The 112,810-nt window shown below is 67.6% G+C and carries 109 protein-coding genes (2 of these 109 cut by a window edge); 57 read left to right on the forward strand and 52 right to left on the reverse strand.

What is annotated here, in order from left to right; translation table 11 throughout:
• The 6 genes from AB0I19_RS02720 to AB0I19_RS02745 form a co-directional block, all read left to right on the forward strand.
• Positions 1 to 387, forward strand: the 3' portion of a protein-coding gene (locus tag AB0I19_RS02720; RefSeq protein WP_357143656.1) for a helix-turn-helix domain-containing protein. Its footprint begins 366 nt before the window's first position; only the last 387 of its 753 coding nucleotides appear in the window; the start codon falls outside the window, past its left edge; it ends in the stop codon at positions 385 to 387.
• Positions 388 to 433: 46 nt separating this feature from the next.
• Positions 434 to 1,573, forward strand: coding sequence for a serine hydrolase domain-containing protein (locus tag AB0I19_RS02725; protein WP_357143657.1), 1,140 nt, complete (start codon positions 434 to 436; stop codon positions 1,571 to 1,573).
• 11 nt (positions 1,574 to 1,584) lie between these two features.
• Positions 1,585 to 2,349 carry an AraC family transcriptional regulator gene (locus AB0I19_RS02730; protein WP_357143659.1) on the forward strand — a complete coding sequence of 255 codons (765 nt, stop codon included), beginning with the start codon at positions 1,585 to 1,587 and terminating at the stop codon, positions 2,347 to 2,349.
• A gap of 43 nt (positions 2,350 to 2,392) precedes the next feature.
• Complete coding sequence (locus tag AB0I19_RS02735) at positions 2,393 to 3,244, forward strand: sterol desaturase family protein (RefSeq protein WP_357143661.1); 852 nt, start codon at positions 2,393 to 2,395, stop codon at positions 3,242 to 3,244.
• A 435-nt stretch (positions 3,245 to 3,679) separates the two neighbouring features.
• The gene (locus AB0I19_RS02740) at positions 3,680 to 3,985 is read left to right on the forward strand and encodes a hypothetical protein (protein ID WP_357143663.1); all 306 of its coding nucleotides are present in this window, start codon (positions 3,680 to 3,682) and stop codon (positions 3,983 to 3,985) included.
• Between the two features lie 261 nt (positions 3,986 to 4,246).
• Entirely contained in the window at positions 4,247 to 5,494 is a 1,248-nt protein-coding gene (locus AB0I19_RS02745) for a helix-turn-helix domain-containing protein (protein WP_357143665.1), read from the forward strand.
• A gap of 7 nt (positions 5,495 to 5,501) precedes the next feature.
• Here AB0I19_RS02745 and AB0I19_RS02750 read toward each other — a convergent pair whose 3' ends face one another.
• Genes AB0I19_RS02750 through AB0I19_RS02765 form a run of 4 tightly spaced genes read right to left on the reverse strand, consistent with a single transcriptional unit; the run spans position 5,502 to position 17,378 of the window.
• Positions 5,502 to 6,797 carry an FAD-dependent oxidoreductase gene (locus AB0I19_RS02750; protein ID WP_357143667.1) on the reverse strand — a complete coding sequence of 432 codons (1,296 nt, stop codon included), beginning with the start codon at positions 6,795 to 6,797 and terminating at the stop codon, positions 5,502 to 5,504.
• Complete coding sequence (locus AB0I19_RS02755; protein ID WP_357143669.1) at positions 6,794 to 7,780, reverse strand: AfsA-related hotdog domain-containing protein; 987 nt, start codon at positions 7,778 to 7,780, stop codon at positions 6,794 to 6,796. Before AB0I19_RS02755 ends, AB0I19_RS02750 begins: the two co-directional genes overlap by 4 nt.
• On the reverse strand, positions 7,777 to 10,911 hold the full coding sequence (locus AB0I19_RS02760) for a beta-ketoacyl synthase N-terminal-like domain-containing protein (RefSeq protein WP_357143670.1): 3,135 nt from the start codon (positions 10,909 to 10,911) through the stop codon (positions 7,777 to 7,779). The genes AB0I19_RS02755 and AB0I19_RS02760 overlap by 4 nt, the downstream gene beginning before the upstream one ends.
• A 23-nt stretch (positions 10,912 to 10,934) precedes the next feature.
• On the reverse strand, positions 10,935 to 17,378 hold the full coding sequence (locus AB0I19_RS02765; protein ID WP_357143672.1) for a type I polyketide synthase: 6,444 nt from the start codon (positions 17,376 to 17,378) through the stop codon (positions 10,935 to 10,937).
• Between the two features lie 231 nt (positions 17,379 to 17,609).
• Between AB0I19_RS02765 and AB0I19_RS02770 the strand changes: the two genes are divergently transcribed.
• The 4 genes from AB0I19_RS02770 (at position 17,610) to AB0I19_RS02785 (ending at position 22,405) form a co-directional block, all read left to right on the forward strand.
• Positions 17,610 to 18,506, forward strand: a complete 897-nt coding sequence (locus tag AB0I19_RS02770) for an oxidoreductase (protein ID WP_357143674.1) — start codon at positions 17,610 to 17,612, stop codon at positions 18,504 to 18,506.
• Entirely contained in the window at positions 18,496 to 19,704 is a 1,209-nt protein-coding gene (locus AB0I19_RS02775) for a lipase family protein (RefSeq protein ID WP_357143676.1), read from the forward strand. Before AB0I19_RS02770 ends, AB0I19_RS02775 begins: the two co-directional genes overlap by 11 nt.
• A 30-nt stretch (positions 19,705 to 19,734) precedes the next feature.
• On the forward strand, positions 19,735 to 20,928 hold the full coding sequence (locus AB0I19_RS02780) for a lipase family protein (protein WP_357143678.1): 1,194 nt from the start codon (positions 19,735 to 19,737) through the stop codon (positions 20,926 to 20,928).
• A gap of 241 nt (positions 20,929 to 21,169) precedes the next feature.
• Complete coding sequence (locus AB0I19_RS02785) at positions 21,170 to 22,405, forward strand: helix-turn-helix domain-containing protein (protein ID WP_357143680.1); 1,236 nt, start codon at positions 21,170 to 21,172, stop codon at positions 22,403 to 22,405.
• A gap of 285 nt (positions 22,406 to 22,690) precedes the next feature.
• Here the strand turns inward: AB0I19_RS02785 and AB0I19_RS02790 are convergent, their stop codons facing one another.
• Positions 22,691 to 23,413 carry a VIT family protein gene (locus AB0I19_RS02790; RefSeq protein ID WP_357143682.1) on the reverse strand — a complete coding sequence of 241 codons (723 nt, stop codon included), beginning with the start codon at positions 23,411 to 23,413 and terminating at the stop codon, positions 22,691 to 22,693.
• 86 nt (positions 23,414 to 23,499) lie between these two features.
• On the opposite strand from AB0I19_RS02790, the gene AB0I19_RS02795 reads away from it, so the two are divergent.
• From AB0I19_RS02795 to AB0I19_RS02815, 5 genes are all read left to right on the forward strand, one after another.
• Complete coding sequence (locus AB0I19_RS02795) at positions 23,500 to 24,069, forward strand: hypothetical protein (RefSeq protein ID WP_357143684.1); 570 nt, start codon at positions 23,500 to 23,502, stop codon at positions 24,067 to 24,069.
• Between the two features lie 129 nt (positions 24,070 to 24,198).
• Positions 24,199 to 24,735, forward strand: a complete 537-nt coding sequence (locus tag AB0I19_RS02800) for a hypothetical protein (RefSeq protein WP_357143685.1) — start codon at positions 24,199 to 24,201, stop codon at positions 24,733 to 24,735.
• A 108-nt stretch (positions 24,736 to 24,843) separates the two neighbouring features.
• Positions 24,844 to 25,149, forward strand: coding sequence for a hypothetical protein (locus AB0I19_RS02805; protein WP_357143687.1), 306 nt, complete (start codon positions 24,844 to 24,846; stop codon positions 25,147 to 25,149).
• Positions 25,139 to 25,525: a hypothetical protein gene (locus AB0I19_RS02810; RefSeq protein ID WP_357143689.1), complete on the forward strand. Its 387-nt coding sequence runs from the start codon at positions 25,139 to 25,141 to the stop codon at positions 25,523 to 25,525. The genes AB0I19_RS02805 and AB0I19_RS02810 overlap by 11 nt, the downstream gene beginning before the upstream one ends.
• 78 nt (positions 25,526 to 25,603) lie before the next feature.
• Positions 25,604 to 26,407 (forward strand): HEAT repeat domain-containing protein, encoded by an 804-nt coding sequence (locus AB0I19_RS02815; RefSeq protein ID WP_357143691.1) that lies wholly within the window; start codon positions 25,604 to 25,606, stop codon positions 26,405 to 26,407.
• A 48-nt stretch (positions 26,408 to 26,455) separates the two neighbouring features.
• Here the strand turns inward: AB0I19_RS02815 and AB0I19_RS02820 are convergent, their stop codons facing one another.
• Complete coding sequence (locus tag AB0I19_RS02820; protein WP_357143693.1) at positions 26,456 to 27,052, reverse strand: TetR family transcriptional regulator; 597 nt, start codon at positions 27,050 to 27,052, stop codon at positions 26,456 to 26,458.
• Between the two features lie 69 nt (positions 27,053 to 27,121).
• On the opposite strand from AB0I19_RS02820, the gene AB0I19_RS02825 reads away from it, so the two are divergent.
• Both AB0I19_RS02825 and AB0I19_RS02830 read left to right on the forward strand, forming a co-directional pair.
• Positions 27,122 to 27,883 (forward strand): 3-hydroxyacyl-CoA dehydrogenase, encoded by a 762-nt coding sequence (locus AB0I19_RS02825; RefSeq protein WP_357143695.1) that lies wholly within the window; start codon positions 27,122 to 27,124, stop codon positions 27,881 to 27,883.
• Positions 27,884 to 28,286: 403 nt separating this feature from the next.
• Positions 28,287 to 28,658, forward strand: a complete 372-nt coding sequence (locus AB0I19_RS02830; RefSeq protein WP_067489281.1) for a nuclear transport factor 2 family protein — start codon at positions 28,287 to 28,289, stop codon at positions 28,656 to 28,658.
• 27 nt (positions 28,659 to 28,685) lie between these two features.
• On the opposite strand, the gene AB0I19_RS02835 is transcribed toward AB0I19_RS02830, so the two are convergent.
• Entirely contained in the window at positions 28,686 to 29,027 is a 342-nt protein-coding gene (locus AB0I19_RS02835) for a hypothetical protein (RefSeq protein WP_067489284.1), read from the reverse strand.
• Between the two features lie 121 nt (positions 29,028 to 29,148).
• Between AB0I19_RS02835 and AB0I19_RS02840 the strand changes: the two genes are divergently transcribed.
• A complete protein-coding gene (locus tag AB0I19_RS02840; RefSeq protein WP_357143697.1) occupies positions 29,149 to 29,841 on the forward strand; it encodes a hypothetical protein in 693 nt (230 codons plus the stop codon).
• Here AB0I19_RS02840 and AB0I19_RS02845 read toward each other — a convergent pair.
• The 7 genes from AB0I19_RS02845 to AB0I19_RS02875 are packed head-to-tail and all read right to left on the reverse strand — an operon-like array spanning position 29,838 to position 37,905.
• The gene (locus tag AB0I19_RS02845; protein WP_166655799.1) at positions 29,838 to 29,984 is read right to left on the reverse strand and encodes a hypothetical protein; all 147 of its coding nucleotides are present in this window, start codon (positions 29,982 to 29,984) and stop codon (positions 29,838 to 29,840) included. The genes AB0I19_RS02840 and AB0I19_RS02845 overlap by 4 nt on opposite strands.
• Positions 29,977 to 32,058 carry an MMPL family transporter gene (locus tag AB0I19_RS02850; protein ID WP_357143699.1) on the reverse strand — a complete coding sequence of 694 codons (2,082 nt, stop codon included), beginning with the start codon at positions 32,056 to 32,058 and terminating at the stop codon, positions 29,977 to 29,979. Before AB0I19_RS02850 ends, AB0I19_RS02845 begins: the two co-directional genes overlap by 8 nt.
• Entirely contained in the window at positions 32,055 to 33,221 is a 1,167-nt protein-coding gene (locus AB0I19_RS02855) for a peptide synthetase (protein WP_357143701.1), read from the reverse strand. Before AB0I19_RS02855 ends, AB0I19_RS02850 begins: the two co-directional genes overlap by 4 nt.
• Before the next feature lie 46 nt (positions 33,222 to 33,267).
• Positions 33,268 to 34,311, reverse strand: coding sequence for an NAD-dependent epimerase/dehydratase family protein (locus AB0I19_RS02860; RefSeq protein WP_357143703.1), 1,044 nt, complete (start codon positions 34,309 to 34,311; stop codon positions 33,268 to 33,270).
• The gene (locus AB0I19_RS02865; RefSeq protein WP_357143705.1) at positions 34,308 to 35,954 is read right to left on the reverse strand and encodes a fatty acid CoA ligase family protein; all 1,647 of its coding nucleotides are present in this window, start codon (positions 35,952 to 35,954) and stop codon (positions 34,308 to 34,310) included. Before AB0I19_RS02865 ends, AB0I19_RS02860 begins: the two co-directional genes overlap by 4 nt.
• On the reverse strand, positions 35,951 to 36,847 hold the full coding sequence (locus AB0I19_RS02870) for a hypothetical protein (RefSeq protein WP_357143707.1): 897 nt from the start codon (positions 36,845 to 36,847) through the stop codon (positions 35,951 to 35,953). The genes AB0I19_RS02865 and AB0I19_RS02870 overlap by 4 nt, the downstream gene beginning before the upstream one ends.
• An 8-nt stretch (positions 36,848 to 36,855) precedes the next feature.
• Entirely contained in the window at positions 36,856 to 37,905 is a 1,050-nt protein-coding gene (locus AB0I19_RS02875) for a 3-oxoacyl-[acyl-carrier-protein] synthase III C-terminal domain-containing protein (RefSeq protein WP_357145090.1), read from the reverse strand.
• 613 nt (positions 37,906 to 38,518) lie between these two features.
• Here AB0I19_RS02875 and AB0I19_RS02880 point away from each other — a divergent pair.
• Positions 38,519 to 38,947, forward strand: a complete 429-nt coding sequence (locus AB0I19_RS02880) for a DUF779 domain-containing protein (RefSeq protein ID WP_357143709.1) — start codon at positions 38,519 to 38,521, stop codon at positions 38,945 to 38,947.
• An 11-nt stretch (positions 38,948 to 38,958) separates the two neighbouring features.
• Here AB0I19_RS02880 and AB0I19_RS02885 read toward each other — a convergent pair whose 3' ends face one another.
• From AB0I19_RS02885 to AB0I19_RS02910, 6 genes are all read right to left on the reverse strand, one after another.
• Positions 38,959 to 40,338, reverse strand: coding sequence for a hypothetical protein (locus tag AB0I19_RS02885; protein ID WP_357143711.1), 1,380 nt, complete (start codon positions 40,336 to 40,338; stop codon positions 38,959 to 38,961).
• A gap of 15 nt (positions 40,339 to 40,353) precedes the next feature.
• Positions 40,354 to 41,172 carry an ABC transporter permease gene (locus AB0I19_RS02890; protein WP_225279700.1) on the reverse strand — a complete coding sequence of 273 codons (819 nt, stop codon included), beginning with the start codon at positions 41,170 to 41,172 and terminating at the stop codon, positions 40,354 to 40,356.
• Between the two features lie 23 nt (positions 41,173 to 41,195).
• Positions 41,196 to 42,149 carry an ATP-binding cassette domain-containing protein gene (locus AB0I19_RS02895; RefSeq protein ID WP_357143713.1) on the reverse strand — a complete coding sequence of 318 codons (954 nt, stop codon included), beginning with the start codon at positions 42,147 to 42,149 and terminating at the stop codon, positions 41,196 to 41,198.
• Positions 42,146 to 43,402 (reverse strand): nucleotide disphospho-sugar-binding domain-containing protein, encoded by a 1,257-nt coding sequence (locus tag AB0I19_RS02900; RefSeq protein ID WP_357143715.1) that lies wholly within the window; start codon positions 43,400 to 43,402, stop codon positions 42,146 to 42,148. The genes AB0I19_RS02895 and AB0I19_RS02900 overlap by 4 nt, the downstream gene beginning before the upstream one ends.
• Before the next feature lie 2 nt (positions 43,403 to 43,404).
• Positions 43,405 to 44,829: a condensation domain-containing protein gene (locus AB0I19_RS02905; protein ID WP_357143717.1), complete on the reverse strand. Its 1,425-nt coding sequence runs from the start codon at positions 44,827 to 44,829 to the stop codon at positions 43,405 to 43,407.
• 215 nt (positions 44,830 to 45,044) lie between these two features.
• Positions 45,045 to 45,734, reverse strand: a complete 690-nt coding sequence (locus tag AB0I19_RS02910) for a TVP38/TMEM64 family protein (protein WP_357143718.1) — start codon at positions 45,732 to 45,734, stop codon at positions 45,045 to 45,047.
• Between the two features lie 119 nt (positions 45,735 to 45,853).
• On the opposite strand from AB0I19_RS02910, the gene AB0I19_RS02915 reads away from it, so the two are divergent.
• From AB0I19_RS02915 to AB0I19_RS02940, 6 genes are all read left to right on the forward strand, one after another.
• Entirely contained in the window at positions 45,854 to 47,725 is a 1,872-nt protein-coding gene (locus tag AB0I19_RS02915; protein ID WP_357143720.1) for a methylmalonyl-CoA mutase family protein, read from the forward strand.
• On the forward strand, positions 47,725 to 49,989 hold the full coding sequence (gene scpA, locus AB0I19_RS02920; RefSeq protein ID WP_357143722.1) for a methylmalonyl-CoA mutase: 2,265 nt from the start codon (positions 47,725 to 47,727) through the stop codon (positions 49,987 to 49,989). Before AB0I19_RS02915 ends, scpA begins: the two co-directional genes overlap by 1 nt.
• Positions 49,990 to 50,212: 223 nt before the next feature.
• Entirely contained in the window at positions 50,213 to 51,214 is a 1,002-nt protein-coding gene (gene meaB, locus AB0I19_RS02925) for a methylmalonyl Co-A mutase-associated GTPase MeaB (protein ID WP_357145092.1), read from the forward strand.
• 189 nt (positions 51,215 to 51,403) lie between these two features.
• A complete protein-coding gene (locus tag AB0I19_RS02930; protein ID WP_357143724.1) occupies positions 51,404 to 51,718 on the forward strand; it encodes a hypothetical protein in 315 nt (104 codons plus the stop codon).
• A gap of 102 nt (positions 51,719 to 51,820) precedes the next feature.
• On the forward strand, positions 51,821 to 52,186 hold the full coding sequence (locus AB0I19_RS02935; RefSeq protein ID WP_067489363.1) for a metalloregulator ArsR/SmtB family transcription factor: 366 nt from the start codon (positions 51,821 to 51,823) through the stop codon (positions 52,184 to 52,186).
• Entirely contained in the window at positions 52,183 to 52,650 is a 468-nt protein-coding gene (locus tag AB0I19_RS02940) for an SRPBCC domain-containing protein (RefSeq protein ID WP_357143726.1), read from the forward strand. The genes AB0I19_RS02935 and AB0I19_RS02940 overlap by 4 nt, the downstream gene beginning before the upstream one ends.
• A gap of 4 nt (positions 52,651 to 52,654) precedes the next feature.
• Here the strand turns inward: AB0I19_RS02940 and AB0I19_RS02945 are convergent, their stop codons facing one another.
• Positions 52,655 to 54,145 carry a multicopper oxidase domain-containing protein gene (locus AB0I19_RS02945; protein ID WP_357145095.1) on the reverse strand — a complete coding sequence of 497 codons (1,491 nt, stop codon included), beginning with the start codon at positions 54,143 to 54,145 and terminating at the stop codon, positions 52,655 to 52,657.
• Between the two features lie 259 nt (positions 54,146 to 54,404).
• Between AB0I19_RS02945 and AB0I19_RS02950 the strand changes: the two genes are divergently transcribed.
• The 3 genes from AB0I19_RS02950 to AB0I19_RS02960 all read left to right on the forward strand — a co-directional run bounded on the left by AB0I19_RS02950 (position 54,405) and on the right by AB0I19_RS02960 (position 56,901).
• The gene (locus AB0I19_RS02950) at positions 54,405 to 55,547 is read left to right on the forward strand and encodes a histidine kinase (RefSeq protein WP_357143728.1); all 1,143 of its coding nucleotides are present in this window, start codon (positions 54,405 to 54,407) and stop codon (positions 55,545 to 55,547) included.
• A complete protein-coding gene (locus AB0I19_RS02955; RefSeq protein ID WP_357143730.1) occupies positions 55,544 to 56,173 on the forward strand; it encodes a response regulator transcription factor in 630 nt (209 codons plus the stop codon). Before AB0I19_RS02950 ends, AB0I19_RS02955 begins: the two co-directional genes overlap by 4 nt.
• Before the next feature lie 95 nt (positions 56,174 to 56,268).
• Positions 56,269 to 56,901 (forward strand): NAD(P)H-binding protein, encoded by a 633-nt coding sequence (locus AB0I19_RS02960; RefSeq protein ID WP_357143732.1) that lies wholly within the window; start codon positions 56,269 to 56,271, stop codon positions 56,899 to 56,901.
• A gap of 36 nt (positions 56,902 to 56,937) precedes the next feature.
• Here AB0I19_RS02960 and AB0I19_RS02965 read toward each other — a convergent pair whose 3' ends face one another.
• Genes AB0I19_RS02965 through AB0I19_RS02975 form a run of 3 tightly spaced genes read right to left on the reverse strand, consistent with a single transcriptional unit; the run spans position 56,938 to position 60,101 of the window.
• The gene (locus AB0I19_RS02965) at positions 56,938 to 57,825 is read right to left on the reverse strand and encodes an amidohydrolase family protein (protein WP_357143734.1); all 888 of its coding nucleotides are present in this window, start codon (positions 57,823 to 57,825) and stop codon (positions 56,938 to 56,940) included.
• Positions 57,822 to 58,862, reverse strand: a complete 1,041-nt coding sequence (locus AB0I19_RS02970) for a nucleoside hydrolase (protein WP_357143736.1) — start codon at positions 58,860 to 58,862, stop codon at positions 57,822 to 57,824. Before AB0I19_RS02970 ends, AB0I19_RS02965 begins: the two co-directional genes overlap by 4 nt.
• 27 nt (positions 58,863 to 58,889) lie before the next feature.
• Positions 58,890 to 60,101, reverse strand: coding sequence for an FAD-dependent monooxygenase (locus AB0I19_RS02975; RefSeq protein ID WP_357143738.1), 1,212 nt, complete (start codon positions 60,099 to 60,101; stop codon positions 58,890 to 58,892).
• Between the two features lie 108 nt (positions 60,102 to 60,209).
• Between AB0I19_RS02975 and AB0I19_RS02980 the strand changes: the two genes are divergently transcribed.
• Together AB0I19_RS02980 and AB0I19_RS02985 are read left to right on the forward strand one after the other, a co-directional pair.
• Positions 60,210 to 60,779 carry a TetR family transcriptional regulator gene (locus tag AB0I19_RS02980; protein ID WP_357143740.1) on the forward strand — a complete coding sequence of 190 codons (570 nt, stop codon included), beginning with the start codon at positions 60,210 to 60,212 and terminating at the stop codon, positions 60,777 to 60,779.
• A gap of 21 nt (positions 60,780 to 60,800) precedes the next feature.
• On the forward strand, positions 60,801 to 61,547 hold the full coding sequence (locus AB0I19_RS02985; RefSeq protein ID WP_357143742.1) for an alpha/beta fold hydrolase: 747 nt from the start codon (positions 60,801 to 60,803) through the stop codon (positions 61,545 to 61,547).
• On the opposite strand, the gene AB0I19_RS02990 is transcribed toward AB0I19_RS02985, so the two are convergent.
• On the reverse strand, positions 61,528 to 61,902 hold the full coding sequence (locus AB0I19_RS02990; protein ID WP_357143744.1) for a DUF2784 domain-containing protein: 375 nt from the start codon (positions 61,900 to 61,902) through the stop codon (positions 61,528 to 61,530). The two genes, AB0I19_RS02985 and AB0I19_RS02990, sit on opposite strands and share 20 nt — an antisense overlap.
• Before the next feature lie 71 nt (positions 61,903 to 61,973).
• A complete protein-coding gene (locus AB0I19_RS02995; RefSeq protein WP_357143746.1) occupies positions 61,974 to 63,404 on the reverse strand; it encodes an SDR family NAD(P)-dependent oxidoreductase in 1,431 nt (476 codons plus the stop codon).
• 234 nt (positions 63,405 to 63,638) lie between these two features.
• Between AB0I19_RS02995 and AB0I19_RS03000 the strand changes: the two genes are divergently transcribed.
• Both AB0I19_RS03000 and AB0I19_RS03005 read left to right on the forward strand, forming a co-directional pair.
• Positions 63,639 to 64,184, forward strand: coding sequence for a helix-turn-helix domain-containing protein (locus AB0I19_RS03000; protein ID WP_357143747.1), 546 nt, complete (start codon positions 63,639 to 63,641; stop codon positions 64,182 to 64,184).
• A gap of 126 nt (positions 64,185 to 64,310) precedes the next feature.
• On the forward strand, positions 64,311 to 65,009 hold the full coding sequence (locus tag AB0I19_RS03005) for a hypothetical protein (protein ID WP_357143749.1): 699 nt from the start codon (positions 64,311 to 64,313) through the stop codon (positions 65,007 to 65,009).
• Position 65,010: 1 nt separating this feature from the next.
• Here the strand turns inward: AB0I19_RS03005 and ligD are convergent, their stop codons facing one another.
• From ligD to AB0I19_RS03020, 3 genes are all read right to left on the reverse strand, one after another.
• Positions 65,011 to 66,009: a non-homologous end-joining DNA ligase gene (gene ligD, locus AB0I19_RS03010; RefSeq protein ID WP_357143750.1), complete on the reverse strand. Its 999-nt coding sequence runs from the start codon at positions 66,007 to 66,009 to the stop codon at positions 65,011 to 65,013.
• Positions 66,006 to 67,085 (reverse strand): ATP-dependent DNA ligase, encoded by a 1,080-nt coding sequence (locus tag AB0I19_RS03015; protein WP_357143752.1) that lies wholly within the window; start codon positions 67,083 to 67,085, stop codon positions 66,006 to 66,008. Before AB0I19_RS03015 ends, ligD begins: the two co-directional genes overlap by 4 nt.
• 123 nt (positions 67,086 to 67,208) lie before the next feature.
• Positions 67,209 to 67,592, reverse strand: coding sequence for a cold shock domain-containing protein (locus AB0I19_RS03020; protein WP_245655315.1), 384 nt, complete (start codon positions 67,590 to 67,592; stop codon positions 67,209 to 67,211).
• A 207-nt stretch (positions 67,593 to 67,799) separates the two neighbouring features.
• Between AB0I19_RS03020 and AB0I19_RS03025 the strand changes: the two genes are divergently transcribed.
• Positions 67,800 to 69,290, forward strand: coding sequence for a condensation domain-containing protein (locus AB0I19_RS03025; RefSeq protein WP_357143754.1), 1,491 nt, complete (start codon positions 67,800 to 67,802; stop codon positions 69,288 to 69,290).
• On the opposite strand, the gene AB0I19_RS03030 is transcribed toward AB0I19_RS03025, so the two are convergent.
• The 5 genes from AB0I19_RS03030 to AB0I19_RS03050 all read right to left on the reverse strand — a co-directional run bounded on the left by AB0I19_RS03030 (position 69,291) and on the right by AB0I19_RS03050 (position 74,019).
• Positions 69,291 to 70,598 carry a pyridoxal-phosphate dependent enzyme gene (locus AB0I19_RS03030; protein WP_357143756.1) on the reverse strand — a complete coding sequence of 436 codons (1,308 nt, stop codon included), beginning with the start codon at positions 70,596 to 70,598 and terminating at the stop codon, positions 69,291 to 69,293.
• Positions 70,595 to 71,986, reverse strand: coding sequence for a decarboxylase (locus AB0I19_RS03035; RefSeq protein ID WP_357143758.1), 1,392 nt, complete (start codon positions 71,984 to 71,986; stop codon positions 70,595 to 70,597). Before AB0I19_RS03035 ends, AB0I19_RS03030 begins: the two co-directional genes overlap by 4 nt.
• Complete coding sequence (locus tag AB0I19_RS03040) at positions 71,983 to 73,212, reverse strand: heavy-metal-associated domain-containing protein (RefSeq protein ID WP_357143760.1); 1,230 nt, start codon at positions 73,210 to 73,212, stop codon at positions 71,983 to 71,985. Before AB0I19_RS03040 ends, AB0I19_RS03035 begins: the two co-directional genes overlap by 4 nt.
• A gap of 49 nt (positions 73,213 to 73,261) precedes the next feature.
• Positions 73,262 to 73,696, reverse strand: coding sequence for a CBS domain-containing protein (locus tag AB0I19_RS03045; protein WP_067489418.1), 435 nt, complete (start codon positions 73,694 to 73,696; stop codon positions 73,262 to 73,264).
• Positions 73,697 to 73,785: 89 nt separating this feature from the next.
• Positions 73,786 to 74,019: a hypothetical protein gene (locus AB0I19_RS03050; RefSeq protein ID WP_357143762.1), complete on the reverse strand. Its 234-nt coding sequence runs from the start codon at positions 74,017 to 74,019 to the stop codon at positions 73,786 to 73,788.
• Between the two features lie 360 nt (positions 74,020 to 74,379).
• Between AB0I19_RS03050 and AB0I19_RS03055 the strand changes: the two genes are divergently transcribed.
• Together AB0I19_RS03055 and AB0I19_RS03060 are read left to right on the forward strand one after the other, a co-directional pair.
• Positions 74,380 to 74,604: a DUF397 domain-containing protein gene (locus AB0I19_RS03055; RefSeq protein WP_067490288.1), complete on the forward strand. Its 225-nt coding sequence runs from the start codon at positions 74,380 to 74,382 to the stop codon at positions 74,602 to 74,604.
• 18 nt (positions 74,605 to 74,622) lie between these two features.
• The gene (locus tag AB0I19_RS03060) at positions 74,623 to 75,507 is read left to right on the forward strand and encodes a helix-turn-helix transcriptional regulator (RefSeq protein ID WP_357143764.1); all 885 of its coding nucleotides are present in this window, start codon (positions 74,623 to 74,625) and stop codon (positions 75,505 to 75,507) included.
• A 56-nt stretch (positions 75,508 to 75,563) separates the two neighbouring features.
• Here AB0I19_RS03060 and AB0I19_RS03065 read toward each other — a convergent pair whose 3' ends face one another.
• The 4 genes from AB0I19_RS03065 to AB0I19_RS03080 form a co-directional block, all read right to left on the reverse strand.
• Positions 75,564 to 75,803: a hypothetical protein gene (locus tag AB0I19_RS03065; protein ID WP_357143766.1), complete on the reverse strand. Its 240-nt coding sequence runs from the start codon at positions 75,801 to 75,803 to the stop codon at positions 75,564 to 75,566.
• A 348-nt stretch (positions 75,804 to 76,151) separates the two neighbouring features.
• Positions 76,152 to 76,808: an SDR family oxidoreductase gene (locus AB0I19_RS03070; RefSeq protein WP_357143768.1), complete on the reverse strand. Its 657-nt coding sequence runs from the start codon at positions 76,806 to 76,808 to the stop codon at positions 76,152 to 76,154.
• 33 nt (positions 76,809 to 76,841) lie between these two features.
• Positions 76,842 to 77,324 carry a DUF2599 domain-containing protein gene (locus AB0I19_RS03075; RefSeq protein ID WP_357143770.1) on the reverse strand — a complete coding sequence of 161 codons (483 nt, stop codon included), beginning with the start codon at positions 77,322 to 77,324 and terminating at the stop codon, positions 76,842 to 76,844.
• Between the two features lie 67 nt (positions 77,325 to 77,391).
• Complete coding sequence (locus AB0I19_RS03080) at positions 77,392 to 77,643, reverse strand: hypothetical protein (RefSeq protein ID WP_067638753.1); 252 nt, start codon at positions 77,641 to 77,643, stop codon at positions 77,392 to 77,394.
• A 338-nt stretch (positions 77,644 to 77,981) separates the two neighbouring features.
• Here AB0I19_RS03080 and AB0I19_RS03085 point away from each other — a divergent pair, with 338 nt between their 5' ends.
• Together AB0I19_RS03085 and AB0I19_RS03090 are read left to right on the forward strand one after the other, a co-directional pair.
• Positions 77,982 to 79,325, forward strand: a complete 1,344-nt coding sequence (locus tag AB0I19_RS03085; RefSeq protein WP_357143772.1) for a lipase family protein — start codon at positions 77,982 to 77,984, stop codon at positions 79,323 to 79,325.
• A 306-nt stretch (positions 79,326 to 79,631) separates the two neighbouring features.
• Positions 79,632 to 80,807 (forward strand): lipase, encoded by a 1,176-nt coding sequence (locus AB0I19_RS03090; RefSeq protein WP_357143774.1) that lies wholly within the window; start codon positions 79,632 to 79,634, stop codon positions 80,805 to 80,807.
• Between the two features lie 59 nt (positions 80,808 to 80,866).
• On the opposite strand, the gene AB0I19_RS03095 is transcribed toward AB0I19_RS03090, so the two are convergent.
• A complete protein-coding gene (locus tag AB0I19_RS03095) occupies positions 80,867 to 82,090 on the reverse strand; it encodes a helix-turn-helix domain-containing protein (RefSeq protein ID WP_067638749.1) in 1,224 nt (407 codons plus the stop codon).
• A gap of 212 nt (positions 82,091 to 82,302) precedes the next feature.
• On the opposite strand from AB0I19_RS03095, the gene AB0I19_RS03100 reads away from it, so the two are divergent.
• Positions 82,303 to 82,779, forward strand: a complete 477-nt coding sequence (locus AB0I19_RS03100) for an HAD-IIIC family phosphatase (protein WP_067489449.1) — start codon at positions 82,303 to 82,305, stop codon at positions 82,777 to 82,779.
• A gap of 54 nt (positions 82,780 to 82,833) precedes the next feature.
• Here AB0I19_RS03100 and AB0I19_RS03105 read toward each other — a convergent pair whose 3' ends face one another.
• Positions 82,834 to 83,688, reverse strand: coding sequence for a sigma-70 family RNA polymerase sigma factor (locus AB0I19_RS03105; protein WP_357143777.1), 855 nt, complete (start codon positions 83,686 to 83,688; stop codon positions 82,834 to 82,836).
• Positions 83,689 to 83,800: 112 nt separating this feature from the next.
• On the opposite strand from AB0I19_RS03105, the gene AB0I19_RS03110 reads away from it, so the two are divergent.
• Positions 83,801 to 84,145 carry a DoxX family protein gene (locus AB0I19_RS03110; protein WP_357143779.1) on the forward strand — a complete coding sequence of 115 codons (345 nt, stop codon included), beginning with the start codon at positions 83,801 to 83,803 and terminating at the stop codon, positions 84,143 to 84,145.
• Positions 84,146 to 84,188: 43 nt separating this feature from the next.
• Here the strand turns inward: AB0I19_RS03110 and AB0I19_RS03115 are convergent, their stop codons facing one another.
• On the reverse strand, positions 84,189 to 85,778 hold the full coding sequence (locus AB0I19_RS03115) for a GMC family oxidoreductase N-terminal domain-containing protein (protein ID WP_357143781.1): 1,590 nt from the start codon (positions 85,776 to 85,778) through the stop codon (positions 84,189 to 84,191).
• 144 nt (positions 85,779 to 85,922) lie between these two features.
• Positions 85,923 to 87,410 carry an FAD-dependent oxidoreductase gene (locus tag AB0I19_RS03120; RefSeq protein WP_357143783.1) on the reverse strand — a complete coding sequence of 496 codons (1,488 nt, stop codon included), beginning with the start codon at positions 87,408 to 87,410 and terminating at the stop codon, positions 85,923 to 85,925.
• A 162-nt stretch (positions 87,411 to 87,572) separates the two neighbouring features.
• Between AB0I19_RS03120 and AB0I19_RS03125 the strand changes: the two genes are divergently transcribed.
• Together AB0I19_RS03125 and AB0I19_RS03130 are read left to right on the forward strand one after the other, a co-directional pair.
• Positions 87,573 to 88,064 (forward strand): glutathione peroxidase, encoded by a 492-nt coding sequence (locus AB0I19_RS03125; RefSeq protein ID WP_245655313.1) that lies wholly within the window; start codon positions 87,573 to 87,575, stop codon positions 88,062 to 88,064.
• A gap of 127 nt (positions 88,065 to 88,191) precedes the next feature.
• Positions 88,192 to 88,989, forward strand: coding sequence for an SAM-dependent methyltransferase (locus AB0I19_RS03130; protein ID WP_357143785.1), 798 nt, complete (start codon positions 88,192 to 88,194; stop codon positions 88,987 to 88,989).
• A gap of 40 nt (positions 88,990 to 89,029) precedes the next feature.
• On the opposite strand, the gene AB0I19_RS03135 is transcribed toward AB0I19_RS03130, so the two are convergent.
• Positions 89,030 to 89,443, reverse strand: coding sequence for an Imm10 family immunity protein (locus AB0I19_RS03135; RefSeq protein ID WP_067489470.1), 414 nt, complete (start codon positions 89,441 to 89,443; stop codon positions 89,030 to 89,032).
• A 64-nt stretch (positions 89,444 to 89,507) separates the two neighbouring features.
• Between AB0I19_RS03135 and AB0I19_RS03140 the strand changes: the two genes are divergently transcribed.
• The gene (locus AB0I19_RS03140) at positions 89,508 to 90,116 is read left to right on the forward strand and encodes a hypothetical protein (protein WP_357143787.1); all 609 of its coding nucleotides are present in this window, start codon (positions 89,508 to 89,510) and stop codon (positions 90,114 to 90,116) included.
• A gap of 61 nt (positions 90,117 to 90,177) precedes the next feature.
• Here the strand turns inward: AB0I19_RS03140 and AB0I19_RS03145 are convergent, their stop codons facing one another.
• Positions 90,178 to 91,335 (reverse strand): hypothetical protein, encoded by a 1,158-nt coding sequence (locus tag AB0I19_RS03145; RefSeq protein ID WP_357143789.1) that lies wholly within the window; start codon positions 91,333 to 91,335, stop codon positions 90,178 to 90,180.
• A gap of 641 nt (positions 91,336 to 91,976) precedes the next feature.
• Positions 91,977 to 92,387 carry a DUF4189 domain-containing protein gene (locus AB0I19_RS03150; protein WP_357143791.1) on the reverse strand — a complete coding sequence of 137 codons (411 nt, stop codon included), beginning with the start codon at positions 92,385 to 92,387 and terminating at the stop codon, positions 91,977 to 91,979.
• Between the two features lie 360 nt (positions 92,388 to 92,747).
• Between AB0I19_RS03150 and AB0I19_RS03155 the strand changes: the two genes are divergently transcribed.
• Positions 92,748 to 93,086, forward strand: a complete 339-nt coding sequence (locus AB0I19_RS03155) for a hypothetical protein (RefSeq protein ID WP_357143793.1) — start codon at positions 92,748 to 92,750, stop codon at positions 93,084 to 93,086.
• A 127-nt stretch (positions 93,087 to 93,213) separates the two neighbouring features.
• Here the strand turns inward: AB0I19_RS03155 and AB0I19_RS03160 are convergent, their stop codons facing one another.
• The 4 genes from AB0I19_RS03160 to AB0I19_RS03175 form a co-directional block, all read right to left on the reverse strand.
• Positions 93,214 to 94,035, reverse strand: a complete 822-nt coding sequence (locus AB0I19_RS03160; protein WP_357143795.1) for an SAM-dependent methyltransferase — start codon at positions 94,033 to 94,035, stop codon at positions 93,214 to 93,216.
• 391 nt (positions 94,036 to 94,426) lie between these two features.
• Positions 94,427 to 94,906, reverse strand: coding sequence for a DNA-directed RNA polymerase subunit beta (locus AB0I19_RS03165; RefSeq protein ID WP_357143796.1), 480 nt, complete (start codon positions 94,904 to 94,906; stop codon positions 94,427 to 94,429).
• The gene (locus tag AB0I19_RS03170) at positions 94,903 to 95,079 is read right to left on the reverse strand and encodes a hypothetical protein (protein ID WP_357143798.1); all 177 of its coding nucleotides are present in this window, start codon (positions 95,077 to 95,079) and stop codon (positions 94,903 to 94,905) included. The genes AB0I19_RS03165 and AB0I19_RS03170 overlap by 4 nt, the downstream gene beginning before the upstream one ends.
• Positions 95,076 to 95,369, reverse strand: coding sequence for a hypothetical protein (locus AB0I19_RS03175; RefSeq protein WP_357143800.1), 294 nt, complete (start codon positions 95,367 to 95,369; stop codon positions 95,076 to 95,078). Before AB0I19_RS03175 ends, AB0I19_RS03170 begins: the two co-directional genes overlap by 4 nt.
• 231 nt (positions 95,370 to 95,600) lie before the next feature.
• Between AB0I19_RS03175 and AB0I19_RS03180 the strand changes: the two genes are divergently transcribed.
• From AB0I19_RS03180 to AB0I19_RS03210, 7 genes are all read left to right on the forward strand, one after another.
• Complete coding sequence (locus AB0I19_RS03180; RefSeq protein ID WP_357143802.1) at positions 95,601 to 96,476, forward strand: DUF5919 domain-containing protein; 876 nt, start codon at positions 95,601 to 95,603, stop codon at positions 96,474 to 96,476.
• Positions 96,477 to 96,504: 28 nt separating this feature from the next.
• Positions 96,505 to 97,257, forward strand: a complete 753-nt coding sequence (locus tag AB0I19_RS03185) for an inositol monophosphatase family protein (protein ID WP_357143804.1) — start codon at positions 96,505 to 96,507, stop codon at positions 97,255 to 97,257.
• Positions 97,258 to 97,766: 509 nt separating this feature from the next.
• On the forward strand, positions 97,767 to 98,165 hold the full coding sequence (locus tag AB0I19_RS03190) for a hypothetical protein (protein WP_357143805.1): 399 nt from the start codon (positions 97,767 to 97,769) through the stop codon (positions 98,163 to 98,165).
• A 225-nt stretch (positions 98,166 to 98,390) separates the two neighbouring features.
• Positions 98,391 to 99,182 carry an LppX_LprAFG lipoprotein gene (locus AB0I19_RS03195; RefSeq protein WP_357145098.1) on the forward strand — a complete coding sequence of 264 codons (792 nt, stop codon included), beginning with the start codon at positions 98,391 to 98,393 and terminating at the stop codon, positions 99,180 to 99,182.
• Positions 99,183 to 99,396: 214 nt separating this feature from the next.
• Entirely contained in the window at positions 99,397 to 100,863 is a 1,467-nt protein-coding gene (locus AB0I19_RS03200) for a fatty acid desaturase (protein WP_133734137.1), read from the forward strand.
• A 90-nt stretch (positions 100,864 to 100,953) separates the two neighbouring features.
• Positions 100,954 to 102,102, forward strand: coding sequence for a 3-oxoacyl-[acyl-carrier-protein] synthase III C-terminal domain-containing protein (locus tag AB0I19_RS03205; RefSeq protein ID WP_357145101.1), 1,149 nt, complete (start codon positions 100,954 to 100,956; stop codon positions 102,100 to 102,102).
• A gap of 9 nt (positions 102,103 to 102,111) precedes the next feature.
• Entirely contained in the window at positions 102,112 to 103,956 is a 1,845-nt protein-coding gene (locus tag AB0I19_RS03210; protein ID WP_357143807.1) for an ATP-binding cassette domain-containing protein, read from the forward strand.
• A gap of 50 nt (positions 103,957 to 104,006) precedes the next feature.
• Here AB0I19_RS03210 and AB0I19_RS03215 read toward each other — a convergent pair whose 3' ends face one another.
• A complete protein-coding gene (locus AB0I19_RS03215) occupies positions 104,007 to 104,888 on the reverse strand; it encodes a glucosyl-3-phosphoglycerate synthase (RefSeq protein WP_067489523.1) in 882 nt (293 codons plus the stop codon).
• A 176-nt stretch (positions 104,889 to 105,064) separates the two neighbouring features.
• On the opposite strand from AB0I19_RS03215, the gene AB0I19_RS03220 reads away from it, so the two are divergent.
• From AB0I19_RS03220 to AB0I19_RS03230, 3 genes are all read left to right on the forward strand, one after another.
• Positions 105,065 to 106,375 carry a TerD family protein gene (locus tag AB0I19_RS03220; protein ID WP_357143809.1) on the forward strand — a complete coding sequence of 437 codons (1,311 nt, stop codon included), beginning with the start codon at positions 105,065 to 105,067 and terminating at the stop codon, positions 106,373 to 106,375.
• 78 nt (positions 106,376 to 106,453) lie between these two features.
• Entirely contained in the window at positions 106,454 to 108,145 is a 1,692-nt protein-coding gene (ilvD, locus tag AB0I19_RS03225; protein WP_357143811.1) for a dihydroxy-acid dehydratase, read from the forward strand.
• Entirely contained in the window at positions 108,142 to 108,438 is a 297-nt protein-coding gene (locus AB0I19_RS03230; protein WP_357143813.1) for an MmcQ/YjbR family DNA-binding protein, read from the forward strand. Before ilvD ends, AB0I19_RS03230 begins: the two co-directional genes overlap by 4 nt.
• A gap of 30 nt (positions 108,439 to 108,468) precedes the next feature.
• On the opposite strand, the gene AB0I19_RS03235 is transcribed toward AB0I19_RS03230, so the two are convergent.
• On the reverse strand, positions 108,469 to 109,062 hold the full coding sequence (locus AB0I19_RS03235; RefSeq protein WP_357143815.1) for a TetR/AcrR family transcriptional regulator: 594 nt from the start codon (positions 109,060 to 109,062) through the stop codon (positions 108,469 to 108,471).
• A gap of 185 nt (positions 109,063 to 109,247) precedes the next feature.
• On the opposite strand from AB0I19_RS03235, the gene AB0I19_RS03240 reads away from it, so the two are divergent.
• The 3 genes from AB0I19_RS03240 to AB0I19_RS03250 all read left to right on the forward strand — a co-directional run bounded on the left by AB0I19_RS03240 (position 109,248) and on the right by AB0I19_RS03250 (position 111,376).
• Positions 109,248 to 109,403 carry a hypothetical protein gene (locus AB0I19_RS03240; RefSeq protein ID WP_166655796.1) on the forward strand — a complete coding sequence of 52 codons (156 nt, stop codon included), beginning with the start codon at positions 109,248 to 109,250 and terminating at the stop codon, positions 109,401 to 109,403.
• A gap of 120 nt (positions 109,404 to 109,523) precedes the next feature.
• Positions 109,524 to 109,904: a DUF4440 domain-containing protein gene (locus AB0I19_RS03245; protein WP_357143817.1), complete on the forward strand. Its 381-nt coding sequence runs from the start codon at positions 109,524 to 109,526 to the stop codon at positions 109,902 to 109,904.
• An 86-nt stretch (positions 109,905 to 109,990) separates the two neighbouring features.
• Positions 109,991 to 111,376, forward strand: a complete 1,386-nt coding sequence (locus AB0I19_RS03250; protein ID WP_357143818.1) for a Dyp-type peroxidase — start codon at positions 109,991 to 109,993, stop codon at positions 111,374 to 111,376.
• Here AB0I19_RS03250 and AB0I19_RS03255 read toward each other — a convergent pair.
• Positions 111,313 to 112,050, reverse strand: coding sequence for an HD domain-containing protein (locus AB0I19_RS03255; RefSeq protein ID WP_357143819.1), 738 nt, complete (start codon positions 112,048 to 112,050; stop codon positions 111,313 to 111,315). The two genes, AB0I19_RS03250 and AB0I19_RS03255, sit on opposite strands and share 64 nt — an antisense overlap.
• A 210-nt stretch (positions 112,051 to 112,260) precedes the next feature.
• Here AB0I19_RS03255 and AB0I19_RS03260 point away from each other — a divergent pair, with 210 nt between their 5' ends.
• Positions 112,261 to 112,810, forward strand: the 5' portion of a protein-coding gene (locus AB0I19_RS03260) for an SDR family oxidoreductase (protein ID WP_357143820.1). The gene runs 239 nt beyond the window's last position; the window shows 550 of its 789 coding nt (coding positions 1–550); its start codon is at positions 112,261 to 112,263; its stop codon lies beyond the right edge, outside the window.

A 112,810-nucleotide genomic window follows, 5' to 3' on the forward strand; every position in this document is an offset into this window, starting at 1 on the left:
CCGGATTCGGAGGTGGTCGCCTGTTGGAACGACATACTCGCCGCACGGGGGCAGGTGCGCGTCGCCGACCTCGCCCAGTCGTGCGGGTGGAGCCGCAAACGTCTCTGGTCCAGGTTCGAGTCGCAGATCGGCTTGACCCCCAAACGTGCGGCGATGCTGGTCCGATTCCGTTGTGCGGTAGATGGTTTGCTGGCGGGTCGATCCGCCGCCGAAGTCGCCGCGGACGGCGGCTACGCAGATCAGGCGCATCTGCACCGGGATGTGTCCATCTTCGCGGGCAGCACACCCGGGGTGCTCGCGACGCGTTATCTGCCCGATATCGCGCGCTACCGCCACCGGGCCTGGGGAACATTTTCTCAATACTCGACGGGTCCGCTCGGCCGATAGTGGTGCTCGCCTCAGCCGAGGCGACGACCGCGAGAGGACATATGCCGTGAGTACTACCTTTGATCCCGACGAACTACGGGCCGCACTCGAGGCGGTGCATCGCGCCGGAGTGCCGGGAGTGTTCGCCGAAGCGCGAGCCGGTGAGCAGATCTGGCGCGGCGCTGCCGGAGTCGCCGACCTCGCCACCGGCCGTCCGGTCACGGCCGATATGCGACACCGTGTCGGCAGTATCACCAAGACGTTCACCGCCGCGGCCGTGCTGCAGCTGGTCGAAGCCGGCGAGATCGGGCTCGATACACCGATCGGCCACTATTTGCCGCAGCTGGTCCCCGGCGAGCGCGGTGCGGCGATCACGGTCGAGATGCTGATCAACCACACCAGTGGTCTCGCCGAATACCTCCCACACGCCTACCCGTCGCTGGCCGCGTTCCCCGATCTTGCGAGGACGACACCGGAAAGCTTGGACGACAACAGGTTCAGCAAGTTCAGCTGGGACGAGCTGATCGAGTTGGGGGTCGCCGCACCCGCGGTCGGTGTCCCCGGCAAGCCGCCGGGGGTGTACTCGAACACCAATTACCTGCTGCTGTGTCGGCTGATGGAGTCGGTCACGGCGACTTCGGCGGAGAAGTTCATCACCCGAAGTGTCATCGAACGTGCCGGTCTGCGCGATACCGAACTGCCCACTGGTCCCGAGATCGATGGACCACATTCCCACCATTACGAATCGTGGTTCGGCATGATCGACCCGCCGCGCGACTACAGCGTTTACGACATGTCGTGGGTAGGCCCGTCGGCTTCCCTGATCTCGACCGTCGCCGACCTCAACCGGTTCTTCGATCTGCTCCTCGCCGGTGAGATCATCAGTCGCGCGATGCTGGAACGGATGCAGCGCACCGTCGCAGTGATCTCCTTCGAAGGCAAGACCGTCGACTACGGGCTCGGCCTGCACCGGATGGAGGTTTCCGGCCGTGGCACCTTCTGGGGTCACGACGGCTCGGTCTGGGGTGGTGGCGCCATCTCCCTGACCAGCGCCGACCGAACCCGCCAAGCCTCCGTCGCGCTGAATCTCCAGCGCTGGAACACCCTGGCGCCGTCGGGCCGACCACAACCTCACGCCATCGATGACGCTTTCGCTGCTCTCCTGCGAACACTGACCGGTGGACGCCCCGGGCCGTCACCGCGCTGACGGAGAGAATCATGGCAGGGGTCACCGCGCCGCCGCACGCCTCGGATTCGGCTGCGCGGTGGCGCGGTGATGCGGTGTTCACGCCCGGATTCATGGCGTTCACCGGCCGGACCGGCGACGCCGACCGGCACGCTCATGCCGCGGTTCAGGTGTTGTTCGTCGCCCGTGGTGGCCTCGTTCTCACCGACGCGCAGGGGCAGGCAACGCACGCCACGGCGGCGATCATCCCGCCCGGTGTCGTCCACCAGGTCACCGCGGAACCCGGAACATCCGGGTTCGCGGCCTTCCTCGATCCCGACTCCGCCACCGCGCGCGCCGCGCTGGCTCGCTTGGCCGGCTTGCCCTTTGAAGCCGCCACCAGTTGGGTCACCGCGACATCCCCGCGTTCACCCGAGAGCTCGCTCGATTCGCTCGGCGCTGCGCGGCGGCGCTCACATCCGGCGGTCGCCGACGCGCTGCGCGTCGCGGCCGGTTGGCCAGGGGGACCACCGTCGTTGGTCGAACTCGCTGCCCGGGTGGGGATGTCGGCGAGTCGGCTCGCGCATGTGTTCACCGCCGAGGTCGGCTCGGGATATGCGGCGTGGCGGCGCTGGACTCGGCTGCAACGCGGTTTCACGGTTGTGCGCGAGGGCGGTTCGCTGACCGAGGCGGCCCATGCGGCCGGGTTCGCCGACAGCGCACACCTGACCCGTACGTGTCGGGAGTTGATCGGTATCACCCCGACCGAAGCACTCATCGCCACCGGATGGCGTCCGCCACCGGCACAGGTCAGCTGATTTCTTCAAGCCGATACAGGTACCAGGGCGCGACGCTGAATCCATGTCCGCACTCGTTGCTTCACTCATCCGCTACGGCTACGCCCCGTTGATGCTGATCGGCGTCAACGGGGCGGGTATCGCCGTGGCCGCCACCGGCGCCCACAAACTCTGGCTGCTCGCCCTGCTCGGAGTCGCTGTCGCTGTGTCGTTCACCGCCGAGGCGGTCCTGCCCTACCGGGCGGATTGGAATACCTCCCACGGTGATTTCGGCCGGGACACCGCGCACGGTGTCGTCAACGAAACCCTGGTCCTGGGCAGCGTCGCCGCTATCCCGGTGCTCGCCGCGCTGATCCCTGGCGTCGGGATCTGGCCTGGCAGTTGGCCTTTCGTCGCTCAGGTGCTGGTCGCGATCCTCGTCGCCGACTTCGGGATCACCCTGGCGCACTACGCGAGTCACAAGATCGCGATCCTGTGGCGCTTCCACGCGGTACACCACAGTGTGCAACGGTTCTACGGGCTCAACGGCCTCATGAAACACCCGCTGCATCAGACCATCGAGATGACCGCCGGAGTCACCCCGCTGCTGCTGGCGGGGATCCCCGTCCCGGTCGCGGCGGCATTGTCACTGGCGGTGGCAGTGCAACTGCTGCTGCAGCACTCCAATGCCGACTATCGCGTCGGCCCCTTCAAATACGTTCTGGCGCTCAACGAAGGTCACCGCTTCCACCACCTCAAATGGGCAGGAATCGGTGATGTCAACTTCGGGCTGTTCACCCTCGTCTGGGATCACCTGCTGCGCACCTACAGCTACGACCCGGGCCGACGGTTTTCGAGCGCCGATCTCGGAACGGCGGCCGAACCCGACTACCCCAGCGGCTATCTCGCCCAACTCGCGAAACCGTTCACTCGCTGAGCAGCAGACAGTGTGACCGCGACCTTTGTGCGGGGTCGGACAAACTCGCCCGCAGGGTGGAAGGGCGATTCGTGCTGCGGACGAGTCTGTTCGCGGTGTTGGTACCGGCCGCCCGAAGGCTGCGTCTGTGACGATACGAAACGTGCGGGTTGTTGCAGGTGACCTGATCCGTATATTGCGAGAGTTCACATCGGATCAGCCCTTGCTTTGTCTCTGGATCGAATCCGATCGCGAACATGATCCGCGGGGGATGGTGCGGGCGAAGGTGTAATTGCCCGGTAGGCGCTGGGAGATTCTCAAGAATTTTTCCTCGAAGCTGTGGAGTTTCCAGACAAAGTTTTCCGGGGGAGCGAAGCGGCGTCTACTGGATTGACCCGCCATCTGGAAACTCCGATGTTGCCAGGCCCGTACGGCGGGAACCGCGAGGAGGAACGAATGAACGACAGTGCCGTCTTCGTCGTCGACCGGCTGCAACTCGCCGGCATCCTGAGCGCCGCCCGTGCCAGAGCGCTCGACATCGCCACCGCGCACGGTCTCCGGATCGTGCATACCATCGTCGAACCCGATGTGGACCTCGAGTCGTTGCTCGACTACATCGAGACCCACCAGATCGCCGTGGCCATCACTCCCACGCATCGACATATTCAGAACAACCCGGCATGGGTGCGAACCCGGTGCGATCTGATCACGACGGATCCGCCGTCCTACCAGCGCCGTCAACAACGGCTGGTCGTCTCCTGAACCGCCGACGCGAGCGCGAATCGAGCAAGTGCTCGGCAAAACGCGCCGCGGCAGCCTACATACCCGTCGAGGCCGCGCTCGAACCGGTGCATTGTGCTGCTGTACAGGGCACTCTGTGAATCCACACAAACGGTATACCGGGGCATCGTGAGCCCACCAGAGCATTTGCTGGGTACGGTAACCACAGCTGAGGCGTGGCTATGTTGCGATTCACACAGATCCCGCGATCGTCCATTGCCGACTGTTACAACGGAGTGCTCGATGACCCCTTCAACTATCGATCAGGCCCACAACCCTTTCACTGCAGACGGTCGGCCGGTATCGAGTTTCCTGGGGAGCGCGGACGAGTTGGTGCCGCGGCTGGTCACCTATTTCACCGAGCATTTCATGCCGTGTATGACGCTGCCGAGCGAGGCCATCCGCGGTGACGTCACCGAATTCACCCGGCACTGCCTGGCCCTGGCGATGGAAATGCTGGACAAGCGGGCGTCTCCGTCCGAACAGCAGTTGGCCGCGCTGCGGGCATCCGCAGCGCAGTACGCCAGGGAGGGTGTGCCGGTGGGGACCCTGCTCCGTGCCTATGCCGAGGGATTCAGGATCGGCTTCGAACTCGTCACCGAGCACGTCACCCCGGCGGACCTGACCGAGCTCGTCGAGGGCACCCGGCTGCTGTTGCGGACGCTCGAGGTGATCAACGCGACGGTGACCAGTGCCTACCTCGACGAGCAACGTCAGGTCGCCAAGGAGCATCAGACCAGTGCGCAGACGGTGGTCTCGGCACTGCTGAGCGGGCACGGCATCGGCGCGCTCACCCGGCAGACCGGGATCAGGGTGGCCGGCTCGTATCAGGTTGTCGCACTGATGATTCCCGATCTGGCCGAGGAGTTCGACCCGAACGTCGACGCCCAGGTAGTCGCGCGCCGCAAATTGCGCCGGGTGCAGGCGGCGCTGGCTGATGTGTTCGCCTCGCGGGCGCTGGCCTTGCTGAGTACCAAGGGCGGGACGTTGCTGATCCCGGCCGACGAACCGGACTCGCCGCGGATGACCGCCGCCGTGCTGGCCGAGATCGGCGCCCTGGCCGGCATGGAACTCACCGCGACCCTGGTACATACCACGACCGAGCGGATCCCCACCGCGACCGAGGAAGCGCACGAGCTGCTCGACTTGGTGCGTGGCATCGCCAAACCGGCTGGGCTGTACGAGCTTTCGGATCTGGCTATCGAGTACCAGCTCACCCGGCCCGGACCCGCGCGCAACCATCTCGCCGCTGTGATCGCCCCGCTCACCGACTACCCGGAATTGCTGGAAACGTTGAAGGTCTATATGGCGACGGGCCTCAACCGCAAGGCTGCGGCCCGCCGGATCAATGTGCACCCCAACACCATCGACTACCGGCTGCGGCGGGTGAGCAGCCTGACCGACCTCGATCTGACGACAGCGGAGGGAATTCTGCGGGCCCGCATCGCGCTGCTGGCCGATGATCTCGTACACACCCGGGGCGCTGCGTGAAGCCCGCCTACCGCGTCGTCAGGGCACTGGCCGCGTCGACCCCGGATCGGTAACAGGCTTCGAGTTGGGCGCCGAGCAGATAGTCACCGGCCAGTTGTAGTCCCGGGACGGCGCGCAGCTGCTCGCGCAGCCCGGCGCGGAATCCGGCGTGGTCGGGTAGGTAAGCGCAGTGGGCTGCTGCCCAGCTGCGGGTTTCGGTGCGTAGTCGCTCGACGGTCGGGCCGCCGAGCAGGCCGCACACCTTGGCCTCGGCATCGTCGACCCACCGCGCCAGTTGTGCTGGGTCGGGCAGCGGCCGCGCCTCGCGTCCGCTGAAGGTGTAGCGGACGATATCGAGATCGTTGACGCCGTAGACCCCTGCCGCACTGCATGGCCCGGAATCGAACGCGATCGATCGCACGGTACTGCTGAACAATGGTCGCGCGTACTGCACCACCGCGACCGTCGAAGGATAATAGGTGACCTCGCCCAACATCTTGCCGAGTGCGGGAGCAAGCTCGCCCAGCAGCCGTGCGGACGCGTGCGCAGGGGTCGCGAGGACCACACCGTCATAGCCGGAAAACGTGGTCCTACCGTCGTTTTCCATGGTTTCCAGCCCGACCACCCGGCCTTCACGCAGCACCACGCGTTCGACTCGCGTGTGGAGGCGAACCGGTACCTGGCCGGCGAACCAGTCCAGCACCGGTTGCATTCCGTCGACGAGTTGGTCGTAGCGATCCTGCACCATGCCCAGGCTCACCCCGAAAGCGCCGAGATACACCTCGTCCGGCTCTGCGGCATTGAGCCGTACGGTCAACGGGCGCAGGACGGTACGGCTGAACTGTTGACCGAATCGAGTGCTGAGGGCGGCGCTGTCTTCGGCAGTGCCCAGGCGACCGAAGTAGTCGGAGTCGAGGTAACGGTTGCGTTCGTCGAATCGTACGCGCGCACCGTAGTAGAGCATGCGGGCCGCGTCGATGGGCGATCCGGTGCGCAGGAGATGGCGGAGGAAGCCGGCGATGCCCGGGTTGTCGAGCGTCACCAGCCGACCGTCGACGACCTGGGAGCTGTTGATCCCGAACGGCTCGTACGCACGTTCGCCGGATGCAGTGATGAACGCGCGCAGCTCGTGGTAGCGACGGCCGATATTTTTGCCGCCCAGCATGATCGGAGTCCCACCGAGCGTGCCGAAACCGCAGCGTCCACCGAGCGTCGAGTCCTGCTCGAGCAGTTCCACGGTGTTACCGGCGCGGTGCAGGGCGAACGCGGCGCCGATGCCGGACAGGCCGCCTCCGACGACCGCGAACTTCTGTGGCGTGCTCATGATCGGTTGTGCTCCTGTTCCGGCGGCACGGGGTAGGGCGCCAATTCGACGAGCGCGACAGCGATCCGGGCGCCGCGCTGGTGCAGGGTGACCTCGACGCCGATGCCGTCGAGTCCGGTGTCGGCAGTGGCGGTGGTGCAGGTGATGGGGGCGTCCAGTTCGGCGAAATCGGTGAAATGGGCCTCGACGCCGAGCACCGCGGCCGCCGGCGAATCGAGCAGTCCGGCCTCGCTCGCGGCCAGGACGGCCGCCTGCCGGAAGACCTCGAGCAACAGCGGACCCGGGACGTGGTCGTACTGGTGGTCGAAGAAGCTGGGATGACTCCGGTCGACTACGACGACCAGCTCGGGCGCGGGGGTCCGGCCGAGGACGACATTGCGTGGGTCGCGGCGCCCGACGAGCTCAGGTGGGAGCGGCCGCACCGGATCCGGTGCAGGATCGGCAGCTTGCGCACGGTTGCGGCGTTGCAGTGCGCGGAACTCGTCGTAGTCCACACGGGGGAAGGTGATCCCGCTGCCCGACAACGTCATCGCCAGCGCACCGTCGACAGTGAAGATGGCATCGAAGGGCACGTCCTGGTAGTAATCGCGCCCGGTGGCCAGTGCGCCCGGACGTACGCGGACCAGCCCCTCCAACGGGTAGCGTTCGCTGTCGCGGAACGCGCTGAGGTCTTCCACCATGAATGCCATGCGCTGCAAGCTCGCCGGGGCGTCGGCGGGCACACCGAGGTGACGTTGCCCGACGACGAGAAGTGCTTGGCGCACGGCCTCGACGGCGCAGAGAGGGTCGTGGTAGGCGACCAGTCGATCGAACCACAGCGAATGAGCGCGCGGAATCTGTACCGCAGCAAGGAATTCGGAGCCGCCGACAACGGCCGTATCGGCGACATAGACCTCGGCGAGACCTCGTCGATGCGCCAGTGCGGCGGGGACGAGTTGTTCGAAGCCGAGCGTGCCGCGCACCGGCCACAGGGGACTTGTCACGCGAGTACCGCCTCGTGAGCAGGGACCGTACTCCAGATGCGTTCGGCGAGCAGCACGCCGAGCATCCTCGGTGTCGGATGGGTGAAGAGATCTTCGAGCGAAAGATGCACTGCGGCGGCGGTGTTGATACGGCTGCGCAACTCCAGGATCGACAACGACGTCAGCCCGAGCGTGAGTACGGTCGCGTCCAGGTCGAGTTCGTCTTCGGCGCGGTCGACGAGGATTTCGCGGATCTGCTCGACCACCAGGCGCGTCGCGAAGTCGGTGCGCTGATTCTCGGGGACGGTCGGCAAGTCCGAGCGCCCGGGTCCGGGAGTTCTCGTGAGCGCGTCGTGACGGCCGAGGGCGCTTTGTCCCGCGATGTCGGCGCCGGCCACGCCGATCATGCGTTCGAGCTCGGAGCTGTCGGTGTCGACCCAGTAGCGGCGATGCTGGAACGGGTAGGTCGGCAGGTCGACTGTGGACGCGTCACCATCCCCGCACAGTGCCTCCCATCCGACCTCGGCACCGGAAACCCATGCCGTGCCGACCGCTTTCACCACCGAGGAAGCTTCACTGGTGCCGGGTCGCAGCATCGGCACGGCGGTGCAGCCGGTGTCTGCGAGCACCTCGTAGACGAGTCCGGCGAGCGTGTCACCAGCGCCGAGCTCGAGATAGGTGACGACACCGGCGTCGTTCAGGTGCAACACACTGTCGTGGAAGCGCACCGGCTCACGGGCCTGACGGACCCAGTGCTCGATCGAAGTGAGCTGCCCCGGTTCGGCCGCGGTCCCTGTCGACGTGGAGATCAACGGGATGCGCGGCTCGTGGAGCTGGACCGTCGCGAGGACCGCGCGGAACTCGTCGACGATCGCGGCGACGTGGGGTGAATGGAACCCGCGGTCCACGGCGAGCGGGGTGACGCGACGCCCGCGGGTGCGCCACTGTCGGCCGAGGTCCCCGACCGCGGCGATATCGCCTGCCAGCACGGTGGCGTTGGGTCCGTTGGCCGCCGCGATCGACACCTCGTTCTCCCGTCCGGCGATCGAGGCCAGCACCTCGGCGTAGGACGCTCGCACGGACACCATCGCTCCCGGCGCCATCCGTTGCATCAGTCTGCCGCGTGCCGCGACCACGGTGGCCGCGTCTGCCAGCGACAACACCCCGGCTACGTGCGCCGCCGAGAGCTCTCCGATGGAGTGCCCGAAAACGTAATCCGGTGTCGTCCCCCAGGATTCGAGCAGACGGAACAGCGCGACCTGGAGTGCGAACACCGCAGGTTGGGTGTAGTCGGTGCGGGGGAGTAGGTCCTCACCGTCGAACAGCACCGCGCGCAGCGAGCACTCCAGGTGAGTGTCGAAACCGGCGCACACCGTGTCGAACGCCGCCGCGAACACCGGGAAGGTGTCGTAGAGTTCACGGCCACTACCCGCGAGCTGTCCGCCCTGGCCGGAGAACATCATCGCCAGTTTCCCGCTGGGGGAGCGGCGGGCGATGACCGCCGGACCGCCGGTGCGCTCACCCGCGACCACGGCAAGACCGTCCAGCAGGCCTTCTCGGCTGTCTGCCACGACGACGGCGCGGTGGTCGAATCCCGCCCGGGTGGTCGCCAGCGAGTACGCGATGTCGGTGATGTCGTGGCCGGAGTCGGTCACGGCCGCGCGTAACCGAGCCGCCTGCTCCCGCAGGGCACCCGCGGTGCGAGCCGACAGCAGCCACGGCACGACCGCCGGTTCCACCCGTGCCGAAACGGTCTGTACTGCTACGGGTTCTGGTGCCTGTTCGACGATCAGATGGACGTTGGTGCCGCTGATGCCGAAGGAGGAGACCCCGGCTCGGCGCGCGTGTCCGGTGCTCGGCCAGGGGTGTGGCCGCAGCGCGAGCCGGATCCGGTCCCCGTTCCAGTCGGCGTGTGGGGTCGGTGCGTCGACATGCAGGGTGGGTGGGACGACGCCGTGCCGGATCGCCTGCACCATCTTGATCAGCCCGGCCACCCCGGCCGCCGACTGGGTGTGTCCCATATTGGATTTCACCGAACCGAGCAGCAGTGGTGGCGCACCGTCACGCTCGCCGTAGGTGGCGAGGAGGGCTTGGGCCTCTACCGGGTCGCCCAATACGGTGCCGGTACCGTGCCCTTCGACCACGTCGACCTCGGCGGCGCCGACCCCGGCGTTCGACAACGCTGCCCGGATCACGCGCTGTTGCGCGGTTCCGCGCGGCGCGGTGAGGCCGTTGGACGCGCCGTCGCTGTTCACCGCGGACCCGCGCAGCACAGCCAGGATCCGGTGGCCCTCCAGCTGGGCGTCCGAAAGTCGTTCCAGCACAACGAAGCCGACACCCTCGCCCCACGCGGTGCCGTCCGCGCCTGCGGCGAAGGATTTGCACCTGCCGTTCGGTGCCAGCGCACGTTGACGTGAGAACAGCGCGAACGGCATCGGTGTCGACATCACCGTGACACCCCCGGCCAGGGCCATCGCGCATTCCCGCAGCCGCAACGATTGCATCGCCTGGTGGATCGCGACCGCCGAGGACGAACAGGCCGTGTCGACGGTCACCGCAGGCCCTTCCAGCCCCAGTAGATAGGCCACCCGGCCCGCCGCCATCGAGGCGTGGTTGCCGGTGAAGTAGTAGGTCTCGGCGCCGTCCCAGGCCTGACTGGCACCGAATCCGTATCCCTGGTCGCTGAAGCCGACGAAGACGCCGGTATCGCTGCCGCGCAACGACATCGGGTCCACGCGAGCATGCTCTACCGATTCCCAGGCCAGCTCGAGCAGCAGGCGTTGTTGCGGGTCCATCGCTTCGGCCTCGCGCGGACTGATCCCGAAGAACCCGGCGTCGAATTCGCCCGCCTCGGTCAGGAAACCACCTTCGCGCACAGAGGATTTGGCGAACTTGTCGGGGTCGGGATCGTAGAACGCGTCGATGTCCCAGCCCCGGTCGGCCGGGAAGTCCGAGATCAGGTCGCGCCCGTCGAGCAGTGCATGCCACAGGTCGTCCGGTGAGTCGATTCCGCCGGGGAACCGGCACGACATGCCGACGATCGCGATCGGTTCCGTTGTTCGTGCCCGCTCGTCGGCGAGCTCCTGACGAGTCTGCTGCAATTGCCGGGTGGCGCGCTTGAGATACGCGCGCAGTTCCGCTTCGTTGGCCATCGGATCCTCGCTTTCTCCTCGGCTCAGACCGAGCGAACCTGATCGATCAGGTCGAACAGGGCGTCGTCGTCGGCGCCGTCGATGTTGTCGACCACGCTGTGCGTGCCGCCGCGTAGGGTGCGCGCGAGCGCGTCGATCCGGTCGAGCAGTTCACCGACCCGGTCCTGCGGCAGGTCCACGCCCGCCCACCCTGCGGCGAGCGCGTCGAGCTGCGCGGCGATCCGTTCGACCGGGTCGTCCAGCGGCGCGATCTCGGTGCGCAGGTACTCGGCCAGTGCCGCGGCATTGGGGTAGTCGAAGACGATGGTCGTGCGCAGCCGCACGCCGGTGGCCGCTTCGAGGCGGTTGCGGAATTCCACGGCGCCCAGCGAGTCGAAACCCAGATCGGTGAAGGCGGTGTCGGCCGGCACCGCCTCCGCCGAGACATGCCCGAGCACCGCCGCGGCGTGTGCACGGATCACGCCGAGCACCACCCGCTCCTGTTCGGCGGCGTCCAGACCGGACAGGCTCGTGACCAGGGCCGCCGATTCGTCGGACCCCCCGCCGGCCGCGCGGCGCGGACCGCGTGGCAGTGACCTAAGCATCGCGGGCAACTCGTCGTCACCGACCGAGCCGAGCGCGGTGAGGTCGAGCCGCGCGGGCACCGCCAGCGCTCTGCCGGTCGCCAGCGCGCTGTCGAACAGCGCCAGCCCGTCGTCGTCGGTGAGCGGCACGAGGCCGTCCCGGCGCATCCGGCGCAGATCCCGTTCGGTGAGGTGGCCGGTGATTCCGGTGCCGCGCTCCCACAACCCCCACGCGAGGGCGGTGGCGGGCAGGCCATGGTGTCTGCGGTGCTGGGCCAGCGCGTCGAGGAAGCCGTTGGCCGCGGCATAGTTCGCTTGACCGGGATTGCCGAGCAGCCCCGCGATCGAGGAGTACATGACGAACATCGACAGAGGCCGGCCCTCGGTCACCTCGTGCAATAGCCAGGCCGCATCGGCCTTCGGGCCGAACACCTTCGCGAGGTGCTCGGGGGTCTGAGCGGCGAACAACGCGTCGTCGACGACGCCGGCGGTGTGCACCACCGCGGTCAGCGGATGCGCTGGGGGGATCGCGGCGATCAGGGCGGTGAGCGCGTCGCGGTCGCTCACATCGCACGCGGTGATGTCGACGTGGGCGCCGAGCGCGGACAGTTCGGCGGCGAGTTCGGCGGCGCCGTCGGCGTCGGGGCCACGACGGCTGGTCAACAGCAGGCGCCGCGCGCCGTACCCGGACACCAGGTGACGGGCGGCCAGTGCGCCGAGTCCGCCGGTGCCGCCCGTCACGAGGACTGTGCCGTCACGGTCGAGTGGGATGGGCACCGTCAGCACGTACTTGCCGATGTGGCGGGCCTGGCTGAGCTGCCGGAATGCTTCGGGCGCTCGCCGCACATCCCAGGGGGTCACCGGAAGCGGCCGCAGGACACCGGATTCGAACAGGGTGTGTAGTTCGGTCAGGATCTCGCGCAGGCGGTCGGGTCCGGCGTCCATCAGCAGGAAGTTGCGGTACCGGACGCCGGGGTGGGTGAGGGCGATCTCGTCGGCGTCCCGCAGGTCGGTCAGGCCCATCTCGATGAACCGGCCACCGCGCGGCAGCAGGTCGAGCGAGGCGTCCACCTTGTCGCCCGCCAACGAATCGAGGACGACGTCGACGCCGCGCCCGCCGGTCGCTTCGAGGAATTTGTCCTTGAACTCGGTGGTACGGGTACTGGCGATACGGTCGTCGGTGAAACCGTTCTCGCGCAACGCATTCCACTTACCGGGGCTCGCGGTGACATACAGGTCCAGCCCGAGATGCCGGGCGAGCTGCACCGCGGCCATACCGACACCACCGGTGGCGGCGTGTATCAGCAGCGACTCTCCCGCTCGCACTTCGGCCAGATCGACCAGCGAATAGTACGCGGTGGCGAACACGATGGGTGCGGCCGCCGCCTGCTGGAAGGACCAGCCGGTCGGCACCGGAACCACGCTGCGCCGATCGGCCACCGCCGTCGCGCCGATGCCGGTGAAGATGCCCATCACCGCGTCGCCGACTGCGAAATCGGTGACATCGGGGCCGATTTCGACAACCACACCCGCCCCCTCGCCACCGATCGCGGTATCGGGGATCGGATACATCCCGAGCACGATCAGCACATCACGGAAGTTGACGCCCGCCGCCCGGACCGCGATCCGCAGCTGGCCGGGCTCGAGCGGCACGCTCTCGGGCCGGGCGGCCAGCACCATGTTGTCGCCGTGCAGCGTGCCGCGCCCACGGTCGACGAGCTGCCATCGACCCTCATGAAGCGCCTCGGCGGACCCGACCGTGTCTGCCCCGGCGCGAACCAGACGTGGTGCCTGTAGTTCGCCGTGCCGGATGGCCAGCTGCGGCTCGGTGGCCGATCCGGCGGCCAGGCGTGCGGCATCCCGGTAGCCGTCGGGGTCGTCGAGATCCAGCAGCGCGATCCGGCCCGGGTGTTCGTTCTGCGCGGTGCGCAGCAGGCCCCACACCGCGGCACCGACCAGGTCGTCGACGTCCTCGGCGCCGTGGACCGCGACCGCGCCGCTGGTGACGAAGACGATCAGTGCCCCGGAGAATTCGTCGTCGAGGAGCAGGGCGCGCACTGCGGTCTGCACATTGCTCACCTGCTCGGCGACCGGCTGGGATCGGTCGGCCGGATCGAGCCGGACGACGACCAGCTCGCTACCCGCACAGTGCTCGACCACAATACCGCGCGCCGTGTCCACAGGGACCCAGTTGCCTTGGGCTGCAACGGGTTCGGGTGCCGCAACGCCGACCCAGTTCACTTCGTGGAGTCCGCCGTCCGAGGCCGGGCGTCGGCCCAGTGCTGCCGAGGGGATCGCGCGCAAGGCCAGCGATTGGGCGGTGGCCACCGGCTTGCCCGCCGTGTCGCTGACCTCGAGACGGATCCGGTCGGTACCGACCGGTGTGAGACGAACACGCAGCGATGACGCGCCCACCGCGTGCAGTGCGACGCCTTCCCACGCGAACGGCAGCTTCACCGCACCGGACTCGGTGGGCCCGACTGTGCCCGTCGCGATCATCGCGTGCAGTGCGGCATCGAGCAGCGCCGGGTGCAGGCCGAAGTCGGTGGCGTCGGCAGCGGCTGATTCGGGCAGGGCTACTTCGGCGAGCACCTCCTCGCCGTGCCGCCAGATCCGGCCGAGACCGCGGAAAGCCGACCCATATTCGTAGCCTGCGGTCGCCATCGCGTCGTACGGGTCGTGCGTGGTGACCAGGACCGCGCCGACGGGCGGCCACGGTCCCTTCGTCTCCGAAGCCAGGGCTTCCGCCGGTTGCAGCGTGCCTGTGGCGTGCCCGGTCCACGGCAGTTCTTGCGCCGATGTCGTGCGAGGACGAGAGGATACGGTGAGCGTCCGATGCCCGGACTGCTCTGCCGGTCCGACCTGCACTTGCACGTCCACCGCCCCGTTATCGGGAATCACGAGCGGGGATTCCAGGACGAGTTCACCGACCACCGGGCATTGCACCGATCGGCCCGCGTACCAGGCGAGTTCGATGAATGCGGTACCTGGAAGGAGCACCGATCCGGCGATCCGGTGCCCGGACAACCACGGATGTGTGCGCACGGACAGCTGCCCGGTGAGCAGCAGCCCGCCGTCGGCGGCGAGACCGACTTGCGCCCCGAGCAGCGGATGCTCGGCGTCGTCGAGCCCGGCGCCACGGACATTCCCGCGCTCGCCCACCTCGAGCCAGAACCGGTCGCGCTGGAAGGCGTAGGTGGGCAGATCCACCGGGCGGGCGCCTGAGCCGTCGAACAGTGTGGTCAGGTCCAGTGCTGCGCCCTGGCAGTGCAGCGCGGCCAACCCCGCCACGAACGCGAGATCACCGGCGATACCTGGGCGCTGCAACGCGACCGCCGTGAGCGCCGTGTCTTCGTCGGCGATCTCGTGCACCATCGCCGTCACCGCGGTGCCCGGTCCCATCTCGGCGAAACAACTCACGCCACCCTGTTCCCGGGCCCACCGCACCGCGTCCAGATAGCGGACCGGTTCGCGTAGATGGCTCACCCAGTGCTCGGGGGAGCACAACTGTGCCGCCTCGGCCACCTTGCCGGTGAGCGCCGAGATCACCGGGACAGTCGGTGGGTGGTAGGTCAACCCTCGACAGACCGCGGCGAATTCGGGGAGGACGGTGTCCATGTGTGGCGAGTGGAACGCGTGGCTCACCCGCAGCCGGGTGGTGCGGATACCGTCGGCGGCCAACTGAGCCGCGATAGCGGACACCGCAGCCTCCGCACCCGAAACCACCACCGACGCAGGCCCGTTCACCGCCGCAACACCGACATCGTCGTAGCGGCGGACCAGGTCGGCGACGGTCTCCGGATCCGCGGCGACCGCCACCATCGCACCGCCTACCGGAGCGGACTGCATGAGCCTGCCCCGCGCGGCCACCAAGGCGCAGGCATCGGCCAGAGACCAGACCCCGGCGACATAGGCCGCAGTGATCTCGCCGATGGAGTGCCCCATGACGAAAGCCGGTCGTAGCCCCCATGATTCGGCCAGCCGGTACATCGCTACCTCGGTGGCGAACAGTGCCATCTGCGCGACCTCGGTGCTGTCGAGCGCCGCACCGGAGTCCTCGGTGAGCACCAGTTCGCGCACCGGAATCGCGCAGTAGTTGCCGAATTCGGCGCAAACGGCGTCGAACGCCGCGCGGTAGGCCGCGTAGCCGTCGTACAGTTCCCGTCCCATCCCCGTCCGCTGGGTGCCCTGGCCGGGGAACATCACCGCGGACACTGCCGCATGGGCACTGCCGCGCACCACATTCCGCGTGTCGGCGCCCCGCGCGACCGCCCGCAGCCCCTCGATCAATTCCTCGTGGTTCCGCCCGGCGATGACCGCTCGGTGCTCGAACCGGGCTCGCGTGTCGAGCAGCGACAACCCGATATCGACGGGCTCGACCGCAGGGTCCGTCGCGAGCTGGTCGAGCAGGGCAGCGGCTTGTGCGGCAACGGCATCCGCGGACCGGGCGGTGACCACCCACGGAACCACCGGTGGCGGGACGACATCCCGTGGCGGCTGGACCGGGTACTCACCCCGTTCGATCACCACATGGGCGTTGGTGCCGCTGATGCCGAACGACGACACCGCGGCGCGCGGCGGACGACCCGTCGCAGGCCACGGCCGGACCTCGGTCACCAACCGGACTGCCCCCGACGACCAGTCCGCGTGTGGCGTCGGTTCGTCGACATTCAAGGTCGGCGGCACCGTGCCGTGCCGCATCGCCATCACCATCTTGATCAACCCGCCTACTCCCGCGGCGGCCTGCGTGTGCCCCATATTCGACTTGAGCGACCCGAGCAGCAGCGCGTGCTCGTCGTCGCGTTCCGCGCCGTAGGTCGCGAGCAACGCCTCCGCCTCGATCGGATCACCGAGCCGCGTGCCGGTTCCGTGCGCCTCGACCACATCCACCTCGTCGGTGCGCAGACCCGCGTCCGCCAGCGCCGCGCGGATCACCCGCTGCTGCGATCGTCCGTTCGGTGCGGTGAGACCGTTGGACGCACCGTCGGAGTTCACCGCTGTACCGCGGACCAGCCCGAGGATTCGGTGTCCGTTTCTGCGGGCCTCGGATTCCCGCTCGAGCAGCAGCATGCCGACACCCTCGCCCCACGCCGTGCCGTCCGCCCCCGCCGCGAAGGATTTGCATCGACCGTCGGCCGCCAGCGCCCGCTGGGCGGAGAACGCGACGAACGCCGCCGGAGTGGTCATCACGGTGACACCGCCGGCCAGCGCCAGCGTCGTCTCACCGGCGCGCAGGGACCGTACGGCTTGATGGATCGCGACCAACGACGACGAGCAGGCGGTATCGACCGTGACAGCGGGACCCTCCAAACCGAGGACATAGGCCACCCGCCCCGAGGCGATACTCGAGGCCTGCCCGGTCATCAGGAAGTTCTCGATGCGCTCGCGCACCCGATCGTCGAGATCGCGCGAAGACGGGCCCTGCACATCCGGCATGAGGCCGACATACACACCGGTGTCGCTTCCGCGCACCGTGGTCGGGTCGATGCCCGCCCGTTCGAAGGTCTCCCACGCGGTCTCGAGTATCAATCGCTGCTGCGGGTCCATCGCCAGTGCTTCGCGCGGGCTGATACCGAAGAAGTTCGCGTCGAACGCGGTGGCGCCCGCGACGAAGCCACCCGTGCGCACATACGATCTGCCCGCGACCCCCGGTTCGGGATCGAACAGCCCCGCCACATCCCAGCCCCGATCGGTCGGCCATTCGGTCACCAGGTCACGCCCATCCAGCACCGCCTGCCACAGCTGCTCGGGCGAACTGATCCCACCCGGATACCGGCACGCCATTCCGACAATGGCAATCGGTTCACACGCCTGCGCTTCGATCTCGTCGAGGCGCGTCCGGGTGGTCTGCAATTCCCGGATCGCCTTCTTCATGTATGTGCGCAGTTCGTCTTCGCGGGCCATTGAGCAGGACTCCTCGGTGGGCGGAATGTGACAGAAACGAGTAGTGCAGCGGGATCGGGCATTCTGCCGGCGATCTACTCGGCAACACTCACGGCCTCACGCTACGACAACGAGGACCGAATCAGCCGCGCCGCGAACGGCTTTGGGAAACGACCAACGGTCGGGCCGTGGTCCCTGACATTTTCCAAACGTATTGCCACGGCTTTGTCGGGATTCGTAAGGTCATGCGCCATGGTCAGAACTCCCGAACCGGTACCGGATCAACACGGCAGGCGATTCGTTGTCACCGGTGCCAACGGTGGCCTCGGTGCGATCGTGACGCGCACCCTCGCCGACCGTGGTGCAACGGTGGTCATGGCGTGTCGCGACCCGGAAAGCGGGCGTGCGGTCGCCGACCGGATAACGGGCGATGTCACCGTGGCCGCCCTCGATCTGGCCGATCTGGCCGCTGTGCGGCGGTTCGCACAGCAATGCGGCGAATTCGACGTCCTCGTCAACAATGCCGGGCTGATGAACGTACCGTTCGCCCGCACCGTCGATGGATTCGAAATGCAGTTCGGAGTCAACCACCTCGGACATTTCGCACTCACCGGCCTTCTGCTGGACAAGGTGCGGGACCGGATCGTGTCCTTGTCGAGTATTTCGCACGGCTGGACGAAATCGCTCCCACTCGACGATCTGCGTTTCGAACGGCGCCGATACCATCGTTCGACTGCCTATGCCGAATCGAAACTGTCGACGCTGATATTCGGCCGTGAATTGCAGCGCAGACTTCGCGAAACCGGGTCGACGCTGCGCTCCTACGCCGTGCACCCCGGCGTGGCCCCGACCGGGCTCGTCGCCAGGACACAGACTCCGCTCGACTACGTCGCCGAGCCCTTCATCCGGCTGGTCGGCCAATCCCGCACCGCCGCCGCGCAATCCACGCTCTACGCTGCCACCGCACCGGCGGCCGACCCCGACATCTACTGGGGTCCGACCAGGTTGTTCAACACCCGCGGACCGGTCGGTGCGTGCCCGTCGAGCGCGTTGTCGCGAGATCGCACCCTGTGGCAGCAGTTGTGGACGGCGTCCGAACAAGCGACCGGAGTTCGCTACCCCACAGCGGCGGTGACGCATGGGGATTAGTGTTCGCGCCCTTGCTTTTGCGGCGGTGATCGGTCTGTGCGCGGCGTCGGGAACACACTCCGCGGCCGGATCGCCGCCGGTGTATCCGATCCCGGACCCCGACCCGTTCTACGCCGCACCCGCCGACATCACCGCCGCCGACCCTGGTGCGGTGCTCGCGGTCCGCGTGCAGGAACCGCTGCCGTATTTCCCCACGGCCACCGTCACCTTGGTGAAGTTCCGTTCCACCGACTCACACGGCCGCCCGATCGCGGCGACCACCACGATCCTCACACCCCGCGACCATCGCCCCGGCGCCCCGCTGCTGTCCTATCAGCACATCATCAACGGCCTCGGCACCCAGTGCGCGGTCTCGCGCGCGCTCTACGCCTACGATCCCAATCTGCTCTATCGTGCTGTGCCGCTGCTGAACACGATGCTGTTGCGTGGCTGGAGCATCGCTCTACCCGATCATCTCGGTCCGAATGCCGCCTACGGTGCGGCCAGGCTCGGCGGACAGCTCACCCTCGACGGCATCCGCGCCGCGACCAGGGTCCCCGAGCTCGGACTCGCGGACAGCCCGGCCGCCCTGCTCGGCTACTCCGGCGGTGGGATGGCCACCGGCTGGGCAGCCGCGCTCGCCCCGCGGTACGCACCCGAACTCCGCCTGGTCGGCGCCGCGCAGGGCGGTGTGCCGATGAACATCACCACCATGGCCCGCACGCTCGGCCTCGCACCGCACCCCATGTTCGGACTGGCGATGGCCGCTGCGCTCGGGCTCGAACGCGAATATCCCGACCGCCTCCCGATCAGCGCGCAACTCAACGACACCGGATTGGCTGTCCGCGACGCGATGGCCAACGGCTGCACCGTCGAAGTGATCGCCGCCGGTGCCATGCACAGCGCCGCCGACCTCGCGTCCACCGTCTCGCTCATCGACGACCCACGCGTCTGGGAAGTGAGCGACGCGAACAGCCTCGAATTGTTCGACGGCGTGCCGACCATGCCCGTGTTCGAATGGCACACCCCGATCGATCCGCTGATCCCCGTCGATGCCATCGATCGCACCACCCGGCGCTACTGCGCAGCCGGCACACCGGTGCGCTCGGAGCTCTATCCGAGCCCCGACCACCTGGCCACCGCGGTGCTCGGCTTCCCGTCCGCGGTCGACTGGCTCGACGCTCGGTTCCGCGGTGAGCCCGCGCCGAGCAACTGCTGACCCAACTCTCCCAAAGATCGAGGATCGACCATGCGCCGCATCTGGCCGGCCGTACTGGCTGTGCTGTTCTGTACCGTCACCGCGAGTGTCTTCGCCCCGGCAGCGACCCCCGAGCCGCGATATCCCACCCCGGAAGCCGACCCGTTCTTCACAGCACCGCCCGATATCGGCGATTTCGCTCCCGGTGATGTGGTGCGGCAACGGAAATTCGACCTGGGCCCGTACCAGGGCACCGACATCTGGCACGTCGCCTTCCGCTCGACCAACTCCTCGGGCGACCCGATCATGGGCGTCACCACGGTACTGATCCCGACGGGCGTGCCGAATCCGCCGCTGGTCTCGTATCAGGCGCTGATCAATTCGCTCGGCACCAAATGCAATCCTTCTCACTCGCTCGTCAACGACGAAACTCCGGACGCGTTCGGCGCGGCGCTGCCGCTGGCACGCGGCTGGGCCGTCGCCCTGCCGGACTACCTCGGCCCGAATGTCGCCTATGGGGCCGCCAAACTCAGCGGCATGGTGACCCTCGACAGCGTGCGCGCACTCCAGCGCGCCCCTGAACTCGGCCTGGGCCAGTCCCCGATCGCCCTGGCAGGCTACTCGGGCGGAGGCCTGGCGACGGCTTGGGCCGCCGCCATGCAGCCGACCTACGCACCCGAGCTCACCCTCGCCGGCGTCGCCGCGGGCGGTATTCCCGCCGACCTCGAACAGATGGCCCTCGGGATCGGTTTCGGGAACCATCCCGGCTTCGGTCTCGCCTGGGCAGCGGCGATGGGCTTGGAACGCGAATACCCACAGCGTCTGCCCATTTCCGACCAGCTCAACGCCGAGGGCCGGTGGTTCCGCGACTTCACCGCCGACGAATGCCGCCGTTTCCTGCTGTTCCACGGCGTGCTCCGCAGCGCCGAACAACTCGCGGCGACGAAGTCCCTGATGGACGATCCCGAAGCGCGCGCGGTGCTGCGGGAGAACAGTTTGCGGCACTACCCGGGCCTTCCCCAGACCCCTACAATGCTCTGGCAAGGTGAATTCGACGCACTCACCCCCTTCGACGCCGTCGCCGACGTCGCCGGGCGCTACTGCGCGGCAGGGGTAGCGCTCACGTTCTCCCGGTACCAGATCGCCGAGCACATGACGACCGCGGTGGCGGGTCTGCCCGAAGCCTGGAACTTCATCGAGGCCCGATTTCGCGGCGAACCCGCGCCGACCCGCTGTCGAGCATGATCGGCAGCAACCAGCGGGAGCACTAGGGAAGAGCAACAAATACATCCGGTGTCCACCTGTGACGTTCTCCAGCCGACGTCGCGTAGGCACATCGTGACCGTGCGGCTTTGGCTATACCTACAGATCTGATCTCCACCGCTTGGCCGAACGTTCGTCGCCGTGCAACCGCAGAGGACCAGCGGGCTTTGCTCAGGCTTCGGGGCCGCACTGTGGAGCCGAGTCCGGGCGAAGGGAAAAACAGATGTCCGTCGACAATCTCTCCAGGGAATCGCTGACCATCTCCGGCAAACCGGCATCGTCTCCACTCAAGGATGTCCGCAATCTTTCCCGGCAGATGGTCGGTCATTTCGTCGCCAACGTCATCCCGTGCGGCACCCTGCCCGGCGAGGCCATCAGAGGCGATGTCACCACCATCACCCGCATCTGCCTGGAATTCGCCGTCGGAATGCTGGACGGCCGTGATATTCCGGGCCAACTGCAGCGTTTGCAGGACGCGGCGGGTGGTTGGGCCCGCGAAGGAATTCCGATCGACACGATCCACCACTCGATCGCCGAGGGCTTCAAGATGGGCCTGGATCTTGTGGTGTCGAGCGCCTCGGTGAAGGATTACGACAGCCTCATCGACGGGGCGAAAATGGTGATCGAGATGCTCGACACGATCACCGCCCAGGTGTCCCTCGCCTATGTGCGTGAATTGCGTAGCGTCATCAGCGAACATCACACCGCGGTGCACACACTCACCTCGGCGCTGCTCGGCGGGCACAGCACCTCCACGATGGCCCGGGAATGCGGCATCGCCATCGCCGAGCAATACGCCGTGCTCGCCTTGTCATTCCCGCCGCATGCCCAGGAGACCATTCCCGCTCTCGATCAGAAGGTCGTGGCCCGGCGCAAATTGCGTCGTGTGCAAGCCGAATTGGCGAAACGCTGCGGCGATTCTGCGCTGTCATTGCTCAGCGTCGACGGCGGCACAGTACTCATCCCGGCCGGCACCTTCGACCGCGACGGGTGGGCAGCCCTCGTCGCCGAACTCTCCGGAGCCGCGCAGGTCGGAATCACCGCAGCCCTTGTCGAAACCAGCACCATCGGCATCCCCGACGCCGCCGACCAAGCCCATGAACTCCTCGATATGGTCCAACGCCTCGACGTCACCCCCGGGCTCTACCGCTTCGACGAACTCGCCCTCGAATACCAGCTGACCCGCCCCGGACCCGGCCGCGAATTCCTCGGCTCACTGCTGAACCCCTTGGAGCCGTTCCCCGAACTCCTCGAAACCCTGCAACGCCATATAGGCAACAACCTCAACCGCCAACGCACCGCGCGCATCCTGCACGTGCACACCAACACCGTCGACTACCGGCTCAAGCGCATCGGCCAACTCACGGGCTTCGACCCCACCCAACCCGTCGGCCTGTGGTACATGCGTTCTGCCCTCGTCGCCCGCAGCTACCGCGCCACGGCGGCTGGTCAACAGTGACCGGAAGCTGGTCCGCCAGCCGCGTTCGTTTGTCCCAGACGTTCTTCTACACCGCGCCACCCGCCGAGCGCGAGTACGGCGGCGCGTAAGGACTATGCCGAAACACGCACTGATGATCGCGATTGTCAGCACATCGTGGTGGACGAGAACCTGCCGGTGAACATCCGCGCTCTTGGAGTCCCGGTGTGGCCCGGTGTCAGGTATCCGCCGATGAACCTCGAGTACGGACCTGTGCTGACGCGACGGTCACCCGTGACACTCGACCTCCGCCCGACCGCTGACCGCTCAGCCGCCGAGGGTGTCGGTGAGTGTGCCGATCGCGTAGGTCACCGCCATGGCCAGTGCGCCGCCGACGACGACTCGTAGCACTGCTCTGCCTCGCGCGCTTCCGCCGAGTCGCGCGCTCAGCGACCCGGTGAGCGCGAGCGCTACGAGTACTGCCACGAAGGTCACCGGCACTCGCCACTGTGCCGGTGGCAGCACGATCGCCAGCAGCGGGAGCAGCGCTCCGCAGGTGAACGCGATCGCCGAGGAGCCTGCGGCGGCCCATGGATTGGTGAGTTCGCTCGGGTCCAGTTTGAGTTCTGCTTCGGCGTGGGCGGTGAAGGCGTCGTGGGCGGTCAGTTCCTCGGCTACCTTGCGTGCGGTCGCCGGGCTCAGGCCCTTGGCCTGGTAGATCTCGGTGAGCTCGGCCAGTTCGTAGTCGGGGAAGTCGGCCAGTTCCCGCCGTTCCTTGGCCAGGAGCGCTTTCTCCGAATCGCGTTGAGTGCTCACCGATACGTACTCACCGGCCGCCATCGAGATCGCGCCCGCGACGAGTCCGGCCACGCCCGCGGCGAGGATGGTCGTGCTGTCGTTCGTCGTCGCCGCGACACCGACCACCAGTCCGGCGGTGGAGACGATGCCGTCGTTGGCGCCGAGTACCCCGGCGCGCAGCCAGTTCAGCCGGGAGGCGAGGCCCTCGGCATGCGGTTCGTGCGGGTGGGTGTCGGTCGGCGAGTCCTGCACCCGATCAGCCTAAACGAGCTCGTCGCACCGCTCGTTCACGAAGACCTCGACGTGGCCGATGTCTTGGCGTGTCTAGGCTGTCGAGCATGACGAAGTCGGGGGTGGCGTCGGAGGCGGTCGAGATATCGCGAACATGGCGGTACGTCATGCGCGCGACAACTGTGGCGTCGTGCTTCGGGATTGCGGTGTTGCTGTTCGAGGTGGTCACCGACTACACCTTGATGGCTCTGCTGCTGGCAGGTGCTGTGCTGCTCGCGGCTGGGGTGGCGTGGATGGTTCTCGCCCCGATCGGCTGCGCCAAGTATCGCGAGTACCGGGCTGTCGTTACCGCTCCGATCGTGGTGGGAATCGGTGTCGCGCTGGTGTTTTCCGGAGTACCGGACCGGATCGCCTGGTGGCTGTCCGAAGACTCGATCACGCGTGCCGCGCAGGTGTGCGCGAAGGGTGGTGCGGCCTGGTTCGGTGTGATGCACGTCGACAACGTCTATCCGTACGACGGCGGGTGCATTTTCGCGATCTACCCCACCGACGGCGGTGTCGCCTACTTCGCTCCCGGATCGACACCGCCGAGTGGGCCGCCGCGACCCTATGAAAACGTGTACGAGCGCTTCGCCCCGAACTGGTACCGCTACAGCACACCGATCGTGCACGATTGACTTCCTCCGCTGCCTGACCATGCGAATTCTGCTGAGCGTCCGGACATCTCGGCCGCGCGGCAGGGTCCGGGCGTGGCGACGATACGGGAGCTTCAACGGCACGACTGGCGAGGTTCGAGGCCGTGGTCGATGCGATTGACGATCACCGCATGCGTCACCGGTTTCGTCGTCGGCGTCGTCGCTGTCGTGGAAGCCACGTCGCCCGATCCGATGGTGTGGTCGGTCGGATGGGTTGTTCTGGTAGGACTTTCGATCTGGTGGGTGTATCTGGTCATCGGGTACGCGCCGACAACAATCGGCGGTTTGATGCTGGTCGCGGTCCAGCCACTGCTGGTCTTCTGCGGGTTTGTCGGTGAGGTCGACAACCTTCCCGAGCGGATCGCGTGGCATGTCTCGGAAGACGCGATGGCTGCCGCGGCCCAGGTCTGCGAGCCTGCTGGAGATCCGCAGTGGATCGGCATGTTCCGAGTCGATGCGGTGCGTCGCCACAGCGACGGAGCGTGCGCCTTCGCCGTCGGACAACGAAGTGACACCGACGGTCTCGCGTACTTCGCGCCGGGCACGAACCCACCCGACGACGCACAGCAGCGCAAGGCCCACACCGATTACCAGCCGTTCGACGGCAATTGGTTCCGGTACGAGTTCGCGCCTGGATACATCGACTGATCGGATGACGCCGGGCCGCAGCACAAGTCGATATCGGCCCAGGTCACGTGCGAAGAGACACGGCCTTCCGTGCGGCGGCTGTCACCGGATGTGGTTAGAGTCCGTGGCGTGTCAGTGAATGTCGGTGTCTTCGTGGAGATCTCCGGGTTGCGCGACGATCGGGAACAGGTGGGAATGACCACGTTGTTGACCGAGGTCGTGCGCGCGGAGCGGTTGGACGACGAAGTGTTCGTGAGTATGCGGGGCGAGGGGGACGACCTTGCCGTGTGCGCCGATTCCGGCGACCACAAGGTGATCTTCGCCGGGTTCTTCCGGTGGCAGGCCGACTTCGAGCGGCGGCTCACGGCGCGGGCAACGCAGCTGGTGCCGCATGCGCGGGTGCGTTTCGGGTGGGAGCACGAAGATGATTTCTGATCCACGCGCCGACGGCCCATGGGCCGACCAGCTCCCCGACCCGGTGCCGGTGGTGCATCGAGACCTCGAGGTGCGCGTCGGCGGCTGGGACTTGACGGCGCTCACTCGTGAGCACCTCCAGTACTGGGTGGGCTGTATCCCTCTGCAGTTCGGCAACACCTTCATGGTCGTGTCGCGCAAGGATCAGCCAGGGTTCATCCAGACCTACCGCAACGGCGCCGACGACTACGACCTCGAATTGTCTGACGCACCCCCTGAGGTCAGGCGCACTGTCATCCGCGACGAGGCACAACTCGTCGAGATCCTGTGGGCCTGGCTCGAAGGTGATCGCGAAACGGTCGACGCCCTGGATTGGGGTCCTCTCGAGCAACCGTGACAGACGGGCTGACGAGCAAGGGGTTCGCGAGATACGCGTGGTGGTCAGGTGGGGCTTGCCACCGGGTACCGTTGGGCGGTGAACCCAGCCGACGCGCGACTCCTCAAAGACGGTGACCTAGATACTCGCGAGGAAAACCTGCGGCAGCTGCTGCTGCGAACCGAGAAGGGTGACGCATCGGCGGCGGAAAATCTGCGTGCGCTCGTGCGGGACTACCCCGACTACCACCGGACGCTGTACAGCCGGGCGCTGAACCGGGCTGGACTCTTCGGCGACGACACGCTGCGCGAGCCACTACTCGCCTCCCTCGGCGACACCCGCTACAACTGCCAGGCATGGGCCGCGATGGGATGTGCGGCGCTCGGCTTCCACGAGGCGGTCCCGGGACTGGTCGCGATGCTGGATCACCCGCAGGACATCGCCCGCGACCAGGCGATCATCGCGCTGGGTGTGCTCGGCGACGAGTCGGTGGTACCGGCCCTCGCGCCCCTGCTCGGGGACTCGAACAGCGGTATGCGCGAGCGTGCCGCCGAAGCCCTCGGCATGATCGGCGGCGACGCTGCACTGGCCGCCCTCTGGAACGAATTCGAGAACCGCCGCTACTACCGCATCGGCTACATCGCCAGCGCATTGTCCGAATTCGCCCCGGAGATCATTCCGCGACTGATCGAAGCGGCTTCGAGCGCAGACCCCGACCAGCGCTACTGGGCGGCCGTCGCCCTCGGCTCGACCGGCGACGACCGCGCGGTACCGACACTGGAACGGCTGATGGCCACCGACCGCGGCTCGACGGTGTTCGACGGCATGGTGAGCGTTGCCGCGAAGAAGGGTCTGCGCACACTGCGCCGCATCCAGGCCGCGATCGCCGCCCGCGAATCCTGATCGAACGGCACGTCGGCGCCGGTCCCGCGCGGTTCTCCCGCGAGCAGGTCAGCCCCGCGGCAAGTGCGGGTCCATCCAGCGCAGCATCCGATCCACCGAATCCGCGCAGTCACCGTGCGCCCCTGACTCCGCCCATTCGATCAGCGCGGCGAAGGTAGCGGACTGGTAGGCGGTCGCCATGGCCCGGCAGATGGCAGCGGGGGAGTTCGGCAGCCGATCGGCCAGGTAGGCGGAGAGCGTATCGATCCACGGTCGATAGATCCGCGGTGCGGTCGCGGCCAGTTCCGGCTCCGACGAGATCAGCCGCAGCCAATCCGGCGCCAGCTCCTGGATCCGTGGATCGCGCGACACCGATTCGACGATCGCGGTCCTGACCACCACCGCGGGCGCCTCCTCGGCGGCGGCCCCGGCGAGTGTCGCGCGTAGCCGTTCCGTCGCCGGTGCGACACCGATCCAGGCGATATCGGATCGGGATGAGAAGTGCCGCAACAGGGTTCGTGTGCTCACGCCCGTGGCCTCGGCGAGCTCGTTCCAGCCGGTGGTGGCGAACCCGCGCTCGGTCCACAACCCCAGCGCACCGGCGGACACGGCCGCGGTGTCCAGCACGGAGGGTCGGCCGGGACGGCGGGCAGCTGGCTGGGTCACGGCGAAAGCCAAACAGTTTTGGCGAAGTGTGTCAATATCGGTGGGCCGTCACCGAAACAGGAGAAAAGTATGGATTTCGTCAACTCGTCCGCGATCGTCACGGGCGGCGCGTCGGGCCTCGGCTTGGCGACCGTGCAGGAACTGCACGCCAAGGGCGCCAAGGTCGTCATCGTCGACCTGCCCTCGTCCAACGGCGCGGCCATCGCCAAGGAACTCGGCGAGGGCGCGGCTTTCGCGGCCGCGGATGTGACCGATGAATCGGCGGTGGTCGCGGCACTCGATATCGCCGAATCGCTGGCCCCGCTGCGCATCGCCGTTAACTGCGCCGGAATCGGCAACGCGATCAAGACGGTCGGCAAGAAGGGCGCCTTCCCGCTCGCTGACTTCACCAAGGTGATCAACGTGAACCTCGTCGGCACCTTCAATGTGATCCGGCTGGCCGCCGAACGCATGTCGGCCACCGAACCCGTCGGTGAGGAGCGCGGCGTCATCATCAACACCGCCTCGGTCGCCGCCTACGACGGCCAGATCGGCCAGGCCGCCTACTCGGCGTCCAAGGGCGGCATCGTCGGCCTGACCCTGCCGGTCGCACGAGACCTGGCCAGCTTCAAGATCCGCGTCGTCACCATCGCGCCCGGCCTGTTCCGCACGCCGCTGTTCGAAACGCTGCCCGAGGAGGCCCTGCAGTCCCTCGGCGCCCAGGTCCCGCACCCCTCCCGCCTCGGTCAGCCGGCCGAGTTCGCGGCACTGGCCCGCCACATCGTGGAGAACCCGATGCTCAACGGCGAAACCATCCGCCTCGACGGCGCCATCCGCATGGCCCCGCGCTGAGCCGGACTGTGCCGCAGGGCATCCGGCCGTGACTTTCGCGTGGCCGGATGTGGTCGCCTTGTTCAGCGAAGTGCGTTGTCATCTGTCCGTTATCACAACGTTGTGCACTCGAAGCCGGTTGCTATGGTGAGGACGCAAGAGTGTTCGTTCGGATGAAGGAAGACAATGGGAAGCACTGTCCTCGACGTCATCGCTTTGGTGACGAACCGCGCTGCGGAGTTCTGGAATTGGATGGCGACCGGATCGTCGGGGTTCCCGCCGCTGTGATCGGCTGACACACCATATTTGTCCGCGAAACCTCCGAAGGCCCTTGGGTTTTCGGGGGTTTCGTGGTTTCCGGGGCGGGTTTGTGTCGTACCCCGGCGCTACCGTTGGCGCACAACCCGAGTCGAGGAGGGTGACGATGACCGACAGTATCGAGGGTGCCAGGGAACGGGCGAGGCGCCCGGAGGATCTGAGCAGACTGGTGGTCGAACGGTTGAACGCCGGCGATGTGGACGGCCTGGTCGAGCTGTACGAGAGCGACGCGGTACTCGCGTTGCCCGACGGTGTCGTCGCCACCGGGATCGAGGAGATCAGGGCCGCTTACGCCCGGCTCGTCGCCGACCGTCCGGTGTTCCAGCCGGGCCCGCAGGCACCGGCATTACGCGCGGGCGACCTCGCGCTCACGTCCTCCCGACTGCCCGGCGGTACCGGGGCGACCGTCGAAGTGGCCCGCAGGCAGCCCGACGGGACCTGGCGCTGGATCCTCGATCAACCCAACGTGCTCGGATGAGCATGGCGCACAACGGGTTCCAGCGCGTCAGTTCTGGTTCAGGCCGGTGGAGAGCACGACGACGACCTTCTCGTCGGTGACCTCGCTGACGCGCACGTCCATCCCTTGCGCGGGCTGGGATTCCCCGGCGGGCACGGTCACTTCCTGACCGCCGATGCGCAGGGTGACGATGTTGCCGTTCACGGCGACCAGTTCGGCGTCGATGCCGAGTACCGACGCCTTGGCGTTCACGCCTCGGTCGAAGGTCACGGTGCAACCGCTGACGGTGCATTCGGAGGTGGTTCCCGGCCCGGTGACGGTGCAGGCGGTGGCGGAGAGGGGGAGCAGCAGGGCGAACGCGAGGAGCGTGATCCGCCGTCGAACAGACATGCGATGAGTGTAATCGGGATTCGAACCGGCAACGGATCGGTCTCGTCGGGTTGGTCCGTGATCTCGGCGGGGTAGTTCTTTACCGAGAGGTAGCCAGGCATCGCAGGCGGAGGTGCGAGACATGGACATGAGCGCGATGACGACGGCGAGTCGCTGGTGGTGGCGGCCGGGGTGGACCCCGGGCCGTTCCTTCTACGACTGGCAGGTGATGCCGACGCAGCCCGTCGCCGACAAGCTCGTGGAGATCTTCGCCCCTACTGTGGCGCGGGTGCCCGGTCTCGAACAAGTCGACGCGCCGCGTCTGCGGGTGGAAGTGCAGGGTGTGGGCTTCGTCGACGGGGTGAAGGGCGTCGATCTGGCCCGTCTGGTCGAGGGTTCGCGTGGCCTGCTCGCCGAGCACGCGCCATTCCCCATCACCTTCGGTCCGCCGGTGGTCGCCGCCGACGGGGTGCGATTACCCATCGCGTTGCCCGAGGAGTTGCTGCGCGTCCGTGAGGACCTCACCCGTGCGTTGACCGATGTCTGGATCCGGGAGCGCGTTCCCGAGTTCGGTGAGCCGTTGCTGCCGTACCTGGCGCTGGCCTACACGAAGACACCGGTGCCGGTCGGCGAGATCGAGGACGCGCTCGCTGCCGACGGGTTCGCCGACTTCACCCTCGACGACACGGTCTCGTCGTTGTCGCTGGTCGAGTTGGTGTGCGAGAACGGTCGGTACGACTGGTCGGAAGTGGTGTCCGCCGAGTTGTCGCGCGACCCGCATCCGCTGCTCGAACGCCTCGGTGCGGGGAGCGCGCTGGCCGGTTCGCCGCGCTAGTCCTCGGTCGGTTCGGCCTCCGGTGCCGTCAGACGGACGACACCGGCGTCGAGGTCGAGATCGAGGTGGGGTTCGCGGGCCTGGCCGTCGCTGTCACCGCTGCCCTCGTGCTGCAGCTTCTTGCCAGGAAACATTTCACCCATGATGCCCACGTCTCCACGATAGTCGCGGTAGCCACCAGTTCGCCGGTCCCATGAGCTGGACCAGGGCGGGGACCAGCAGCATGCGCACCAGGGTGGCATCGAGGATCAGGGCGATGATCATGCCGATGCCCAGCAGCCGCATGGGCGTGAGCGGCGACAGCGCGAACGCGCCGGTGACCAGGACGAGCAGCACGGCGGCGGCGGTGATGACCCGTGCCGTCCGCACGGTCCCGACGCGCACCGCCGTCGCCGTGTCCGCGCCCGCGCGGTGCGCCTCGGCCATCCGTGACAGCAGGAACACCTCGTAATCGGTGGACAATCCGAAGACCACCGCGATGATGAGCACCGTCATGCCCGCCGGGAGCGGCCCGTGACTGATACCGAGCAGGGTCGCACCGTGACCGCCGACGAAGATCCAGGTGAGCACCCCGAAAGTGGCGGCCAAGCTGAGAAACGCCATGGCCACGGCTTTGAGCGGCAGGATCACCGAGCGGAACGCGATGGTGAGCAGCACCATCGTGACAAGCACCATCACGGCGATCATCAGCGGCAGCCGATCCAGCGTCGCGTCCACACTGTCCAGGGTGGCCGCGGTGTCACCGCCCACCGCCACCGTGGTGGCGCCCGGTGCGGGTAGGGCGCGGATGGCGCGGACGGCGGCGTTGGCCTCCTCACTGCGGTCGGCGTGGGTGAGGAAGACGTGCAGAACGACGAAGTCGTCGTCGCGTCCCACCTGGACGACATCGTCGACCCCCGCGACGTCGCCGATCGCGTCGAGCGCGCCTGCTACGGCCGCCGATTGCGGTGGGCCGTCGAGACCGCGCAGCAGCACCGTCGCCCCGCTCGCCGCCGCGGGGAATTGTGCGGTCAGCTCCTCGACCGTGTGACGCATCGGGCTGTCGGCGGGCAACGCGCGGTGGTCGATCTCGCCGAGACGGATACCGGCCAGCGGTGTGGCGAGGACGAGCAGGACCGCGCCGACGGCGATCGTCACCGTTCCCGGTCTGCGCAGCACTGCGTCGACCACTCGACCCCAGAAATGCTCGGTGCGTGTGGTCGGTTTCGCGCGCCCGATGTGGGCGCCGAAGAGCACGAGCAACGCCGGCAGCACCGTGAGCGACAGGGCCGCGGCCAATGCGACTGCCGCTACCGCGCCGATACCGAGCGAGCGGAGCACGGCTTGCGGGAAGACGAAGGTGCCGGCGAACGCGCAGATCAACAGCGCCGCCGACACAGCGACCGTGCGACCGGCACTGGCCATCGTCCGGCCGACCGCGGCGCCGATATCCGCGCCCGAACCGTATTCCTCGCGAAACCGGTTCACCAGGAACAGCCCGTAGTCGATGGCCATGCCGAGCCCGAGTAGCGACGCGATATTGACCGCGAAGGTGGTGACCTCGGTGACCTCGGTCAGCAACCGGATGGCACCGAGCGCACCACCGACGGCGAGCATGCCGACCACCACCGGCAATGCGCCCGCCGCGATGCCCCCGAACACCAGCACCAGCACCAGCAGTGTCAATGGCAACGAAATCGACTCGGCCACAACGAGATCACGCTGGGACCGGTCGATGATCTCGGCATTGAGGGCGCTGTACCCCGACAGCCGGGTTTCGACACCGGGCACCCGCAGCGCCTCGGCGACAGCGGGATAGGCGGCGATGCGGGCGGTGTCGTCACCGGCTGTGTACACCACGGCCACCGCGTGCCTGCGGTCTTCGGCGACCAGGAAGTTCTTGCGTGGCACCACCGCCGACCAGTAACTCTCCACGGGCCGGGCGAGCAGCGCCGGGTCGATGCGGTCGACGGCGGCGCGCACCTGCGGGCCGATCTCGTCGATCGTGCGTCCCTCGGGTGTGGTGTAGAGCGCGACCACATCGGGGCTCTGTGGGCCGAGCTGTTCGGTGACGAAGCGGTCGACCAGGGCGGATTCACTGCCACCGTCGATGAACCCGCCCGCACTGAGGCGCTCGGTCACCGTCGCACCGTATGCGGCGCACAACCCGATGAACACCACGACCACGGCGAGGACGGTGCGCGGCCGGGCCGTGACGAACCGGGCGAGTGTGGTCACCGCGCCGAATCCACCACGGGTAGTTCGGCTTCCAGCATCGCGACGATCCGGTCGAGCAGGGCTTCGAGCCGTGCTTCGATTCCGGCACCGTTGCGGGCCGACACGGTGAGCTCGGTGTGGCCGTCGAATTCGGTGAGGCCGAACAGCAACGGCATGGCGACGCTGTGCTGGGGGAGTACGAACAGCCCGGTGGGCCGGAAACCGGGGACCGCGAGGTCGTCGGAGGTGAATCGGCCCATGTGGGACACGGTGGCCGAGGCCAGGTTGCGGCCCAGCCGCGCGCCGAGCCAGTTCGTCGTCCGCAGCACCCCCCGATTGACCGGGTCCGGGACCAGGGTGATGCGGGTGTTGGCCAGCTGGTTCAGTTCCCGCCACTGCGCGAGCCCGGCTTTGATGTCGTCTTTGACCTGCGTCCAGTCCTGGCCCGGTGCGATGTCGAGGAACAGTGGCAGCGCGAGGTTGGCGGTCGAGCGCAGCGCGGGGTCGTGACGGCGCAGGTCGACGGGCATCATGATCCGCGAAGTTCCCGGGGTCTCGGCGGCCAACAGCGCGCAGACACGAGCCAGCGCACCGGGTCCGGCGGCCTGTACGCGCCGGTGCCGCAGCAGATGCCGGGCGATGCCGCGCCGCTGCCTGCCGCGCCCCACCGCGCTGCGGTAGCGCGGAATCATCGGGGTCGGCTTGCCCGGCGCACCGACCCGGTCGACGAGTTGTTGATCGGCCACCGGGTCCGGTTGCGGAACAGGGTCGGCGCCACGCAGCGCGCGCAGCACATTGGTCGCCCACAGCACCATGCCCATACCGTCCATCACGCCGTGGAACACGCGGAATATCAGGGTCGGTGTGGTCGCGATGAGCAGTAGGACCTCGACGGTGGCATCCGGGGTCGGCCCGATATCGCTGGTGAGTACCGGATCGGATTCCAGTGCGGGATAACCGAATTCGTGGTCGTCCACCACCCGGACGGCGGGGGCGATGCCGCTGTCCACCCAGATGTCGCCCTGCCTGCGCAGCCGGGCGCCCGGTGTCACGTCCGCCGCCGCAGCAACCGCCTGGCGCAAGCGCTGCGGGTCGATCGTGCCCTCACCCGGCACGACGAGCTGCATGAGGAAGGGCGGGGCGAGGGTGCGCATGGGGAAGTACATGCGTTCGGTGGTCGTCACAGGTCGACGGAAGACGGTGTCGCCGTTCATGATTGCCTCTCGGGTGTTACCGCAGGTGCCCGGCGAGCGACTCGATGCCGCCCTGGTCGTCGAGCCAGGCCGAGAAGGTGGACAGGCCGGTGGCACGGTCGACGACCGGGTGGTAGCCCAGGTCCGCACGGGCCGCGCCGGTGTCGTAGGTGGCGGTGCGGGTCATCAGGGCGACGGCGTAGCGCGACAGCGGCGGCGACCAGCGCCGTGCCACGGCCGGAATCCGCCACACCGCCTCGATGGCCGCGACAACGGCGGCGAGGACACGCGGATTCGGCCTGCGCGTCGGCCGCTGGAGGCCGAGCCCCTCGGCGACCTCACCGAGGAACCCCCACACATCGGTCTTCTCGGCATCGGCGATGAAATAGGCCTTGCCACCGATGTTCTGGGCGCTCAGCGCGAGCAGGCAGGCGTGGACGATATTGTCCACGTGGCACAGCGACGCCTCGATCGTCCGGCCGTACGACAGGTCGGGCAGGGCGCCGTCGGCGGTGCGGGCGAGCAACCGCACGATCGGGCCCGACCGGTCACCGGCACCCCAGATCGCGCGCGGACGCAAGGCCACGGTGCTGAATTCGGCGGTGTTCGCGGCGAGCACAGCCTGTTCGGCCGTCGCCTTCGTCTCGGAATAGTGGTTGAGGTAGCGGCGCGGATAGGGCAGCGACTCGTCGACGTCGATCTGGTCGCCGCCGTCACGGTCCATCAGGGCACTGGGGCTGGAGATGAACACGAACCGGTGCGCACCGCCGCGGCGGGCGGCGTCGAGGAGCAGTTCGGTGGCGCGCACGTTCTCCACCCAGAACTGGGCTCGGGTGCCGCGTTCGTCGACGCGGGCCGCGCTGTGGATCACCGCGTCCACCCCGTCGGCGGCGCGGCGCAGCGAGTCGGCGTCGGTCAGGTCGCCTTCGACGATCGTGACGGCGTCGCGGGCGGTGCCGAGGTCGTCGAGCACGCTGGTGCGCCGTACCAGGATCGACACGTCGTGCGTACCGTCGGCCACCAGCGCCCGCACGATGGCGCCGCCGAGGAATCCGGACGCGCCGGTGACGAGGATCTTCATGAGTTCAGCTTCTTCGTGGCCCAACGGGCGAGTTCTTCGCGGCCGATCTTGGCGTTGTGCCGGATGTCGACCGGGAAACCGGGGTGGATGAGGAAATCGGTGATCGGTGCGGCGGTGTCGAACGCGGCGGCGCGGTCGCGCAGGCGCATATCGACGGCCACCGCGTCGGCACCCGGCTCCAGTTCTACACATAGCACCGGCCGGTGCGCACCGGGTCGGCCGACACCGACCAGCGCCGTACGCGACACCCCACGTACGGCGTTGAAGACCTGTTCGACCTGCACGGTGAACATCGGCCCCGCGGTGGTGCTCAACCGCTGGCTCTTGCGCCCGCAGAACCACACGCGGCCCTGGTCGTCGATCCAGCCCAGGTCGCCGGTGCGGTGCCAGACCCGGTCACCGTCGGCGATCTTGCCCAGCGCGTTGGCCTCGGCGGGCCAGTAGTAGCGAGTGCTCACGTTGGGTCCGGCGACGACGATCTCGCCGATCCGGCCGGTGGGTTCGGCGTCGGCGAGATTCGCGATCGGGGCGTCCGTGACGGCGACGAGGCGCACCTCGACATTGTCGGTGGGGCGTCCGATGCAGGTGCCCTCACCGTTCGCGGCCCGTTCGACCAGGCCGTCGAGCAACTCCCGCGATTCGATCGTCGTCATCGGCAGCGCCTCGGTGGAACCGTAGCCCGCGAAGATCTCGACATCGGGGCGCAAGACCTCGCGCAGCCCAGCGATGCACCACGCGGGCACCGGCGCGCCTCCGGAGAAGATGCTGACCAGGGAGTCCAGTTCGACGGGGTGCGCCCGCAGGTGGGCGAGCAGCGGGATCAACACGGCCGGCGACGCGAACATCGTGCGCACCCCGAATTTGGTGATCGCGTCGACCACGTGCGCCGGATCGGTGGAACCGACCTTGCTGGGGATCAGCGGCGGCAGCACACACCGGGAACCGAGCAGCAAGTCGAGCACGCCGACCAGCGGCAGGGTGACCAGCGAGGACTCCGGTGGCATGTGCCCGCGCGCGGCGTGCACCTGCTCGACCATGGCGGCGAGGTTGCCGTGGGTGAGTTCGACCGCCTTGGCCGGGCCGGTGCTTCCGGTGGTGAAACCGATGATGAGCAGGTCGTCCTCGGCGGCGGGCGCACGGTCGGGCAGCAGACCTGCCGGGGTGCGGCCCCACGATCGCAGGGTGGGTCCGCCCCAGAACCAGCGGCGGCCGACGGTCAGGGTGGTGCGCACCCGGCGGAAGCTGCGCGGGAACAGCACCCGCAGCGCGTGTGCCTGCGGGATCCCGATGAACGCCTCGGCCTCGACCGCGCGCAGACAGTGCACCATGCGCCGCACCCCCATGCCCGGGTCGATCACCACCGGCACCGCGCCGATCTTCAACAGCGCGAACAGGATCGCGTACAGCTCCGGGCGCGGCAGCACCAGCACGATGGTGCGGGTGCCGCTGCCGACACCGGAACTCGTCAGGTGTTCGGCGATGGCGTCGGACCACCGGTCGAGATCGCGGTAGGTGACCCGCCGGTAGTCCGGCATGCCTTCGGCGGTGGTGCCGTCGGGGTAGATCACCGCCGGGCGATCGGGTTCGGTGCGGGCGAATTCGCGGAAGCGGTCGATCGTGGCCCAGTAGGTCGCGGTGGTCACGCGAGGTGCTCCTCGGGCAGCCGGTAGAGGGTGGCCGCGGCCGACGGACCGGCACCGGCACCGACGAACAGAATGTGGGTGAACCCACCGAGAGAGGCATCCTCGGTGGCGCGCGCGTAGGCCAAAGGCAGCGCGGCGGTGTGCGGGTCGCCGTCGGTGAGATCCGGTGTGCGCACGGCATTCTGGTCCAGGCCGAGGGCGTCGGCGAGGCGCTTGGGGAAGTGCGCGCTCGGGGTGGAGGCGATGAGCGCGACCCGAGCGTCCGGCGCCTCGGCCAGCGCCGCGCGACCGGCCGCGACCGCGACCGCCAGGACCCTGTCCTCGAAATCGGGTTCGCGTTCCACCGTCATGAGGCTGCGCCCGACGGTGCCCATCGTCGCGGTGTCGACGTAGGCCTGTCCGGCCGGCGTGCCGGGTGCGGTGACGGTGTGCACGGGTCCGAAGCCCTCCGCGCCCTCGACGTACTCGAGCAGCAACGCGGCACCGGCTGTGGCATAGGGGAATTCGGCATCCGCGCGCGAGCGGGTGAGCGACGGATGGGTGTCGCCCGCGACGATCAGCACGTGCTCGGTTCCCGTCGCCAGGATCGCGCCTGCGACCTGCACCGCGTTGACCACGCCGGTCGCGCCGTTCATCAGGTCGAAGGAGAAGGTGCGCGGGTCGTTCTTGCCGTAGTCCAGGCCGATCCCCGCGGCCTTCTGGATCATCGCGGCGACGGCGGGTTCCACGGTGTTGGAATCGCGGAAGATGCCGGTGTTGATGAGCACACCGACCTGGTCGGGCCGGATCTCGGCCTGCTCCAGACAGTTACGGGCCGCGCGCCCGCTGTGCTCGACGATGCTGTGGGTGTCGGTCGACCGACTGGTACCGGTGGCTCGGATACGCACGCCCATGACGAACCTCAGACCTTCAGGGAGGAGATGGTGGTGGACAGGAAGCCCGCGACGACGCCCGAGGCGGCGGGGACCATGAGAACCTTCGCGCCTGCTTCGATGCCGTCCTGGGCGAGCTGATCGTGCAGCACGATGAAATGTGAAGTGGTTGAAGTGTTCCCGTACTTCTCGATCACATTGAGGTCCGGCGGGATGGGAGCGCCGAACTCGCGAGCGGCGACCGCGTTGATGAAAGGCACGGCCGCGGCGCCGAACTGGTGGTGGATGATGTAGTCGAATTCCTCGTCGGCGAAGGTGCTGCCCTGTGCGGCGAGGAACTCGCCCTGGGCGTCGGGCCACAGCAGGAACCTGGCCTCGTTGTGCATCTTGCGGTTGTCGGTGTAGAGCGCGACACCCGAGGACTTGTCGCTCGGCATGCCGAGGCACAGGTGGGAATGCTCTGCGGCCGTGAGCAATTCGATGTAGTGGATCTTGTCGGCATCGTCGACGGCCTGGTCGAGCACGACCGCGCACCCGGAGTCGCCCACCGAGAGCGACGCGAACTGCAGGTCGTACTTCTCGGAGATCTCGTTGACCGCCGTCTCGGCGATCGGGGTGATGGACTCCCCGCTGACCACCATCCCGTTGCGCACCACGCCCGCCCGGATCATCCGGTCGAGCAGGTAGGTGCCGGTGAGCATGCCCGCGCAGGCATTCGACACGTCGAAGGTGATGGCCCGCTCGGCGCCGAGTTCCTTGGCGATGGTCGAGGCGAAGGAGGGCTCCATGTACATGCGGGTGCCCTCGTTGCTGCGGGTGATCGAGCAGGAGATGATCACCTCGAGCTCGCCCGCCCCGTAGCGTGAGCGCTCGAGACAGTCGCGGGCCGCGTTCACGGCGAGCGTGAAGGAGTCCTCGAGGCTGTCGGGCCGGGTGTCGCGGAACCGGCGCTCCTTGATGCCGGTGATCTTTTCGAGGTCGAAAGCGGGCGGCGTGGCGAGCCGGGAAAGTAATTCCTCGGTCGAGACGACATTCGACGGAAGATACGCACCGATGGATTCGAAACGCGAATGCGACACGAAAACTCCTGACAGTCGAAAAGGGTCGCCGGTGACCTTGGCGGGGTCGATGCGAGCGGACACTACCGGAAAGTAACCGGGTTTCGCGGGGCGACGTCGGCGGTCGCGGAGGGTTGGCTCGCGGCGCGCGCCGAGCTGGATCCCATCCAGACATCTGCCGGTGGCAATGGTGAAGTTACACAGCAAATGCGCCGAGTCTGCCGATATTCCTCAATCTTTCGACATCAGAGACTCCGCGCAGGTGCCTGTCGGCAAGTTTTCAGCTATCGATCGGGCGGTGTGGATGCCCACGATTCGGGGCACCCGGGCTGTCAGGTGTGGCGTGAGGGACTTCACGTCGGTGCGGGTGACGGAATGAGCCGCTGTTGTTTCGGAAGTTGTTTCTCGCGCCGAAAACATCGGAGGCGATTTGGTTTCGCGAACATCGCCCGAATATCGCTGCGCGGAATGGTCGCGGAAGAAGGGCAGGCGCTGAGGAAATCGGCGAAATCGCGGGTGGGCGGCCGGAGGTGAGGGCAGTCGTTCGGCAAGGTTCGGGGCGTACCAACGTTGGACCAACCTTGCGCACCGATAGTGTGCACCGAACACCGTCGAGACATGCAAGGAGCGCACCATGGGTAACCGTGCCGGGTCCGTACACCGCGACCGAGATCTCCACGCCCAGTGGGGAAGTCACCGTCATCGCGCGATCGAGGCCACCGGCGAAGCGAGTGACGTGCTCGCTCTGCTCACCGAGATGCACGGCCCGGTTGTCCTCTATCTGGCGCCCGGCACCGACGGCCGCAGTCCGATCTGCGTGCGCCGCGCCGAATTCTGTCCCAGCGCAGACGATGTCATGGCCGGCCGCACCGCCGCGCACACCGAGTTCTGGATGGCGGGCGACTTCTACGCCGGATTCGAGGACCTCGATGTCGGCATCGAGGTACGCAGCGCGGTACGGACCGGACGACAATCCGGCTCGCTCGAATCCGACTGCGGTTTCCGCTTCACGCTGCGCATCAGCAAGCCCGAAGCCGCGGAACTGGTCGACGAGGCCTCCTGAACCCTTCCGGCTCACCAGAAGCGGGGTGTCAACGACCAATCGGCGAATTCGGCGCTGAGCAGCTCGCGCAGCGCGGCCCGGTTCGGGAAACGGTCCGGGTCGGCACCGGTGACCACCAGGGTGACGGTGTCGTCGTCGCAGGAGAACGCCAGGTTCACGCCGACCTCCACCTGGCGGAACAACTCCACCGGGCCGGGATTCACCACCGGGCGCATGATCACGTCGCGGGCGCGATGACCGTCGAGCACCGCGATGTTCTGCGCGGTGCGACCCATGTTGGTGCACAGGCATTCCGGTGCCTTGGCGGTGCGGGCGAACTTGTGCAGCACCACCTTCGGCAGCAGCATCTGCACCGGCTGCAGGTGTTGGATCGGCGGAATCGTCGCCGGATCGCGGTAGGCGAGGGCGGCGGCCTTGAGCGACGTCCGCACCTCGGGCAGGTCGGTGCGGGCGCCGGCGCGGTAGGCGACGCTGATCGGCAGGCCGGTGGTCGCGTTGGCGCGGGGGTCGTCGGCCGCACGCATCGAGTGCGGAATGTCGACGCGCACTTGCGCTCCGTCGGCGATGCGGCCACTGCGACCGAGCAGACCGACGGCGACGCCGATCAGCAGGCCGTTGGTTGTGCCGCCGTGCGCCGCGGCGACGGCGTCCCACTCGGCCAGGTCGAGCTGGACGATCGCGTCGGCGGCCTGCCAGGTGTCGGCATGCGGCAGCCGGGGCTGGGCCGGCCGCGGATTGCGGGCCGGTTCGCTCACACCACGCGCCCGCCGCGCGGCCCGCACACCGCGTGTCACCGCGCGCAGCTGGGCGCGTGCGTCGGCGAGGTCGGCGGCCAACCGGCCGGGCCCGGCGACCGGCCCGACCAGCCTGCCCGCGCTCGCGTCGCGGTCGGGCTGCTCACCGCGTCCGAGGCGGTCGAGCGAGTCGACGATCGCGTGCATCATGCCGCCGCCGTCGCAGGCGACATGGGAGGCGACGAGGGTGACCACCGTGCCACCGGATTCGGTCGGGGCACCGGCCAGTTGCCACACCAGCCCCCGGGCCGGGTCGAATTCCACCGCGGCCTGCTCGAGGAACCAGTCGAGTACGGCGTCGTCGGGGATCGGGGTGTCCGACCACCGCAGCGGCAGCGACTCGGTGGCGGGCTCCCAGTGGGCGCGCGCGATCGGGAAACGGGTGGTGCGCACGCGGCGGGCGATGAAACCCGTGGCCAGATGAGCGTGCCAGCGCTGCAACGACTCCCGGCCGACGGCGGTGTCGAACCGGTAGGCCAGCTGGTTGACCAGGGCGTTGGGGTAGAGGCTGTGGAGTTTGAAGAACAGGTCGTCGTCGGCGGTGATCCGGTTGAGGCCGGTGGTGGCAACCGGGACGACGGGCGAGGTGACAGTCATCGGGGAATCTCCTGATCAGCGGGAACGCAGGGTGCGCACGGTGAGCGGCGCGAAAACGGCGACCACGACCACCGAAGCCACCAGTGACCACCAGGCGTCGGCGCCGATCGTGCCCTCGGCGGCCAGCGTCCGCACCGCCGACACCAGGTAGGACACCGGGTTCAGGTCCGAGACGTGGCGCATCCAGGTGGGCATCGCCTCCTCGGGCACCAGCGCGTTGGACGCGAAACCGAGGAAGGTGAGCACGAGCATGCACATGCCCTGCACGGCGGCCGGGCGGGCGATGGTCGCGCCGATGAAGGCGAACAACCAGCTGATGGCGGTGGTGGCGAAGACGACGAGCACCGCGCCCGCGAGGAAACCGGCCGTGTGTTCGGGCCGGTAGCCCATGGCGAAGCCCACGACCACGACCGTCGTCGCGGCCAGCAGGTAGCGCACCGTGCCCGCCAGCAATGCGCCCGCAACCGGTGCCGAGCGGGCGATCGGCATGGCGACGAACCGGTCGAACACCCCCGAATGGATGTCCTCGGACAGCTGCACACCCGTGGCCACCGAAGAGGTGAGCACGATCTGCACCAGCACGCCCGGGATCATGATCGGCAGATACGCCGCCATGCTGCCCGCGATGGCGGTGCCGAAGATATTGCCGAACAGCACCGGCCCCACGATCGGCAACAGCAGTGCGTCGTAGAGCAATTGCGGGCTGTGCCGGAAGGTGAGCAGCCCACGCCACGCCATCATCAGCGAATGCTGCAGCGCGGCGAACGGACTCACCCTGGTGACGCGCGGCGCGCGCACGACCTGGGTGGTCGTCTTCTCGGTGGTGAGAGTCATTGCGGTGCTTTCACGAAGGGCGGTCATGCCGCGTCGGCGGAGGTCGCGTGGCCGGTCAACGACAGGAACACCTCGTTGAGGTCGGGACGGTCGACGGCGAATCCCCGCAGCTCGATGCCCGCGGCGCGGCAGGCGGCGACGATGTCGGCGCCCGTTCCCACCTCCGGCAGGGCGACGGTGAGCGTCCCGGTGGATGACCCCTCGGGCACCTCGCCGGTGAGCTCGCAGATCAGCGCCTCGGCCCGGCGCAGGTCGGCGGTGTCGGGAATGTCGAGGCGCAGCACCTGCTCGCCGATCGACGACTTCAGTTCGGCCGCAGTGCCTTCCGCGACGAGGCTGCCACGATCGATCACCGCGATCCGGTCGGCCAGCGCGTCGGCCTCCTCCAGGTACTGGGTGGTCAGCAGGACGGTCGCGCCGCGCTCGACGAGCCCGCGCACGATGCCCCACATGCGGTCACGGGTGTGCGGGTCCAGCCCGGTGGTCGGCTCGTCGAGGAAGATCAGCGGCGGCACGGTGATGAGCGTGGCCGCCAGATCCAGGCGTCGGCGCATCCCACCGGAGAACGCGCTGACGCTGCGCCGCGCCACCGCCGACAACTCGAACTCCTCGAGCAACTCGTCGGCCCGGGCGGCGGCGGCCCGCCGCGACAATCCGAGCAGCCGGCCGAACAGGCGCAGATTCTCGGCGGCGGTGAGGGTTTCGTCGACGGAGGCGTACTGGCCGGTGAGCCCGATCATCGACCGGACGGCCGTGGCATCGCGCACCACGTCGTAGCCGAACACTTCGGCGTTGCCACGATCGGGACGCAACAGGGTGGCCAGCATGCGCACCGTGGTGGTCTTGCCCGCTCCGTTGGGGCCGAGCATGGCGAACACCGATCCGGCCGCGATGCTGAGATCGATGGCGCCCACGGCGGTGAAGTCGCCGTAGGACTTGCCGAGACCGCTGGTGCGGACGGCGATGTCGGTGCTCACTGCGGCCTCCCGGCGTGGTCGAACTGGGGTGTCGGAACAGACAGGGGGACAAGGGCTTCCACCTCGTCGGCGGCGCGGGCCAGGCCGTCGTCACGGAAACCGACCGCGTACGCGGCGGCCCGGGCCACCACCTGCGGTTCGGCGACCGCGTCGAGCAACGCGTCGAGGCGATCGGCGTCCAATGCGGCGGCGCGGGTCGTCGCGGCGAGGCCGAGCCGCGACAGCGCCGTGCCCCAATACGGCTGATCGGCTTGGATCGCGCAGATGACCTGCGGCACACCAGCTCTCAGCGCGGCAGCGGTCGTCCCGGCGCCACCGTGGTGCACGGCCGCCAGGCAGCGCGGGAACACCGTCGCGTGGTCGACCTGCTCGACGACGGCCACCTCGGGCGAGAGCTCCGGCTCGATCCCGGCCCAGCCCGCCGCGAGCAGCAGTCGCCGCCCGCGCCGCGCGCACACGGTGCGCAGCATGTGGACCAGGGCGGCGGGATCATCGACGGTCATCGACCCGAAACCGACATAGATCGGGGCGGGTCCCGCCACCAGCCAGGCCGCCAGCGCGGGATCGGCTGGGGCGCCGAGGAATCCGTCGCTGTCCACGATGAATCCGGTGACCGGGTGCCGTTCGGGCAGCTCGGCGGCCAGCCCGGGAAACAGGTCGGTGTCGTAGGCCTGGAGCGACACCCGATCGGGCAGCGGATGGTCGACGATCCCCGACTCGGACAGCGGCTCGGCCAGGGCGGCGTCGCGCGCCCACCGCAGACCCGACCAGATCCGGCGGTTGAGCGCACCGGGCACCCGCCGCCCCCAGCCGGTCGGCACCACCGGCACCGACCGGCTGGGGTGGATCGGGAAGAAATGCACTGCCGCCAACGGCAACCCGACGTGCCGTGCCGCCTTCTCCGCCGCCTCCTCGCCCGCCATGCCGGTGACGAGCACGTCGTGCCCCGGGGCGAGCGCGAGCAGGTCACGCACCGCCTCGGCGACACCGCGTCGCTGCAGATCCAGCACCGCGCGCATGCGCTGACGCGGACTGGCGCTACGAAAGCGCCGGTCGGCGTGCTGGGTGCGCAGCAGTTCGGCGCTGTCGCACCCGAACCCGACCGCGGCGATGCCGTGGCCGGTGGCGAACTCGACGAGATTGGGCGACAGTGCGAGCGTCACCGCGTGCCCGCGAGCGATGAGCTCGCGGGCGAGGAGGATGCCGGGCTGGGCATCGCCCCTGCTTCCGGTGAAGGCCAGCAGTGCACGCATGGTCAGCTCGCGCTCAATGCCGCCGGCACGTCGGCGACCGGGGCGGCCGCGACAGGCGCGGCGATCGTGGTCACCGCGTACATGGCCCGGGCGAATTCGGTGAGGTAGCGGTCCATCACCTCGGCGGGCAGACCCGCCGGATACCGGGTGGAGACATAGAGGCCCTCGGGGCCGCGCACCACCCAGAAGTACACCTCCTCGGTCGAGTACGACACCGCGCGCAGGGTCCGCCCGCGCAGGTCGGCGACGAGTTCGTAGTCGGGCAGCATCCGGATGTCGAGGAACGACGCGCCGAAGGTCGGGCCTTCCATCGCACCGACCATGGCCAGCGAGCGACCCCACGAGGCGTCGTTGCAGATATGGGCGCGTTTGAGTGAGGCCCGGGTGGCGGTGAGCGCGGCCGCCATGTCGGCGCCCGAGGGCAGGGTGATGTCGACGGGTACGACATTGACGAACCAGCCCATCGACTCGAGCCAGGTCAGGTCGGGCCTGGTCGCGATCGGCATCACCGTGCGGAACCGGTCCTGGCCGAACACCTCTCGCCAGGCCACGGCCAGGGCGGCGAACACCGTGACCGACAGCCGGTGCTTGAGCTGATCCAGCCGAGCCTCCACCTCCTCGAGTTCGGCGATGGTCAGCAGGGTGCGCGACACGCTGGGCTGGGCGTGCTCACCGTCGAGTTCGGCCACCATGCCCGCGCCGAAACGGGGCATCGGGGAACCGGGGGCACCGAGAAAATCCCGCCACACCGCCACGGCGGGGGAGTCGGGGGTGAGTTCCTCGGCGGCGGCGCGCTCGATGGCGGCGAAATCGGCGGGGCTGCCGAACGTCGAGGAGTCGCGGATCTCGCCGCCGGTGGCGACGGCGGTGTAGAGGGTGCGCAATTCCAGGATCAGCACGGCCTGGGAGTAGGCGTCGAGTACGGAGTGGTCGGCGCCGACCAGCACGGTGAAGTCGTCGGTGTCGTGGGCGACCGTCGCGACGAGCAGGTGCGGCCACACCAGGGCCGAGAGCCGCAATTCCAGGACATCGCAGAGGAATTCGTTGATCTGTTCACCGTCGGTGAGATCGGCGACCGGGGCTGAGGTGACGCGGACGGTGCCGGGCGCGGTGGTGATGCGGTGGTAGTCGCCGTCGCCGGTGGGTGCGACCGTGGTGCGGAAACCCTCGTGACGGTCGTGCCACAGCTCGAGGGTCCGTGCCCAGGCTCGCTCGTCGAGTGGGGCGTCCATCTCGAAGATGGTGCCGATCCAGCGGCCACGGCCGGGCTGCGGGTCGTCGGGATCGAGGAAACCGAGGTACTGGGCGTGGACGCTGGCCAGCGGCCGTTCGTCGTCGTGCCAGGAGTCGGGCGAGATCAGCTCAGGGGTCCAGATCGACAGATCGCCGGATCGGATGCGGAAATCGGAGAGATGGGTGTATTCCATGCCGGGTCACCTCATGGTGGAAGAACGTGCCGAGAACGGCGGTGAATGGAAGCGGTGAAGACGGGACGCGACACCGGGTGTTGCTCTGGATCCCGCACCGGATGTAGCTGGCGAACCCTGGGCTATCCGGAGTCTATAACTCTGTGAGAATTCTGAAAGACGGCTTAGTCACAACTTCCAGATGTGAAGAAGATCACTTTCTCAATTGTGATCGATCACCGGCGCGACACCATGCCCCTGGAGTAGGGGGCATCGGTTTCCGGGGCAACGACCGGCATCCGGGCATCGACGATCAGACCGAGAAGCCCGAAGGCGAGACAGACCACCGACACCGCGATGGCCGCCGGATGCGTGCCGCCGGTCAGCGCGTCGGCCAGCACGACTGTCGCGATGGTCCCCGGCGCCGAGCCGACCACCGTCGCCAGCAGGTACGGAGTGAACCGCACCGACGACAACCCGCAGCAGTAGTTCACGACCGAGAACGGCGCGAACGCGATGAGCCGCAGCGCGGCCACCGCGAGCCAGCCGCGCTGCGCCAGCCGCAGATCGACCGCCCGCACCGCCGGATGGGTGAGGTGCTCGGCGACTCGTGCGCGCCCGATCGCCCGCACCCCGAGCAGGGCGAGACCGGCGCTCACGCCCGTGGCCCCGAGGGCGATGACCGACCCGAGCAGCGGACCGAACAGCACCCCGCCTGTGACCGTCAGTACGGTGCGCGGTACCGGCGCGACCGCGACGAGGGAGTAGAAGAGGAAGAACAGCAGGGGAAGCAGTGGTCCCACGCCGCCCGCCCAGTCCCTGACCTGCTGTGGGCCGGGAAGGGGAACCAGCATCGCCACCACGAACAGGGCCGCCAACCCGGCCAGGGTCAGCAGCAGTCGGGGGGAGCGGATCAGCTGGAGCACCGCGACAGCGTACCGGTCGGTAGGGGATGGCCCCAGTGGGTGGACACGATGTCACAGATAGCATCGGAGGCGAACCGGACACATCCCGGTTCGCCGTGACGGAGGAGAGAACAGCAGCTATGCCGATTGGTTCAGAGGCAGGGGCAGGTCTCGCACCGGATCCGGTGCCCGAGTACGCCGCCTGGCGCAAGGGTGTGGCAGGCGTGCTGGCCAAGGCGCGACGGGTCGATATCGCCGAGCTGCCCACCGAGCCCGAGCATCTGCTCGACGAGACCACCTATGACGGGCTCACCATCGCCCCGCTCTACACCCGCCGCGACGAGCTGCCCGAGCAGCCGCTGCCCGGCACCTTCCCGTTCGTGCGCGGCGGCGACGCCACCCGCGACCCGCAGCGCGGCTGGTTCGTCGGCGCCTTCGCCGGTTCGGCCGACGCCGCGAGCACCAACCGCGCCATCCTCACCGGGCTCGAGAACGGCGTCAGCGCGATCTCGCTCGGGGTCGGCGACCACGGCGTGCCGGTGACGCAGATCGCGACCGCCCTGTCCGGGGTGCTGTTCGAACTCGCGCCGCTGTCGCTGGTCGCAGGCGCGGAGGTGAGCGCAGCCGCCGAGCAGGTGTTCGAGGTGCTCGACGGCTACCAGCTCGAGGACCGCTCCCAGATCCGGGTCGGCCTGGGCGCCGCGCCGCTCACCGATGCTTTCGCCGGTCATGCCGACCTCGATGTCGAGCAGGCCGTCGCGCTGGCTCGTCGCGCGATCGCCCGTCCCGAAGCGGTGCGTGCGATCACCGTCGACGGCACCGCCTTCCACAACGCCGGTGCCGCCGACGCACAGGAGCTCGGTGCCTCGATCGCCGCCGGCCTGGCCTACTTGCGCGCACTGACCGGTGCGGGCGTCGACATCGCCGACGCGTTCGGTCAGCTCGAGTTCCGCTACGCGGCCACCGACGACCAGTTCGCCACCATCGTGAAGTTCCGCGCCGCCCGCCGTCTCTGGGCGCGTGTGGCCCAGGTGTGCGGTGCGCCCGCTTTCGGTGCCGCCCCGCAGCACGCGGTCACCTCCTCGGCCATGATGACCCAGCGCGATCCGTGGGTGAACCTGCTCCGCACCACCCTCGCCGCGTTCGGTGCCGGTGTCGGCGGGGCCGATTCGGTCACCGTGCAGCCGTTCGACTCCGCCCTGCCCGCGGGCGAACTCGGTGTGTCACAGTCGTTCTCGGAGCGCATGGCCCGCAATATCCAGCTGCTGCTGCTCGAGGAATCCCACCTGGGTCACGTGCAGGATCCCGGTGCCGGTTCGTGGTATGTCGAGTCGCTCACCGACGAACTCGCCGCCAAGGCCTGGGAATTCATGCAGGAGATCGAGGCCGCCGGTGGTTACCCGGCCGCGCTCGACACCGGACTGATCGCCGCGCGCGTCGCCGAGACCGCCGCCGCGCGCGCCGCCGACATCGCGCATCGCAAGACCGCCGTCACCGGTGTCAACGAGTTCCCGAACCTCGCCGAGGCGCCGCTGTCGGAGCAGGCGCGTGAACAGGCGTCGCTGGTGCGCTACGGTGCCGCGTTCGAGGCCCTGCGCAACCGCTCGGACGCCTACCTCGCGGTGAACGGTGAGCGGCCCAAGGCGCTGATCGTGGCGCTCGGCCCGGTGGCCGAACACAACGCGCGCACCATCTTCACCGCTAACGTGCTTGCCTCCGGCGGCATCGAGTCGGTGAACCCCGGACCGCTCGCCGTCGAGGGAATCGCCGCTGCCGCAGCCGGTTCCGGTGCGCGCATCGCGGTGCTGTGCGGTGCGGACAAGCGCTACGGCGAGGAAGCGGGCGCGGCGGTCGAGGCGCTGCGCGGCGCCGGGATCGAGACGGTGCTGCTGGCCGGGCCGGAGAAGGCCGTCGAGCAGTACAGCGGAACGCGGCGTCCCGACGGATTCCTGAGTCTGCGCATCGACGCGGTCGCGGTCCTGTCGCAGCTGCTGGAGAAGGTGGGAGCCTGATGACCACATCCGATATCGAGCACCGCATCGGCAGTTTCGCCGAGGTGCCGCTCACCGAGCGGGCGCCCGAGCCCGCCGCCGTGGACGCGGATCAGGTGCGGGAGTTCGTGGCCGGGGCGGCCGCGGCCAACCACACCACCGCCGACCAGCTCACCTGGGCCACACCGGAGGGCATCGACGTGCCGCCGGTGTTCACCAAGGCCGACCGTGATGCCGTTGTCGCAGAGGGCTATCCGCTCGACACGGTGCCCGGCGTCGCGCCGTTCCTGCGTGGTCCCTACCCGACGATGTACGTGAACCAGCCGTGGACGATCCGCCAGTACGCGGGCTTCTCCACCGCAGCGGATTCCAACGCCTTCTACCGCCGCAACCTGCAGGCGGGCCAGAAGGGTCTGTCGGTGGCCTTCGACCTGGCCACCCACCGTGGCTACGACTCCGACCACCCGCGCGTCCAAGGTGACGTCGGCATGGCCGGTGTGGCGATCGACTCGATCCTGGACATGCGCCAGCTCTTCGACCAGATCCCCCTCGACCAGGTGTCGGTCTCGATGACCATGAACGGCGCGGTGCTGCCGATCCTGGCGCTCTACGTCGTCGCCGCCGAGGAACAGGGCGTCACGCCCGAGCAGCTGGCCGGAACCATTCAGAACGACATTCTGAAAGAGTTCATGGTCCGCAACACCTACATCTACCCGCCCAAACCCTCGATGCGGATCATCTCCGACATCTTCGCCTTCACCAGCGCGAAGATGCCGAAGTTCAACTCGATCTCCATCTCGGGTTACCACATCCAAGAGGCCGGTGCGACAGCCGATCTCGAGCTGGCGTACACCCTGGCCGACGGTGTGGAGTACATCCGCGCGGGCATCGCCGCGGGTATGGATGTCGACAAGTTCGCCCCGCGCCTGTCGTTCTTCTGGGCCATCGGCATGAACTTCTTCATGGAGGTCGCCAAGCTGCGCGCCGGACGCCTGCTGTGGAGCGAATTGGTGTCGAAGTTCGAGCCCAAGAGCGCGAAATCGCTGTCGCTGCGCACCCATTCGCAGACCTCCGGCTGGTCGCTGACCGCCCAGGACGCCTACAACAATGTGGCGCGCACCTGCATCGAGGCGATGGCCGCGACCCAGGGCCACACCCAGTCGCTGCACACCAACGCCCTCGACGAGGCCCTCGCGCTGCCGACCGACTTCTCCGCCCGCATCGCCCGCAACACCCAGCTGCTGATCCAGCAGGAGTCCAACACCACCCGCCCGATCGACCCGTGGGGCGGTTCGTACTACGTCGAGTGGCTCACCCACCAGCTCGCCGAGCGGGCCCGCGCCCACATCGCCGAGGTGGAGGCCCATGGCGGCATGGCGCAGGCGATTTCGGAAGGCATTCCGAAGCTGCGCATCGAGGAGGCCGCCGCCCGCACCCAGGCGCGGATCGACACCGGGCAGCAGCCGGTGATCGGCGTCAACAAGTACCAGGTCGAAGAGGACCACGAGGTCGAGGTCCTCAAGGTCGAGAACTCGCGGGTGCGTGCCGAGCAGATCGAGAAGCTGGAACGTCTACGCGCCGAACGTGACCCGGTTGCGGTCGAACAGGCGCTGGCCGAATTGACCCGTGCGGCAGCGGCTTCCGAGGGTGGCATGGAGAACAACCTCCTCGCGCTGGCCATCGACGCGGCCCGCGCCAAGGCCACTGTCGGTGAGATCTCCGACGCGCTGGAGAAGGTGTACGGCCGTCATCAGGCCGAGATCCGTACCCTGTCCGGTGTGTACCGTGACGAAGCAGGCAAGGCATCCAATATCGGTGCCGCCATCGCGCTGGTCGAGGAGTTCGCCGAGGCCGAGGGCCGCCGCCCCCGCATCCTGGTCGCCAAGATGGGCCAGGACGGGCACGACCGCGGCCAGAAGGTGATCGCGACGGCGTTCGCCGACCTCGGCATGGACGTCGACGTGGGCCCGCTGTTCCAGACCCCCGAAGAGGTGGCGCGCCAGGCGGCCGACAACGACGTGCACATCGTCGGTGTCTCTTCGCTGGCCGCGGGTCACCTCACGCTGGTGCCCGCGCTGCGGCAGGCGCTGGCCGCTGTGGGGCGCCCCGACATCATGGTCATCGTCGGCGGCGTCATCCCGCCCGGTGACTTCGACGAGCTCTACGAAGCGGGCGCGGCGGCGATCTTCCCGCCCGGCACCGTCATCGCCGACGCGGCGATCGACCTGCTGCGCAAGCTCGGTGCCTCGCTCGGCCACGAGCTCGGGGGCGACACCCCGGCATGATGTGGCCGGCCCGCTGCGCCACGGACGAATGTGCCTGCGGCGCAGCGGGTTCGGGCCTGCCTATGTGGGTGGGTGACGGGCACACGGTGGAGGCACCGGGTCGGCGGCAGCGCGGACCGGTGCCGGTCGGAGGGACACGGACATGAACGAGGCCGCACAGGGCGGGCATCCCCGCCTGGGCACCACGGCGGGTGTCGGGGCGCCCCGCAACGGCGAACGAGCCGTGGCGCGGACACCGCGCACCGTCGACGTCGACGCGCTCGCCGACGGTATCCGCGCCGGTCAGCGGGCCGCGCTGGCCCGGGCGATCACGCTGGTCGAGTCGACCAGGTTCGATCACCGAGAACTCGCCCAGCAGCTGCTGCTGCGAGTGAGCGGGGAACCCGGTGCGGTGGTGTCGAACCGGGTCGGGATCACCGGCGTGCCGGGCGTCGGCAAGTCGACCTTCATCGACGCGCTCGGCATGTACCTGCTCGGCAAGGGGCATCGGGTCGCGGTACTGGCCGTCGACCCGTCCTCGACCCGCACCGGCGGGTCGATCCTCGGCGACAAGACCCGGATGGCGCGGCTGTCGCTGGAAGCCGACGCGTTCATCCGGCCCTCGCCCACCGCGGGCACGCTCGGCGGCGTGGCCAAGGCCACCCGCGAGACCATCGTGCTGCTCGAGGCGGCCGGGTACGACGTGATCCTGGTGGAAACCGTCGGCGTCGGGCAGTCCGAGGTGACCGTCGCCAATATGGTCGACGTGTTCTGCTTCCTCACCCTGGCCCGCACCGGAGATCAGTTGCAGGGCATCAAGAAGGGTGTGCTCGAGTTGGCCGAGGTGGTCGCGGTCAACAAGGCCGACGGCAAGCACGAGATGGAAGCCAAGAGCGCCGCCCGCGAACTGTCGGGCGCGCTGCGGCTGATCCACCCGCACGACGCGCTGTGGAAACCGCCGGTGCTCACCATGAGCGGGCTGGAAGGTCTCGGCCTGGACAAGTTCTGGGACACCGTGCTCGAACATCGGCGGGTGCTCACCGAGGCGGGGGAGTTCGCCGAGAAGCGCCGCCGGCAGCAGGTCGACTGGACCTGGACCATGGTGCACGACCAGATCCTGCGCCGTCTGACCGAGAATCCGCGCGTGAAAGAGGTTCGCGCGCAGGTGGAGTCGGCTGTTCGCGCCGGGGAGCTCACCCCCGCTCTCGCCGCCGAGGAAATTCTCGCGGCATTCGACCGGAATTGACGGTCGCCCCGCGATAGCTGGCCATGGTAAGGCTTGCCTATCGGTGCGGTGTCCGCTGAGGTTCATGGGGTTTCACCTCTAAGTTCGCGGATGATATTCCGTTGCCGCTCCATTCGCCAGCTGTTGTCTACGTCGATTTCCGTGGATGCTGGAAGGTAGACGCCGCAAGCGACTGCCGAGGAGGTAGTGATGGCGATCTACCGCACGAATCGGATCATGGGTAGCGACAAGACCCCCGAACAGGCGGTTCTCGGGGGAGACGGCCGGTGGCGGCTCACCTGGTTGCCGGAATTCGGCCTCACGACTGATCAGGCGATATCGGGACTGCGCCTTGATGAGATTCTCAGCGACCCGGACCTGGTCTACGACCGGATGGCGCTGGCGGAGGCCACCACTTGCGCCGATCGCATCGGCATCATCCTCGAGCTCGCGATGGTGCGCCTGTGGAAGCGACTGAACAGCGCGATCGCACTCTGTGGGCTCTTCATGGCCCGACTCGCCTGACCTGGCTCTACAAGGGCCTTACGGAACCCGCCGCGCGGACCGCGGTGGGTTTTTCTCGTCCAGGGGTTGCGCGAGAGGGCGTCCGTGTGAATACTTAGGTATGTGCCTAAGTATTCGAGCGGTGAAGCGGACGGGAGACTCGACGATGTCTTCCGGGCGCTCATGGATCCGACTCGGCGGGCGATCGTCGAGCGGCTGACGCGGGGACCCGCGTCGGTCTCCGAACTCGCGGCGCCTTTCGACGTCGCGATGCCGACGATCGTGCAGCACCTCAAAGCCCTGGAAGCGGGGCGGATCGTCGCCTCGGCCAAGGTCGGGCGCGTGCGCACCTACCAGTTGGTTCCCGGCGCCTTCGGGCCCGCGATCGACTGGCTGGGGCGCCAGCGTCCACCCGCCGAACGGCAGCTCGACCGGCTGACCGCATTGCTCACCGAAACCGCGAAATCCTCAGAAGGAGAACAACAATGAACACCGTGACCCGTTCCGTCAAGCACGCCCAGTTCACCATCGAGCGGGAGGTGCCCGTCGCGCCGTCCGTCGCCTTCCAGGCCTTCGCCGACCCCGCGATCAAGAGCCGTTGGTTCGGTGGCGAGGAAGGCTGGGAGCAGGGCGAGGTCTCCATGGACTTCCGCGTCGGCGGCCAGGAGATCAACGAGGGCACCTTCGAAGGGAAGATGACCTCCCGCTTCGTCGCCACCTACACCGACATCGTCGACGACGAACGCCTCGTCTACACCTACGACATGTGGATCAACGGCGACCACATCTCCACCTCGGTCGCCACCTGGGAATTCGAACCGACCAGCACCGGCACCAAGCTGACCCTGGTCGAATTCGGCGCCCACCTGGATGGGTTCGACACCGGTGCCCAGCGTGAAGAGGGCACACGCGAACTGGTCGACGCCCTGGTGCGCTACCTCAGCGCCGCGTGATCGGTCAGCCGTGACCCATGGCGCCCATGTCCATGCGCATCGGCGCCGGCCGCTGTCCCGGGGCGAGGACCAGGAACTGGCCCATCATCCCCTGATCCTCGTGGTGGAGCAGGTGGCAGTGGAACATGTAGGGGTAGGTGGGGTCGGTGTGGTCGGCGAAGCGCATGGCCAGGGTGTAGGTCGAGCCGGAGCTGGTGTAGACGGTGTCTTTCCAGCCGGATAGTGCTGGGGGAGGGGCCTTTCCGTCGACGGTGAGGATCTGGAACTGCACGTCGTGGACGTGGAAGTTGTGCGGCCAGTTGTCCTTGTTGCGCACCGACCAGACCTCGGTGGTGTCGACGGGGATGGTCATGTCGATGCGGTTCATGTCCATGCGCTGGTTGTTGATCATGAACCACTGCAGGTCGAAGGACCGTGTCGCCGGGGTCGTCGCGGCGGCGAGTGCGGTCACCGGGATCAATGACGTGGGTAGGGGTGCGCTGGGGCGCAGGGTTTCGGCGGCCTGGAGGGCGAGGATGTCGAAGGTGTCGTCGAAGCCGAACTCGGCGGCACGGTCGATGCCCGCGCGGTCGGTGATCGGCAGCGACCGCAGGGCGGTGTTCTCGCCGGGTCGCAGCGCGATCACGATCTCGGCGCGCTCGCCGGGGCTGAGCTGGAGCTGTTCCAGCGCAACCGGTTTCGGTAGCAGGCCGCCGTCCGTGCCGATCAGGTGGAAAGCCCGGCCGTCGGCGAGGGCGAGGTTGTAGAGGCGGCCCGAGGAGCCGTTGAGGATGCGCAAACGCACCCGTTCGGTGGTGACCCGCAGGTGCGCGCCCGCGATGCCGTTGGTGACGATGGTGTCGCCGAGCAAGCCCACATCGGTGGGATCGGACTCGTCCACCGCGCCGTCGGCGGTGAACCGGCGGTCCTGGATCACCAGCGGAATATCGTCCACCCCATATTCTTTCGGTAGGGCCAGGGCATCGGCGGCATCGTCATCGATGAGGAAGAAGCCGGACAGCCCCCGGTGCACATGCTTTTCCGTCGCGCCGTGCGGATGCGGGTGATACCAGAGGGTCGCGGCCTGCTGCTGCACCGTCCAGTTCGGCGTCCACACCGCGCCCGGCGCGATCATCTGATGCGGTCCGCCGTCGAACTTCGCGGGCAAATGCATGCCGTGCCAATGCACCGATGTCGCCTCGGGCAGGGCGTTGCTGATCGCGAACTCGACCCGCTCACCCCGCCGCGCTCGCACCGTCGGGCCGAGCACCGACCCGCTGTAACCCCAGGTAGACGTCGAGACCCCGCGCAACATCTCGCTCGAGCCCGCCTGGGCGCGCAGGGTGAACCGCCGGACACCGTCGGCACCGACCGACGACGGCGCGAGCGGCGGGATCGGCAGCGGACGAGTGCCATTCGCGGCCGAAACGGACGGCCGAACCGAACACCCGGCCGCATACACGACCGGGGCAAGAGCCAAGCCGGCGAGGAATCCTCGTCGCGAAACCACAGGCAACTCCATCTCTGAGGGGGAACCCCAGCTTCGCTCGGTTCCTCCGTGCCCGACTCAGCCCACCGGCCCGACTACCGCCCGGAAATTCCGCCCGCCCGACCCTTGCGCACCTTCCTATGGTCTGCTAGGTGGGCCTCCAAAGACCCTCGCCACCTGTAGGGCGATGCCGCCGGGCTCGAGGGCCACGTGTAGCGGCGGACGGCCCGGTGTGTCGTGGTTGCGGGCGGTCCGGCCTTCCGCGGTCGACGCATACGGTGGGAGCGTGATCGATGTGCGTGCTCGCCCTGACCTGCGCCGCCTGCTGCGGTGGCTGCCGGTGGCTGTGGTCCCGGTGCTGCTGGCGGCCAGCACGTATCCGGGTCAGTTCCGGGTGCCCGTGCACTATTGGGTGCTCGCGATGAGTGCCGCGGTGGTGTTCGCTGTGGGGCGGCGGTGGCCGTTGGCGGTGTCGCTCGTACTGTCAGCTCTTGCAGTCCCCATGTTTCGTACCGAGGCGTGGGGTGTTGCCGGTCTGGTGCCGTACCTCGGGACCGTGGCGTTGGTCGATGTCGTCGCCCGGACCGACCGGCGCCCGACCGTTGTACTCGCGACCGGCGGGTGGGCGGCAGCGGTTGTCCTCGGGTGGATCGGGCTGCACGACACATCCATCGGTCGCGCTTCCACCCTCGTCGAGGGCGTCGCCTACGTGGGGTTGCCGCTGCTGCTGGGGTTGTACCTGCGCGGGCAACGCGAACTGGCCGACAATCTGCGACTGCGCGCCGCCGACGCCGAAGCACGCACCCGCCTCGACGAACGAGCGGCGATGGCCAGGGAACTACACGACGTCGTGGCCCACCACATGGCGTCGATCATCCTGCGGATCTCGGTGGCCGGTCACGTTGTCCGGCAGGCGGATCCGCGGATAACCGCGGTCCTCGACGATGTCCGAGCCACCGCGACCGACGCGCTGGGCGACATCCGGAGACTGCTCGCGGTCCTCCGCGATCCCGCGCTGGGGGAGGTGGCGCTGGTCGAGCCCGACGCCGTCGGTGCGGAGATCGACGCCGCCGTCGCACGCGTACGAGCCGCCGGATTCACTGTCGAGGCGACCGTCGGTGACCTGGATGGGCTCGATGCCATCCGCAGGCTCACCCTGCTCCGGCTGGTGCAGGAATCACTCACCAATGTTATGAAGCACGCCAATCACGCTGTGCCGGTGCGATTCACGATCGATCGGGACGACCACGGCATCACCCTGACTGTCGTCAGCGGCGCCGACAATGCCGCGACAACGCCCGGCCATGGCATCGTCGGTATGCGTGAGCGCACCGAGCTCGCCGGCGGCACACTGACCGCCGCCGCCGAGGACCAGCGATGGGTCGTGCGTGCTCACCTTCCGGACCGGCCTCGAGGAGGACACGAGTGATCCGCGTACTACTCGCCGACGACCAGCGCCTGATCCGGGCCGGACTGCGGATGCTCATCGAGGACACCGACGACATCACCGTCGCCGGTGAAGCCGCAGACGGCGTCGAAGCGGTCCGCCTGCACACCGAACTACGCCCCGACCTGGTGATCATGGACCTGCGCATGCCGGGCCTCGACGGCATTGGCGCCACCCGGCAGATTCTCACCACCGACCCCCGGGCGAAGGTCCTGGTACTGACCACCTTCGACGACGACGAACACCTGTTCCCCGCCCTGTCCGCAGGCGCCACAGGTTATTTCGTGAAAGACACCGACCCCACCGTCCTCCTCGACGCCATCCGCCGCACCGTCGAAGGCGACCTCCTCTTCTCACCCACCCTGCTCCGCAGACTCGTCACCCGCGCACTGACAACCCCACGCGAAACCCCCTCACCCCCACCCGACCTCACCCCCCGCGAACGCGACGTCCTGCGCCTGGTAGCCGAAGGCCGCGGCAACCAGGAGATCGCCGACCGCCTCCACCTCGGCGTGAGCACCGTCAAAACCCACATCACCAACCTGCTGGACAAAACCGGCACCGACAACCGCGTCCGCCTCGCGGTCTACGCCTCCAAGTTGCCTTGATATCTCAATGGTGAGATACCTCATCATTGATTAGATCAACATTGAGATATATTTCCTGTGTCAGGCAGACGAGCTGTCACACAGGAGGTTTGATCATGCGTATCACGGTGTTCGGGGCGGGCGGAGCGGTCGGTGGCCGGGTGGTGTCCGAGGCGATCGCACGCGGACACGACGTCACCGCGGTCGTGCGCCGGGCTGTGGATATGCCCGACGGCGTGCGGGTGCGTATCGGCGATGCCGCGAACGCGGACGAGGTCGAAGCGCTCAGCGCGGGACAAGACGTCGTGGTCGCCGCCACTCGTCCTGCTCCGGGGCGTGAACCGGAACTGCCGGTCGTCGCCGCGGCCATGCTAGACGGCGTCGCGCGCAGTGGTGTCCGGCTGCTTGTCGTCGGCGGCGCGGCAACGCTGCTGGTGCCAGGCGTGGGCACCACGTTGCACGAAACATCGGGATTCCCCGCGGAATTGGCAGCCATCGCGCAGGCGTGCGCGGAGCAACTGGTGGCTTGCCGCGCGCACACGACCGCCGACTGGACCTATCTGAGCCCACCGGCCGAACTGAATCCGGGCGTGCGCACGGGCAACTACCGGGTCGGCGCCGACGACCTTCTGGTCGACGCCGACGGCCGATCCTGGATCTCGATGGAGGACTTCGCGGTGGCACTGCTCGACGAAGCCGAGCGTCCCACACACCGTCGCACCCGATTCACAGTCGCCGCGGGTGGATAGCAGCGATCGCCTGGACGAGTGCTCGACACGGAAGGCCTAGGACGCGTCGAGGTCGAACAGGTGGACGGCGTTGTCGTGGCACACCTTTCGGAGCCAGTCGTGGCCGAGGTCGAGGCGTTCGAGAGCGGCGACGGCCTCGGCGTAGGGGTAGGGAATGTTGGGGAAGTCGCTGCCGAAGAGGATGCGGTGGCCGAAAGCGGGTAGGCGGTCTTTTTGGTCGGTGGGGAAGGGGGCGCCTGCCTCGCTGAAGTCGGTCCAGACCATGGTCGTGTCGAGATAGAGCTGCGGGTATCGCTCGGCCAGGTCGAGGAATTCGCGGTATTCGGGGGTGCCCATGTGGGCGATGATCAGGCGCAGGGTGGGGAAGCGGCGCAGGAGTTCGGCGATGGGGGCGGGGCCGGTGAACTCGCCGGGTGCGGGGCCCGAACCGCAGTGGATGAGGACGGGGACGCCGGCGTCGGCGAGGATCGCCCACACCGGGTCGAGCAGCGGGTCGAGCGGGGAGAACGCGCCGACCTGGATGTGCACCTTGAAGATTCGCGCACCGCGCTCGATCGCGTCGGCCACATACCGTGGCGCGTCGGGTTCGGGGTAGAAGGTGGCGGTGTGCAGGCAGTCGGGGGTGCGGGCGGCGAACTCGGCGGTCCACTCGTTGAGCCACTCACCCATGTTCGGCTTGTGCGGGTACACCAGCGAGGTGAATGCCCGAACACCGAAGTCGCGCAACGTTTTCAGGCGCACCTCTTCGTCGTCGCGATAAGTGATCGGCCAGGGGCGGCCGGTGAGGGGGCCCGCCGTGTCGAAGTAGGCCCATACCTTGCGCATCACCTGATCGGGCATGAAATGGGTGTGTACGTCGACGATCGCGGGCAGCTCCAGCCTGCGGCGGAAGTCGGTGAGATAGGTGACGGTATCGATGGTCATGAGTGCTCCGGGTACAGGCGTCGCGCGAGCGCTCCGACGCGGGTGACGAGACGGTCGAAGAACACGACCGGGTCGGTGTCGATCACGATGTCGGCGTTGGGTTCCCGGCCCCACATGCCAGCCCAGTCGGCCACGGTCGTGGCCCGGGTGATGGTGCCCGCCAGCTCCACGTCGACGGTCGCCGGCCGGGTGGTCGCCAGGGTGTGATCGAGCGCTACGGCGGCGGCGAACGGGTCGTGCAAGTGCGCGAGGTACCCCAGGTCGTACTGGTGGTGGAAGTCGAAATAGAAACGCACCGCGTCGGTGAGGTACCGCACGATCGGATTGGTCGCGGCCGAACGCCATTCGACCGGATGGTCCGCGGCGACCAGATCCGGCGAGGTACTGCCCGCCGCCTCGGCCAGCAGGACGAGATGCTCGGGTCGCATCTCGATTCTCTCGGTGATGTCGAGCGCGCACACCAGCGGGCGACGATCCGGCGGTGCGGCGGAGAAGGCGTCGAACACCTCCTTGGCGGCTTCCGGATCGACGTGGATGTTCCACTCGTTGGTCGGCGTCGTATTGCCGGGGTGATTGAACGCCCCACCCATTACGACCAATCTGCGTAACAGCCGCGGAAGCTCGGGTTCCATCCGTAAGGCCAGCGCCAGATTGGTGAGCGGGCCGGTGCACAACCCGATCGCCGCACCCGGATTCGCGCGCGCCAGCTCCACCCACATCCGCGCCGCCGACCGCTCCGAAACCTCGCGCGGCGACAGCGGCAGGACCGCGTACCCGAGCCCCTGCGGACCGTGCGTGTCCTCGGTGGTGCGCAGCGGTATCGCCAGCGGCTCGGCCGCCCCCAGCGCCACCTCGATCTCGGGTGCCCGGCCGAGATCCAGCACGGCGAGCGTATTGGCCGCCACCTGCGCGGCAGGCACATTGCCCGCCGTGGCCGCGATACCGAGGATCTCGGCCTCCGGCGAGGCGAGCAGATAGAGCATGGCCAGGGAGTCGTCGATTCCGGTATCGACGTCGAGGATGATCGGCTGCGCCACGTTCCGAGAGTAACCAGGCGCCCGCACTCAGTAGCGCGGCAGGGCGAAGTCCTCGTTGTCGGCGAAGAACAGTTTCGCGGTGACGGGGCGCATCGGCCGCGACGTCAGCAGCCGCACACTGACGCGCATCATCCGGGTCATCAGGGCACTGCGCGGCACCATCATGTCGATGCCGCCACCGGGAATCTCCTTGGCCTTGGCGAGGAACGGGGTGATCGTGTCCTGGTAGCGGCGCAGTGCGGCGGGGAGATCGTGCGGAGTGGCGGCGATCTCCGCGGCCAGCACGTACCCGCCGACGATCGCCATCGCGGTGCCCATGCCCGTCAGCGGAGAACCGCAATACCCCGCGTCGCCGACCAGTGTGACCCGGCCGACCGCCAGTTCGGGCACGTCGACACGGGCGAGGTCGTCGAAGTAGAAGTCCGGCGTGGTCTCCATCGCGGCCAGGATCTCGGGGGCCCGCCAGCCCGTGTCACGGAGAGCTTCTCGGAGCAGTGAACGCTGGGCTTCGGGGTCGCGGCGCAGGGCGGGATCGATGCCGGTGCGCACCATGATGATGGCCTTCGCGGTGGCCGGGTCGCCGTCGGGCCGAATGCCGACCATCGCGCCGGGCAGCAGGCGCATGGCGAACCAGCCCGGTTCGGCGTCGGCGGGTGTCGGCATCGTGAAGAACGCGCCGTAGGCGCCGAGGTTGGTGACGAACCGGTCTTCCGGGCCGAACACCAGGCGGCGGGTCGCCGAATGGACGCCGTCGGCGCCGATCACCAGATCGAAGCGGCCGGTCTGCCCCGAGGCGAAGGTGACGTCGACGCCGGTGTCGTCCTGCTCTACGCGCTCGATCCAGTCGCCGTAGCGGTAGTCGAGGTGACCGTCGTCGGCTGCGGTGACCGCGTCGAGCAATACCTGATTGAGATCGCCACGGGTGATCTCGATGTCGGCGACGGCGCCCTTACCGTCGAAGTCCTCCATCGCCATGCGGGCATAGACGCGACCGTCGCCGTCGACGTAGGCCATACCGCGTTCGTCGAGCTGGTGCTTGCGGATGCCCTCCATCAGCCCCATGCGTTCGACGGCTTCCTTGCTCGGTCCGCGCAGATCCACCGCCTGACCGCCGGGCCGGGGGACCGCCGCCCGCTCCACCACTGTGGTGCGAATGCCCTTGCGCAGCAACTGGAGTGCGACCGTATTGCCCGCGATGCCGCCGCCGGCGACCAGAACATGCAGTGCAGTGGAGGTCATAGTGTGTCCCGCCTCGAAATTTGAACGAATGTCTTAGACCAATGTCTAACAGAGGTTTGCACGGATGTCTAGTACAAATGTCTAAGACGGTCGGGTAGTCTCGCCGTCATGGGCAACCGAGAAGATCTGCTGGCCGGGGCGCGCAAAGTGATCATGGAGCGCGGGGTGGCCAAGGCGACCGCACGCGATATCGCCGCCGCCGCCGGGGTGAGCCTGGCCGCCATCGGCTACCACTTCGGCTCCAAGGATCGCCTGGTCACCGAGGCGCTCAGCGAGGCGCTCGGTGACGCGCTGGGTGAGGGGATGCGCGGACTCATCGAGGAGGGTGCGGGCGGCTCACCGCTGTCCGGTCTCGCCCGCCTGTGGAACGGCATGCCTGCGGTCTTCGCCGACAACCACGAGGCGATGCTGGCCAGTCTCGAGAACATCGTCCGCATCGTGCGCTCCGAAGAAGCGCGCTCCCAGCTCGGTGACCAGCTCGACGACGCCTACCGTGATCTCGCGACCGATCTCCGGGCGGCCCATCCCGGTCTGGACGAAGCGCAGGCCGAAGCCATCGGCCGCCTGTACTTCGTCCTCGCGCAGGGCCTCGGTGTGCTGTGGCTGTTGAAGCCCGGCGAAACTCTTCTCGACGGCGACCAGTTGTCGACCGCCGTGCGTGCCCTCGCGGGCAGCTGATCGGGAAAGGGAACAGTGCGAGTGAACACTGCTGCAACGCAATGGATTCGGGCTCTACGGCTCGATGCGGCCCGGCGCAGGCAATTGGTCTGCCTCCCGCCCGGTGGTGCGTCCGCCGCCTTCTACCGCGACCTCGCCCGCCACCTCGGTCCCGGCATCGAGGTCCTCGCCGCGCAGTACCCGGGCCGCCAGGACCGCCTCGGCGACCCGCTCATCACCGACCTGCACGAACTGGCCGACCGCATCGTCGCCGATCTGCTGCGGCAGCCACCCGCCCCGCGCGCCCTGTTCGGTCACAGCATGGGCGCCACCGTCGCCTACGAGGTCGCCCGGCGGCTAGCGGCGGGCGGGCAACCGGTGCGGGAACTGATCGTCTCCGGCCGACCCGCACCGGATTTCGTCGAGACGGGACTTCTGCACAAAGCCTCCGACGCCGCCCTCATCGACAACCTGGAACACCTGGCCGCCGATCCGGCGCCGGTGCGGCTGCTGCGCACCGAGCCGAGCCTGGCCGACCTGGTTCTGCCCGGTGTCCGCGCCGACTACCAGGCGGTCGAGACCTATCGCCATCGGCCGGGCCCGGTGCTCGATTGCCCGGTGGCCGCCTTCGTCAGCACCGAGGATCCCACCACGAGCCGAGCTCAGGCCGAGCAGTGGCAGACGGTCACCGATGGGCCGTTCAGCCTGCACACCTTCCCCGGCGGGCACTTCTACTTCGACGACGAGCCCGGCGCGGTCGCCGAGGAGATCACGCGGTGTCTGAGGTGAACGAGCGGTGGTGCAGGCGCAGGTAGCCGAGCCAGGAGACCAGGACGGCGGTCGCGGCCACCGCCCGGACCAGCCCGAGGGCACTGTCGGGATAGATCACGCCGGTGAGGTAGTGGTCGATGAAACCGGCTTCGGGGAGACCGGCAACGCCCGCACGGGCGCGGGCCCAGTTCTCGGCGTAGGTCAGGGGACAGTCGAAACCGATGAGGATGGTGCCGAAACCCCAGGACGCGGCGAGCAGGTGCGCGCCGATGGTGCGCGGCCGCCGCCACGCCACGAAACCGCCGGCGACCACGTACGCGATGAACGCGACGTGGGTGACGGCGATCAGATCGGCCAACACCCGGAACGGCACATATCCAGATTAAGCGGCTGCCCGCCGATCGGAATCATGATCAACATTCCGGTTCGGCATCGACCAGGTGATCACCAGGGTGACGGCCGGTAGTCCTTCAGGAAGCATCCGTAGAGGTCGACGCCGTTCTCGCCCTGCACGATCGGGTCGTAGACGCGGGCGGCACCGTCGACCAGATCGAGGGGCGCGTGGAAGCCTTCCTCGGCCAGTCGGACCTTGGTGTAGTGCGGACGTTCGTCGGTGATCCACCCGGTGTCGACCGCGGTCATCAGGATCGAATCGGATTCGAACATCTCGAGCGCGCTGGTACGGGTGAGCATGTTCAACGCGGCCTTGGCCATATTCGTGTGCGGGTGACCGGGGCCCTTGTAGCCGCGGCTGAACTGGCCCTCCATCGCCGACACGTTCACCACGTACTTGCGCCTGCCCGGCGCCGCCGCCATCGTCGGCCGCAACCGCGACACCAGGATGAACGGTGCCACCGAATTGCACAGCTGCACCTCGAGCAGCTCGGTGGCGTCCACCTCACCGACGGTCTGCACCCAGCTGTTGGTGTGCGCCAGATCGGGCACGAGCCCACCGGCGTCGATGGCCACGCCCGCCGCGATCCGCTCCGGCGTCGCCGAGCCCGCGACCAAGGCCAATTCGGCCACGTCGACGGCGGACAGCGACGGCGTGAGCGAGGCGGTGAGCGCGGTCGGATGCGCCTGCATGGTCTTGCCGAAGGTGACCATCTCCGGCAGCATCCCGACGGGCAGCGGCGCGGACTCCGCCTCGACGAGCGCGCTGTAGGCACCGGCCGAACGCCGAACGGTCTGGGCGGCGTTGTTGATCAGGATGTCGAGCGGGCCCTGCGCCGCGACATCGTCGGCGAGGGCGACCACCTGGGCCGGGTCACGCAGGTCGATCCCGACGATGCGCAGCCGGTGCAGCCAGTCGCCGCTGTCCTCCATCGCGGCGAAGCGGCGGATGGCGTCGTTGGGGAACCGGGTGGTGATCGTGGTGTGGGCGCCGTCGCGCAGCAGCCGCAGCGCGATGTACATGCCGATCTTGGCGCGCCCACCGGTGAGCAGCGCACGCTTGCCGGACAGGTCGGTGCGGGCGTCGCGTTTGGCGTGGCTCGACGCCGCGCACTCGAGGCACAGCTGGTGATAGAAGGCGTCGACCTGGGTGTAGCGCTGCTTGCAGATGTAGCAGGGACGTGCCCGCACCAGCGTTCCCGCGGTTTCACCGTCGGCGGCGGACTTGATCGGGATGCCCGCGGTCTCGTCGTCGATGCGCTGCGGCGAACCGGTCGCGGTCGCGGCGATCACGGCCCGGTCGGCTTCGGCGACCTGCTGCCTGGCCTCGGTCCGGCGGCGCTGCTTGAGCTTTTTGAACATGTGGCCCACCGCGCGCTGCACCGCGATCGAATCGGGGTGTTCCTTTTCCAGCTGCCCGGCCTGTTCGAGCACCCGCAGGCAGGTTGCCAACTCGTCCGGATCGATCGTCTTCTCGGTCATCGGGGAGTGCGGCATTCCTTCGTGCGGGAGCGGTGGTCGGAAATATTGTCTCATTAGCCGTGCGACGGACCCGCTGGGTATCGTTGTGCACCGCCTCCGCAACCCTGCGGCGGCCGCAGAACCCGACGGAGCGCCCCGATTTCCCCGTTCGACACCGACACAGCAGACCCGCCGCGCAGGCGCCGGCTCGAACCCGACGAGCGTCGGGCGCAGATTTTGGCATGTGCCATCGAAATGTTCGGTGAACGCCCGTACGCGGCGGTGTCGACCGCGGAACTCGCCCAGCGTGCCGGGGTCGCGCGCGGGCTCATCAACCACTACTTCGGCAACAAGCGCGACCTCTACCTGGCCGTTGTCCGTCGGATGGTGACGCTGCCCCGCCTCGAGAAGGTGTCCATCCCGCAGGGCACACCGGTCGAACGGGCCGATGCCATCGTGTCGTGGTTGCTCGACACCATCGCCGAGCACGGCAGCACCTGGGTGAAGGTGACCAGCCACGAAGGTGTGGGCGACGACCCCGAGGTGCAGCAGATCCTCGACCAGGCCGACGATGCCGCCGCCGAACGCATGCTGCTGATGATCGGCCGCTCCGATATGGCAGACGATGCACAATTGCGCGCACTGGTCGTTTCCTATGCGGGCATGGTGAAAGTGGCCGGGCGAGAATGGCTCACCCGTGGCACACTCACCCGCCCGCAGGTGCACCGACTGCTCACCGACACCCTGCTCACCCTCATCGATCGCACGATCCCCCATGTGAAGGCGTCCCCGGCCGATTAGGAGTTAGCCCACTCTTTCCCGGTTGCGCTACCCGGCGGGCCACGAGTCCCTATCCTCTTCGCGTAACCCCGCGCCGCACGCTGTTTCGTTTCCGCGGCCGGGGAGATCGAGAGGGACCCGGGGTTGATGGCACGATACGAGCAGTGGAACGACGACCCCGATGAGGAGTTCGAGGACCGGCGCTGGAACGGCCAGCGCTGGCCGCACGCCACCCCGGAGGACTCCGCACGCGACGACCAGCCACGGGTGAATCCCTACGCGATGGTGGCGCTGGCCGCGGCCCTCGTCCTGCTGTTCCCGATCGCCATCGTCTTCGCCCTGCTGTCGTACGGGCATCCGCGTGGGCGGGGGATCGCGATGCTCGCGCTGCTGCTCGGCATCGCCGAGGTCGCCGCGGTGGCGGTGGCGGGAATGGTGCTCTTCGGTGGACTGGAACTCGAGATGCCTGCGTTGGCGAGTAAGGCGGCGACGACACCGGTCGCGGTGACCACCACGGAGGCGGTGCCGTCGGTCGGTGCCCCGACATCGGTCGGGTCCACCCCCGTCCTGAGCCAGCCCGCCGCGAGTGTGGTGCAAAAAGGCACACCCTGCCAGCCCGAACAAGTCGGCCTGCTCGGCGTCGCCGCCGACGGCGCCACCCTGCTGTGCCTGCGCTCCGACACCGGCCACACCTGGTCCGGCCCGCACCGCGTAGCAGGCTCCTACTACACCGAAGGTGAGCCCTGCGACCCGTCGGTCGACAAAACCGGCCGCACCACCGACAATCACGCCCTGGTCTGCGAAGGCAAAGCGGGCACGGGCAGCTGGGTTCCCTGGATCGAGTAGGTCAGTCCTTCTTCGCTCGGCTCGGCTGGACGCGGGGTGGTTCGTTGGGCATCTTCGGGTATTGGGGTGGCCAAGGGGCGTCCATCAGGCCTGCGGCCATGTCCTTTTCCGACATGGTGAGGAGCGGCTCGATCGACTGGGGTGTGCGGTCGGCCCAGGGGTCGCCGCGTTCGGCCAAGCGGGTGGGGACGGTGGCTAGGGTGAGTTCGTCGGGGACCACGGTGTCGAGTTCGTCCCAGGCGATCGGGGTGGACACCTGGCCGCCCACCTTGGGGCGCACGGACCAGGCGCCGAACACGGTTTTGTGTGGGGCGTTCTGGTTGTAGTCGACGAAGACCCGGCTGCCGCGTTCCTCCTTCCACCACTGGGCGGTGATCTCCTCGGGGAAGCGGCGCTCGAGTTCGCGGGCCAGGGCCACGGCCGCGGCACGCACCTCGTAGCCGTCCCATCGGGGTTCGAGCATCGCGTAGATGTGCAGGCCGCGTGAGCCGGACGTCTTGACGAGGGCGTCGATGCCGAGTTCGGCGAGCAGTTCACGGGTGCGCACGGCGGCGCCGCGCAGATCGTCGAAGGTGATGCCGGGCGAGGGGTCGAGGTCGATGCGGAGTTCGTCGGCGATCCGCAGGTCGGGAATGTGGTTCGGCCAGACGTGGAAACCGAGACAGCCCTGGTTCACCGCCCACAGCACGTGCGCCAAGTCGTGAGCGACCAGCGCGTCGCTCGTGGTGCCGTTCGGTGTGGTGACCTCGACGGTCTGCAACCAGTCCGGCGCGGTCTTGGGGACCCGCTTCTGAAACCACGATTTGCCGGAGGCACCGTCGGGATAGCGTTCGAGCAGCAGCGGCCGGTCACCGATGACACCGAGCAGGGGTTCGGCCACGGCCTGGTAGTAGCGCACCAGGTCGAGCTTCGTCTCACCGCGTTTGCTGAAGTACACCTTGTCGGGATGACTGATGGTCAGCGTGCGCCCGTCGACCTCGATCTCGACCCCCGCGCTCATGACCGCACCCCGAAGATCGCGTCCAGTTCGGCCGGGGCCACCTCGTCGAGCTGGGCGTATGTGCACGATTCCGGCGTGCGGTCGGGCCGGAACCGGACCAGCCGCCCACCGTGCCGGAACCGCCCCGACTGCACGTGTTCGTAGCGCACCTCGGCGACCAGTTCGGGCCGCAACGGTTCCCAGGACAGGTCCTTGCCGCCGGTCCACCGGCTCACCCCGCCGGGCATCTTGCCGTCGGCATTGGCCTGGGCCACCGCGTCGGCCCAGTCGCGCCACGGATGGTCCACCAGCGCGTTCTCGCGTAACGGTGCCAGCTCACCGAGCAATTCGCGGCGCCGGGCGGCGGTGAAACTCGACGCGACACCCACGTGGTGCAGGTTGCCCTTGTCGTCGAAGAGTCCGAGCAGCAGCGAGCCGACCCCTTCGCCGTCCTTGTGCATCCGGTAGCCGGCGACCACGCAATCGGCGGTGCGTTCGTGTTTGATCTTGAGCATCACCCGTTTGTCCTGCATGTATGCCAGGTCGTCGGCCTTGGCCATCACTCCGTCGAAACCCGCGCCCTCGAACCGGGTGAACCAGTCCTGAGCCGTGTCCGGGTCCTGGGTGATGGGGGTGAGGTGAATGCGGCCGGGGGCAGCTTGCAGCAGCGTCTCCAGTTCCCGGCGGCGTTCGGAGAACGGTTCCCGGGTGAGATCACGATCGCCGTTGGCTAGCAGATCGAAGGCGACGAAACTGGCCGGGGTCTCGACGGCGAGCTTGTTCACCCGCGACGCGGCCGGATGCAGGCGCTGCTGCAGTGTGTCGAAATCCAACCCGTTCTCGGTGACGACCACGATCTCGCCGTCGATCACACACCGTTGTGGCAGTGCCGCTTTGAGCAGGTCGACCAATTCGGGGAAATACCGGGTGAGCGGACGATCATTGCGCGAACCCAGTTCGAGTTCGTCGCCGTCGCGGAAGACGATGCAGCGGAAGCCGTCCCATTTGGGTTCGTAGCTCAGCCCGGGTTCGCGGGGCAGCGACGGTGTGGACTTGGCCAGCATCGGGCGCACTGGCGGCATCACCGGTAGATCCATCCGATCCTCCTCGCGGGTTCCTGTCACCCGTATCGACGTCGCGAGCGCACCCGATTAATCGGTGCTATGCGATCGTAGGCCGGGGGACCGACACACACGCGGAGCGTGATCAGCGCGTTCGGATCAGCTGTCGAGCCAGCCGTGTTCGTCGGCGAAGGTGGTGAACCGGTCGCGAATGGTGATGATCTCGGCGGCGGTGAGGGCGGGCGACGCCTCGAGCAGGAGTTCGGTGATCTGCCTGCGCATTTCCTCGGAACCGAGTCGTTCGCCGCCGCCCTTGCGGCTGCGGCCGCTCGGGGCACTGTGCCCGGCGGCGGTCAGGTTCACGGCTTTGGGGCCGCGATCGCCCTCGGTGACCTCGAATTCGAAAAGCCTGCCCTGGCGCAGTTCGTCCTCGTCGAGACCGATGTCGTTGACGTGGACGAACACATCGGGTCCACCGTCTTCGGGGCGGATGAACCCGAAACCCCGCGAACCATCGAAAGACACCAATTTCCCGACAGACACCGACCAGCTCCTCGCTCCGCTTTCCCGTCGCCCACTCTAACGCGGCTTTTGGGTGTTTTCTCCGGAAAGTGGATAGTCGGCGACGGCCCGGTGCGGGGTGGCCCAGGCCCGGTCACGATGCGGTAACTGTTTGTTCACATCGGCTCGTTAGCGTCCCACATCAGTTTCGAGACGGGTGGAGGTTGGCGGTCTGTGGTGGATCCCGGTATGGGGATCAGGTCGGGGGGTTCCGGTCGCGGTGTCGCGGTGGCGACGACGCGGGCCGAGGCGGTGTGTTTCCCGGCGCCGCCCGTGGTGACGCTCGAGCCACGCCGCCGGCCCCCGCACGTGCCGCTGGCGCCCGCGCAGGAACGCATGTGGCATGCGGCGAGACATGGACGTTCGGCGGACTGGAATGTGGCGCGCGCCTTGCGCATTCGCGGCGCCGATATCGATGTGAACGCTCTGCGCGGCGCCCTCGAGCTGCTGGTCGCGCGGCACGAACCGTTGCGGACCCGCTACCCGTTGACCGAGCACGGGCCGGCTCAGCAGGTGCTCGACCCGGCCGAGGTCGTCTTCGACATCGCGGTGCGAACCCTCGGCGAGGAAGCCGTCGGCGCCGAGATCGCCGACCTGGCGGCGCGGCCGTTCGACCTGGCCCGCGATCTGCCCCTGCGAGCCCGGCTGTTCGTCCTCGCTCCCGACGATGTCGTCCTCGCCCTTGTGGTGCACCACATTTCGGTCGACGGACGGTCGATGGCCCCGCTGACGCGCGACCTCGTGACCGCGTACCTGGCCTGTCGCACCGGCACAGCCCCGCGCTGGGAGCCGCTGCCGGTCACCTACTCCGACTACACGCTGTGGAAACACGCCCAGCTCGGCGAGTTCACCGACGAGTGGAGCCGGGCCACCCACCAATTGCGGTACTGGGCCAACGCTTTGGCGGGCCGGCCCGCACTGCTCGAATTCCCGGCGCGGCCACAGTCGGCGCCGCCTACCGACCCCGCCGCCGGGGCGCTGATTCCCCTCGCCTTCGACGCCACCACCCACGCGGGCCTGCTGCGGCTGGCCCAGGATCGGCGGGCGAGCCTGTTCATGGTGCTACAGGCGGCGTTCGCGGTGGCGGTAGGCGCGTTCGCGCGCTGTGCCGATGTGACTGTCGCGACGGCGGTTTCGGGCCGCGACCACCGACTGCTCGACGCCCTCGTCGGCAACTTCTCCGATGACGTGCTGATGCGGGTGCGCCTGGACCGGGCGGCCGACGTCGACGAACTCATCGACCAGGTCCGCCGGGTCGCGCTGGCCGCCTACGCCCACCCCGACACCCCGAATCCGCGACTGAAGCGGTGCCTGCCGCAGGACGCCGCGCTGCCGCTGTTCCAGGCGACGCTCATCCTGCAGAAGTCGATGCGAACGGAACCGTCTGCCGCGCAGTCGTTCTCGATCACGGACGTGCCGACCGGGGTGGTGCGCGCCAAACACGATCTCGAGTTCGGCCTCACCGCGCACTACGAGACCCACGGCGCTCCGGCCGGGATCGACGGGTCTTTCCTATATCCCCTCGCGCGCTTCGACCCCGCCGTCGCCGCACGTTTCGTCGACCGGTTCCGCGCGGTGGTCGCGCTGCTCGCCGACGGCTACCGTGGTCCGTTGCCGCCGCTGCTGGCGACCACGGGCCGGGCACCGTCGCCGCGACGGGCGATGCGGGCGCTGGTTTGATCAGCCACGTTCGAGCGGCAGCCCCGCGTCGCGCCAGGCGACCACCCCGCCCGCCAGGCTGAAGGCCTCGTATCCGGCCTGCCTGGTCAGAGCTGCGAAACGCAGCGACGCTTCTCCGATCGGGCACACGAACACGACCGGCCGTGAGCGCGGGAACGGCATCCCCTGGCCGAGCATGTCATCGAGCTGATCGTCGCGCAGGTTGATCGCACCCGGTATGTGGCCGACCCGGTAGGCCATCGCGCCGCGAGTGTCGACGACAGTCGGGCGGCCGGTGCGATCGAGCTCGGCCAGCTCCGCAGGCGTCAGCGTCGGTGCGGAGCCGGCGTCCGGTGGCGGTGGGGCCGCGGGCGCACCGAACAGGTCGGGTCGGCGCTTGGCGAAATACGACAGGTACGGCTCGAGTCGGTCGCAGACGATGAGCACGGCGACCAGCGGGCGGTCCCCGGGGCGTGGAGCGTCGGCGAGCGTGCGCAGGGCGGCGGCATAGCCCGCACCGCTGGTGGGACCCGCGAGCACGCCGTATCCGCGCACCAGATCGAGGGTGGCGTCGATGGCGGTGGCGGAGTCGACGGTGACGATGTCGTGGTAGAAATCCGGGCGGAACAGGCCGACGTCCCACATCTCGCGTTCGGAGCGGATGCCGGGGATGAAGTCGAACCGGTCCGACACCACGCCGATCGTGCGCAGCGCCGGATGGGTGGCCAGCAGGGCGGTGGCGGTGCCGCGGGTGGAGCCGGTGGTGCCGAGCCCACCCACGAGGTAGTCGAGGTGTTCGATGCCCGCCGCGGCCAGGTCGGCGGCGATCTCGGCACCCGTACCGTCGCGGTGGGCCTCGACATTGCGCTCGTTGGTGTACTGGGACGGGTGATACCAGCGCTCGGGCGCCTGCCCGGTGGTGTGCTCGATGACCGCCGAAACATCGTCGGCCGCATGCGGATCCGGGCACTCGGACAGGCCGGGGAGCTCCACGATGTCGGTGCCGAGCAACTGCAGCAACTGGCGTACCTCGGTGACCCGGATACGGTTGGTGACCGCGCGCAACGGAACACCGTGCAGCGCGCCGAGCACCCGCAGCGCCTTGGCGGTATTGCCGCTGGACGCCTCGATGAACGACTGCCCGCCTGCCGCCACCGTCTCGATGTCGTCGCGGATCATGGACCAGGCGATGCGGTCCTTCACCGACCCGAACGGATTGTGCGACTCCAGTTTCGCGTACAACTCGACTCCCGCCAGCCCGTGCGCCCGCGGGTCGAGGCGGAGCAGGGGAGTGTTGCCGATCAGCTCGGTGATGTGGGAGTAGATCATCGCCACACCTCGTCGCCGCACAGCTCGAATCGGCTGTCACGATGCAGCACAGCCACTTTCGGTGGTGTCGGATGCATGGCGGCGTTGGCTGCCGACAGGTCCATGTGGTAGGCCCCGGTATTGGGGAACACCACCGGGTCGCCGGGGTCGGGGATCCGTGTCACCCGCACCTGCCGCTGGGTCACCAGATCACGTTCCAAGCACAGATGACCGGCGAAGAACACTCCGGCGGGCGCGGATTCGCCGGGCTCGGACAGCACGAGGGGATCGATGAGCACCTCCTGGTCGGCGGCGGTGACGGTGTCGCGGCTCAGATCCAGGTGTACCAGCGTCGCCCCGGTTCCCGCCCGCTTCACGAATTCGACCCGGGCCACGGTGATCCCCGCGCGATCGGCCAGTGCCTTGCCGGGTTCCAGCCACAGGTCGAGGAGATTGTCCGCCAGCACCGCGCTCAGCGCCCTGCCGCCATGTCCCGGCAGGGGCGCGTCGAGGATTTCGGTCAGGATGTCGGTGGCCGAGTCGGTATTGGCGTACTTGTGGAACACCGGTGTGCCGTGCGCGACGCCGTCGGCGACGTGATAGCCGAAACTGCCCGTGCCCCAGTGCAGAGCGGGCCCGTGGCCGAGCAATCCGGCCCGCAGCGCCAGATCGTAGGCGTCGTAGGCGGCCGGGTCGGCCACGAAGACCTGACGCAGCCCACCGCCGATATCGAGCACCGACGGTGTGAACCCGCGCGCGTAGGCCCGCTCGACCACCGTCAGGCACTCGCCGACGGCCCGTACCCGTTCCTGTGTGGACGCGGTATCGAGGTGAAAGGCCACCCCGAGCAGTGTCAGCCGGTCGGGGTGCCGGGCCAGCAGATCGAACGCCTCTCCCACGTCGCCGAGATCGATGCCGAACCGGCTCGGCGCACTGCCCGGGAAGCCCGAAAGACGGAGCAGCACCGGCACTTGCGCGTCGGCGAGTTCGGCTATACGCGCCAGCTCCCACAGATTGTCGACATTGATCGTCACCCCCGCCGCCACGGCCGCCCGCAACAGTGACGATCCCTTGGGCCCGGTGATCTCGACACGGTCGGGTGCGAAACCCGCGTCCAGCGCCGACCGCAACTCCGCCCCGGACGCGACATCGATACCGATCCCCGCCCGTGCGGCCGAGCGGACGAAGGCCGCGGACCGATTCACCTTGTGCGCGTAGTAGATCCGCGACCTACACCGTGCGCTGTCCAGCACCCCGGTGAGCGCGGCGAGATTGTCGTCGAACACCTGAGGGAACACCAGGTGCAGCGGTGATCCGAACCGCTCCAGCGCCGCGTGTACCGCCGTTCGGTCCGCCAGGAACGCCGCCACGACCGGGTGCAGGGCAGCGGGAACAGCAGGCGGGGTCATTCCACCGGTGTGCCGGGCACGGGCACCTCGTCGACCGGGTTGTACCCGCCGTCGCGCAACGCCTCGAACACCCGTAACCGATGGCGCGGGCTGCGAATCCGGGCGATCACCCGTTTGGTGGCCAGATCGATCTCGATCACGGGAACATCCATCGACTCGAGCAGGGCGCCGATGGTCCGCACACAGTGACGGCAACTCATGTCCGGCACCGAGAACACGCTGTCGTCGGCGAGCGGTTCGCTGCCGACCGGTACCTCGGTGACGTCCTCGACGTCCTCCACGAGCTCCGAGAGCGCCACGAACGTCTCGACGAACTGATTCGCGACCGCGCCGAGCACCGACGACCCGTCCGCACCCGGTGGCGCCGCGAGACACGTCGGCCCGGTTCCGGGTGGCAGCAGCGCGTACTGCCGTGAGATCAGATCGAGGTCGTCGTGGTACTTGGCCACGGCCTGCTCGACATCGAGGCCCTCCTCGGTGGTTGCCTTGCGCATCACCGCGTGCGCGTCGGCAATGGTCGCCTCCTTCATCGCCCGCAGTACCGCCACCGACTCGGGCGTGTACCGCACGGTGCCATCGGGCAAGGTGGTGAATCGGACCGGGATCATGCCGCGTCGATAGGTCGAGGCCTGCAACTCCCAGAACCACCGCGTCGCCACCGCCGCGAAGATCCCCGAATCGCGCATCCCGCAGGCGAATTCCGCGATACCGCGATACGGGGTATCGGCGGCGAGGAGGCCGTGCTGGACCAGGGCCCGCCCGGCGGCTTCGATGCCGACCCGGAAGATCTCGTGCGGTTCGTGGTCTGTGGTGGTCGCCGCCAGCACCGACCGTTCGCGCTCGCTCAGATCGGCGGACCGCTCCGGCAGACCCGATCGAGCCAATGAATCCCACAGTGCCAGTACGGTTTCCCTGGCGACCACAGCCAGCTCGGGTCCGGCGCCGTCGCGGCGGTAGTACGCAGTATTGGGAATGCCCGCGCTGTCGGTCCAGGTGATGCGATGCGTCGCGCTGGTCACCTGCTCCGGGCGGCACGGTCGCATGAAGCGCTCGAGATACATCCGCTGCGACTGGGTGAGCCGCCCACCCGGCTCGGGCTGTAAAGCCCGCGCGCGGAAGGCGATCCGGACCGGCACGGTCTCGACGCCCGCGAAGATGCCGGGCGCGGCGAGCCGGGCGAGGACCTGCGAAGCGACACGGCGGTCGTACTGCTGCGCGGGGTGCACCTCGTCAACGATACGCGCGGACAACGCTTTTCGGCCGCGAGCGCGACGATCAGTACCTGCCCTGCAGGTAGTCGACGAGCTGCTCGCGTTCGGTGGCCAGTTCCGTGATCTCGCTCTTGACCACGTCACCGATGCTCACGATGCCGATCAACCGGTCCTCGCTCACCACCGGCATGTGCCGGATGCGGTGCTCGGTCATCACATCGCGCAGCGAGGACACGTGGTCGTCGGGACCGCAGGTGCGTACCCGGGCGGTCATGATCTCGGCGACCGGCCGGTCGAGCAGTTCGGCGCCGTGCACCGCGAGGCGGCGAACCACGTCGCGTTCGGACACGATGCCCTCGATCGTCGCGCCGTCGGGGGAGACGACCACGGCACCGATATTGCGTTCGGCCAGCACCGTCAGCAGCGCGCGCACGGTGGTGTCCGGTGGCACCGTCGCTACCGCTGTGCCCTTGCTTCGCAGAATCTCCGCAATCCGCATACGCCGCCACCTGTGCTCGCGCCGACCGTCCGTCTCCAAGCATGCCCCGCCTTTACCGCCGTGACCAGCACGAAGACGTTACGACCGCGCTATTCGTCGTCCAGGCCCGCAGACAGATACGCCGCCGCGGCCAGCCATTGGCGGCACTGCGGGCCGTGGATGTCGTGTTGACGCAGCATCTCGCGAGCCTGCCGATAGGTGAGCCCGTAGGGCTCGTCACTACACGCGGAAACCGGCGCTACCTCTGCCGCGAGGCCGCGCGGGAGCTCGAGTCCGGCGGTGCCGGCCGAGACTCGGCGGGGTGGTCGATACGGAATGCTCATCGCAGGCCCCTCGTGTCCGGTGGGCCCGGGCCTGCCCCAGCTCTCGACGAGCGGGCCCCGGGGTTGATCTTGCCCCGAGTCTATGGGTGCGGTGATTGCAGATGCAAGCACATCGGAGATCTCAATCGGGGCGTTGCGGCGGCCGATGGCTCTGTGGCCCTTGCGAATTCAGGGGACTGGACGTCACTTTGCGAACGCCACCCGCCCCCTGGGCGCGAGTACGTACCGACCGGTGCGCAACCGCGGGCTGCGTGTTAATGTCCGCATCGCGCAAAGCGGATGCAAGAACGTTTGTGCGTGCATCTGCAACTTTCACTCCGATGGACATCACACGAGAACAGGGAGTAATGCATGTCCGCAATGCACCATGATCAGCGCGAACGGCCCGCCGACCACGCCTGGCGCAAGAGCACGTACAGCAACGCCAGCGGCAATTGCGTAGAGGTTGCCGCCGTGTCCGACGGGTCGGTAGCTGTGCGCAACTCGCGCGACCCGCGCGGCGCGGTCATCTACTACACACGCCCGGAGATCGACGCATTCATCCGCGGCGCCAAGGCCGGAGAGTTCGACGACTTGACCTGCTGATCGGTAAGATCGCGAGTCATGACGGCTGAACCCCACGAGATCGGTCGTGTACAACCGATCGTCGACCGTGGTCCCACTGTGCTGCGCATCGCGCTCGGTGGGCAACTGCGTAGGTTGCGGGAGAGCAAGGGCATCACCCGCGAGGCGGCGGGGGAGGCGATCCGCGGCTCCCACGCCAAGATCAGCCGACTCGAGCTGGGCCGCACCGGTTTCAAGGAACGCGACATCCGTGATCTGCTCACGCTCTACGGAGTCACCGACCCCGTAGATCGTGAGGCGTTCTTCGATCTGGCCAGACAGGCCAACGAACCGGGCTGGTGGCACCGCTACAGCGATCTGCTGCCGTCGTGGTTCAGCACCTATCTGGGGCTCGAACAGGCCGCGAGCCAAATCCGTACCTATGAGACCCAATTGGTGCCCGGCCTGCTGCAGACCCCGGAGTACACCCGGGCGATCGTCACCGTCGGTCTCGACGATGCCGAGACCGAGCGGCGCGTGCAGGTTCGTCAGCTGCGCCAGGACGTGTTGCGCCGCGTCGACCCGCCGGTGGTGTGGGCGGTCATCGACGAGGCCGTGCTACACCGGCCGGTGGGTGGGCGCGAGGTGCACCGGAATCAGTTGCGTCACCTGATCGAACTGTCTTCGCTGCCGAACGTCACCGTGCAGGTGCTGCCGTACTCGGCGGGCGGGCACGCGGCGGCGGGCAGTTCGTTCAGCATTCTCCGCTTCGCCGAGCCGGAGCTGCCCGACATCGTGTACTTGGAGCAACTCACCAGCGCCCTCTACCTGGAGCGCAGGCAGGATCTCGCGCTGTACCTGTCGGTGATGGATCAGCTCAGCGTGCAGGCCGCGCACCCCGACCGCTCGCGCGAGATCCTGCGCGACTACGCCGACCGGGCCTGACCGACTGGTCGGGCCGCAGTGCCGCTCCCGTTCGGCGAGAGCGGCGGCCGACCGGATCAGTAGCGGATGCAGCCGGATGCGATCCGCCAGAACGTGTCCGGGGTCAGCACCTGCAGGTCCCAGTCGTCGGCCAGTTCGTGGGCCGTGGTGACGATGCGCTCGATATCGAAATCGTTGCGGGTCGCGGCGCCGGTGGATTCGACGGCGTCGATGACGAAAGCGACCGCGGTTTCCCTCGAGGGGTGGGTGACCGCTGCGCGATCAGCGAGGCCGAAACGGCCGGTGGTGTGGTTCATGTGAACGCCCCTGTGTCTAGGCAGTGGCAAACCCGAGGCAACTATAGCCCCAGGTGTGCCGCTCGCGGCCTCCCCTGACTATCCCCTGAATTGTGTTGCGGCCCTGAGTTTAGGACGGAGAGACTTTCAGATGCAAGCACATCTGCACGATCGATTAGGTCTCGATTCGGTGCTCACCCCGGCTTCTGGGCGGCGAATCCGACTCGGCGCCACCGGATTCGCACACCGCAAGCACCGAACAGCGGTGTGACCGGGGCATCGGCGGCGTACCGGTGGGGGTCGGCCGGTGTCCGGTACCCGGCCGACACGCCGAGCGGCCTCAAAAGTATTGGCCTGGTTAATTTTCGGCTATCGAATCGCGGCGACGGCCGACTGGATCGGGTCGTGCCCCGACACCACCTCGAGGGTGCGCCGAAAAGTATTGTCGGCGACCAAGATCGACGCGAGCGTCGCGGCGACATCGGCGCGCGGCACATCGGCGCGCCCGACCGGCGGTGGTCCCAGCGTGATCAGACCGTTGCCCTCGGCGTCGGTGAGCCTGCCCGGTCGCACGACGGTCCAGTCCAGCGCGCGGGCCCGCAGATCCTCCTCGGCCTTGGTCTTGGCGTCGATATAGGCGGCCCACACCTCGTCGGTCCCCGGTGCGGGCGGCTGACCGGCGCCCATCGTCGAGATCTGCACGAACCGGCGCACCCCGGCCCGGTCGGCCGCGTCGGCCAGCTGGACCGAGCCGCCCAGGTCGACGGTGTACTTGCGGTCCACGCCGCTGCCCGGGCCCGCCCCCGCGGCGAAGACCACCGCGTCCGACCCGGCGACGGCGCCGACGAGGTCGGCCGGGTCGTCACGCTCCATGTCGTGGATCACGGGGACACCGCCGGTCGCGGTGATGTCGGCGGCCTGGGCGGGATCGCGGATGAGAGCGTGCACCTGATGGCCGTCCCTGGTGAGCAGCCCGGCCAGTAGCAGGGCGATCTTGCCGTGTCCGCCTGCGATGACAACGCGCATAACCTGTGCTCCTTTCGCCGCGCGGCGCGGACCTCAGCGTTCCGGGCCGCCGGGATTGCAGTTCGCCGAGACCGTGGCCGAATAGCCGACGGCCGGTCGCCACGGTTCGAGGTTCCAGCTCGTCTTGTCCGGCGCGACCATCCTCGCCCACGCCCAGTGGCACAGGAACTGGTCACGCATGCCCGGCGAGTCGGCGGTGGGGTCGAGGGCGAGAACTTCCTGCCAGGCCGCCTCGTCGGTGCCGGGCGCGGCGGTCTTGCGACCCGCAACGGTGGGGAACACCAGCAGGCGGGCGCCGTCGACATTGCTCGTCCAGCGGACCTCGTCGATGAGCGGCAGGCCGGCGTACGGGTCGACGGTGGTGGTCGGCGGTGCGAGGGTGACGGCGGTGCGCTGGGCGGTCGTGGTCGGTGCCACGGTGGTCGGCGCGGCCTGCTCGGCCTCCTGCGAACCGCAACCGGCCACGGCGAGTGCCGCGAGCACGGCCACGGCGATCGGGTACTGCCACCGTGTCACGCGCGCCTCCTGTGTCCCTGCGATCGGGACACGACCGCCGCACCAGCCTAGTGCGGCGGTGTGGGGCTCAGTGCCACAGCGAACGGCACGGCAACCGGCGCAGGCCGGGCTCCACTCGTCCGTCGACGGTCACCAGCAGACCCGCGTGCACGGCGGCGGTGGTGAATTCCCATGCCTCGGACTGGGTTGCGGCGTATTCGAGGACCATCGCGTCCTGCGGCGTGGGCCCGTCGAAGTAGACGGTGATCCGCCGCGTCGGTATGTCGGTGTGGTCGAGGGGGTGACCGGCGGCGGCAATGTTCGCGTCGATGGGAATCATGGCGTGCTCCTTCTGCCCCGGCGCTGGTAGGCGCCTTGCTACTCGACGGTAGGGCGCTCGACCATGAAGGAGAACATGTTCTGGACTCGGCTGGAGAATTCACAAACCGCCTGGTCCGGAGCCGGTACTTTCTCCGAAGTATCGAACATGGGAGGTTGTTGCGATCCGGACGCGGGGCGTGCACGAGTCGGGAACGACGGCCGTGCGCCGATGCGGTGGGACGTACCGTGAGAACACTGACGACGGCGCACAGGGGAGGTTTCGCCGCGGCTTCGAGTACCGCATCGCCGGGTGTCAGGTCACGAGTCCGATGTGCCACCCGAAGGCGTGTGAGTGCCATGAGATCTGTGCGTGTCCTGCTCTGTTCGCTACTGCTGTTGTGTCCGCTCGCCGTCGGCACCGCAACCGCCGAACCCCTGCCCCCGGCAGCCCCGGGAATCCTGCCCGATCTGCAGCGCTGGATCGATCAGGTGCTGCCCTCGCCGATCCCGTCCGGCGCGGACACCGATCCCGACGCCGAGCTCGCCGCGTTACGGGCGGCCGTAATGCCCTCTCCCGTAGGCGATCCCACCTTCGATCACTGGCCCGACGGCCTGGCCGAGCTGGCACCGGGCGAGCTCATCCAGGTGCGCGACGTCACCGCCGTCGCGGGCCCGCTGACCCTGGTTCCCGTACGGTCCGCGCATCTGCTCAAGTTCCGCACCTCCGATGCCCACGGTGCCCCGTCGTTCGCGACCGCGACGCTGATCGTGCCCGCCACCGACTGGACCGGTCCGGGCGCCCGGCCGGTGCTGGTGAACAACCTGCCCATCGACGCGCTCGGGCTGTCCTGCACGCCCGGTTACACGTTCACACACGGGCTTTCGCTGAAATCGAGCGCCACCGAGTTCCTGCCGCCGACCACCCAGCTGGCGGTGCTACGCGGATACGCGGTCCTGATCCCCGACCATCAGGGCCCCCGAATGGCTTACGCCGAACCGTATGTCGCCGGACACGCCGTCCTCGACGCGATCCGGGCAACCAGGAATGTCGAACCGCAGACCTACGACGCCAGCCCGTTCGCGATGACGGGGTACTCCGGCGGCGCCATCGCCACGCACGGCGCGGCGAAGCTGATCGCCTCCTACGCACCGGAATTGGCCGAGGTGATCGTCGGTGCCGCCCTCGGCGGCGTGCCCGCCGACTTCGAGATCCTCGCCCGCAGCATGAACGCCAATCTGGCTTCGGGCATCTTCATGGCCGCGACCCTCGCGGTCGGGCGCGAGCGGCCCGAAATCCTGGCCGCCATGAACAATCTCGGCCGCTGGGTGGCGACCTCGGCGATGAAGGACCAGTGCGTCAGCATCTTCGCGCTGCCCGGCATCCTGCACCTGCCCATCGATGTCGGCGCCAATATCGCCGACCCCCTGCGCTCGGACCTGGCCGCCCGGATCTACGAGGTCACCCGGATGGAGGGAATGCGTTCGGCCACACCGCTCTACGTCTACAACGGGGAGCAGGAGTTCTGGATCCCGGCCGAGGGCGCGCGCAATCTCTATCAGGAACAGTGCGAACTCGGCGCGACCGCGGTGTATCGCGGGGTGCTCGGCGAGCACATCGTCGGTGCGGTGACGGGATATCCGGAGGCGATGCTGTGGCTCGACGAGCGGCTACGGGGGATTCCCGCGCGCAGCGAATGTTGAGCCCCTTTTTCCGGCCGAAATGTGGGTGTTTCAGTGCTCGGTCAGTGTGAACGGCCGAATGTTCTGGGAAGTATCACTATTTCTCCCGATCAGCGTCCCGACCTGCGGGATCGCCGTGGGGAAAAGTTCCTGTGTGCCGTCATGGGGCCCGTCGTCGACCGGTGGTGAACTACCCAGAACCCCACGGAGAAACGAAATGTCGTGAATTCGCGGGCTTATGTTCGGTGCGGTTTCGACAAGCCATTCGTATTCCCGATCGAAAAAGGGGACACGAATTATCGAATCGCACAGGAAGATACGCCAACGATGAAATCTCCCAGTCGCCGACGCACGCTGCAGACAGCGATGCTCACCGGCGTCAGCGCGCTCGCCGTGGCGCTCACCGGCCCAGGGGCAGGCGCGGCCCCCAACGACGCGCCGACCGAGCAGGCTCTCGCCGAGATCATCGCCGCGGGCCGGTCGGTGGCCGGCCCCAGCGGCTCGGCCTGCAACTCCGGTAGCGGCACCGGCTCGGGCAACGGCTCCGGCGACTGCTATGGCGGCTCGGGTTCCAGTTCGGGTTCCTCGGGCGGCTACTCCAGCGACACCGTCGGCGTCGGCCCGGCCCAGACCTCGTTCCTCGCGGCCTTCGCCTACGGCCTGGGCAACGGTGACGCGGCGCCCCCCGGCGCCAACGACTGGAACTGCAAGCCCGCCGACGGCGACCGTCCGCTGGTCATGGTGCACGGCACCTGGATGAACGCCTACAACGGTTACGCGTTCATGGGCCCGGAGTTCAAGAACGCCGGGCTGTGCACCTTCACCTTCAACTACGGTCGCGCCAACCTGCTCGAAGGTGGCGGTCTCGGGTCGGTGCTGCCCGGCGTGATGGGCACCGGCTACATCCAGGACTCGGCCGATCAGCTGGCCCTGTTCGTCGACCGGGTCCTCGCGGCCACGGGCGCCGACGAAGTCGACATCGTCGCCCACTCGCAGGGCGGTTCGATGTCGAACTGGTACACCAAGTTCGACGGCGGTGCCGACAAGGTGAAGAACCTGATCACCTACGGTGCCACCCACCACGGCACCAGCCTCGACGGCATCGGCGCCCTGGGCCGCATGATCAACAACCTGGGCATCGACATCCTCGGCTTCATCGAGATCTTCGTCGGGCACGCCGGTATCCAGCAGACCATCGGTTCGGACTTCGTCAACCAGCTCAATGCCAACGGCGACACTGTTCCCGGCATCGACTACACCATCGTCGGCACCCGGTACGACGAGGTCACCAACCCTTACGATCTGACCTTCCTGAAGCAGGGCCCGGGCTCCACCGTCCGCAACATCACCCTGCAGGAAGGCTGTGAGCAGGACGTCTCCGACCATCTCACGATGATGTACTCGCCGCGTGCCCTGTCGATCGCGCTCAACGCCATCGATCCAGGTCATCAGATCGTGTGCACCTTCAACCCCTGGCTGGTCGGCGGTGGCGGCAGCCTCTGACCCCGAGTGAAACGGGCGCTGCCCGGGGAATCATCCCCGGGCAGCGCCCTTTTCGTGGATCAGACGGTGGTGCGGTAGCTGCGGGCGACCAGCGCCGAACGCAGGTACCACAGGCCCGACGGCTGGGTGGGGTCGAAACCGGTGAGCTGACCGATGCGCTTGAGCCGGTAGTCGACGGTGTTGGTGTGCACGTGCAGCACCCGCGCGGTGCGCTGGCGGTTGAGATTGTTGGCGATGTGGCGCTGCAGGGTTTCCAGCAGTTCGGGGAACTGGTCGAGCGGGTCGAGCAGCGAGCCGAGGAATTCGCGTCCCGGCCCCGGCCGGGTGAGCTGGTATTCGAGCGCGAGTTCGTCGAAGCGGTACAGACCCGAGGTGACCTCGAGGCGCTGGACCATGTCGAGCAGTTCGTGGGCCTGATCGGCGGCATCGGGAATGCCGGTGGTGCTCGTCTCGACCAGCGCGGCCGTGATGCCGACCTGCGCGGCCTGGGAGAGCTGGGCGACCAGGGCGGTGAGGCCGTCGCGGTCGAAGGTCTCGGCGGGGATGAGCACGGTGCCGCCGTCGACGCTGAGCAGCGACAGCGCCGTATCACCGCAGCGCTTGGCCAGCTCGGCCTGCACGCGGCGCAGCTTGCGCCGGGCCACCACCTTCTGATCGAGCGCCGGATTCGCCTCCTCGCGGTGCGGCGGAATCGACAACGCGAGCACGGCGTACTGCTCGGCGATGGCGATGCCGCATTCGCGGGCCATGGTCGAGGTGCTGTGCCCGCCGAGCAGCGCGGAGGTGAGGGTGTGCACCGCCGTGTGATGTTCGCTGACCACGCCGCGCAACTCGCGCACATAGGCCAGCGAGACCTGGCAGGTGATGGTGTCGAGCATTTCCATCACCATCTTCACGCCGTCGACGAGGTTGTCGTAGTCCTTCACCGACGCGCTCGAGACCACCAGGTCCAGGCCCATTTTGAAGCCCTCGGCGATGGAGTGGTGGATGGTGTCGATCGGCACGCCCTCGCGGGCCCAGGCGCTGGCGGCGTCCTGCAGACGCTGCAAGGTGCTGGGGATATCGCGGCCGTCGAGCATGCTGACCGCGAATTCCAGGCAGATGCGGGTGATGGTGGTGACGTCCCCCGTGATGGCGTCGCCCGGCAGTGTGCCGCACGGCGCGACGTTCTCGACGAAATGTCCTACCATCTGCCGTGACAACGCTCGGACGTCTTTGAGGGGAGACGACATCGGCCGCCCCGAGATCGTGAGCGATTGCCGTGGTGGATTGTGTACGGACATCTGAAGTTCCCTTCGCCTGATTTCGGCTGTCCCCCCGCTGTCCAGCCTGTTCACCCTAGCCAAGGCAGGCAAGATCCGGAATGAAACGCCGGGTTCTGGGTGACGTTCGCGTGTCCACCGCCCGATGTTGGTGGGCCGTCACAAGGCTGGTCCCGGTGGCATCACAGGTTGTAGAGTTCAGCGCGCCGGAACGAACCGATAGGGGCACCACCATGCGACCTGCCGTCCGTTGTCTGGTCTGGGAACTGGACGAAACCCTGTGGGACGGTGTGGTCCACGACGGGACCAGCGCCGCGCCGCGCCCACCGGCGTTGCGCACGTTGACGATGTTGAGCGACCGCGGCGTGCTGCATGCCGTCGCGGCCCGAGGCGACCGCGCGCGCACCATGCGCACGCTCTATCGGCACGGGCTCCACGACATGTTCTCGGCGGTCGAGATCGGCTGGGGACGCAAGTCGGCCGCGATCGTGCGGATCGCGGGCACCCTCGGGCTGGGGCTCGAGGGCATGGCGTTCATCGATGCCGAACCCGTGGAGCGCGCCGAGGTCTCGCGTGCGTTGCCGATGGTGCGTTGCTACGCGGCACGCAATGTCGACATGCTGCCGCTGCTTCCCGACTTCCGCCACGACCTTCGTTCTGGTCCGATGCCGACTCCGCCACTCGGTTTCGCGCGAGTTCCGGCCTTCTGACCTGCGCTATTCCGGGTCGATGCATCGACGGCGAAGTTGCATCGACTGCTGAAATCATGAGGTCGGCAGCGACAGCGTGAACCGCTCCGGAGTCGCGGACACGTCGTAGGCGCCGATCCGGCCCTCGCGCACCTGGAAGGTCAGCACGAAAATCGGCCTGCCCGCCCGGGTCAGCACCAGACCGGGCCTGCCGTCGACGAGAACCATGACCGCCTCGCGCGAGCGCTGCCGCAGCGCGACCGCACCCTCGGCCACCGCCCGCGCACCGCGGACCACCGCGGCCATCCCCGGTGTGAGCGCCGCCGGGTCGGCGGTGCGGACCACATCGGGCGCGAGAATCTCGAGCAGCGCGACGAGGTCACCGCCGCGCGCGGCCCGCAGGAACGCGGCAACGGCCGCGCGCTGCTCGGCGAGGTCGGCCGTGCTCATCGCGGCCGGCGCGTTGACCCGCTGCCTGGCCCGGCTGGCGAGCTTCTTGGTCGTCGCGGGGGTGCGCCCGAGTACCGGTGCGATCTCGGCGAACGGCACTGCGAACAGGTCGTGCAACACGAATGCCACCCGTTCCTCCGGGCCCAGCGCGTCGAGCACCACCAGCACCGCACGCTCCACGGAATCCGCTTGCAGCGCTTCTGCTTCCGGACCGGCATCGGTGGTCGGGAGGTCGACCTCGTCGGCATGGGTTTCGGGGCGGCGCGCGCGGGCTCGCAACAGATCGAGGCACAGTCTGGACACGACGGTGGTGAGCCAGCCGTCCAGGTCGGCGATCACCGCGTCGGTCCTGGCCAGGCGCAACCACGCCTCCTGCACCACGTCCTCGGCCTCGGCGGTGGCACCGAGCATCCGGTGCGCGAGACGACGCAGCCGGTCACGGCGCTGCTCGAACATCAGCGCGAGCGAATCCGCGCGCATCGGTCACCTTTCGTGGTCGCCGGTCGTCACCGGGAAAGACGGCACTCCGCCGTCGTCGCCTTGCTGTCTCCACTGTGGCAGAGGCGCTCGTCCGCCGAAAACGGAGGAATCCATGAACACCGCATACGTCGTCGTCACCGTGCTCGCCGCGCTGGCCGCCCTGGTCGCCTCGGGAATCGACGTGTTCCGCGCCGACTGGGTGCGCGAGAACATGCGCGAATACGGGCTGCCCACCTGGGCGCTGCCACCGCTGGCCGTCATCAAGGCCGCGGGCGGGATCGGTCTGCTGGCGGGGCTGGCGTACCGGCCGCTGGCCGTGGCCGCCGCGGCCGGGTTGGTGCTGTACTTCATCGGCGCCGAGATCACCGTGCTGCTCACCCGCTGCTACTCGCACGTGGCCTATCCGCTGCCTTATCTGCTGCTCGCGGGCGCCTCGCTGACGCTGGCCGTGGCGTGAGACCGGTGGTGGCGTGCCGCGTCGGCGCGCCACCACCGGCGGCTCAGGCGCTCGCCAGGATGAAGTCGGCGGCCTGCTCGCCGATGAAGATCGCGGGCGCGTTGGTGTGCCCACGGATGATCAACGGCATCACCGAGGCATCGGCCACACGCAGACCCTCGACACCGCGCACCTTCAGATCCGGGCCGACGACACTGGCCGCGTCGGTGCCCATCCGGCAGGTGCCCACCGGGTGGTACAGGGTGTGCGAGAACTTCTCGATGGTCAGCGCGATCGTCGCCTCGAGATCATCGGGCGCCTGCGGCGGGTAGATCAGCGGCCCGAGCGTGCTCTTGAGCGCCGGCTGGCCCGCGAGCCCGGCGCACACCCGAAGACCGGCGGTCAGCGCGGCCAGGTCGGCGCCGTCGGGGTCGGACAGGTAGCGCGGATCGATCACCGGCTTGGCGGTCGGGTCGGCCGAGGCCAAACCGATCCGGCCACGGCTACGCGGCCGCAACAGGATGGACCCGAGCACCACACCGTGCTCGGTCGCCTCGACCAGGCCCTCGTGATAGAAGGGCGCCGGCGCGTAGATCAGCTCGAGGTCGGGGTGCTCGAGCTCGGGTTCGCTGCGCACGAAGCCGTACGCCTCACCCACATTGGAGGTGAGCATGCCCCGGTGCCGCACCAGATAGTTCAGCAGTTCCAGCGGCTTCTCCGCCGTGTACAGCGAATCGGACTCCACGCTGTAGCCGAGCGCGGCGATCAGGTGGTCCTGCAGATTGGCGCCGACCTCGGGGGAGTGGGCGACCACGTCGATGCCGTGTTCGGTGAGCTGTTCGCGGTCACCGATGCCCGAAAGCTGCAGCAGCTGCGGGCTGTTCACCGCGCCGCCACACAGGATGACCTCCTTGGCGGCGGTCACCACGTGGGTCTGCCCGTCGTGCAGGAACTCGACGCCGGTCGCCTTGGTGCCCTCGAACAGCACCCGGGTGGCCAGTGCCTCGGCCCGCACGGTGAGGTTGGCGCGCTTCATCGCGGGCCGCAGGTAGGCGTCGGCGGTGCTCCAGCGCCTGCCGTCGCGTTGGGTCACCATGGTCTGGGTGAAACCTTCGGGCGCCGGACGATTCGCGGCCTCGAGTTTGTGGCCCGCCTGCCGCGCCGCCTCGAGGAAGGCATGGGTGGAGGCGCGCGGGCTGCGCTGACGCTGCACGTGCAGCGGCCCCTTCGCGCCCTCGTCGGGGAACTGCGCGTCCTGCACGTTCTCGATCTTGCGGAACTGTTCGACGGCCGAGGCGAAGTTCCACTTCTCGCCCGCCAGCAGCCCCCATTCCTCGTAGTCGGCGCGGAAACCGCGCACCCACATCATCGCGTTCATCGACGACGAGCCGCCGAAGGTCTTGCCGCGCGGCCAGTAGATCCGGCGGTCACCGAGCGCGGGCTGCGGTTCGGTGGAGTAGTCCCAATCCAGTTCGCTGCGGAACAGTTTCGAGAACGCCGCCGGAATATGGGCGAACTTGTCGTCGTCGGCGGGCCCCGCCTCCAACAGTACGACCGTGGTGCCCGCGTTGGCGCTGAGCCTGTTCGCGAGCACCGCCCCCGCTGACCCGGAGCCGACGATCACGTAATCCGCGGACGTCCCACCTGCTTGCACTGTCCAACTCCGATCCTGCACTGCATCTGTCGTAGCCAACACGGATACACCCGAGGCCCGCGTGAAAACACCGCGAGCACAGCCTGACTCGGCGTCGGGCCGGGTGCTGCAAGCAGCGTACTGACAGTCGGCGTCCGGTGGGACTCAGTAGGTACCGGCCGCCGCGGCGCGACCCGCGCGGCGACCGTAGAAACTGCCGTCACCGAGCGAGGCCCCGCTGACATAACCGCCCGCGCACAGCCCTGAGGTGCACCGACCGGCGGCGAACAGCCCGGGAATCGGCTCGCCGCTCACGTGCAGCACCCGCGAATCCAGATCGGTGCGCAGCCCACCGAGGGTGAATCCGGCGGTGAAACCGCGCAGATCGAACCCGGCCAGCGAGCCCTCGATCGGGCGCACCCACTCGGGCTTCTTGCCGAGCAGGGGATCGCTGCCGTTGGCGGCGTGCCGGTTGTAGGTGGCGACCGTCGTCTGCAGCGCCTGCTCGGGCAGACCCATCTCGGCCTCGAGTTCGGCGACCGTCTCGGCGACCCACTTGGGCGGGAACCGGAAGAACGGAGTCGAACTCTCGGTGGCGAGGGCCTCCTCCAGGGATCGTTCGTCGAGGATCAGGAAGGCCTGGTTCTCCTGCCGCAACAGGGTGGCCTGGCCGATCCGGCCGGGGTAGGTGTCCTCGGCGATGTAGCGCTGCCCGCGCCCGTTGACGAGGATGCCGCGCGCCATCATCTGCGGGTCACCGAAGATCGCGACCTCGCTGGCGTCCATGTGGGCCAGTTCGGCGCCCAGCGCCTGCGCCAACCGGATGCCGATGCCGTCGTGTTCTTCGATGGCCGCGCCGGGGCGGCCGCTCAGCTGCGGGGTGTAGCGGTCGATCATCTCGGTGTCGTACGCGAAACTGCCGGTCGCTAGGACCACGCCGCGGGCAGCTCGGACCGTGACCGGCTTACCGAACTTGGTGGCGACCAGGCCGACCACCCGGTCGTCGGCGTCGACGATCAGCCGTCGGATGCGGGTGTCGTATTCGACGGCGACACCGAGCTCGGCGACGGTGTCGGCCAGTGGCTTCATCAGCATGTACCCGCCGCTGCGCTCGCCGATCTTCTTGTCCGCCAGCTGCGGAACATGCCCGCGCGGTGCGGGTTTGGCGATATCGAGGAACGGCGCCGCGTTCTCGCCACCGGAATACATCAGGCCCTCGTCGTGCGGCGGCTCCCAGCCCGGCTCGCCCCAGAACTCCTCCTTGAACGGCACACCGCAGTCCACGAGCCAGTCGTAGTGTTCGACACTGCCCGCGCAGTAGTCGGCGATCTTGGCGGCATCGACACCGGGGCCGAGCGCGGCCGTCAGGAAGGTAGCCATGTTCTCGGGGGTGTCGTCGAAGCCGAGCGCACGCTGCAGCGCCGTCCCGCCGCCGAGGTAGACGAAGCCGCCCGCGAGTGCGGCGGCCCCACCCCAGCCGCCGGTGCGTTCCAGGATCAGGACCTTCGCGCCCGCGCGTGCGGCTTCGATGGCGGCACACACTCCCGCGATGCCGTAGCCGGCGACGACCACGTCGACCTCGAAATCCCACTGGTCGACGGTGTTCTCGCGCAGGGGCCGGACGGTGTCGGTACGCGGGCTGTTGTCGGTCACGGCTGCCTCCGATGGTGGGTGTGTACCGAAATGGTGCCGCGTGGACGCCCACAAAACAAGAACGTGTTACAGAATTCCCGTCCAGCGGGACACGGATTTCGGCTCGCGGCTCCGGTACGGTGGCGATCGAACCCACGTCGAGAAGAATCTGGTGGTGCACACGTGAGCGCGAACATTCGGGACATCGCAGTAGAGACCCTGGCCGGCGAGCCGACCACGCTGGGCGAACTGGCGGGCGACAAGGCCGTGCTGCTGGTGAACGTGGCCTCGAAATGCGGGCTGACCCCGCAGTACAGCGGCCTGGTCGACCTGCAGAAGAACTACGGCGAGCGCGGCTTCACCGTGATCGGTGTGCCGTGCAACCAGTTCATGGGCCAGGAACCCGGCAGTGCCGAGGAGATCCAGGAATTCTGCTCGGTCACCTACGGTGTCGACTTCCCGCTGCTGGCGAAGACCTCGGTGAACGGCGACGACCGGCACCCGCTGTACCAGGTACTCACCGAGACCCCGGACGCCGAGGGCGCGGCCGGTGACGTGCAGTGGAACTTCGAGAAGTTCCTCATCGCCCGCGACGGCGCGGTGGCCGCGCGATTCCGTCCGCGCACCACCCCGGACGACCCCGAGGTCGTGCGGGCCGTCGAAGCCCAGCTCTGACCTATCGCCCCATCGAGATACGTTCCCTACCAAGCGAATAGATCATCTAGGCTGAATTCGGAAAGGCGCCCGTCCGAAACCACGGAGGCATCCGATGTCGCACGCTTCAGCCGCATACCCCAGCTCCGTGCCCGTCGGAGTCGATACGACACGGGCGAGTATCGCTCGCGTCTACGACGCCGCGCTCAACGGCAAGGACAACTACGAGGTCGACCGCGCCGTACTGGCCCAGGTCCGCACCGTCGCACCGCAGGTGAACGACCTGGCCTGGGCCAACCGCGATTTCCTCATCCGCGTGTGCCGCTTCCTCGCCAGAATGGGGATCGACCAGTACCTCGATCTCGGCTCGGGATTGCCCACGGCGGAAAACACCCATCAGGTCGTGCAGCGGGTGAATCCCGAATCGCGCGTGGTCTACGTCGACAACGACCCCTCGGTCCTGGCGCACGGAAAAGCGCTGCTGGCGAGCAATAGCCGCACCCACATCGCCGAGGCCGACATCTTCGCGCCCCTCGACGTTCTCGGCAACGAGATCGTGCGCACCGAGTTCGACTTCACCCGCCCGATCGCCCTGTTCCAGATCGGCACCCTGCACCACTACCTCGGCGAAGACGCCCCCACCCTGATGCAGACCTACATCGACGCTCTCCCGGCCGGCTCCTTCATCGCCATCGCCCACTTCCACGACCCCGAATCCCCCGACTACAGCGAACTGGCCAAGAAGATGGAAGAGAAGTTCATCCACAGCCCCATGGGCAGCGGCCGCTTCCGCACCCGCCCCGAAATCCAGGCCATGTTCGGCACCACCACCCTGATCGAACCCGGCCTCGTCCGCTGCGACGACTGGTGGCCCGACGGCCCCCACCTCACCCCTCTGTCCGACGTCCGCCACTGCATCCTCGGCGGGGTCGGTCAGAAGCGCTAGCGAGGTGTTCTCCTCGCATCCAGCAAGCAGGGTTGTCTTGCTACGACATGATCAGTCGTGGCCTGGATTCGGGACGTCCGTAGGCCAGTATCCGTGGCAGCACTTCGCGCAGACGTGCCAGCTCCGCTTCCGGCGCGCGTAGCAGCGCCTCGACCACGGCATCGGACAGGCCGAGATCTTCGAGCGCTTCGGGATTCAAGCTCACGCGGAGGACGTCCCCGCTCAACTCCACCTCACGGACACAGCCGTAGGCGGTGCCCTGATCGCGCGTGACGACGCAATGGGTGTCCATGCCCAGCGCCACTTCCTGTTCGTCGGGTTCCTCGAAATCGCACATGAGCAATAGAGAGAACCCGTCTTCGTCGTTCGATTCGGCCACACCCGCCATTACACAATCGTCTACGTCTGGATCATCGAGCCCGCACGCAACCAGCGCGGTGAACCTGTATGCCATGCACAGGTTCTAGCACCTCTTGGACGCAGAAGGTCCCGCTCATCCTTTGGGCGATACCGTTCCGATGGTGAAGGATGCGGCCGAGTTGGAACGGCGTCGACGTTGGTATGACGGGTGGTTGCGCGAGTGGGACGTGTCGCTGCTGATCGAGCTCGGGCATCTCGAGGAGGTCACGCGGCGGGCCGGGCAAGGCGACTGGTTCTGCGCCCACGGTCTGGCGGCCGTGCAACACCGCAACGGTCGGCACGACGCGGCGATCGAGGTGTTGCGGCCGTTCGCCGAGACCGGCTGGTGGACAGCTATAGAGGCCGTCGCCACGGTATTGGCCGACTGCGGGCGCACGGGCGAGGCTCTTGCGCTGTGTCGTTCCAAGGTCGTGAGCGGTGATCGCGACGCCATCGCATATTCGGTGAAGCTGCTGGCCGATGCCGGACGCGCCGGTGAAGCAGTCGATCTGCTGCTGCCTGGTGTCGAAGCTCGGGTTCATATGCGGGCGCTGGTGACCGAGGTCGCCATGTACGGCCATTTCCTCGGCAGCGCGGCCGCAGTGCGGGCGATGCACCAAGACCAGCGCATCCTCGCTGCCGCGAACCTCGATGGCGCGCTCAGGGTTTCTAGTCACCGAACGCGGGAGTCGGTCTGCGCCACATCGCTATCACCGAGCCCCGTCTAAGCATCCGTAATGCCGATGATCGCGCGTGTCCTTTGACCGTTCCAGGGCGGTTAGTTCACGCTTAGCGGATGGATCCGGTCGGCCCGGCGAAGCCGCCGATCAGCCACGTCGAGCCGCGGAGTGTGACAAAGAGATCAACCCATCCAGCTTCTTGTATCTGTTGGCCGAACGGGCCGACTACCTCCCGTTGCTCGGCTGACCGGTTAGCGTAGAACATCGCTTCGGGGAAGTTCTCGAAGACAAATCGCCTACACGACAGTGGCAGCGAATGGACTGAAGCTCCAGGTGGGGTGGACTCTTCGGTGGGCCCAGCAAATCCCGAACCGTGAACTATGTCGCCTGTCGAGTCAAGGACGCCGACGATCTCCAGATAACCGGCTGGAAATGCGCCCCCACCATCAACATCGAATTGGTTGTCTTCGGCCCGCCACACCGTGAATGTCACGTCAGGAAGCGTGTCGAACTTGACGGTCGTGCTCGCAACGCCGACTCGCGATTTGTCGAATACCGCTGCCGGGCCGACGACATCGCCCGCCTGGAATGCGTCGAGCGTCCCCAGCGGGGGAGCCATCGTCGACCGGGGGACTTCCCGCCCGCTGCGACGCAGAGTCAGAAGAAGTTCCTCGGCGATCGTCCGCACGGATGCATAGATTGGCGTCGGGATCGGTTCAGCTTCCGATGCACCCGTGCCGAAGCGTACAAATCCGACGCTGTTCGAGTGTACGAGCGCGTGGGTTGTCTCGTTCAACCTATCGATATGGGCCCCGCCATCCTTGTTCGTGAGAGCCAGGACAAGGTCCTTCCGACTGAATTCGGCACCGTTTGCATCGAGCAGAACGGGGCGACGCCACCAGTCGTCGAAGCTCACGTAACGAGTCGAGTTAGACTGTTCGATCTGATCGGCGGTTCTTGCCAGGAATGTCATCCCGTCATCGTGACCGACGCCCATGGTCGTCAGACCGGGACTATGAGCGACGATGTTCGGATTGCGGTCGATGACCGGAGCGCTGTCTGCCCACCTGAGGCTATCTTTGATCCCGAGTTGGGCGAGCAGACTGTGACTGGCGCTGGTGTCGTGGACCAAAACCCTGATGACGAGGGCGATGCGCTTCGATTCGGGTAGTTCGCCCCCGTCGAATGCAGATGCGGAGCTGGCGAGGAAACGCAGTTGCTCGGACAGATCTCCTTCGAGATCGCGATCGCGAGGGTGAGTACTCACCACGCAACGATCGCACGACAGCATAGAGGGCCAGCTCCCGGCCCACCTGTCGAAGAAACGGTCGACGGTCGTATCGGTCGAGTTGTCAACGGTGGTCGGAGGCACACCTATTAGGCCGGACGTATCGTTCGACCTTGCTGAGGAAAATCGGCTGCCTTGCATCACGTGCAGCTGGACTCCTGTTGGAGCGTTTCCGTCCTCCTGTTGGAGACCCGCAGGGCTGATCGTGGCCGGGGGCTGGGTTGTGATGGTGGTGGCGGACAGAGATCCGTCGAAAGTGGCGAAGTCACGGGCGCCCCACCCGGTGACGGGGCGGATCATCCTCGCTTCCGAGACTCCAAAGTACAGGCGGTCGTTACGCGAGAGCTGACCTGCGCGGTCCGAGAGTCTGGCCAATGAAACCAGCAGCCACCAAGGAGTGATCGTTGCCAAGCTGATGCGGTCCGCTGGACGGCCTGTATGCCGCGTGCCGCCCTGTTCGAACCGACCAGGAGTGGACCCCCGGTCTGGATGTGCACTTTTCGGCTGAATCGAGGGGTTTCCGTCGTTAGAGCGAATAGTGCACGCCCAGGCCGGATTACACCGCTACAGCACCTCAGCGCACGAGTGTCCCTCTTGTCGAGGACCGTGCTGGAACTGGATCAAGGCTGGGTGCAGGCATGTTCGCGATTGAACGAGCCGACGCTTCCGGTGCCGATGGGAAGGTTGCGGATGGCGTCTGTGTATGCCTCCCCAGGGGTAGCTCCCTTGCCGAAGCCCACGATCGGGAACCCTGCGACGATCGCGAGCGGACTCGTCACGATTGCGCCGCAGCCGTTCGCGAACGTCACCCTCATCCGGCAGTCGATGATGCCCTGACCCTTGCACGCTTGGTCGGCGGCTCGAATGGCGTCGGCTTCCGTGGGGTGGTTGATCGAAAACGCGTAGACGTTGCCCCACACGCTGAGGGAAATGGCGCCCCAGTTGACCGGGTCGGCGGCGGCGGGCGGTGCCGCCAGAACGGCAGCGGCGCTAACCGAGAGCGCGGCGACCGCAAAAGACTTGTTGAACATGTGGCGTGCTTCCTCTGCGCGCCGACCAGGGTGCGGCGATCGCTTGGAAGATACCGCAGCGCATGGACTCGAGACCGACCCAAGTGTTGGGGGCACCGCAAGGACCATCACGCACTGCGGTGTTCGTGATGGATCTGCCGAAACCGATCTAGTCGCCCTTGGCTGCGAGAGCGCCCTCGTCGGCGGCCATCGCCTCGCGCAAAGACGGACGCGGTCAACGATGACGACGAGTGGCCCGGGTCAGAGCCGTGGCTGCGCCAGATTCGGCCCTTGCCGGTCTCCGGGTCGCCGAGAGCCCGAGGTGGTGGCGGATAAGGATAACGTTGGACACGCTGTGGATCAGCTGCATACGCTCCCATCATGACCGAGCAAGAGCCGAACACCAGGTACCTTGACGATTCGAAAGTGCTTGCCGCTATTGGCGAATGGATCGCCCCTCGGGTTCAGCCGGTCTCCGTTCGTTTGCCCCTCGAGTTGGCCGAGGCAGCCGTGGCCGCCTGGAATCGTGACGAAAGCGGTGAGATCGGGGAGGAAACCCCCGACCAATATGCTTTACGCGACCGCGCTGCGGAGCTGGCACTGATCGGGTTGGCAGTCTCTGAACGTGGCCGCCGCGACGGCGAAGACGTGGTGGTCGATCTCCATGCTTCATCCGTCGTAGCCGCGATACACGCAGCGCAGTCCTCAGACCATCGCTGACGGCGCACGGAGCCGCCGAGCGCACACCGTATTCGTCGTAGGTTAGGCGGCGCTGCATGGCGGCACGTAGCACGTCGAACCATCCGCTATTGCCGCGACCCGTGCGTTCACGAGGGCCGGGATCGGCTCATGCCCGACACCGCTGTCCGATGGCGGCGTAAGCGCTGAGGTCCCATGCTTCGGGGTGCATTGGTTCGGTGGCGCGACTGTAGCGGTCCGGTCCGATTGATTCGGGTCGCCATCGGTGCGGGGCGACCAACCCGGGGGTGTGTAGGTGGTAGCCGGTGAGCATCGACGCGATGTCATCATGCGTGCGTGGATCGTAAGCGATCCCGACTGCGCGCAGGGCCTTCACGGCCGATGTGATGTCGTGGTCGAAAACGTCGGCGGTGATGTGGGTGAGCACCAGCCATGTCCGGGCCGGTAGCGCGTGGACCAACGCCGCGATCATCGACGGCGCGTCCTCTATGAGTTCGGCAGTGCCGGACAGTATCAACGCTATAGGCGCCGACATGTCGAAGGTCGTGGCAATGGCGTCGACTACGGCGGTGGTGTCGGTGAGGTCGATTTCGGCGGTGCGGGCGTGGTGCCCCGCCATCAGGGCGCGGGCGTGGTTGGCCGCGAGCTGGTCGTTGTCGATGTAGAGCGTGCGCGCGCTGCTGGTGTGACCTTCTGCGATGTCGTGGATATTCGGGGTGTGTGGGAACCCGCACCCGAGTTCGGCGAACTGGGTGACCCGGTGGTGGTTCAGGAGATGGATGACGGCGCGGCGGGCGAATCGGCGGGATTCGTCGATCGCGGGCGCGATCTTGTTCCGCGCAAGTTCTTCGGCGATCACGCCATCGACGGGGTAGTAGTCCTTGCCGCCAAGCAAGGCGGAGTGAACGCGAGCGCTGTTGGGGCGGGACTGGTCCAACATGACGCGCTGTGGGCGGTCTGTTGTGTTCACTTGTTGTCGCTTCCTCCTGTGCGGCGGGCAAGTTTTTGGCGCCCGGAGATCGCGGCATTACCGGGGATTCGATTCGGGGCAGCCTTCGTGCTGCCAGGCTGGGGAGTGTCGTGTGGTCCGACCGGGGCGGCGCGAAGGCCATTCGGGTGCTGGGTGTTTCGACGCAGACGTGTAGGTCAGGGCAGTAGATACAGGCGTTCGTTGGGAAGTCGCCGGAGCCCGGTGCAGTGGCCGGAGTCGACAGCGACAGTGCAAGACCGGCGGACGGCGATGTCTTGAACAAACACGAAGGCGGCGGTCAGGCAAGCAACGAAATCCATTCGCACACCGGCGAACTGGATTGTCAGCCGGACATCTGGCTCATGAGGGTGAGGTGACCTGCCGCTGGCGTTCATCGGGGGCGCTGCCCGGGTAGACACGCACGAGCACATTCGATCACAACCGCTCCGGACGGGCGGAAGGCGCTGATAGCCGGTGAGATCCATGTACGGACCACCAGCGCGTCCGGCACCGGGGACGGCAAGGCAATGTCACCTTCACGGATCACGATCACGCGCGCGGTCCAGAGCTGGGCGACCTCGGCGGGGTCGCCGGGAGGTCGGATATCCGATCGCACGAGGAACGTCCACATTCCCGCCCGCGGGTGGCCGATGATCGGCAACGGTGTGACCCCACGGATATCGAGTGCGGTTTGCACTCGTCGTGCCAGATCGGCAGGCATCATCACTGCGCCGACCATTCCTGCTCGCATCGTTATCCGGCCCGTCTCGGGGTCGACCACGGTCGGCAGCGAGCACACGCGCCGATAGAACTCGCATCGCACGCGGGGCGTTTCAACGAATGATTCAGGAACAGAGTACATTTGGCTCATGAGAGGCCACCCGGCACGTCGATGGGCAGGGAGGTCGCCTCGGTTGGCATGGCGCCCTCGGCCGGGTTGGGCGCAGTAGCGACCCATCCGGCTTCCCGCATCGCCTCGAGCAACGCCACAAGGTCGGCCACAGCCGGCTGACGCCCGCGAGTTGGGGGAGCGAGGCTGCTCATCGGATCACCTGCCGTGCTGGGCGGCGTTTCCCGGCCGAAATCTGCCACTCCCCGCGCCGGTTGCGGAAAGCGTCCCCTTTGTCCCGCAAGGCGTTCAGTACGCGGGCGACACGCCACTTCGGCGCGTTCAGATTGTGAGCGATCGTGTCGGCGGTCAACATCCCGCCCGGCTGAAGCAAAGCGAGAACATCGGTTTCGAGAGTGTCAGTCATCGGTCCATATCGGTGCCGGAAGCGCCTGAAAAATTCAGGCATAAGGTCAGTGCGGCCGGTGCTGGTGGGCTGCTGCATACGTGTCCTCCTTGCGGCTGATGTGTCGTTCGGATTCGGCTAGCAGACGGGATGTCGGTCATATGACTTCGGTCGTTGGCGCCAACTCGGAGTCAACTTTGTCGGCCCGGTCGGTATGGTGTCGACGCCTGCACTGTCTTATCCGCACCGTGCTTGTATGATCTGGTTTCTTCTATGGCTCATCTCCGCTACGATCAGCGCAAACCGCCGCAGTATGACGAGGGGTATAGCGTGGGGACAGTGCTCAAGGCTTTACTTCGGCAACGACACATCCAGACGGTTTCCGCATTCAACCGCGAGTACGACGCGGCAGCCGCGAAGATCGACTCATCCGCCATCGGAGCCGGACCGAAGAAGGCGCAGTTCTATCGATGGCTGTCGGGAAATATCTCGACCCTGCCGTATCCGCATCATTGCCGAGTACTTCAGGAGATGTTTCCCGGGTGGAGCATCGAAGAGTTGTTCTCTGGTTACACGGAGGGCACCGATCTGCCCCCACATAAGATGACGGTCGCACCACCATCCAGTTCCGGCGCTCGCCAAATCTCTGACATCGAGAGCGTCTTTGCGCGACGCGCCGACTTCTTGAAAGCGATCCCACCGCAAGAGCTGTTCCGTGAAGCCCGCACGATCGATCTCGTCGGCCTGTCTTTGAACATCCTTTGTCAACAGTGCTCGGATACCGAAATGCGACGAATGATGCTGAATGGAACCACGATACGCTGCTTGTTTCTCGATCCGAACGGGTCGAATATCACCGAAAGAGAACATGAGGAAGGCCATGCATCAGGCGCGTTGGTGAATCTGACGAGACTGAACATTCATATGTTGCAGCGAGTTCAGTCCAGTCGGACAGCCGAGACGGGCGGTGGGATCGAGATCCGCGTCTACGATGCACCGGTACGCTTCAATTTGTGTATTATCGACTCGGAAATATGCGTGATGCAGCCATACTTGCCTTTCGCTCGTGGCCTTGAATCGCCTACATTTGTGTCCAAGAGGAAGGGGGTCGAAGGGACCTTCCAGACTTTCGCAACAGTATTCGAGGAAATGTGGAGAAAGGGAACGGAACCCGCAATTGAGTACAACCAGGCAGTCACTGCTTGATATCGCACGCCGTGCAGTCTCCGGCGGTGTGTCGATTCTCGAGTCGAAAAGAGTGGGTTCGGTTTCGTCGAAAGGTGACCGCGACTTTGTCACGGATGTCGACGTAGCGATACAGGAACATATTCGCCGGTTTCTCGCTGTAGAAGCTCCGCACATAGCATTCCTCGGCGAAGAGGGCGACCACCAACACCACCGTTTGGATGAGACAGCCTTCTGGGCTCTCGATCCCATAGACGGAACGTCGAACTACATTCATGGAATACCACTCTTTGGCATATCCCTTGCACTGTTCGAAAATCATGAGCCGGCGATCGGTGTTATCAGCATGCCCACGTTGCAACGCGAATACTATGCGGCTTCGGGAATGGGCGCCTACCGGAATGGCGAACGTATCCACATCGGGACGTCATCGCGACTCTCGAAATCGATCATTTCGATCGGCGACTATGCCGTAGGGCAGGATGCGGCACAGCGAAACCGTCCACGACTTTCACTGACTGCGCTACTGGCCGCTCGCGCCGAGCGGATCAGGATGTTCGGATCGGCCGCCTTCGACCTCGCCTGTGTGGCCGACGGCAGCACAGACGGATGCGTCATTCTGTCGAACAATCCGTGGGACATCGCCGCAGGCGCGGTCATCGTGCGCGAGAGCGGTGGTGTGGTCTACGACTCAGACGGTAGCGCACATAACTCGAGTTCACGTCACACGATCGCGGGGAACGACCTGACAGCAAAGGAACTCGTCGCATTGGTGGGGCAAGCGCACGCCGAAGCGGGCTGACAATCGTCGGGGTTGTCGGCTTCCCAGGTGGTTCTGTGCTTACGCAGCCCTTTGTCTCTTTGGCGATGGATGACAGCTGGGAGGTAGTCGGTACCTGGGCCGCCCGCGAGTGCGCTACTGGGGGAGTGGCTTCGCGGCGCATGAGGCGGCTGACGCCCCTTCTCGGCTGCGCGGTTCTGGCGCATATGGCCTTTATCCCGGCGTGCTCCGGCGAAGCGAAACGGGCAGAGGAAGCCCGGGAGCGCGTTCGCGCGGCGCGGGCATTGGCGCGACGAGGAAACGGGAACCATGAACTGACTGCCTGGCTGGACGCTGTCGAAGCCGAGGTCGAAACGTGGTTCGGCCACACTGTCTATTCACCTCACGAATACGTCGCCGCCGGGCATTGAGGAATCCGGCCGAGGGCGCCTCGATGACGCGTCGCGCATGCGGTAGTCTGCGGAGACCACCTGTGTGGTTGCCAGGCGATTCGCTGCGCAGCACAGCCGCTGCGTCGGAAGAGAGTAGATGTGAAGGGCACCGAGGGCAGATCCAGTGCCGAGGGCGCGGCCTCGAAGGTCGTCCGGCTGCCCAGACGACCACGGCACAGCCCGCAGGACCTCGATGATCCGCGTCGTCGCCCCTGGTACTCACCGCCCGTCTACGATCCGGCGCCCACCCGTCCGGTCACCCGCGCGGAATTGCAAGCCGAAACCGGTACGTGGTCGGCCGACGCGGAGTCGCAGCATCCCGCCGACGGCAGCCCCGCACACGAGGCAGATGTCATCGACCTCGCGGCGTCGCGGCGGAAGCGGAGCGGCGATTCGCCTCGCGGTGCCCGGCCGAAGATGATGCCGCGTCGCGTCGGGTCCGGCGAGCGGAAACAAACCGTCGCCGACACCTCACCCCTGCCGAGAACCGAGCGGTAACAGCCCGCAGGGCATTCGCGTTCCGCCTGGGACTCCAGCGATGCTGTTCGATCCCGAAATCGTTAGCACAACTAGATAACTCACAAAAATGCAATCCTCGGGTACGATCACCGCGGGGGAGCGCGAGATGTCCGATGGTCTGCTTAGTATGTCGCAGGCGACGGCAGCTTCGGCTGCCTCACCAAGCGAATTACGACCATCTCCAGGGGATGAACCTTGATCGACATCACACCGCACCGCACCCCGCGTCGCCGGTCCGCCGTGACCGCGGTCGTCGCGGCCGCCGCACTGTGCGCCGCCCTCGTCACCGGCTGCTCGACCGACGACTCGACCACCACCGCGGCTCCGCCGACCGGCGCACTGCCCGACGGCGCGCAGATCGTGAAGGAGTCGGCCAAGACCACCCAGACCCTGCGCACCGTCCACCTGGACATCGACGTGAAGAACCTGCCCGACCTGCCGGTGGAAACCGTCTCGGCCGACGTCACCAACGAGACCCAGGGCACGGGTGCCGCGATGGGTGAGGCGAAGGTCAAGATCAAGCCGGAGGACCCGTTCACCGAGGCGAAATTCCTTGTGGTGGACAAGGTTCTCTACACCGAGGTCAGCGGTCGCTACGTGCCCGCCGGTCCGGCCGAGAAGGTCTACGATCCGGGCGTCATCCTGGACAAGGACAAGGGCATCGCGAACGTGATCGCCAACATCCAGAACCCCAAGGCCGAGGCCCGCGAGGTCATCGACGGCATCAACACCGTCAAGGTCAGCGGCACCATCGACGCCGCGGTGATCGACCCGATCGTGCCCCGCATCGGCCAGAACGCCGGCACCATGCCGATCACGGTGTGGATCCAGGACGTCGCCCCGCCCGCCTCGGATTCGACCAAGCCGTCGGAGGCCGCCTCCACCGGTGAGGGCCCCAATCTCGTTCGCGCCGTGGTGAAGAAGGACCAGGGCGAGGTCACCGTCGGCCTGTCCAACTGGGCCAAGCCGGTGAACATCGTCAAGCCCGCGGGCTGATCCTCACCCGCACACGCACCCGACAGCCCACACCGGTCCGGGATCGCGGAATCCGGCACACCGTGCCGCTCCGCCGACCCGGACCGGTGTGTCGTTGGGTCGGCCGATAAGAGAACTTTCAGCGAGATGCAAGGCGCCGCAAGGACTATACGTGTCGGGACGCTGGTCGGCAGGCACACGCATCGACCGCCGTTCGGACACGAAGGAAGCACTGATGACGATCGATGATCGACCTGATGAACAGGAGCGCGAGCTCCCGCCACCACCCGGCCCCGGAGGGCGACCGCCCGTCAACAACGTGTGGGTGTATAACGGCAAAGCCTACGACCTGAGCGAGTGGATCTCCAAGCATCCGGGCGGTGAATTCTTCATCGGCCGAACGAAAAACCGCGATATCACCTCGATCATCGGTTCCTACCATCGTGATCCGGAAAAAATCGCGCGGATGATCGAGCGTTACAGCCTCAATCGTAATGCCACGCCCGAGGACATCCACCCGAAGAACAATGCCCCGGATTTCCTCTTCAAAGAGGGTTTCAACAGCTGGGACGACACCCCGAAGTACAAGTTCGACGACAAGAACGACCTGCTGCACGCGGTGAAGGCCCGGATCAAGGAACCGGAGTTGGCCGCGCGGTTGAAGCGCATGGATCGCCTGTTCGACATCGTGGTCGCGTTCCTGATCTTCGCCTACTTCGCGGTGCAGGGTCTGCGGCTCTACGACACCAGCTGGATGCCGTTGCCGGTCTTCGTGATCGCGATGGTGCTGCTGCGCAGTTCGCTGGCCGGCTTCGGCCACTACGCGATCCACCGCGCGCAGAAGGGTTGGAACAAGTACGCGGTGAACGCCTTCGACATGAACTATGTCGCATTGTCTTTCGTCACCGCCGACGGCCACGCCCTGCTCCACCACCCGCACACCCAGAGTGAAGTCGACATCAAGAAGAACGTCTTCACCATGATGATGCAGGTCCCGCGCCTGTACCGGGTGCCGATCCACACCGTGCACAAGTTCGGACATCTGTTGACGGGCATGATCATTCGCCTGCTCGACGTCTGCCGGCTCACCCGCAAGGTCGGCATCAAGGACATGTACGGCACCTGGCGTGGCGCGCTGCCGCACTTCATCGGCTCGTTCGGCATGCGATTCCTGCTGGTCGCCGAGTTCGTCGCCTTCGCCGTCGCGGGCGACTTGCTCGCCTGGGCACTGCAATTCGTGATCACCCTGTGGATCAGCACCTTCATGGTCGTCGCGAGCCACGACTTCGAGGTGCCGACCGAGGAACTGCACACCGAGACCGAGGACTGGGGTGTCAACCAGCTCGAGCAGGCCTACGACCTGACCGTGGTGGGCAACAAGTACGTCGACTGCTTCCTGTCGGCGGGCTTGAGCTCGCACCGCGTCCATCACGTGCTTCCGTTCCAGCGCAGCGGTTTCGCCAATATCGCCACCGAGGACGTGGTGCGTGAGGAAGCCGCGAAGTTCGGGGTCGAATGGCTGCCCGCGAAGAGCTTCTTCGGTGATCGACTTCCCAAGCTGTGCCGGACCTATCTGCTCGCGCCCTCGGACGAGGCCAAGCAGAACCGGTGGGGACTGGTGCGTGAACACTGCGCGCCCACAGCGCTGAAGACCTGCGTCACCTACACGGTGCAGGGCTTCACCGGCATCGGAACCGTCTGACCCGGCCGCTGCCACGTCTTCTCTGTCTCGAAAGGAATTGTGCCCGTGTCTGTTTCCATTGATGAAGGTGTGCGTCGACCACACGGTCCGCTGAAGACGACCGACGTCGATCGCGGGCACGATCTGCTACCGCCGACGCCGCCCACGACCGTCGGTGTGATCGAGGCCGTGGCGACGGGCTCGCCGCAGCGAGTGGTCGAGCAGGCCGTCAACGCCGGACGGGTGGCGGAACTGTTCTCCGATCCCGTTCAGCGGCAGCGCATTCCACGGATCTACGAGAAGACCAGGATCGACACCCGACATCTGGCGATCGATCCACTCGCACCCGATTTCCTCGAATTCAGCAGGCGCCCCGGCACCATCCGGGAGCGGATGAATCTGTTCTTCGAGCACGCCGCACCGCTCGCGGTGGACGTGGCCCGCCGGGCGGTGGCCGGATTGGCGAACCCGGCCGAGGAGATCGGTCAGCTGATCTTCGTGACCAGCACCGGATTCATCGCCCCGGGCGTGGACGTCGCGGTCGTCAAGGAACTCGGCCTCTCGCCGACGGTCAACCGGATGATCGTGAACTTCATGGGCTGCGCCGCCGCGATGAACGGCATCCGTACCGCCGTGGACTTCGTGCGGGCGCATCCGGACAAGAAGTCGATGGTGCTGTGCATCGAATTGAGCTCGGTGAACGCCGTTTTCGACGACGATGTCAACGACGTGATCACCCACAGCCTCTTCGGCGACGGGTGCGGTGCGGTGGTGATCGGCGCCAATCAGGTGCACCAGCCGCTGGCGCCCGGCAGTGTCGTGATCCGCGACAGCTTCAGCCACCTGTTCGACGACGCCGAGGACGGCATCGTGCTCGGCGTGAAGGACGCGGGCATCACCTGCGAGCTCGCGGCGAGTCTGCCCGACTACATCTACCGCGGTGTCGACCCGGTGGTCACGCAGGTGCTGGCGCGCAACGGTCTCGATAAGGCCGATGTCGACCTGTGGGCGATCCACCCCGGTGGTCCGCGCATCATCGAGGAGTCGGCGCGTTCGCTCGGCATCGCGCCGGAGACGGCCGCGCCGAGCTGGGCTGTGCTCGCCGAGCACGGCAACATGCTGAGTGTGTCGCTGATCTTCGTGCTCGAACGCATGATCGGCGAATCCGATTCCGCGGCACCTATTTCCACCGGGGTGGCGTTCTCGTTCGCGCCCGGTGTCACCCTCGAGGGCATCGTGTTCGATGTCATCCGCAGCTGAGAGTCCATCATGCAATTGCTCCGTTTTCTCGCCGCGCTGTCGCCGGCCAGGATCGCGGCCGTGGTGGTCGCGGGCCTGATCTGCGGCGCCGCCAACACCTATCTGGTGACGTTGATCAACGCGGCGGTCTCGCCGAAACCGCCGCCGGACGACCTGATCACCCGGTTCGTGCTGACCGGCCTGGTGATCCTGGTCAGTGGCGTGCTCTCGCAGGTGCTGCTGATCCGGCTGTCGCAGGACGCCATCTACCGGTTGCGCAGCGATCTGAGCTCCGGGATCGTCGCCGCTCCACTGGAACACCTGGAACGGCTCGGTATGCATCGCCTGATGGCGACGCTCACCGAGGACGTGCGTTCGCTGTCGCAGGCGGTCACCGCCATTCCGGCGATCTGCGTCGACGTGGCGACCATCGTGGGTTGCTTCGTGTTCCTGGCAGTGGTGTCGGGGCCGATCTTCGCGGTCACCGTGGCCGGTACGCTGGTCGGGATCGCCTGTGTCGAAATGGTTCTCAAGCGGGTGCGCGGGATCTACCGTGAGGCTCGGGAGAACGAGGACGCGCTGCTGCGCTCCTTCCAGGCCGTCACGCTCGGCATCAAGGAACTCAAACTGCACCGTGGCCGCCGCCGCGACTTCATGGACCGGCATCTGCTCGGTTCGGCGGGCACCCTGCGCGACCAGAACACCGACGCCGGGTCGAAGTTCTCCTACGCACAGGGTTTCGGTCAGGCGTTGCAGCTGGCGACGATGGCGCTGATCCTGTTCGTCCTCGCCGCGGCCCTCGACCTGCCGCGCGAGACGATGTTCGGGTACGTGCTGGTGACCACGTTCCTGGCGATGCCGATGCAGAACTTCATGCACCGCATTCCCGATCTGCTGCGCGGTGACGTGGCGCTGGCCAAGATCCGGGCGATGAACCTGTCGATGACGACGATGCACAACGAGGACGAACTGCCCTACGTCGAGCGTCCGCCGGTGGGACAGGCCAAGCTCGAACTGTCGGACGTGACCTACGTGTACCGCTCCGAGGCGCCGTCGCCGGTGCCACCGCCGCCCGGCACACACCCGGGCGGGATGCCGGCGCATCCGCCGCGTCCCGGTGTTCCGCCGCGCGGGGGCAATGGGCATCCCGGTGGTCCGCACCCGGCGCATCCCGGCGCGCGGCCCGCCGCCGGTCCCGATGTGAACGGCAAGAACTGGGTCGACCACGGCGCCACCGATGTGCGGCCGGTGCCCTTGGGTCCGCCGCCCGAGCTCGACGAGTCCGGTGAGGGCGGGTTCCGGCTCGGGCCGATCGACCTGGTCTTCGAACCGGGCCAGATCACCTTCGTCGTCGGCGGTAACGGCAGCGGGAAGTCGACGCTGGCCAAGATCATCACCGGTCTGTATGTGCCGCGCACGGGGTCGTTGTCGCTCAACGGGGAGAGGATCGACCACGACAACATCGAATGGTTCCGGCAGAACTCGTCCGCGGTGTTCACCGATTTCCATCTGTTCGAGGACTATCTGGGCTTCGACCGGCCGGGGATCGACGCCGAGGTGCGGCGGTATCTCGAGGAGCTGCAGATCGCGCACAAGGTGAGTGTGGAGGGCGGCCGCCTGTCGACCGTCGACCTGTCCCAGGGGCAGCGCAAACGCCTCGCCCTGCTCACCGCCCTGCTCGAGGACCGGCAGATCTATGTGTTCGACGAGTGGGCCGCCGATCAGGAGCCGAGGTTCCGTGAGGTGTTCTACCGGGAGATCCTCACCGATCTGAAACGGCGAGGGAAGACCGTCATCGTGATCACCCACGACGACCGGTACTTCGACTGCGCCGATCAGCTGGTGAAGCTCGACTTCGGGTTGGTCGCGGCGTAATCGCCTGTGCCCCGGTCGATTCGTCGACCGGGGCACAATTGTGTCCGGACTCAGGCGATCTCGCGGTGCGCGGTGACCACCCGTCGCATGGGCGGGCGGTCGACCAGACTGACCTCCGAAGGTGTTCGGCGCCAGCCGGTTTCGCAGGGCAGGAACTGGACCAGACCGATGCCGGAGTCTCGGATGCCGAGGCGGTCGAGCAAGGTGGCGACCACCTGACGGCTCATCACCGCCAGTTCGTGGGTAGGGCGGTTGCGGTGCACACGGACACCGAGATCGACCTGGGCGATAGCGGACAGACCGTGGCGCTGCCAGCAGTCGAGCAGGATCCCGATCTCGGCGCCGTATCCGCCTGCCAGGGGGACATCACCGAGGAAGGCGCGGGTGACGGCGTATTCGCCGCCCAGGGGTTGCACGATCTCGGCCAGCGCGGGTGCCAGCGCGGTGAGCAGCGGTCGCGCGACCAGTTGGGTGACACGGCCGCCGCCGTCGGCGTCCAGCTGGGCGCCGGTCGTGATCGGCCGCCGGTAGAAGCCCTTCACCAGCGTGATGCCGGGTTCGGTGAGCAGCGGGGTCAGCAGGGCAGGCACGAACAGCGGATCGGGTGCCACGAGGTCGGCGTCGAGGTACACCAGCAGGTCGCCGGTCGCCACCGCGAGCGACCGCCACACCACCTCGCCTTTGCCGGGCCTGGGCGGCACTCCCGGCATCGCCTCTTCAAGGGTGTAGGCGGCCGCGCCCGCCGCCCGCGCCCGGGCGACGGTGCGATCGGTCGAGCCGGCGTCGAGCACGATCAGTTCGTCGATCAGACCGCCGAGCAGTGGTCGCACCGACGCCACGACCCCGGCCACGGTGTCCTCGTCGTCCAGGGCGGGGACAACCACCGAGACCCGGCGACCCGACTTGCGGTCGATGAGCTCACGGACGTCCATATCGATCAGTGAACGTCAGGGACCGCGCGCCTGCCAGCGATCCGACCACATCTTGTGACCGTAGCCAAGGGCGCGCTCGGAGTAGCTGGTGAAACGGACAGCGCGGCGCCGCGGACCGGTACGGTTGGAGTGTTCGCCGTCGACGGCGACGACCGGCGAGTGGAGGAGCGGACGTCATGAGTGCGACGGTGGTCGAAGTGGCGAAGGGATCGAAGACCGATCTCACCGACGGACGCTACACCGTTCGCCTGGATCTCGACGGTCCCGCCGGCGCGGTCGACGTGTCCGCGGTCCTGGTGACCGCCGACGGGAAGGTGCGCTCCGACGCCGATTTCGTCTTCTTCAACAACCCGTCCGCTCCCGGTGTCCAGCTCGAATCGGATGCTGTTGTCTCCGTCGACCTTTCGGCGATTCCGGCCGAGATCCACCGGGTTGTCATCGCGGGAAGTACCGAGGCACAGGGCATCCGGTTCGGTGAGGTGACGGGGCTGCGGGTGTCGGTGACCGGTAGCGGGCAGGCGCTGAGCTTCACGCCCGCCGGACTCGATTCCGAGACCGTCCTGCAGGCGGTCGCACTGTACCGCCGGGGGAGTGGGTGGCGGCTGGACGCGATCGGCCAGGGTTACAGCGCGGGTCTCGCGGCCTTCGCGACCGAGCACGGAATCACGGTCGACGAGGAGGTGGTGGAGGAGTCCGCGCCTGCGCTCGCCGCACCGCAACCTGTTGCGGCGCAGCAGAACCCGACCATCGATCTGCGCAAGGTCGATGTGGTGCTCACCAAGGATTCGCCGGACAAGCGGGCCACGATCGATCTTCGCAAGGGCGGTGCGGGCCATGTTCTCACTGTCGGTCTCGAATGGGACGGTCGCGGCGCGAAATACGACAGCAACGGCAAGCCGACCGAATTCGGCACCGGCGACCTGGACGTGTACTTCTTCTGCCGCAACGAACTCACCGGCGACTATGTCGTGGTCAGCGGTGAGAAGGGGCACCAGGGCGATCTGAACGTCTGGCCGCACATCCACCACCAGGGCGACAGCCGCGGCCCCGGGGCCGGTGGCCTGCCCGCCACCGAACAGGTGGTCGTCCGTCCAACCGAGAACGGTGACCTGCTGCTCAACGTGTACCAGTCCGTCGACAACGGTGCCGGAGCCATCGATACCTTCGGCCGCCCGCGAGTCCGGGTGCGCTACGGCCGCCCCGGGCCCGACGGACTGCCCGGTCCGGACGCGGATCAGATCACCGTAGTCATCGGCAACGGCAAGAACTCCTTCTGGGCGACCGTCGCCCACATCGACGTCCGCGACGGCATCCTCACCGTCGACGGAACCACCAGGTACAGCCGGGCTTTCAGCGAACGCATGCCCGTCCTCGACACCGAGGGGTCCTGGGTCCGCGCCGCCAAGAACGGCCCCGTCGGCCGCAGCAAATCCAGCAACGGCCTGGGCCTCAGCCGCTACGAAGGTCAGTGCCCCGCACCGCGCTGAGCTGTCCGGTGGTTCCGCCGGAGACTTCCACGCGGGCGGGCCGTCGGCGTTTTCGCTGGTGAGTCGTAGGCTTGGGCCATGGCATCCGACACCGAATCATCGTTCGATATCAAGCCCCGCTCGCGCGATGTCACCGACGGGCTCGAGAAGACCGCCGCACGCGGCATGCTCCGCGCGGTCGGCATGGGGGACGAGGACTGGGTGAAACCCCAGATCGGGGTGGCGTCGAGCTGGAACGAGATCACCCCGTGCAACCTGTCGCTCGACCGGCTGGCCGACGCCGTGAAGGAAGGTGTGCATGCGGGGGGCGGGTACCCGCTCGAGTTCGGGACCATCTCGGTGTCCGACGGTATCTCGATGGGCCACGAGGGCATGCACTTCTCGCTGGTCAGCCGCGAGATCATCGCGGATTCCGTCGAGACGGTCATGATGGCCGAACGCCTCGACGGGTCGGTGCTACTCGCCGGGTGCGACAAGAGCCTGCCCGGCATGCTGATGGCGGCCGCCCGGCTCGACCTGGCCAGTGTGTTCCTCTACGCGGGATCGACGCTGCCGGGCAATCTCGACGGTAAGGACGTCACCATCATCGACGCCTTCGAAGCCGTCGGCGCCTGCATCAAGGGCCTCATCAGCCGCGAAGAGGTCGACCGCATCGAGCGCGCGATCTGCCCGGGCGAAGGCGCGTGCGGCGGCATGTACACCGCCAACACGATGGCCTCGGCGGCCGAAGCACTCGGCATGAGCCTGCCGGGGTCGGCGGCGCCACCCGCCCCCGACCGCAGGCGCGACGTCTACGCGCACCGGTCCGGGGAGGCAGTCGTCGAGCTGCTGCGCAAGGGGATCACCGCGCGCGACATCCTGACCATGCCTGCCTTCGAGAACGCCATCACCGTGGTCATGGCACTCGGCGGGTCGACCAACGCGGTGCTGCACCTGCTGGCGATCGCGCGCGAGGCCGGGGTGGACCTCACCCTCGCCGACTTCAACCGGGTCGGTGACAAGGTGCCGCATCTGGCCGACCTGAAACCGTTCGGCCGCTACGTGATGACCGATGTGGACCGGGTCGGCGGTATCCCCGTCGTGATGAAGGCGCTGCTCGACGCGGGTCTGCTGCACGGTGATGTCATGACCGTCACCGGCAAGACCATGGCCGAGAACCTCGCCGACATCGAACTCGGTCTCGACGGCGACGTCATCCGGCCGCTCGACCGGCCCATCCACCGATCCGGCGGGCTCACCATCCTGCACGGCACGCTGGCGCCCGAAGGGGCGGTGGTGAAGAGCGCGGGCTTCGACTCCGATGTGTTCGCCGGGACGGCACGGGTGTTCGACGGGGAACGCGCCGCGATGGACGCGCTGGAGAACGGCAGCATCGTGGCCGGTGATGTGGTGGTCATCCGCAACGAAGGTCCCAAGGGTGGTCCGGGTATGCGCGAAATGCTCGCCATCACCGGGGCGATCAAGGGCGCGGGCCTCGGCAAGGATGTCCTGTTGCTCACCGACGGCCGATTCTCCGGTGGCACAACGGGTTTGTGTGTCGGCCACGTCGCACCGGAGGCGGTCGACGGCGGTCCGATCGCGTTCGTCCGCGACGGCGACCCGATCGTCCTCGATGTCGCCAACCGGCGCCTCGACGTGGAAATCGACCCGGCCGACCTCGCCGCCCGCAAGGTCGGCTGGGAACCCGCCGCACCCAAGTACACCTCCGGTGTCCTCGCCAAGTACCGCAAGCTGGTCAGCTCGGCGGCACAGGGAGCCGTCACGGGATGACGCCGGACGAGGTTCGCCTGCTGGCGCTGGGATTCGAGGGCGCGACCGAACGAGACCACCACGGTCGGCCCTCGTTTCGCAGGCGAACCATTTTCGCGACCCTGCCCGACGACGAACACCTGCGTGTGATGCTCCCCGAGGCAGGCATTCGTGAGGCGGTCGCGGAATCACCCGCCTGGTGCGCCGAGTCGTGGTGGGGCAGAAGGCTCGCCGCGGTGCAGGTGACCCTGGCGGACGCCGCCCCCGAACTCGTCGCCGAAATGTTGGGTGACGCGTGGGACGCGCACGGCTGATCTGCCCTGCGATCAGCTGATCGGGAGGTTTCAGCGCGCGCCGACGATGCGCAACGCCATGTTCGCGTAGCCCTCGGCGATGTCCTCGGGGCTCCAGTCGCCGCCGTCGCGGTACCAGCGGGCGATGTCGATGCCGAGGGAGAGCAGGGCGACCGCGGCCATGCGTGTGTCGGGCACGTCGAACGCGCCGGTGGCGACTCCGCGTTCGACGAGGTCGCGGATCTCCTGGTCGATCTGGCGGCGCAGGCCCCGGATCTCCGCGTAGTGCTCGGGGGTGAGCGCGGACAATTCGTAGTTCACGATCCGGGCCCTGGTGTGGCCGCGCACATGGTGTGCCGCGAAGTCGTGGATCACGGTGCGCAGGGCAAGCGTCGGGTCCTCGGTCGACCGGATGGCGGCGCGGACCAGCTCGAGTGACTGCTCGTGCCCCGCGCGCGAGATCACGTACAGCAGTTCCTCTTTCGACTTGTGATGCACATACACCGCCGCCGGGCTCATACCGGCGGCCGACGCGATATCGCGCGTGGTCGTACCGTTGAAGCCTTTTTCGGCGAACGCGTCGATGGCTGCCTCTAGGAGGCGTGCACGGGTGGCATCGCCTCGGGGCTCGATGGTCTCGGTCATTTCCGCGCCATTATCTCGTCTCGGAGGATCGCGGCCGGTGCCGGGCCATGTGACGTGGCCGACACCATTCGGCCCGTCGTCAGGGTCGGTGCTCGAGTCGCCGAAAGTAGCGGCCTGGGCTCCGGTGCCCGACCGTTTTCCCACTCTCGCACCGGGTAGGCGGTGTACGAGGAAAGGAGGACCCCATGCATGAGCCGAAGGAACCGTCCGGTGACCGTTACGACCCCACCCAGGACCCGGATGCCGACCCGGACATGATCCAGCCACCCGACCGCCTCACCCCGCAGCCCAGTCAGGCGGAAGGAGAGGACGACGAGTCACCGTCCGAACGCGGTGGATAAGCTGTCGCCCAAGAGTATTCGCCCTCAGGATCGCGAGCGGACAGGGGACTGTGATCGGCCGCCCCCTGCGCTACCTCGATTCGTGTGTGAATCATCGCGGCGAAAGGCGAAGAGTTGAGCGTGGATCTCGAGGGTGCGATACGGGCGCTACACGATGACCTGGCCGCCTGGCTCGGGACCGAGGCGCCGGACTCGGTTTTCGACCGTTTCGCGGCGGCGCAGGATGCCTCGTTCTCCATGGTGACCACCACCGGGCAGATCCTGCACCGCGACGAATTGCTGGCCGGGCTGCGAGCGGCGCGTAACGCCCAGCCGGGGTTGCGCATCACCATCAGCGAGATCGAAGTGCTGTCGGCGGACGATGCCATGACGGTCGTGCGTTTCCTCGAATCGCACGACCACGCCGGTGTGGTCTCCCGGCGTCGCGTGCTCGCGGTTCTACGCCCGGAGCCCGACACGGTGCGCTGGTGGACCCTTCAGGAAACCGACGTACCCGACTGACCCGCCCAGAGGCACAGCCTTCGGGCTCGCGTAAGCACACCTTCATGTAGGTTGAAGCTGTCGACTTGCTGAGCTACTCTACGCGCATGCGAAAAACTACTACAGAGCGTAGTAATTACGGTGCGACCACGGGTTTCTCGCGGCGAGCCCTGATCGGTGGGGCCGTCACGGCGGCTGGCGCGGCGACGGCGGGCGCGGTGATCGGGCGGGGTGGCACGCCGGATTCCGCCGGTGCGGCAATCGAGCCCTTCCACGGCGAACACCAGGCGGGAATCGCGACGAGTCCGCAATCGCACGCACTGTTCCTTGCCTGCGATGTGGCGCGTCCGGACCGGGGCGCGCTGCGTGAACTGCTGACCGAATGGACCGCGGTCTCGGCCGCACTCACGGCGCATCGACCGATGCCCGAACCGCCACGCGCCCAACCGGATACGACCGCCGAAACCGATTTCGCGACCGGACTCGAGCCTGCCCGCCTGACGATGACCTTCGGTCTCGGCGCCGCCGTGTTCGACGAGCGGTTCGGCCTCGCCGACCGCCGTCCTCGCCACCTCGGCGCACTGCCGACCTTCGACGGCGACGCCCTGAACCCCGCCTGGTGTGGTGGTGATCTGCTGGTGCAGATCTGCGCCGACGACTCCCAGTTGGTCAGCCACGCTTTTCGGGCCTTGCGAGCGCGCATGCCCGGCCTGGCCCGGATGCGCTGGACTCAGCACGGTTTCCTCGGACTCCCCGGCGACGGCGGTACGCCGCGCAATGCCTTCGGTTTCAAAGACGGCACCGCTAATCCCCCAACCGGCACAACCGATTTCGATACAACGGTGTGGGTCGACTCGCCCGCCGAACCCGGCTGGTTCCATGGCGGTACGTACCTGGTCTTCCGCAAGATCCGGATGAAAACCGCCGAGTGGGACCAACTTCCGATCGCCCAGCAGAACCAGATCATCGGCCGGCGGCGTGGTGACGGTGCCCCGCTCGGTGGTGGATCCGAATTCGACACCGTCGACCTGGCCGCGCGGGACGAACGCGGCGAACTCGCGATCGCGGACAACGCGCATGTGCGGTTGGTGCACGGCATCCCGATGCTGCGCCGCGGCTACAACTACGACTACGGATTGCTGGTCGCCAACGCCGGCGGGTCGCCCGATCCGACACCCGCGCAACCACATTCGCACACACCGGGTACGCCGGAACACAGTCACGGCGGCCACGGCCAACTCGATGTCGGACTACTTTTCGCCGCCTATCAGAACAACCCGTCCGAGCAATTCGTGAAGGCACAGCGGGCCATGGCGACCGACCGGCTCAACCCGCTCGTCCAGCACACCGGCAGTGGATTCTTCGCCATGCCGCCGGGTGCGGCGCCGGGGGAGCCCGTCGCCGCGACCCTGCTCGCTCGAGCGCTCGGTCAGTCCTGCCAACTACTCGAGTTCATGAGGTCGTCCCAGTTCGGCAACGGAACCTGCGGATGATGCAGGCGCACGAGCTCGGCCCCCAGGCTGGCCGGAAAAGCCTTCCTGGGGTCCGCGAGAATTTGCTCCTCCATGATGGTGGTGATCGCGGGGGTTCCGCCGAGCCGTGGGTAGGCGGCATGGACGACGTCGGCGTAGCCGGGTGGCAGATCAGCCGGTCCGCCACCGATATCGATGCCGATGCCCGTTACCGCGATCCAGATCTCGGCCGGCCTGCGCCTGCGGAAGACCGGTGAGTCGCTGAAGCCGGAGGTGTGCGCGGCGATCGCGTCCCACACTGTCTCGACCCGGCCGTCGGTGACGCCGTGGCGCTCGAGGAACTCGGCCGCGAAATCCGCGCCGTCGACCTCGAATCGTTGGTTTCCGTTGGCGATCTCGCCCAGCCCGATGTCGTGTAGTGCGCAGATCAGGTACATGGTCTCGTCGTCGTAGTCGACATCGGCCCGCAGGCCGTTCGTCGCGGCGACGGCACGGGCGAACAGATATCCACGCAGGCTGTGATTGCGCACCGGCGTCGCCACGGCGGTGTCGATCAGCTCACGCGCTGCCTGGGCGACGGGTGTGGTCGGGAAGACCAGCGCGTCGGGCCGGGCCGACGCGATCGCGTGCGACGCGGCGAGGGCTGCCCCGGTCGACGCGGCGGCGCCGAGGGCGCTACGACCAGTGATGTCCATGAGTACTCCGATCCGAATAACCTTCAATGCATTTGAAGGTTATCAGGATTCCTTCAATTAGGTTGAAGGAGTGGCTGTCTGGTTCCGCCATGACGAGCGTGGAGGAGATGGTGCGCCGCCGGACCGGCCTGCGCGCTGATCCGGCGATAGGGTGCACACAGCGTTCGTTCTTGTCGGAGTCCGGTAGGACCGTTGTGAGGAGTGATGCGCGTGCGGATCGATCTGACCGGGAAGACGGCGTTGGTCACCGGCTCCACCCAGGGCATCGGGGCGGCCATCGCGCAGGGGCTCGCCGACGCGGGCGCGCGGGTGGTGGTGAACGGACGCTCGGCCGATCGGGTGGACGCGGCGGTCGACGCCATTCGCGGCACCGGTGGGGACGCGGTCGGTGTGGCGGCCGATGTGACCACCGACGAGGGCGTCGCCCGATTGCTGCGCGAATTGCCCGGCGTGGACGTTCTCGTGAACAATCTCGGCATCTTCGAGGCGGTGCCCGCGCGGGAGATCACCGACGCGCAATGGCGGTCGTTTTTCGAGGTGAACGTGCTGTCGGCCGTGCGGCTCATCCGGGCCTATCTGCCCGGCATGATCGAGCGCGGGTGGGGTCGTGCCCTGCAGATCGCCAGCGATTCCGCCGTGGTCACTCCCGCCGAGATGATCCACTACGGTGTGTCCAAGACGGCGCTGCTCGCTGTGACCCGTGGCTTCGCCAAAGATGCCGCGGGGACCGGGGTCACGGTGAATTCGGTGATCGCCGGAC

It is taken from the genome of Nocardia sp. NPDC050413, from assembly GCF_040655475.1.
GTDB classification, from domain to species: domain Bacteria; phylum Actinomycetota; class Actinomycetes; order Mycobacteriales; family Mycobacteriaceae; genus Nocardia; species Nocardia coubleae.

Bases quoted from the DNA above. Each gene is read 5' to 3' on its own strand.
- AB0I19_RS02730 (WP_357143659.1), top strand. From the start codon at position 1,585: ATGGCAGGGGTCACCGCGCCGCCGCACGCCTCGGATTCGGCTGCGCGG.
- AB0I19_RS02735 (WP_357143661.1), top strand. From the start codon at position 2,393: ATGTCCGCACTCGTTGCTTCACTCATCCGCTACGGCTACGCCCCGTTG.
- AB0I19_RS02740 (WP_357143663.1), top strand. From the start codon at position 3,680: ATGAACGACAGTGCCGTCTTCGTCGTCGACCGGCTGCAACTCGCCGGC.
- AB0I19_RS02745 (WP_357143665.1), top strand. From the start codon at position 4,247: ATGACCCCTTCAACTATCGATCAGGCCCACAACCCTTTCACTGCAGAC.
- AB0I19_RS02750 (WP_357143667.1), bottom strand. From the start codon at position 6,797: ATGAGCACGCCACAGAAGTTCGCGGTCGTCGGAGGCGGCCTGTCCGGC.
- AB0I19_RS02760 (WP_357143670.1), bottom strand. From the start codon at position 10,911: ATGGCCAACGAAGCGGAACTGCGCGCGTATCTCAAGCGCGCCACCCGG.
- AB0I19_RS02765 (WP_357143672.1), bottom strand. From the start codon at position 17,378: ATGGCCCGCGAAGACGAACTGCGCACATACATGAAGAAGGCGATCCGG.
- AB0I19_RS02770 (WP_357143674.1), top strand. From the start codon at position 17,610: ATGGTCAGAACTCCCGAACCGGTACCGGATCAACACGGCAGGCGATTC.
- AB0I19_RS02775 (WP_357143676.1), top strand. From the start codon at position 18,496: ATGGGGATTAGTGTTCGCGCCCTTGCTTTTGCGGCGGTGATCGGTCTG.
- AB0I19_RS02780 (WP_357143678.1), top strand. From the start codon at position 19,735: ATGCGCCGCATCTGGCCGGCCGTACTGGCTGTGCTGTTCTGTACCGTC.
- AB0I19_RS02785 (WP_357143680.1), top strand. From the start codon at position 21,170: ATGTCCGTCGACAATCTCTCCAGGGAATCGCTGACCATCTCCGGCAAA.
- AB0I19_RS02795 (WP_357143684.1), top strand. From the start codon at position 23,500: ATGACGAAGTCGGGGGTGGCGTCGGAGGCGGTCGAGATATCGCGAACA.
- AB0I19_RS02800 (WP_357143685.1), top strand. From the start codon at position 24,199: ATGCGATTGACGATCACCGCATGCGTCACCGGTTTCGTCGTCGGCGTC.
- AB0I19_RS02810 (WP_357143689.1), top strand. From the start codon at position 25,139: ATGATTTCTGATCCACGCGCCGACGGCCCATGGGCCGACCAGCTCCCC.
- AB0I19_RS02825 (WP_357143695.1), top strand. From the start codon at position 27,122: ATGGATTTCGTCAACTCGTCCGCGATCGTCACGGGCGGCGCGTCGGGC.
- AB0I19_RS02830 (WP_067489281.1), top strand. From the start codon at position 28,287: ATGACCGACAGTATCGAGGGTGCCAGGGAACGGGCGAGGCGCCCGGAG.
- AB0I19_RS02835 (WP_067489284.1), bottom strand. From the start codon at position 29,027: ATGTCTGTTCGACGGCGGATCACGCTCCTCGCGTTCGCCCTGCTGCTC.
- AB0I19_RS02840 (WP_357143697.1), top strand. From the start codon at position 29,149: ATGGACATGAGCGCGATGACGACGGCGAGTCGCTGGTGGTGGCGGCCG.
- AB0I19_RS02845 (WP_166655799.1), bottom strand. From the start codon at position 29,984: ATGGGTGAAATGTTTCCTGGCAAGAAGCTGCAGCACGAGGGCAGCGGT.
- AB0I19_RS02860 (WP_357143703.1), bottom strand. From the start codon at position 34,311: ATGAAGATCCTCGTCACCGGCGCGTCCGGATTCCTCGGCGGCGCCATC.
- AB0I19_RS02870 (WP_357143707.1), bottom strand. From the start codon at position 36,847: ATGGGCGTGCGTATCCGAGCCACCGGTACCAGTCGGTCGACCGACACC.
- AB0I19_RS02880 (WP_357143709.1), top strand. From the start codon at position 38,519: ATGGGTAACCGTGCCGGGTCCGTACACCGCGACCGAGATCTCCACGCC.
- AB0I19_RS02885 (WP_357143711.1), bottom strand. From the start codon at position 40,338: ATGACTGTCACCTCGCCCGTCGTCCCGGTTGCCACCACCGGCCTCAAC.
- AB0I19_RS02890 (WP_225279700.1), bottom strand. From the start codon at position 41,172: ATGACTCTCACCACCGAGAAGACGACCACCCAGGTCGTGCGCGCGCCG.
- AB0I19_RS02900 (WP_357143715.1), bottom strand. From the start codon at position 43,402: ATGCGTGCACTGCTGGCCTTCACCGGAAGCAGGGGCGATGCCCAGCCC.
- AB0I19_RS02905 (WP_357143717.1), bottom strand. From the start codon at position 44,829: ATGGAATACACCCATCTCTCCGATTTCCGCATCCGATCCGGCGATCTG.
- AB0I19_RS02915 (WP_357143720.1), top strand. From the start codon at position 45,854: ATGCCGATTGGTTCAGAGGCAGGGGCAGGTCTCGCACCGGATCCGGTG.
- scpA (WP_357143722.1), top strand. From the start codon at position 47,725: ATGACCACATCCGATATCGAGCACCGCATCGGCAGTTTCGCCGAGGTG.
- AB0I19_RS02930 (WP_357143724.1), top strand. From the start codon at position 51,404: ATGGCGATCTACCGCACGAATCGGATCATGGGTAGCGACAAGACCCCC.
- AB0I19_RS02940 (WP_357143726.1), top strand. From the start codon at position 52,183: ATGAACACCGTGACCCGTTCCGTCAAGCACGCCCAGTTCACCATCGAG.
- AB0I19_RS02960 (WP_357143732.1), top strand. From the start codon at position 56,269: ATGCGTATCACGGTGTTCGGGGCGGGCGGAGCGGTCGGTGGCCGGGTG.
- AB0I19_RS02965 (WP_357143734.1), bottom strand. From the start codon at position 57,825: ATGACCATCGATACCGTCACCTATCTCACCGACTTCCGCCGCAGGCTG.
- AB0I19_RS02975 (WP_357143738.1), bottom strand. From the start codon at position 60,101: ATGACCTCCACTGCACTGCATGTTCTGGTCGCCGGCGGCGGCATCGCG.
- AB0I19_RS02980 (WP_357143740.1), top strand. From the start codon at position 60,210: ATGGGCAACCGAGAAGATCTGCTGGCCGGGGCGCGCAAAGTGATCATG.
- AB0I19_RS02995 (WP_357143746.1), bottom strand. From the start codon at position 63,404: ATGACCGAGAAGACGATCGATCCGGACGAGTTGGCAACCTGCCTGCGG.
- AB0I19_RS03000 (WP_357143747.1), top strand. From the start codon at position 63,639: ATGTTCGGTGAACGCCCGTACGCGGCGGTGTCGACCGCGGAACTCGCC.
- AB0I19_RS03005 (WP_357143749.1), top strand. From the start codon at position 64,311: ATGGCACGATACGAGCAGTGGAACGACGACCCCGATGAGGAGTTCGAG.
- ligD (WP_357143750.1), bottom strand. From the start codon at position 66,009: ATGAGCGCGGGGGTCGAGATCGAGGTCGACGGGCGCACGCTGACCATC.
- AB0I19_RS03015 (WP_357143752.1), bottom strand. From the start codon at position 67,085: ATGGATCTACCGGTGATGCCGCCAGTGCGCCCGATGCTGGCCAAGTCC.
- AB0I19_RS03025 (WP_357143754.1), top strand. From the start codon at position 67,800: ATGGGGATCAGGTCGGGGGGTTCCGGTCGCGGTGTCGCGGTGGCGACG.
- AB0I19_RS03030 (WP_357143756.1), bottom strand. From the start codon at position 70,598: ATGATCTACTCCCACATCACCGAGCTGATCGGCAACACTCCCCTGCTC.
- AB0I19_RS03035 (WP_357143758.1), bottom strand. From the start codon at position 71,986: ATGACCCCGCCTGCTGTTCCCGCTGCCCTGCACCCGGTCGTGGCGGCG.
- AB0I19_RS03045 (WP_067489418.1), bottom strand. From the start codon at position 73,696: ATGCGGATTGCGGAGATTCTGCGAAGCAAGGGCACAGCGGTAGCGACG.
- AB0I19_RS03050 (WP_357143762.1), bottom strand. From the start codon at position 74,019: ATGAGCATTCCGTATCGACCACCCCGCCGAGTCTCGGCCGGCACCGCC.
- AB0I19_RS03055 (WP_067490288.1), top strand. From the start codon at position 74,380: ATGCACCATGATCAGCGCGAACGGCCCGCCGACCACGCCTGGCGCAAG.
- AB0I19_RS03060 (WP_357143764.1), top strand. From the start codon at position 74,623: ATGACGGCTGAACCCCACGAGATCGGTCGTGTACAACCGATCGTCGAC.
- AB0I19_RS03065 (WP_357143766.1), bottom strand. From the start codon at position 75,803: ATGAACCACACCACCGGCCGTTTCGGCCTCGCTGATCGCGCAGCGGTC.
- AB0I19_RS03070 (WP_357143768.1), bottom strand. From the start codon at position 76,808: ATGCGCGTTGTCATCGCAGGCGGACACGGCAAGATCGCCCTGCTACTG.
- AB0I19_RS03080 (WP_067638753.1), bottom strand. From the start codon at position 77,643: ATGATTCCCATCGACGCGAACATTGCCGCCGCCGGTCACCCCCTCGAC.
- AB0I19_RS03085 (WP_357143772.1), top strand. From the start codon at position 77,982: ATGAGATCTGTGCGTGTCCTGCTCTGTTCGCTACTGCTGTTGTGTCCG.
- AB0I19_RS03090 (WP_357143774.1), top strand. From the start codon at position 79,632: ATGAAATCTCCCAGTCGCCGACGCACGCTGCAGACAGCGATGCTCACC.
- AB0I19_RS03095 (WP_067638749.1), bottom strand. From the start codon at position 82,090: ATGTCCGTACACAATCCACCACGGCAATCGCTCACGATCTCGGGGCGG.
- AB0I19_RS03100 (WP_067489449.1), top strand. From the start codon at position 82,303: ATGCGACCTGCCGTCCGTTGTCTGGTCTGGGAACTGGACGAAACCCTG.
- AB0I19_RS03105 (WP_357143777.1), bottom strand. From the start codon at position 83,688: ATGCGCGCGGATTCGCTCGCGCTGATGTTCGAGCAGCGCCGTGACCGG.
- AB0I19_RS03110 (WP_357143779.1), top strand. From the start codon at position 83,801: ATGAACACCGCATACGTCGTCGTCACCGTGCTCGCCGCGCTGGCCGCC.
- AB0I19_RS03135 (WP_067489470.1), bottom strand. From the start codon at position 89,443: ATGGCATACAGGTTCACCGCGCTGGTTGCGTGCGGGCTCGATGATCCA.
- AB0I19_RS03140 (WP_357143787.1), top strand. From the start codon at position 89,508: ATGGTGAAGGATGCGGCCGAGTTGGAACGGCGTCGACGTTGGTATGAC.
- AB0I19_RS03150 (WP_357143791.1), bottom strand. From the start codon at position 92,387: ATGTTCAACAAGTCTTTTGCGGTCGCCGCGCTCTCGGTTAGCGCCGCT.
- AB0I19_RS03155 (WP_357143793.1), top strand. From the start codon at position 92,748: ATGACCGAGCAAGAGCCGAACACCAGGTACCTTGACGATTCGAAAGTG.
- AB0I19_RS03165 (WP_357143796.1), bottom strand. From the start codon at position 94,906: ATGAGCCAAATGTACTCTGTTCCTGAATCATTCGTTGAAACGCCCCGC.
- AB0I19_RS03170 (WP_357143798.1), bottom strand. From the start codon at position 95,079: ATGAGCAGCCTCGCTCCCCCAACTCGCGGGCGTCAGCCGGCTGTGGCC.
- AB0I19_RS03175 (WP_357143800.1), bottom strand. From the start codon at position 95,369: ATGCAGCAGCCCACCAGCACCGGCCGCACTGACCTTATGCCTGAATTT.
- AB0I19_RS03200 (WP_133734137.1), top strand. From the start codon at position 99,397: ATGACGATCGATGATCGACCTGATGAACAGGAGCGCGAGCTCCCGCCA.
- AB0I19_RS03210 (WP_357143807.1), top strand. From the start codon at position 102,112: ATGCAATTGCTCCGTTTTCTCGCCGCGCTGTCGCCGGCCAGGATCGCG.
- AB0I19_RS03215 (WP_067489523.1), bottom strand. From the start codon at position 104,888: ATGGACGTCCGTGAGCTCATCGACCGCAAGTCGGGTCGCCGGGTCTCG.
- AB0I19_RS03220 (WP_357143809.1), top strand. From the start codon at position 105,065: ATGAGTGCGACGGTGGTCGAAGTGGCGAAGGGATCGAAGACCGATCTC.
- ilvD (WP_357143811.1), top strand. From the start codon at position 106,454: ATGGCATCCGACACCGAATCATCGTTCGATATCAAGCCCCGCTCGCGC.
- AB0I19_RS03230 (WP_357143813.1), top strand. From the start codon at position 108,142: ATGACGCCGGACGAGGTTCGCCTGCTGGCGCTGGGATTCGAGGGCGCG.
- AB0I19_RS03235 (WP_357143815.1), bottom strand. From the start codon at position 109,062: ATGACCGAGACCATCGAGCCCCGAGGCGATGCCACCCGTGCACGCCTC.
- AB0I19_RS03240 (WP_166655796.1), top strand. From the start codon at position 109,248: ATGCATGAGCCGAAGGAACCGTCCGGTGACCGTTACGACCCCACCCAG.
- AB0I19_RS03250 (WP_357143818.1), top strand. From the start codon at position 109,991: ATGCGAAAAACTACTACAGAGCGTAGTAATTACGGTGCGACCACGGGT.
- AB0I19_RS03255 (WP_357143819.1), bottom strand. From the start codon at position 112,050: ATGGACATCACTGGTCGTAGCGCCCTCGGCGCCGCCGCGTCGACCGGG.